We start from the raw sequence: 115343 nt of genomic DNA on the forward strand, positions 1-115343 counted from the left end.
GCGGCACGGTTCCGGTGACGGACCGTGCCTCTCCACGGTCCTGGACTGTCAGCCGAGGCTACTCCGCCGCCAGGTAGTCCAGGACCTTCACCTTGTCCGCCGGGAACCGGCGCTCCATCGAGTCCGCTATCCCGGCGATACTCTGGCGCGCCAGCGCCTGCCGCCAGGCGAGCTCGGCCTGGCGCATGGTCTGGGAAATGAGGCACGTCCGCGCGAAGTTCTCCTGCAGGGCCGGCTCCGGGACGTTCCCCAGGATCGCTTCACACCGGAAGGCTGGATCCGCGCCTTCCAGGGCCAGGACGATGTCCAGCACAGTGATGTTTTCCGGCCGGCGCGCCAACAGGAATCCGCCGCGGGGTCCCGAGACCGAGTCCAGCACCCCGGCCCGGACCAGCGACTGGAACTGTTTGTTCAGGTAGGCGGCGGGGAGCTTATAGAACTCGGCGAGGCGTGCACTGTTCACGGGCTCGCCCGGCGGTGTCCATGCCATGTTGACGCAACTGTGCACCGCCCACTCCACTCCACGGCCCATCTTCATATTCCAGACGCTACGTGTCCGGAAATTTGGGTGTCAAGGGCCGTTGCCAGCGCGCCCGGGCTGGCCGGACCCGGCCGTCCTGCCTGCTCTCCGCGCCGGGCGTGATGCAACTGAAACCCCAACTCCCGATTGTCAGGGGAGGAAACGCACACGATTGGCGATAGTTTGGTTCCTATGACGTCTTCTGATGCCGAACTCGCCCGACTCCTGAGCGACGCCCGCGACTGGGCCGACCAGGACCCGGACCCCGCCACTGCCGCAGCCCTGACCGAGCTGGTCCGCCTCGCCGACGAGGGCGTCGCGGTGGCCGGCCAGGAACTGGCCGACAGCTTCAGCGGCACTCTGCAGTTTGGCACCGCCGGACTCCGGGCGGCCCTCGGCCCCGGCCCGAACCGGATGAACCGGGTGGTGGTGCGCCGCGCCGCGGCGGGCTTCACCGCTTTCCTCACCAGCGCCGTCGAGGAGGCCTCCCCCGGCACCCGGCCGCGCGCCGTCGTCGGCTTCGACGCCCGCTACAACTCCGATGTTTTCGCCGAAGAAACCGCCGCGATCCTCACCGCTGCCGGAGTCGAAACCTTCCTCATGCCGGCCGCCCTGCCCACCCCGCTGCTCGCCTACGCGGTGCGGGCGCTGGACTGCGACGGCGGCGTCATGGTCACCGCCAGCCACAACCCGCCGCAGGACAACGGGTACAAGGTGTATCTGGGCCGTCACGCGGTCGAGGACAGCGGCCGCGGCGCTCAGATTGTGGCGCCCTACGATGCCCTGATTGCGGCGAAGATCGACGCCGTGGGCGCCCTGGATACCATCGCCCTGGCCGCGGACGGCTGGACCGTGCTGGAGACCTCCATAGCCGCCGACTACAAGGCCGCCGTCGCGGCCCTTGCGGCCCCGGAGCATTTCCCGGCCCGCGGGCTGAAGATCGTCCTGACCCCCATGCATGGCGTGGGCGGGGAAACGGCGGTGGCCGTGCTGAACGCCGCCGGCTTCACCGACGTCACGCTCGTCATGGAACAGGCGCAGCCGGACCCGGATTTCCCCACGGTGAACTTCCCCAACCCGGAAGAGCCCGGAGCCCTTGACCTGGCCCTGGAGACGGCGGCGCGCGTGGACGCGGACATTGTGATCGCCAACGACCCCGATGCTGACCGGGCGGCTGTGGCGGCGAAGGACCCGGCCACCGGCGCGTGGCGCATGCTGCGCGGCGATGAGGTCGGCGCCCTGCTGGGGGCCCACATCGTGGCGCGGCAGGCCGCCGCCGGCAAGGCACCGGCCGGCGTATTCGCCAACTCGATCGTGTCCTCCCGGCTGCTGGCGCGGATCGCGGCCGCGGCAGGCTACGCCCACGAGGAAACCCTGACCGGCTTCAAGTGGATTGCGCGCGTCCCCGGCCTGGTCTACGGCTACGAGGAAGCCCTGGGCTATTGCGTTGCCCCGTCGCTGGTGCGCGACAAGGACGGAATTTCGGCCGCGGTGCTGATCGCCGAACTCGCGGCGGCGGCAAAGGCCGGGGGCAAGACCATCTTCGACACCTTGGACGAGCTCTATCTGGTGCACGGGCTCCACGCGAGCGACCAGTTGAGCATCCGGGTGGCGGACCTTGGCCTGCTGGACGCCATGATGAACCGGCTGCGCGTCAGCCCGCCGGAATCGTTTGGCGGCTCAGGCGTCGAGTCCGTCACGGACCTGGCCGCGGGCAGCGAGCAACTGCCGCCGACCGAGGGCCTGCTGTACCTGACAAAGGACCTCAGCCGCGTCATCATCCGGCCCAGCGGCACCGAACCGAAGCTCAAGTGCTACCTCGAAGTCATCCGCAGCGTCGGCTCGGCCGCCGAACTGCCGGCGGCACGGAACGAGGCCCGCGCCGCGCTGGACAGCGTCCTCGCGGACGTCCGCGAGGCCCTGGGCCTCTAGAGCTCTGGGCGTCTAGAGCTCAACCTCAATGTACCCGCCCACAATCCGGGTACCGAAGGTTGCGATGCGCAGTTCCGGGCTGCCGAGGCACTCGCCCGTAACGAGGTCGTAGACCTCTTTGTGCAACGGCGAAGCCACCGTCGGGCGGTCCCCGCGTGAGCCCGTGATGCCGCGGGCCATGACATTCGCCCCGGTGGCCGGATCCTCGTTGGCGACGGCAAAAACCTCACCGGACACGGTCCGGAACATTGCGACCTGGCGCCCGGAAATCAATGCGGCCTCGCCCCACGCGGGTTCCAGGTCCGCCACGGCGCATACCCGGTGCCAGCCGGCTACGTTCACAACATCCTGCTCTGCGGTCTGACCCTCAAGGTCGTGTACTGCGGTTTCAAGTACGGCGGTCATCCCGGCCCCTCTCTGATGCATCCCTTACGGGCTCAACCGCTGCTGCGGCCACATATTCAAGCTAGGCCCGCGGTGTTTCATCCGGGCGCGCCCGATGTGTCCAACGCGTAAAAGAGAGCTCACCCGGCCGGAAATCCATTCGTGATGCAGAAGTTAAGACCACGAAACATAAGGGAAACTGAAGCGAAATTCCCGTTGCCTAGTCTGGAACGACAAGCTGCAGAGCACCGTCTGCGGCCCATGCGAAAGGCCCACCGTGACCGGACACCCCTCAAGCCACCCGAACCAGGGCGCTGCCAGCGCCGCCCCGCGCCGTATTGTGGTGGCCGGCGGCGGCCCCGCGGCGCACCGTTTCGCCGACGCCATGCACGCCCGCGGACTCGATGGCTGGCACGTAACAGTCCTCACCGAGGAAGCGCACCTCCCCTACGACCGCGTCGCACTGAGCAAGGCACTCACGGACAGCGACGTCGACCTCACCCTGGGCAGCGCCTCCATGTGGGACCACGCGGCCCTCAACCTCAAGACCGGCGAGCGCGTCACCAGCATCGACGCCGCCGGCAAGACGGTCAGGACCGCGGCCGGAACCGTCTACCCCTATGACGAGCTCGTCGTCGCGACGGGCTCGGACGCGGCCCGTCTTCCCATCCCGGGCGCCGAACTCACCCACGTCTACCGCACCCTCGAGGACGTCTGGTCCATCAACACGGCGATCGCGGACCTCACCGAGAAGCTCGGCCGCAAGGTCAACGCGGTCACCATCGGCGGCGGTCTTCTGGGCCTCGAATCAGCGGCCGGCACCGAACAGCTCGGCGCCACCCCGATCGTCATCAACGGCTCCCCATGGCTCATGAACACCCAGCTGGACGAGGGCGCCGGACAAGCGCTCGGCCGGCTCATCGAGGCCAAGGGCTTCACCGTCCACGGCGGTGTGTTCCCCTCCGAGGTCCTCTCCGACGACGACGGCCAGGTCACCGGGGTCCTCATGGCCGACGGCCGGATCATCGCCGCCGACATCGTGATCGTCGCGATCGGCGTGCGGCCCCGCGACGAGCTGTTCCGCGCCGCTGAGGGCGAAGCGCAGCAGTTCCAGCTCGGCCAGCGCGGCGGCGTCGTCATCTCCGACGACTGCTCCACGGAAGTTCCCGGCATCTGGGCGATCGGCGAGGTCGCCAACTTCGGCGGCATGTGCCTGGGCCTCGTGGCCCCGGCCAACACGATGGCCGAAATCGTCGCGGACCGGCTGCACGGCGGCGACGCAACCTTCCCCGGCTTCGACACGGCCACCAAACTCAAGCTCTCCGGCGTCGACGTGGCGAGCTTCGGCGACGCCTTCGCCCGCACGGAACACTCCCTCGAAATCGTCTATGCCGACCCCGCCCGCGGCGTCTACCAGAAGATCGTCACGACGGACGACGCCAAGACCCTCCTCGGCGGCATCTTCGTCGGCGACGCCGCCCCTTATACGTCCCTGCGCCCCATGCTGGGACGCGAGCTGTCCGCCGAGCCCGGCGCCTACCTTACCGCGGCCGGCGGAGGCGAGGCCCCGGAGACCGAGCTGCCGGACGATGCCATTCTCTGTTCCTGCAACAACGTGACGGCCGGAACCATCCGTGACACCGTCAACGGCTGCGGTGCCTGCGACGGCAACGCGCCCGTCCAGGAACTGGGCGAGCTGAAGGGCTGCACCCGCGCCGGCACCAGCTGCGGTTCCTGCGTGCCGATGCTCAAGAAGCTGCTGGAAAGCGAACTCACGAAGTCCGGCGTCGAAGTCTCGAAGGCACTGTGCGAGCACATCGAGCTGTCCCGCCAGGAACTGTTCGATGCCATCCGCGTCCTGGAGCTGACCTCTTTCGAGGAGATCATGGCCAAGTACGGCACCGGCGCGGGCTGCGACATCTGCAAGCCGACCATCGCCAACATCCTGGCCAGCCAGAACAGCGCCTACGTCCTGGACGCGGGCCGCGGAACCCTGCAGGACACCAACGACCGCGCCCTGGCCAACATGCAGAAGGATGGCACCTACTCGGTGGTCCCCCGCATCGCCGGCGGCGAGATCACCCCGAAGAAGCTCGGCGTGATCGCCGCCGTCGCCGACAAATACGGCCTTTACACCAAGATCACCGGCGGCCAGCGGATCGACATGTTCGGCGCCCGGCTGGAGCAGCTCCCGGAAATCTGGAAGGAACTCGTGGATGCCGGCTTCGAATCCGGCCAGGCCTACGGCAAGAGCCTGCGCACCGTGAAGTCCTGCGTCGGCTCCACCTGGTGCCGCTTCGGGGTCCAGGACTCGGTGGCTATGGCCATCCAGCTTGAACTGCGCTACCGGGGCCTCCGCAGCCCGCACAAGCTGAAGATGGGTGTCTCCGGCTGCGCCCGCGAATGTGCCGAGGCCCGGGGCAAGGATGTGGGCGTCATCGCCACCGCGGACGGCTGGAACCTGTATGTCGGCGGCAACGGCGGCGCCACCCCGGCGCACGCCCAGCTGCTCGCCAAGGACCTCGACGACGAAACCCTGATCAAGTACATCGACCGCTACTTCATGTACTACATCCGCACCGCCGACCGCCTGCAGCGCACCGCGCGCTGGCAGGAAGAGCTCGACGGCGGCATCAAGCACGTGGAGGACGTGGTGGTGCACGACACCCTGGGCATCGCTGAAGACCTCGAGGCCGCCATGGCCAAGCACGTTGACACCTACGTCGACGAATGGGCCGACACCCTGAAGGACCCCGAGCGCCTGCGCCGCTTCCGCTCCTTCGTCAATGCCCCCGACCAGAAGGACGATTCCATCACCTTCGTCCCCGACGAGCGCGGCCAGATGCGCCCCGCCACGGCAGAGGAAAAAGGGAAAGTGCTGATCGGCGCGTCCATTCCGGTCCGTGCCACCACCCCGGGACAGCTTGATGAGAACGAGGTATAGCCATGCAGCTCAGCATTGATCTCACCGGACGCGAAGTCCTCGTCACCGGCTCCGAGCACGCCGCGCGACAGGCCGCGCGGCGCTATGAAGCCGCCGGCGCCGTCGTGTACCGCCTCAGCACCCCGCAGGGTGCCGGCAACGACGGTCCGCTGCCCGAGCGCCCGTTCCTGGTGGCAGCGGTCGACGACGGCCAGCCCGGCTGGGAGACCCTCCTGGACCGCTGCCGTGCCGCGGGCATTCCGGTCGCGGCCGAGCCGGCTGCCGGCCCGGCGGGACACGTCACGCTGGTGGGCGGCGGCCCCGGGACCCCCGAACTGCTGACCGTCGCCGCCGTGGCGGCGCTGCGCGATGCCGACGTCGTGTTCTACGACCGGCTCGCCCCCTACCAGGAGCTGCCGTCCCTGACGTCCGCGGACCTCGTGGACGTGGGCAAGAAACCCGGCCACCACAAGGTCAGCCAGGCCGACATCGAAAAGCTCATGGTGGAAAGCGCGCTGGCCGGCAACAATGTGGTCCGTCTCAAGGGCGGGGATCCCTATGTCTTCGGCCGCGGCGGCGAGGAAGTCGCGTCCTGCGTCGCTGCCGGTGTTCCGGTCCGCGTGGTCTCCGGGGTCACGAGCGCCATCTCGGTGCCGGCCGCCGCCGGCATCCCCGTCACCCACCGCGAAGTCAGCCACATGTTCACCGTGGTGTCGGGCCACGCCCCGCTGACCGAAAACGAGCTCAAGCACCTCGCCGGGCTCGGCGGCACCATTGTGGTCCTGATGGGCATCGGCACCCTGCACCACCTCGCCGCCGGGCTCCGCCGGGCCGGAATGCGGTCCGACATGCCGATGGCCGTCGTCGAGCGCGGCTACCGCCCCGGCCAGCGCACGACGATCGCCGAGCTGGGCACCATCACCTCCGCGGCCGCCGGCTGCAGCAACCCCGCCGTCCTGGTGATCGGTGAGGTCGTCCGGGTGGCCGAGGCCAACCGGGGCTGCGCCGAGGCCGCGGCAGAGCTCGACCGCCTGGCCGCATCACTGATGGAAGCGTAGGGATTTTCATGACCGCACTGAACGCCATCGCCGAGGATGGGTCCGAGAAGGACCTTCCGCTGGACGGCTTCCGGATCGGCGTCACCTCGCACCGCCGCTCCCAGGACCTCATCGAGGCCCTGGAGCGCCGCGGTGCCGAGGTGCTCCACGCCCCGGCGCTGAAGATCGCCCCGGTCCGGGAGGACCAGAGCCTGGTCGAGGACACCCGGGCGATCATCGCCGCCCGGCCCGACCTCTGCATCGCCACCACCGCCTACGGCATGCGCCGCTGGTGCGAGGCGGCGGACACCTTCGGCATTGGCGAACAGCTGCTCGAAACCCTGTCCTCCACCCGCATGTTCGTCCGCGGACCCAAGGCGCGCGGCGCCGTCCGTGCGGCCGGGCTCGCCGACGTCGGGATCAGCAGCGACGAAACCACCTCCACACTGGTGGACATGCTCCTTGCCGAGGGCGTGCGGGGCAAAACTGTCGCGGTACAGCTGCACGGCTACACCGACGTCCGCCAGCTCGAGCGCTTGCGCATGTCCGGCGCCACCGTCCTGACGGTCACCCCGTACCGCTGGGTCAAACCCGACGGCGCCGACCGGCTGCCCAAGCTCATCGAGGCCGCGTGCAGCGGCAACCTGGATGTCCTGACCTTCACGAGCGCCCCCGCCGTGGATGCGATGTGGAGCACGGCGCACGAGATGGGCGTCTACAAGCAGCTCGTGGAGAGCCTGAAGACCACTGTGGCAACCGCCGTCGTCGGTCCCATCACCGCACAGCCGCTGATCGACGCCGGCCTGCAACCGCTGATCCCGGAACGGTTCCGGATGGGCGCCCTGATCCGGCTGGTGTGCGAGCACCTCGCCCTCAACCACGTCCGCCGGCTGGACACCGTCTCCGGCAGCGTGGAGCTGCGCGGCCGCTCGCTGCGGATCAACGGCGAACCCGTCGACATGGCGCCCGCGCCCCTGCTGCTGCTGCGCGCGCTGATCGGCGCCGGCGGGGCCGTGCTGTCCCGCGAAGCGCTCTCGGACCTGTTGGAACTGCGCGGCTCCGTGCACGCCCTGGACATGACCGTCAGCAGGCTGCGGTCGGCGCTGCCGGACACCCGTCTGGTCGAAACCGTGGTGAAGCGCGGCTACCGGATCCGGGTCTAATGCCGGCGGCGGAGGCGTCTCTGCGGAGGGCTCGCCGCCGGGATGTGACGCACGGCATTACCGGCCGGTAAATACTGGCGAACGGACAGGGCCGAAGAGGCAACACCCGGGAAACACCCCGGAAAAATCGGGCGCCTAGGCTGGGGTTCATCAAGCACACCGGCCACACGATGGCCACCCCAGCGAAAGGGCCAGCACATGTCCGCTCCGGCATTGTCTCCCACCTCCGGCACGTCTTCCTCGAAGTCAGCCGCTGCATCCACCGCCGATTCTCCGACGACAGCCACCACGGCCGCCCGGCCCAGGATCGTCATCGCCGGCGCCGGCCCGGCCGCCCTGGCCCTGGTCCGCCAGCTCACCCGGACCCCGTTTGCCGGTGCCATCACGGTGCTCAGCAACCGCGATGACGCGCCCGAGGAACTGCTGGAGCTCGCCGTCCTGCCGCAGGTGTCCGTCCGCTTCGGCCAGCCGGCCAGCTACATCGATGCCGGGAACCGCCTCGTGACCACCGCCGACGGCATGGAATTCAGCTACGACGAACTCGTCATCGCCACCGGGTCCGCCCCCGCCGAGGCCCCGGTGGAAGGCGCCGCCCGGTGCCTGAGCTACTCCACGATCGACGACGCCGCCCGGCTGGGCGACGCCGTCAAGGACGTCACCCGGGTCCTGGGCCGGCGCCCCCTGGGCATCCTGGTCGGCACCGGCTCCGCCGCCGGCCAGGCCGAGGCCGTGCTCCGGTCCCGCGGCGTCCGTCCCGTCCGCACCACTGTCCGGCCCGCCGCCGTCGTTCCCACCCTCGCCGGGTCGGTCCTGCCGGCATCCGGCATCGTGTTCGAGGACGGCTCCAGCATGAACGGCGACCTCGTGATCCTCGCCGAGGAGCGCATCGCCCGGGACGAACTGGCCGCCACGGCAGGACTCACCACCGCACCCGGCGGCGGAATTGTCATCGGCCAGGACTTCCGCACCTCCGTGCCCGGCATCTGGGCAATCGGGGACGCCGCGGTGTACGACGGCGTCCGGCTGGGACTGCTCGTGGCGTCCGGCTCCGCCGCGTCGGTGTGCGCCTCCCAGCTGCTGCAGGCCACCATGGGAAGCCCGCTCGCCGCGGCTGCCTGATCGTGAGTGGCCGGCCCGGCGGGCACATCCGCCGGGCCGGTCCTATGGCAAGATGGTCACCTGATAAGCCGCGAACCGTGCGGCGCCGACAGGGCCCGCAGGCCCACAAGGCCCGGGTAAAGGACCGCCGCGTCCCAGGCCCGCCAGGAAAGGGACCACCATGAGCCACGAAGCCGCCGCCGAGGGCACGCCCGGCATTGCCTCCTACATCGACCACACCCTGCTCAAGCCGGAGGCCAGCGAGGCCGAGATCCTCAAGGTCTGCGCCGAGGCGGCCGAGTACCATTTCAAGTCGGTCTGCGTGAACCCGGTGTGGGTCAAGACAGTCAAGACCGCGCTCAAGGGTTCCGGCGTGCTGACGTGCTCCGTGGTCGGTTTCCCGTTGGGCGCCACCCCGAGCGACGTCAAGGCGTTCGAGGCCCGCGGCGCCGTCCTGGACGGTGCCGAAGAAGTGGACATGGTCATCAACATCGCCGCGGCACGCGCCAACGACAAGGGCGCGCTGGTGGATGACATCGCCGCCGTCGCGGAGGCCGTCCACGAGGGCGGCGCCATCCTGAAGGTCATCATCGAAACGGCGCTGCTGAGCGATGAGCAGAAGGTGCTCGCCTGCGAGGCTGCGGTTGCGGCCGGGGCGGACTTCGTGAAGACCTCCACCGGTTTCAACGGCGGCGGTGCCACGGCCGCGGACGTCGCCCTGATGCGCCGCACCGTGGGCCCGGACCTTGGCGTCAAGGCCTCCGGGGGCGTGCGATCCCTGGCCGATGCACAGGCTATGATTGCTGCAGGTGCAACACGTATTGGCGCCAGCTCCGGCATCGCGATCGTCACGGGTGAACAGGGTTCGTCCGCGTACTGATCCGCGCCGGCAGTGCCCACAGTTTTGAGCCCCCAGGGGCCGAGGAGGAACGAATGTCCAGCAACAACACCGAGTCCCGGCGGGTCGAGAACAGCCTCGGATCCAGCATCGCCTTGTTCGTGCCGATGATGGTCCTGTTCTTGGGGGCGATTTACTCGCTGACCTTCCTCACTCTGGACAACCCCTGGCCAATGGCCGTCTGCCTGGTCCTCTTCGCCCTCGCCTTCTGGATCCCGCAGACGCTGCTGGGCCGCTCGGATTCGGCCGGCGAAAACTAGGCTTTCCCGATCCTTAAATGACTGAAGCTCCGGATGTCCGGAGCTTCAGTCATTTAAGCTGCCTGCACCAGCGCGAACAGGCCTTTGACCAGTCCGGTGCCCAGCGCCAGGGCCGCGGGGAAGTGCGCCTTCGCCACGGCCAGTCCCGCACCGAACATGCCCACCATCGCGTAGCCGCTCACCGGGATCAGGACCAGCCATTCCCTTCGCGAGCCCGCCCGGCCCAGCAGCGGGATGGAGAACGCCCCGTTGGCCTTCCAGACGTTCTTGAGCAGCGGCAGTTTCCGCAGCACCTTCGGCGGCTTGATCACCAGCGGCCAGAGCAACGGCACTCCCCCGGTGGTGATCATGTCACCCACAATGTGCACCAGCACGCCGGTGAGCATCGAGACCGGCAGCCAGGTCCACTGGTGCGGCGCGAACCACGTCACCAGGCCCGCCATGACCAGCGCGAAGACCCAGTTGCTGATCCAGCCGTACTTGGGAAAGAGCTTCAGTGCCTTCGCGGCGATGTTGATCATGAACATGCACAGCAGGCCGGCCCCGACGGACAGCAGCCCCCACCGGGTCTGCACCTGCAACTGCCCGGCGATCGTGGCCAGCAGCACAAAGAATGCCGCGCCCAGTACCGAATGCGTGCCCTGCCGGTGGCCGCCGCTGACGTTCTCGATGCCGCGCGCCACCATGTTGGACAGCGGCGGCAGGGCGTGCGCCACGGTGCTGGCACGGTGGTCCCAGTCGCAGACCAGCGCGGTCCCCGCCGTCGCCATGGCGCCGATCACGATCCCCGTGGGGTCCAGCGGGTACCAGCCCAGGGCGTAGGGGCCGGTCGAGGCAATAGCTACCCACGCCGCGGCTCCCGACGCGGCGTGGTGTCCTCCCATCACTCTTTACTTCACCGCCAGCGGGACGTCGGTGAAGATGTTGCGGATAACACCGTTGGCCCATTCGAGGATTTCGGCGTCCTGCAGGTCCCGGCCGCCGATCCTCGCGGTCTTGGGCTTGGGGATGAGCACGGCGTCCAGGGCAGGCTTCGCCTGCGCGCCCGGGTACATCCGGGTGAGCCGCATGAGCTTGGACTCCGGGAGCTGGGCCGGGGAGAACTTGATGAAGTTGCCCTGCAGCGCGACGTCGGACAGTCCGGCCTCGCGGGCGCCCACCCGGAAGCGGGCGACGTCGATCAGGTTCTTCGCCGGCAGCGGCAGTTCGCCGTAGCGGTCCACGAGCTCGGCGAGGACCTCGTCGATCGCCTCGTACGTGATGGCGCCGGCGAGTTTGCGGTACGCCTCCAGGCGCAGCCGTTCGCCGGGCACGTAATCGTGCGGCAGGTGCGCGTTGACGGGCAGTTCGATCTTCATCTCGGCGGCCTTCTCTTCGGCCTCGCCGCGGTATTCTGCCACGGCCTCGCCCACGAGCCGGATGTACAAATCGAATCCGACGCCCTGGATGTGGCCGGACTGTTCTCCGCCCAGCAGGTTGCCGGCGCCGCGGATTTCGAGGTCCTTCATGGCCAGCTGCATGCCGGCGCCGAGCTCGTTGTGGGTTGCGACGGCCTTGAGCCGCTCCAGCGCCACCTCGCCCAGGGGTTTCTCCGAGGGGTACAGGAAGTAGGCGTACGCCCGTTCGCGGCCGCGGCCCACGCGCCCGCGCAGCTGGTGCAGTTGCGAGAGCCCGTACTTGTCCGCGCCGTCGACAATCAGCGTGTTCGCGTTGGAGATGTCCAGTCCGGTTTCGATGATGGTGGTGCAGACCAGGACATCGAAGCGCTTCTCCCAGAAGTCCACGATGATCTGCTCAAGCCTGCTCTCGGTCATCTTGCCGTGTGCGACCTCCACCCGGGCTTCCGGGACCAGCTCGCGGATCTTGGCTGCGGTGCTGTCGATCGTTGAGACCCGGTTGTGGACGAAGAACACCTGCCCTTCGCGCATGAGTTCCCGGCGGATAGCAGCGGAGGTCTGCTTGTCCGTGTAGGGCCCCACGTAGGTCAGCACGGGGTGGCGTTCTTCCGGCGGCGTGGCGAGGGTGGACGTTTCGCGGATGCCGGTCAGGGACATCTCCAGGGTCCGCGGAATCGGGGTGGCACTCATGGCCAGGACGTCCACGTTGGTGCGCATCTTCTTCAGCGCCTCTTTGTGTTCGACGCCGAAGCGCTGCTCCTCGTCCACGATCACGAGGCCCAGGTCCTTGAACGCGAAGTCCTTGGACAGCAGCCGGTGCGTGCCGATGACGACATCCACCGCGCCGGATTTGACCCCTTCGGCGGTCTCCTTGGCTTCTTTCGAGCCCTGGAAGCGGGAGAGCGGCTTGACCCGAAGCGGGAACCCGGAGAACCGCTCGGTGAAGGTCTCGTAGTGCTGCTGGGCCAGCAGCGTGGTGGGCACCAGCACCGCCACCTGCTTGCCGTCCTGGACCGCCTTGAACGCGGCCCGCACGGCGATTTCGGTCTTGCCGTAGCCGACGTCGCCGGAGATCAGCCGGTCCATGGGGATCTCGCGTTCCATGTCGGCCTTGACCTCGTTGATGGTGGTCAGCTGGTCCGGGGTTTCCACGTACGGGAAGGCTTCCTCCAGTTCGCGCTGCCACGGGGTGTCCGGGGCGAACGCGTGTCCGCGCGAGGCCATCCGGGCCGAGTACAGCCGGATGAGCTCGCCGGCGATTTCCTTGACGGCCTTGCGGGCCTTGGACTTGGTGCTCGCCCAGTCCGCCCCGCCCATCTTGCTCAGCGCGGGGGTGTCCCCGCCGACGTAGCGGGTGACCTGGTCCAGCTGGTCGGTGGGCACGAAGAGCCGGTCGCCGGGGGCGCCGCGCTTGGACGGGGCGTATTCCAGCACGAGGTATTCGCGCACCCCGTCCCCTCCCCCGGCCACCTTGCGCTGGATCAGTTCCACGAACCGGCCGATGCCGTGCTGTTCGTGCACCACCGAGTCGCCGGCCACGAGCTGCAGCGGGTCCACGGCGTTCCGCCGCTTGGAGGGCATCCGCCGCATGTCCTTCGTGGACCCGGCGGACGTCCGGCCCAGCAGGTCCGCCTCCGTCAGCAGCGCCACCTTCAGCGGGTCCAGGACAAAGCCGCGTCCGACGGCGGCGGTGGTCACCTCGATCAGGCCGGCCTGCGGCTCGTCGTCGAGCCTGTCCACCCGGGCACACGGGATGTTGTTGTCATGGAAGAGTTCGGCGAGCCGCTGGGCCGGGCCCGGGCCCTCGGTGACCACCACGATCCGCCACTGGTCCCGCACTCGGGAGCCGATGAAGTCCATCATTTCGGCCACGTCGCCCTGGTAGCCGCGGGGTTCGCGGGCATGCAGGTTCAGGACATCGACGTCGGGCAGCAGGTCCTCGTCCGTGGCCAGGGAAGTGATGGACCACCACGAGACACCGTGGGCCAGGGCCGTGGTGCGGGTGTCTGTCAGCGACCGGAAGCTGGCCGAATGCAGGGCCTCGGACGCCGCGGAGCTCAGGTCCAGGGGTGCGGTCCCGCCGTCGGAGGCCGTGGACCAGGCCGCCTCGAGGAATTCCTCGTTCGTGGCGGCGAGGTCGTGGGCCCGGGTGCGGACCTTTTCCGGTTCGATCACGACGGCAACGGAGCCGGACGGGAGCTGGTCCAGGAACGGGACCATGGCGTCCACCAGCACCGGCGCCAGGGACTCCATGCCCTCGATCGCGATGCCGCCGGCGATCTTTTCCAGCATGTCCGCCGCGGCCGGCAGCTGGGACTTCAGCGTCGCCGCGCGGGACATGACCGAGGGCGTGATGAGGATTTCGCGGCAGGGCGGGGCGTGGAGCTCGGTGGGATGGTGGACGCCCGGCGCGGAGAGGGAGCGCTGGTCGGCGACGGCGAACCACCGCATCTGTTCGACTTCGTCGCCGAAGAACTCGACCCGGATCGGGTGGTCTTCGGTGGGCGGGAAGACGTCCAGCATGCCGCCGCGCACCGCGAATTCGCCGCGGCGCGTGACCATGTCCACCCGGGCGTAGGCGGCCGCCGCAAGGCTCTTCACGACGTCGCCGAACGGGGCCTCCTGGCCGGTGGTCAAGGTGACGGGGACCAGTTCGCCCAGGCCTGCCACGATCGGCTGGACCACGGCCCGGACCGGGGCGACGACGACGCGCAGCGCGCCGGCGCCACCCGCTTCGGGGTGGGCCAGGCGGCGGAGCACGGACAGCCGGCGGCCTACCGTGTCCGAGCGCGGCGAGAGCCGTTCGTGCGGGAGGGTTTCCCAGCTGGGGAACTCGGCGACGGCGTCGGCCGGCAGGTAGGCACGCAGTGCCTCTGTCAGGTCCTCGGCCTCCCGGCCGGTGGCCGTGACGGCCAGGACGACCGGGGCCCGGCCGGCACCTGCGTCAGGACCCGCCGAGATGCCGTCGGCCACTTCCGCGAGAAGCGTCGCCCGGAGGCCGGCCGGGGCGCTGATCTGGTAGTCCTCGCTGCGGCCGGCGAATCCGCGGGAGGCCTCGGCCCGGACGCGGGCGTAGGTGCGGTCCTCGGCGAGGACGCGGCGCAGGCCGGTGAGAGAGGGGCCGTTGAGGCTCATAGCTGTTGCTCCTGAGATGATCACGGAAATGCAGGCAACACGAATAGCCGAAATTCGCAAGAATCCCGGGTCTTCCAAGCCTACCGCGGAGCCCGGGGGCGGCCGCACCGGGCCCCGCGGGCTGGGGCCGTCCCCGGACGCTCCCCGGTCCCCGGAAGGCCCCATCGGAAGGTCACATGGGGCTAGGCTGGCGAAAGGGACCGGCGGCGGCCATCCGCCGCGGCCCCCGCTCCGAATGGCTTGGTAGGCCACCCGCCAACCTGCTGGATGAGAAGGAGTCACCATGAACAAGTCCGTGCTCGTCACCGGGGCCACCGGCTACATCGGCGGCCGCCTGGTCCCCCGGCTGCTGGAAGCGGGGCACCGGGTCAAAGTCCTGGTCCGGACGCCGGCCAAGATCGCCGGGGTGCCGTGGCTGGACGACGTCGAAGTGGTCCAAAGCAGCCTCGACGACGGCGAGGCACTGCGGGCGGCGCTCGACGGCGTCGACGTCTTGTACTATCTGGTCCATTCCATGGCGGCCGGCGCCGGCTTTGAGGCCAAGGAACAGGCGATGGCCGCGACGGCGGCCCGGGCGGCGGCCGCGGCCGGGGTGGACCGGATTGTGTACCTTGGCGGGCTGCACCCGGCCGGCGCCGAGCTGTCCACCCACATGCGTTCCCGTGAGGCGGTGGGGAAAGTCTTCCTGGACAGCCCGGTGGACGCGGTGGTCTTCCAGGCCGGCGTCGTCATCGGGTCCGGCTCGGCGTCGTTCGAAATGATCCGCCACCTGTCCGAGACGCTCCCGCTGATGCCCGCCCCGAGCTGGGTGCGCAACAAGATCGAGGCGATCGCCGTCCGGGACGTGCTGTACTACCTCGTGGCCGCGGCGTCGCTGGAAGGACCCATCAACCGGACGTTCGATATCGGCTGCCGCCAGGTGCTCAGCTACGCGGGCATGATGAAGGAGTACGCCGCCGAGGCCGGCCTGCCGCACCGGGTGGTCCTGGCGCTGCCGGTCCCCGCGCCCAAGCTGGCCGGCATGTGGGTGGCCCTGACCACCCCGATCCCGCTCGCCATGTCCCTGCCGCTCGTCGAATCGCTCCAGCACGACGCCGTCGCCCGGGAGCACGACATCGATGCCTACATCCCGGTGCCGGAGGGCGGCCTGACGCCCTACCGCAAGGCCGTCGCCCTCGCCCTGGGCAAGGAACGCGACGGCCAGGTGGAAACCACGTGGGCCAGCGCCGGCGTCGACGCCGATCCCCTGCCGAGCGACCCGGAATGGTCCGGCCACACGGTGTACCTGGACGAGCGCAGCTTCCACAGCGAGGTCGAACCCAGGCACGTGTGGACTGTCATTGAGGGCATCGGCGGCCGGAACGGCTGGTATTCGCTGCCGCTGGCCTGGCAGGTGCGCGGCTGGCTGGACAAGCTCACCGGCGGGGCAGGGCTGCTGCGCGGGCGCCGGCACCCGCACCTGCTGGCGGAGGGCGAAGTGGTGGACTGGTGGCGGGTCGAGCGGATCGACCGCGGCCGGCTCCTGCGGCTCCGGGCCGAAATGCGGGCCCCGGGCCGGGCGTGGCTTGAGCTCTCCGTGGAGCCGGAGGGCACCGGCAGCCGTTACCGCCAGCGCGCCATCTTCTTCCCCAAGGGCCTGAGCGGCCGCCTCTACTGGCTCGCCGTACTGCCGTTCCACAGCGTCATTTTTCCCGCGATGTCGCGGAACATCACCGCCGCTGCCCGTGATCTGGAAAACCTCGAATCGGAGCCTGCCAGCCACACCACGTAGGATGTTGGAGCCCGAAACGTCCACTTCCACACCACGGAGGACCCCCCAATGGCCCTGAGTGCATCCACTACCGTTCCGCACAGCGTCGACCGCGTTACCGCGGTTTTCGTCGATGAAGACTTCCTGCGCCACACGAGCGAGCTCGTTGGCGGCACGCTGGAATCCTTCGCCCTCGACGGAGATCCCGCCGGCGCGTTCAGCACGACCACCGTACGGACCATCCCCACCACCCGGATGCCGGATATCGCCCGGAAATTTGTCGGCGAGAGCCTGAAGGTGACGCAGCTGGAAGCCTGGGAGGCGCCCGCCGCCGACGGTTCCCGGCAGAGCAAGATCTCGCTGAAGGTCGCCGGCGCACCGCTGGATGTGAACGCTGTCCAGCGTCTCGTGTCGGACGGCGGCAGCACCCGGATCGAGCTCGAGGGCAACGTGACCTCCTCGGTGCCGTTCCTTGGCGGCAAGATCGCCGATGCCGCAGAACCGATGGTCGGCAAGGCCCTGAACCTGCAGTCCCAGCAGGCCCAGGCCTGGCTCGAGAGCCACTAGCACCATGCAGCTGCCCGCGTTCCTCGCCGTCGTCCTGATTGTCTCCGGCGTCTGGTCCCTGGTCGTCTGGCCGCAGTTCCTGCGGCGCGTCATGAAGGACCCGCGGGCCCGCGACGCCAACGGCAAGGCCACGCGCTTCCTGACCGTCCATGTGGTCCTCGTCAGCATCTCCATGGTGCTGGGGGCCGCGACGGCGGCAATCGGCATCGCCGGGCTGGTCAGCTAGCATTCGGCACGCCGGCGGTTGCCTCCGCCGGCGTGCCGAACGTCCTGCCCCGGTGACGAACGGGCGCTAGAATCAGCAAAAAGGTGGACCGCTGAAAGGGGACGCCGTTGTCACCCCGCCGTGCGGCCGTCTGGGGGCTGGGCGCCTACATTTTTGTCCTTGGCCTGATCGCCCTCTGGCCTGTTCCCGTGGACCGGGACGCGTCCGATTTTCTGATGCGCTCACTGCGGAAACTGCACCGGTGGGGCGTCCCGCCGTGGTTCGACTACGGCGTGGTGGAATTCACCTCAAACGTGATCCTGTTCGTTCCGCTGGGCGCCCTGGTCGCCCGGATCCTGGGCCAGCGGCTCTGGTGGTGCGGGGCTGCGGCCGGCTTCGTGCTCTCCGCGCTGATCGAGCTCTCCCAGCTCGCCTTCCTCCCGGCGCGATTCCCCTCGGTCGCGGACGTCGCCGCGAACACCTTCGGCGCCATGGTCGGCGCCCTCCTGGCCCTCGTGTTCATGGCACGCCACGAACACGCCATGACACCCTGAGCTCAGGCCGCCAGCGCCTGGCCGAGGGCGTCTTCCGCGGCCACCCAGGAGAGCATGGCGCACTTGACCCGGGCGGCGTAGCGGGATACGCCCTCGAATGCGGCGGCGTCGCCCAGCAGCTCCGGGTCGGCCGCCACCTTGCCGCGCGAGCGCAGCACTTCGCGGAAGCTGTCAATCACGGCGCGCAGCTCCTCGACGGTCATGCCCTCGGCAAGGTCCGTCAGCACGGAGGCCGAGGCCATCGAAATCGAGCAGCCATCGCCGTCCCAGCGCAGCTCACTGACTTTCCCGCCGGCCACGGACACCCGGACCGTGATCTCGTCGCCGCAGGTCGGATTCAGCTGGTGGGACTGCCCGCTGCTGGCCCCCGCAGGTGCCTCGGCCGCGGCCAGGCCGCTGCCGTGACGGGCCTTGGAGTGTTCCAGGATGATCTGCTGGTAGAGCTGGTCAAGACTCATGGATGTCCGTCCTAGGCTTGGAAGTAGGCACGGACATCGGCGACCGCGTTGAGGAACGCGTCCACATCGTCCGTGGTGTTGTACAGGTAGGTGCTGGCCCGGGTCGTGGCCGTCAGTCCGAGCCGGCGGTGCAGCGGCTGGGCGCAGTGGTGTCCCACTCGCACGGCAATGCCCCGGCTGTCCAGGAACTGGCCGACGTCGTGCGCGTGGACGCCCGCGACGTCGAACGCGGCAAGGCCAATCCGTTCCTCCCCCGCCGCGGGGCCCAGGACCCGGATTCCGGGGATGGAGCCCAGGCCTTGCACCAGCCGCTGCCCGAGTTCTGCCTCCCAGGCATGGATGCGGTCGATACCGGTTTCGCTGAGATAGTTCACCGCCGCGGCGAGGGCGACGGCCTGCGAAATGCGCTGGGTGCCGGCCTCGAAGCGCTGCGGGCTCGGCAGGAAGCCCGCCCTTTCCATCGTGACTGTGGTGATCATGGAGCCGCCGGTCAGGAACGGCGGCATGGCGTTGAGCAACTCCGAGCGGCCGTAGAGGGCCCCTATTCCGGTGGGCGCGAGCATCTTGTGGCCGGAGAACACCGCGAAGTCGACGTCGAGCGCCTTGACGTCCAGGGGCAGGTGCGGCGCGGACTGGCACGCGTCGAGCACCACGAGCGCCCCCGCGGACCGGGCCAGGGCTACGAGGGCCGGCACGGGGTTGATAGTGCCCAGGACGTTGGAGGCGTGGGTGAATGCCAGCACACGGGTGCGGGGGCCGATGATGCCGGCGGCGGCCTCCAGGTCCAGGGCTCCGGCGTCGTCGATGGGGATGAACTTCAGGACTGCGCCGGTCCGGGCCGCCAGCTCCTGCCAGGGAATCAGGTTGGCGTGGTGTTCCATTTCCGTGACGACGAGTTCGTCGCCCGGGGCCAGCGCGAACCGGGCGGCGTCGGGAGTCGCGCCGGGCAGGGAGGCGTTCAGGAACGAGTAGGTGAGCAGATTCAGGCCCTCCGTGGCGTTGGAGGTCCAGATGAGTTCGTCCCACTCCGCTCCGATGAAGTCGGCCACGGTCTCCCGGGCGTTTTCGAAAACCTCGGTGGCCTCGACGGCAAGATGGTGTGCCCCGCGGTGCACCGCAGAGTTCCGCTGCTCATAGAACTCCTGCTCGGCCTCGAGCACGCTTAGCGGGTTCTGCGAGGTGGCCCCGGAGTCCAGGTAGACGAGCGGTTTGCCGTTGACCTGCTGCTGCAGGATCGGGAAGTCGTTGCGGATCCTCAGGACCTCGTCGTTTCCGAGCGCGGCGGCAGAGCGGCGGAGGTGGGCTGGGGTGGCAACCATGGCGGGGACTCCTGGATCGGCGTTCGCTGCGGCGCACCCCGGCCGGCCGGGCAGCCGGCCGCAGGAAATACGTCACACAGATTAAACCTAATTATCCCACGTTCCCGCAGCCCTCCTGCGCGGCCACCGCGCGGAGCCGCACGCCGCGGAACTCTACGGGAGGTCCGGCGTCGTAATTCTTCAGCAGGGTCAGCCACGCCCCGCCGTAGCGGGTGTCCCCGGAGGAGACCTCCCACCCGGAGGTTCCGCCGCCGTCCCGGCGGACGCCAACGCGCCACGGACCCACCGACACCACGAACTTCATCCACTCCCCGGACCGCGGCGCCGGGGAGCCGGTTTCCGCCAGCCGGACGGGGGCCGCCGGCCCGGCGTCCTGCCGGTAGAGCGCCATGGTGCCGTCCGCGACGACGTCCAAAGCGTAGCCGGGGACCTTCGGGGCCGACCCCGGACGGTTCGGCGCGTCGGTGTCCTGGCCAAAGGCCACGCCCGCCCCGGGTCCGGCCGCGGGGAGCCCGGACGGCCAGCGGAGCTCGAACTCGAACTCCCAGTCCTGGGAATCCACGGCCCCGGCGAGCGAGCCCAGCACATAGCCGGACTTATCCGGGCCGGACATGCGGACGGCCCCGTCGGCAAAAGCCGGCTGGTCATCCCAGACGGCGTCGGCGGCCCACGGCAGATCGCCGGTTCCGCGGCGCCCGGCGGCGAAGCCGTCCTGCTGGAGCGGGCCGTCCTGGTGCAGGACATAGCGGACGTTGGCGCAAATGAACCCCCGGACGCCCAGGTCCCGGAGTCGGGCGTACTCGCTGCGCCGATGCAGTTCCCAGGCGAGTACCGGTTTGCCGGAGGCGACCACCTGGCGGATCATCGCTTCCGGAACGTTGTAGTGGACTCCCAGCAGGTCTGTCCGCGGGATGAGCTCCGGCATCTTGCCCTGGTCCCGCGCGGTCATGTAGCCGAAGGTGGTGTAGCCCCGGGCCGCGGCGAGGGCGTGACCGGGCGACGCGGAAGGCTGCTTCCACACCACGTGGTCCCGGGCCGCGGGATAGCTCTCCAGGAGGGTCAGGATTTTGTCGGCGTTGGTCCCGGGCTTGTCCTCCAAGAAGATCACATGGCTGGCCGCGAAGGTGTCCAGGACGTCAGTGAGGAGCGCGATGGGCTCCAGCGGTGTGGCCGGTCCCAGCCAGGCCCGGGCGTCGTTGCGCAGCCGCTCCAGCGCGGCGTAGGGTGCCCGGGCGATGGTCAGGTCAGTGCCGGTCAGCCGCCGGGTGTTCAGGTCGTGGTGGCAGACGAGCACACCGTCCAGGGTGGCGGACACCGAGACCTCGATCGCCTTCAGCCCGGCGTCCGCGGCTCCCTGGTAGGCCCGCATGGTGTGCTCCGGCCAGTTGTCCCCCGAGCCCCGGTGGGCGACGAAGAACGACGGCGATGCCAGCAGCGTGGCGAGCGTGAAGGGCCCGTTGTCCCCCGGCGCCGCGACGGCGCCCTCCGTGACGAAGACCCCGGCCGCGGACGCCGCCGGCGCGATCACCGGCCGCGGTCGGGAAGCGACCCCGGCCGCCGGGCTTCCGGGGCAGCCCGCGCAGCCGGCCGCACCCAGTACGGTCCCGGCGGCGGCGAGGCCCAGGAACTGCCGCCGGCCGATCATGACGAGCCGGCGTCCGGCAGGTTCGCCGCGGCGAGGGCCGGGGCCTTCACGGGGGCAGTCGCAGGCGCCGTACGTGCCCGGGCCTCATCGGTGGCGATGACCACCATGGCCAGCACAGTCCAGATCACGATGCCGGCGGCGGAACGCGTGGCCAGGGAGCTGTACGTTTGCGGAATGACCACTGCCATGACGCCGGCCAGCGCCAGGCCCGGGTACCCGGTCCGCAGGCCGCGGAGCACCATAACGGCCATGGAACCGAAGTAGAGCAGGGCGAACAGGAGCCCGAAGTCGATGCCGTACATCAGGGTGGGGTTCTCGAAGCTCGATTTCAGCCCGGCCTGGGCCGCCAGCCGGAAGCTGGAACCGATCCCCTGTCCGGCCACCGCGAAGTCGCTCCAGCGGCTCAGGAAGTACTCCACGGCAACGCCCCGCGCCTCGCCGGACCCGGTGTCGTTGGCAACCCGCGCCGCCACGCCGGCCACCAGCGGGGACGCCATGATGGCCATGCCGGCTCCCGTCATCACCGTGAGCATGACCGTCTTGACCCAGACGGGCCGGCGCACAAAAAGCACCACCATCACGGTCGCCACGGCCAGCGCCACAAGTCCCACGCGGGACTGCGAAATCAGCATGGCGACCGCCATGAGGCCCAGCAGCCCGGCCTGCAACCACTGACGCGTGAGGCCTGCCACCAGCGGAGCCGCAACCGCGATGGCGAGGGAGAGTGCGAGCGGCTGGTCCAGCGTCCCCATCCAGCGCCCGTAGTCCCTCGCGAACCAGTACTGGGTCTTGAACCCTGACTCGTAGAACAGGACCCGGCCCGTCAGCCACTGCGCGACGGCGACGGCACACGCGAGGGCAACGAGCGCCAGGAGCACGGACCGGAGGATCACCACGAGCCTTCCGCCCCGGACGGCGTCGGAGAGCAGGAGCAGGAAGAACAGCACCGGCGCCGCGATCTGGTCCACCAGCACCACCATTCCACCCCCTGTGTCTGAGGTGGACGTGGCCAGGAACGCCGCCGCCATGACAACGCCCAGAATCAGGAACAGGGGGAAATGCCGGCCCAGGACCACGCGGATGCTGCCCGGGTCGTGAAACAGCCGGACGAGGAAGATCGAGAGCACCAGCCAGGTCGCGGCGTGGACGGACAGCGGGCCGGAGGACACTCCGGTGACGGTCGCGGACCCGATGGCCGGCACCAGCAGCCATAGGGCCAGCACCGCCGCCGCCGGCACCCTGACCTTCCTGCGGAAGAAGAACGCCGCCGCGAGGCACAGTCCGATCCAGGCCGCCAGCTGCATTCAGGCCACCCTGCCGGGCAGACCGACCGGGCCCGGCACCACGACGGCGTACACGCTCACCGCCGGGCGGCGGAGTGCTTGACCGGTGCCGGTTCTGCGGGCACCGCCGGGGGCGTGCCCTTGGCGCGTTGGCTCGGCTTGCGCAGCTTGCCCGGCTTGTTCTGCTTTCGCAGCTTGCCTGGTTTCCCGGGGGGCTGATTGCGGCCTTCGGACAGGCGGAGCGGAAGGGCATTCAGCACGGCACCCGCCACCGTCGCCTTGACCAGCACAAGGTTCCGCAGGGACGCGCTCAGCAGTTCGCGCGTCACGCTCTGGTATCTGACCACCAGCACCGTGGTATCGGCCTGCACCGCCAGCAAGGCAGCGTCGCTGAGGGGCTGCATGGCCGGGGCGTCCAGGATGATGCGGCTATAGCTGCCGCGCATCTCGCCCAGGGCGGCCGTCATGGTCTGGCCCGCCAGAAGTTCGGTCGGGTTCTCGGGAACCGAGCCCGCGGCCACAATGTGAAGGCGATCGCTGGCCGTTTTCTGGATGACGCCGGACAGGGCCGCCCGGCCGGCAAGGAGCTCGGCGAGGCCAAGTGCGTTGCCGAGCTTGAGCTCTGTTGCCAGCCGGGGCCGGCGCAGGTCCGTTTCAACAACAAGGACCTTCTCGCCCGCATCTGCCCAGGCCCGGGCCAGCATGAGCGCCACGGTCGTCTTGCCTTCCCCCGCCCGCGCCGAGGAAATGAGCACGACGCCGGAGGCCGGCAGCGCGGACAGGTGGTCCATGTTGGTGCGGAGCCGGCGTGCCGCCTCGTCCAGCAGGGAAGACTGCCGCCTGTTCAGGATGTCGGACATGGTGCCCGCCTCGGAGCTGGCCGGGACGCGCGCCAGCAGCGGCAGCCCGGACGCGTCTTCGACCTCTTCGGGAGTCCGCAGCGTATGGTCCATCATCCGGCGCGTGACCGCGATCGCGATGCCTGCGCCGAGGCCAAGCAGGGCGCCGAGGCCAAGGTTCAACGCAAGCCGGGGGGACACGGGGTCCGTCTCAGCGGTGGGCCCGGCCACCACGTTCAGGTCTGTCTGGCCGCCGCCGCTCTGGGTCCTGGCCTCGACGTTGTCCAGCGCCGGGTTCAGGCCGGAGACGATCTCCCGGGCCACCTGGTTGGCCTTGGCGGGGTCCGGAAGACTCACGACGACCGTCAGCATCAGCGTGTCCTGGTCCGCCGAGGCAGTGACGCTCTCCGCAATGTCCGTCGCCGACAGGCCGGTGGAACTGCTGCTGACCAGCCGCTCAACAAACTTGTCGCTTTTGATCAGGCTCGCGTAGGAGGCGATGCGTCCCCGCGACAGCTCGAGTGACTGCAGGGATGACTGCCCCGCGGACGGCGGCGACACGACATAGAACTTGACGGTGCTTTGATACACCGGCTTCGCCGTCGCTGTGACACCCCAGGCAATGCCGGTGCCGGCGAGCAGGCATACGAGCACAACCAGCCAGCCCCGCGCGATTGCGCGTCCGTACTCAGACAGTTCCAAGCGAACCCCCCATACGGCCACCACGCCGTGCCTGTAGCGGCACGGTTCTTCATGGTCCCTTGACGCACCATTATTGACTGCGTCCGTGCCATGCGGAAGCTTTTTGCTTCTGTGTCTTTGGCGGCAGGGCCCGATTCCTAGCCAAACTCCGGGACCGGCCGTAGTCTTTTCCCTAAGCTAGGACGGTCCTGCAGGTCCGGACACCACGTGACTCCGGGCAGCAACGGAAACAGGTCCTGGCGGCAGGTCTCAGTGGCGGGTCTCAACAACAGGTCCCGGGGACACGTCCCCGTGGCCGGATCGGTGTTCCTGCATCAGCAGCGGCGCCGGTCCTGTTCGGTGGTGCCTTCCGCCGCGGTACCAATCGAGGGGGCACACGATGAGGACTGGCGGGGAGCAATTCTCGGTATTGGTGGCACACCCCAGCGCGGACCTTTACGGTTCGGACCGGGTGCTGCTGGAAACCATCGACGGGCTGCACCGGAGCGGTGCGCGCGTCCTGGTGGCCCTGCCGTCGCCGGGGCCCCTCGTGCCCGAACTCGAGCGCCGGGGCGCAGCCGTCATCCTGTCCCCGACGCCGGTGCTGCGCAAGAGCCTGCTCACGGCCCCGGGCCTGGTGAAGCTGGCCGGCACCTCAGTGCACGGACTCCTCCGCAGCATCGGCGTGATCCGCGGAGCGCGCCCGGACGTCATCCTGGCGAACACCATTACGGTCCCCCTGTGGACGGCCGCGGGACGGCTGACGGGTGTACCGGTGGTGACCCACGTCCATGAGGCGGAGGCCAACGCCCCGCGGGCCCTCCGCGCGGCCCTCGCGCTGCCTCTCCTGTTCTCCCGCGGCATCCTGACCAACAGCCAGTTCAGCTCCGACACGTTGGCTGCGGCACTCCCTGCGCTCCTCGGCCGCTCAAGAGTGCTCTACAACGGGGTCCCCGGGCCGGCCCATCCCGCACCGCCCCGGCCGGACCTGCACGGGGGGCTCCGCATCCTGTATGTCGGACGGCTGTCCCACCGCAAGGGAGTGGACGTCGCCATCGACGCGCTGTTGCGGCTGCGCCGGGACGGCGTGCCGGCCCGGCTGGCGGTGGTCGGCGCGGTATTCCCGGGATACGAGGACTACGAGGCCGGCCTCCGGAGCCAGGTCCGCGCCCACGGCGCCGACGACCACGTCAGGTTCCATGGCTTCCAAAATGATGTCTGGCCGTTCCTTGCGGAGTCCGACGTCGTGGTGGTGCCCTCCCGGCTCGACGAGCCGTTCGGCAATACGGCCGTCGAAGCCGTCCTGGCCTCCCGGCCCGTCGTCGTCAGCAATACTTCGGGCCTGCGGGAGGCCGCCGCGGGTTACCGGTCGGCGCAATTCGTCGAGCCCGGCGACCCCGTGGAGCTCGCGGCCGCGCTCGCCCGCGTCGCCGGCCAGTGGCAGGACTACCGGTCCAGCGCCAGCTCCGACGCCGTGGAAGCGGGCCGCAGGCACAGCCCGGAACGCTACGGGACCCTCATGGCCGGGCACCTGGCGCAGGCTGCGGGCAGGCTGCTGTGATCAGCCGCGCCGCCCCCGGCACCTCCACAGGTCCGGGCACGCAGCCCAAAACGGCGCGGGGCGTCCGGTGGAGCTTCGGAGCAGTGCTGGCCCGGCAGGGTTTCCAGATGCTCTGCGCCGTGGTGCTGGCCCGGCTCCTGGGACCGCAGAGCTATGGCGTCATCGCGGCAGCCACGGTGTACATCAGCCTCGTGGCGCTGCTGCTGGACCAGGGCCTCTCCGCGGCGCTGGTCCAGCGCGCCGAGGTCACCCGCCGCATGGCGGGGGCGACCGCCATGCTGAACCTGCTCGTGGCGGTCCTGCTCGGGATGGTGACCTGGTTCGCCGCTCCAGGGATCGCCCAGTTCTTCGGCGTCGCTGAGCTCGAGCCGATCCTTCGGCTGCTGGCATTGGCGATCCCCGTCAAAGCCCTGGCCATTACGCCGCGGGCCATGCTGTCCAGGGAGCTGGCCCTCCACAAGGTCGGTGCGGCGGATATTGCCGCGGCCGCCGCGGGCAGCGCGGCCGGGATCGGCGCGGCGCTTGCCGGGGCCGGCCCGTGGTCCATGGTGTACCAGGTGGTTACCACGGACCTTGTTTGCAGCGCGTTGCTCCTGGCGGCCAGCCGGGGGCCCGTCCCCAATTTCGCCTTCCGGACCGTCGCGCCGCTATTCCGGTTCAGCGTCAGCGTCTTTGCCACGGACTGCCTGGCCTACTTCTCCCGGAACCTGGACAACATCCTGGTGGGACGCGTGCTCGGCGTCGCCGCCCTGTCGCTGTACGGGATGGCCTACCGCATCCTCGTCATCCCCGTGCAGTTGATCGGGCAAACCGTCAACAGGGTCATGTTTCCGGCCTTTTCCCGGGCGGCGGGCACCCCGGAGAAGGTGGCCGCAAGCCTCGTGTCCGCGACGCGGCTGCTGGCGATCTCGGCGGTTCCGCTGATGACCTTCGTGGCCTGCGCCGCCCCGGAGCTCGTGGGCCTGGTCTTGGGTCCCGAATGGCTGCCCGCAGCGGGGCTGGTCAGTGTGCTCGCCATCGGGGGCGCACGCGAGACCATTTTCTACGTCACGCCCTCCCTCATGAAGGGCCTGGGCCAGGGCGGGTTGATCGTCCGGTATGAGATCCTGGCCGCCGTCGTGCAGGTGGGAGGAATCGTGATCGGACTCCAGTTCGGCGTCCTCGGCGTCGCCGTCGGGTACTCTGCCGCCGGTTTCCTCCTCACGCCCGTGCTCCTGCGCATCCAGTCCCGGCTGACCGGGGTGAGCCTGAAGTCCCAGTTGGCGGCCATCATCCCCGCGGTGCATGCCGCGGCCTGGGGCGCGGCGGGGTACTGGGTTTTGGCCCTGGCCGGCATGTCGGGCGTGTGGCATCTGTTTGGCGGGTTCGCGGTCTTTGCCGCCCTCGCGCTCGCCGCGCTGCGGGTCTTCCACCGGGACACGCTCTCCGGTTACGTCGAACAAGCCCGGACGCTCCTAGGACGGCCTGCCGCCCGGCAAGCCCCGACGACGAAAGGCCAGAATGGCTGACATGACCCATCCCGGCGCCCGCCCTGCGGAGGACGGGTCCGCCGTCGGACTCCCGGCGGACGGCCTCGTCATCGCGGTGCTGACATACCGCCGGCCGGACGACATCGCCCTGGCGCTGCCGCGGCTGGCCGGCCAGGCCGGCATGCGCCAGGCCGGAGCGGGCCGTCCACGGAACGGCCTGCCGGAGGAACGGCCCGCCACGGTGCTGGTGATCGACAACGACCCTGCGGCGAGCGCCCGCCCCATCGTGGAGCAGCTCGCGGGCGCCCTCCCGCCGGGGCTGGTCCGCTACGTCCATGAGCCGAAGCCCGGGATCGCGGCGGCACGGAACCGCGCCCTCCGGGAAGCGGCGTCGAGCGCGTTGCTTGTCTTCATTGACGACGACGAGGTGCCGTCGGAACAGTGGCTGGAGCAGCTGGTGGGGCTGCAGCGCTCCACCGGCGCCGCCGCCGTCGTCGGTCCTGTGATCAGCGAATATGAACACGAGCCGGAGCCCTGGATCGAAGCCGGAAACTTCTTCCACCGCCGCAGGCTCGCCACCGGGACCCGGCTGGATGTGGCCGCGACCAACAATCTCCTCGTGGACCTGCGGCAGGTCCGGGCCCTGCGGCTCTCGTTTGATGAACGCTTCGGCCTTAGCGGAGGCTCGGACACATTGTTCACCCGCCAACTCGTCCAGCGCGGCGGGGCCATGCTCTGGTGCGACGAGGCCGTGGTGGTGGACCGGGTTCCGTCGTCGCGGCTGACCCGCAGCTGGGTACTGCGCCGCGCCCTGCGCAGCGGCAACTCCGCCGCGCGGGTCAGCCTGGAACTTGCCGCCGGCGCCGCGGCCCGGCTGGCTGCCAGGGGCGTTTCCGCGGGATCCGGTTCGATCCGACTGGCAGGCGGCACGGCACAATTGGCGGCCGGCCTCGTCAGCGGATCATCCCGGCATCAGGCCCGGGGAATGCGGACGGCCGCCCGGGGCCTGGGCATGGCCGCCGGCGCCTTCGGCTATGTTTACAGCGAATACCGCAGAAAATAGTTTTTCGCGCTCTTTCTTCACCGTCGGTCCGGCTGCCAGGAACTCCGGATTCGCGGGGAATTTTGTGGCGTGTCGCAAGCGACGCGCCCGGGCGTGATCAAGTTGGAACACCCCGCGAATGGACGTTATCAATTTGCAACGTTGTAGGACCTCGGCTAGCGTGTTGGCTCAGAAGCCGGGATCGGGGACACCTCCCGGGAAGTCAGTCGCGAGTGCCGCGGGTCCGCCCACACCTCGCCCAGGTCCAAGTCACCCTGGGCCCCAAGAACACCCTCGCGCTGACAATGCACCAAGCAACATACCGGCGCGGCCTGCACGCCGCCGGCAGACGGGCCCGAGGGCCTCCCGCCAGTTCCGCTATGTCCGTGCGATCCCCCGTGCCCGGAGAGCAAGACAATAGAGGTATGACACGATGGCCATTGGCTCGAAAAAGATCCAGCGCAAAAACATCCGCGCAACGTACGCCGCAGGTGCTGCGGCGGTGACAATCACTGCCCTCGCCCTGACCGCGGCTCCGGCTGTCCAGGCTGCGCCCGCACTCGCGCCCGCCGCGCTGACCCTCGGTTCGTACCAGCCGAGCGCGTCCACCACCGGCGTTCCGGCCGGAACGGCCCTGAAGGCCTACAACACCTCGGGCACGGACCTTGTCATCACGACGGACGGCACCGTCCTGGACGGGCTGGACATCTACGGCGACATCAAGGTCCGGGCCAAGAACGTGGTCATCAAGAACAGCCGGCTGCACGGCGGCAAGGCGATCCCGAAGTCCAACACCGGAGTCGTCGACGCCACCAGCGCCTCCGTCGCCAACCTCGTGGTCCAGGACAGCACCATCATCCCGGACAGCCCGTCCTATTACCGCGACGGGATCGTCGGCCACGACTACACGGCCCGGCGGAACCACATCCAGGGATCCAACGACGGGCTCGGCATCTTCAACCGCCCCGGCGGCCCCGTTACCGCCAACGTGACGGCCGAAGGCAACTACATCCACGGACTGACGTACTGGTCCTACGACCCCGCGCACAGCGACGGCACGCACAATGACGGCATCCAGGTCCAGGGCGGCCAGAACATCCGGATCGTCGGCAACAACATCGTCGCCAACTCCAAGCCGGGCACGGGCAGCGCGCCGAATCCCCGCGGAACCCATGCCGGAACCGGGATCATGCTGCAGCAGAACGTTGCCCAACTCGCCAATGTGGTGGTCGACAAAAACTGGGTGGACGACGGCCAGACATCGATCAACATTGACAACGGCAAGTACTCCAAGATCACCGTCACGGTCTCGAACAACAAGCTCGGCCGCAATCAGTTCGACTTCGGCAACGGCTCGAAGTATCCGATCCGGGTCATCAGCCGCGCTGCCAGCACCGTGGGTGGCCTGACCACGAGCAACCACTGGGCCGACACCCAGGCCCTCTTGGTGGAAGGCAAGACCGGCGGCATCCGCTACAACTACTAACGTGCAGGTGCAGGACCGGATCCGTGACGGATCCGGTCCTGCTTGTCTGCCATGTGCCGTGCCTGTCATTTGGCTTTCAGGCTCACGGTCGGCGACGTCATGGCGTTGCCGAAGGCATCGTTGGCCACGAGTTTGTAGTCGTGGGTGGTTCCGGCCGCCACGGAGTCGAGGAACTGCATCGCGGGCCGGTGCCAGAACCTGGACGAGACTGTCCGGGTACTGATGATCTTCCCGTCCCGGTACAGCTTGTAGGTCAGCCTGGAGTTGTCACGGTCCCAGTTGGCTTGCCAGTTGATGGAGATCGTGCCGGTCGACGGCGAAGCCAGGACGGGTTGGGTGGACGCGGCGGAGGACCGCGGCCCCTCCCTATTGGGGGCGAGGCTGCTCACGGCGAATCGTGCCAGCCCCTGCTGCCCGCGCAGGTTGACGTTCAGAAACTCGCCGCCCATCACCACGTACTGATCGTTACCGGCAACGGTCCACGGGCCCTGGTTCTGGCCGGTGGCCGTACCGGTGTCCAGGTCCGGGAACCACACGAGCAGTGTTGGCATGGGCTGGCCGAGGAAGCTTGGAAGCCGTGAACTGGGCCGGGTCAAGGTCCCCGTGGCCGCCTTGCTGCAGGCGAGCGCGCGGTGCCAGGAGCGTGGGTCGGATTCCGGGAAGCCGTCGATCTTCCCGCAGTCGTGCGAGTGCCCCGCCTTGTAGACGGCGGTGCTGCTGGCAAAGATGCTGTGTGAGTCGCCGCGGCAGTCATCAATCCACGTGATGGCGAGGTCCTGCCAGTTCGCGGCAAAGGACCCCTCAAGATTTCCGGTGCCGCCGCCGGAGACCAGGAGGAACGCCGTCCCGTACCAACTGGTCCCGTCGCTCGAGAGCGAGGTGACGGCTGCGTAGGTGCCGGCGTTGCGCACGAGCTTGTTGGCCGGGGTGGCCAGGTTCCTTCCGCTGACCGCGTCCACGGCGCCGAGGCCAAAGCCTGGGTCGCTGCTGCCGTTCAGCGTGGTGAAAGCACCGCCGACGACGATCTTGCTGCGGTCAGGGGCGAGCACGAGGGCATTGACCCGTCCGCCGTGGGCCGCGGGCTGCCACGCCAGCAGGGCGCCGTCGGAAGCACGGACCGCCGCCAGCCGCGACCTTAAGGCGGACCCGACGGTGGTGAAGGCGCCGCCTAGGTAGACGGTGTCCGGGGTGGCCACGATCGCCCGGACGGACCCGGACATCGGCGGGGCCCATCCGGGGATCACGGCCCCGGTCGCAGCGTCCAGGGCCACCACCTTGCGTACAGCGTGGCCGTTGACCTGGGTGAAATCGCCACCCACATAGAGCCTCTTGCGGTCCGGGGACGCGGCCACCGCAAGGCCCTGGGAGTTCAGGGATGCCGTGAACGTGGTGATGAGCTTGCCCGTACTCAGGCTGAACGCCAGGATGTTCTTCCGCGGCGTCGTCTGTGTCCCGGCCGGTGCACCGGCGGGCCGGGCAGTACTGAATTTGCCCACGGCGTACACCGTGTCGCCGATGACGGCCTGCTGCCACACCACCCCGTCAATCTGGACTGTCGGCAGCGAATCCGCCGTGACCGTCACAGGACTCGAGCGAAGGCCGGGGTCGGCCGGCGCCGAGTCCGCGGCGGCGCCCGGGGCGGCCGCGAGGACCAAGGCCGTGACCAGCACGGCGCCGGCACCCGCCTTCCAGGCCCGGGCAGCGGCCGGCAACCGGCTACGCCAACGACGGAAGCGGTGACTGCTCCCGGGCCGTCCTCCGCGATGAAGCGCGGACGCTCCCCCAACTTTCCAGGACATCAGTGCCCTCCTTCGCTCGGCGTCGTCATTCCTGGAGTGATATCCCGGTGACGGCGTCCCCTTCCCGGCCTTCCTGGTCCCATATCTCCCTGTCTCCTCAGCCGGAGCGCACATCGAGGTTGTCGAACCGTGCCAGCACCGGCGCGTTGGTCGCGGAACCGGATAGGTAGGCCAGCAGCCCGACGGATCCCGCGTCCTGCATGCCGGCGGTGGCGTCGGTGGCCGTGACGCTCCAGGTTCCGGGCTCCGGGGATCCCGTCCGCCAGGTCTTCGCCCGGAGGGTGGTGGGCGCGGTCCCGGCGACCTCCACCCGCAGCTGCAGCTGCTGTCCGGCCGTCAGCGTGATTCCCGGCGTGAACTGCCCGAGCACGGTCTCCGCGCCGCCGGAGAGCCGGGTCAGCTGGAGGGTACTCACCCCGTTGGCCGCCACCTTGACCTTGCCGCGGTATTCGGACGTGCCCACGCGACGGCCGGTCACCCCGAGGTAGGAGCCTCCTCCGTTGCCGATCTTGTCCAGCGACACCGTCACGAGCGAGTTGCTCGCGGTGGTCGAAACCGACGGCAGGAAAGCGGACGGACCCCGGCCTGCGGCCAGGCTCATGGCCCCTTGCCCTGAGCTGACCGAGAAATACGACGCCGAGCCGTTCAGCGACCACGCTCCGCCGGCATCGGCCGTTCCCCAGCCGGTGGCCAGCGTGCGGGCAAAGGCGTCCTGGGCCAGGACCCCGCCGGACGTGACGGTGATGGCCTGGCTTGTGGTGCCGGTGGCGCCGCTGTTGTCGGTCACGCTCAGCGTGACCGTGTAGGTTCCGGCGGCCGCGTAGCCGTGCGACGCCGTGACGCCGGTGCCGGTGCCGCCGTCGCCGAACGCCCACGAGTAGCCCGTGATGGTGCCGTCGGGGTCCGTCGACGCCGCCGCGTCGACGTTGACCGTCAGCCCGGCGGTGCCGGCCGTGAACGCGGCGGTCGGCGGGGTGCCGGTGGAGCCTGCGATGGTGATGCTGCGGCTGTCTCCCGTGACGGTGTTCCCCAGCGGGTCACGGACGGAAATCCTGTAGCTGTGCTGGCCGGCAGCAAGGCCGGCGTCGGTGAACGCCAGATCCGGGCGCTGCCAGAAGGTGGACTGCGCCGAGACGGTGTGGACCGGGACGGGATTTCCGTCGCGCAGGATGCCGTAGCTGAGGTTCGAGTTGTCGCGGTCCCAGTTGGCCTGCCACTGCACCCTGACCTGCCCCGCGCCGGGGCTGGAGAGGGTGGGCACGAACGCGGCCCCGGTGACGCGCGGGCCCTGCAGGTTGGGCGCCGCCTCCCGGCGCGCAAACCGGGCCAGGCCCTGTTGCGGCTGCTGGTTGACGTTGCGGAACTCCCCCACCATCACCACATAGGTGTTGTTGCCGGTCACGGCCCAGGGGCCCTGGCTTTGGCCGCTGACCGTTCCGGTATCCATGTCCGGGAACCAGTTCAACAGCGACGGTGCGGGCTGCCCGGTGAACGACGGGTAGCCGAGCGGATCCTTCACGAGCGTCCCGGTTGCGGCCTTGCCGAAGGAGACCGCCCGGTGCCAGACGCGCGGGGTGACTTCGGGAAATCCCCCCAGGTTGCCGCAGTAGTGCGGATGGCCGGCGACATAGACCGCGGTATCGGTGGCAAAGGCGCCATACGAATCGCCGTGGCAGTCCTCCACCCACTTGATCCGCCCGTCCGACCAGTTGGCCGCGAAAGCGCCTTCCAGGTTGCCGCCCGTGCCGTAGATGTAGCCGGTGCCATAGAAGCTGGTGCCGTCCGTGGACAGCGACAGCACCGCCGAGTCCGTTCCGGCATCGCGGACGACGTCGTTGGCCTGCAGCGGCAGGTTGGCGCCGGTGACGGCGTCAACCATGCCGAGCCCGTAGCCCGGGCGGGAGGAGTTGTTCAACGTGGTGAACGCCCCGCCAGCCACCACCCGCGTGCCTTCGGGAGAAAGGGCCAGGGCGTTGACCTTGCCGCTTGCGGCAACCGGCGCCCACGCCAGCAGCGCACCGTTCGCGGCGCTGACGGCAGCGAGCCGGGAGCGGGCAGCGGACCCGACGCCCGTGAAGGTGCCGCCCATCCACACGGTCCCGGCCGAGGCGGTGATGGCCCGGACGCTGGCGTTCATCCTCGGCGCAAACGACCCGATCAGGCTCCCCGACACGGGATCCAGGGCGGCGACCCGCCACCGCTGCACGCCGTTGACCGACGTGAAATCCCCGCCGATGTACAACCGCGATCCGTCCGGCGACGCCGCCACGGCGAGCGCCTGGGCATTCAGGACGGGTGCGAAGCCGGTGATGAGCCGCCCCGTGGTGATGTCGAAGGCCAGGATGTTGGGCCGGGCGCTCAGTTGCGTCCCGGGCGCGGCGCCGTAGGGGCGGGCGTTGCTGAACTGGCCGACCACGTAGACCGTGTTCCCGATCACGGTCGATTGCCACGCGACGCCGTCATGCTGGGCGGTGGGCAGGCTGTCCGCCGTGACGGTCACCGGGGTCTTTGGGTCGGCGGGGTCCAGGGGTGCGGAATCCGTGACGCCGCCGGGTGCCCCCGCGAGCGCCGCGGCGAGGAGGAGGACCAGGGCGAGAGCCAGGGAAAGGGCCACGGCGGCGGCGCGACGGGAGACCGGACGGGCCCGCCGCGGACCGCCGGTGCCGGTGGCGCCGGTCCCTGTGACGGTTCCGGCGTCCCATTCTCTTCGCCAGGTCATGGCATGACCCCTTCCTGTGGCCTTACGGGTTGCGTCTCCTTAGCCGGCGTGCCCCTCAGTTGAGCCGCACATTGAACTCATCAAACGTTGCCTGCACCGGCGCGTTGGCCGCGGTGCTCCACAGGAACGACATCAGCCCCACCGAGCCGGCAGTCTGGAGCGAGGCCGAGGCGTCGCCGGCTGTCACGAGCCACGTTGCGGGTTCGGTGGCACCGTCCCGCCAGGCTTTTGCCTGAAGGGCGGCCGGCGCGGTACCGGTCACCGTCATCCGCAGCCGGAGCTGGTCGCCGGCGGCGACGGTCAGGCCGGGCACCGTGACCGACTGCAGGGTGGTTTCTGCACCGCCCACGAGCTTCGTCAGGTAGAGGGTGGTGCTCCCGGTCGAAGAGATCTTGAGTTTGGCCCGGTACTCGTCCGCCCCTGCCTTCCGCCCGATGATGCCCAGGAACATGCCGCCGCCGCTGGCGATCTTGTCCGTCGAGGCCTTGACCTGGAGGTCCGCCGCCGGGGCGGAGACCCCGGCGAGGTAGGCGAGGCGCTGGACGCCGGCCGTTGCCAGCGTCATGGACCCAACACCGGAGCCGACGGCAAAGTTTCCCGCGGTGCCGTTGACGGTCCAGGCCCCGCCGGTGTCCGCCGTGCCCCAGCCTTGGGCCGTGGTCCGCCCGAAGGCATCGGCGGCGATGACCGAGTTCGGCGGCGGGGCAGTCACTGTGACCGTCTTCGTGAAAGTACCGGCGGCGCCGTTGTTGTCCAGCACCGTCAGGGAGACGGCGTAGTTGCCGGCCGCGGCGTAGGTGTGCGACGGCGTGGCGCCGGTTCCAGCGGATGCGTCGCCGAAGTCCCAGGCGTAGGAGGCAACGGATCCGTCGGGGTCAGTGGAGGCCCCGGCGTCGAAGGCTGCCGTGAGGTTGCTGACTGTCGCCGTGAACTGGGCGGACGGCGGCTGGTTCGGCTGGACCGAGACCTGTGCGGTGCTGGTGCTGACGGCTCCGATGTTGTCGGTGACGGTCAGGGTGATGGTGTAGGTCCCGCCGCCGGCGTAGGCGTGGGACGCGGTTTTCCCGGTTCCCGTGGTTGAGTCGCCGAAGTCCCAGGCATAGGAGGCGACGGTGCCGTCGGGGTCGGTCGAGGTGGACGCGTCCACGGTCGCCGTGAGCTGGCTGGTGGTGGACGTGAACGCGGCCACGGGCGGCTGGTTGCCCGGCGGGGCCGTGGCCGTGACGGTGCGGGTGGTGCTCGCGGAGTTGCCGTCGCCGTCCGTGACGGTCAGGCGGACAGTGTAGGAACCGGCCGCCGCGTACACGTGCTGGGTGGTGACGCCCGTGCCGGTGCTTCCGTCGCCGTACGCCCAGCTGTAGGACGCGAGGGGGCCGTTCGGGTCCGAGGAACCGGAGGCGTCGACGCTGAGGGTCAGGTAGGTGATGGAGGAGGCGAAGGCCGCCGTGGGGGGTGTCGCCGGGGTGGCGAGCGTGCGCCCGGAGGCGCGGTAGTGGGTCTGGACCTGCTGGAGGCCGAGGGCCGCGGGATAGAGTGCCACTTCGTCGATGTCACCTTTGAGGCTGCCGCTGCTGGGTTGGCTGGGCCAGGTGCCCGCGAGGTCTGAGCCGATCCGCCAGTATCCGTCAAAGACGCGGCCGGAGGTGACGTCGGTACGGAAGGCCGCCCGGGCGCCGTCGATGTAGAGGAACATGCCGCCGCCGCTGAGGGTGGCGATGACCTGGTGCCATTGGCCGTCGTTGAACCCGGTGCCGCTGTTGACGGTCCGGACGGCTCCGTTCCACAGGCCGAAGTAGATGCGTCCGGCGTCGTCCATGTAGACGTTGCGGTCGGTGACCCGGGACGTGCCGCTGGCAACGTTGCCGAATCCGATGATCTTCCCGCCCGCGGTGGTGGCCGTGCGGACCCAGGCCTCGGCGGTAAAGACATCCGGCGCCCGCTGGAACCCGGTGTCGGCGGCGACGCCGTTGACGGTGCCGTCAAAAGTCCCGGCGCCCGTCGCTTCTGCCACGGCGCCGTCGGCCCGCAGCCCGGCACCGGTGCCGGCGGCGAGGTCCTCGGCGCCGGCCGAATCCACCAGGGTGGGTCCCGTGGCGTCGTTGAAGCGCCAGAAGTTCCCCGGGTGGTCGGCCTGGACGGCGTCGGCGTAGCCGCTGGCCGGTGTGGAGGCCGCCGCAGTGATCGAGACGGTGTCGGACCGGGACTCGTTGCCCAGCGGGTCGGTGACGAAGATCCGGTACCTGTACGTCTGGCCGGGCACCAGCCCGGAGTCGAGGTAGCTCATGCCGGGCCGCTGCCAGAAGGTGCTGTCCTGCGTGACGGTGTAGGCGGGAACGGCGGTGACTCCGTCGCGGATGACGCGGTAGGTGAGCCGGACGTTGTCCTGGTCATAGTTGGCCTGCCAGCGGATGCGCACCGTCCCTGCAGCGGGCGAGCTGAGGGTCGGGATGCTGCGGGCCCCGCTGAGGACCGGGCCGCGGGTGTTGGGGGCCAAGTCCCGGACGGCGAAGCGGACGAGGCCCTGCTGGCGTGTGCCGTTGACGGTGGTGAATTCGCCGCCCAGGACCACGTACTGGCCGTTGCCCGTGACGGCCCAGGCCCCCTGGTTCTGGCCGGTGTAGGTGCCGGTGTCGAGGGTGGGGAACCAGTTGAGCAGGGAGGGCGAGGGCAGTCCTGCCCAGTTGGGGTAGCCGAGCGGGTCCCGGTTGATGGTGCCGGTGGCGGATTTGCTGAAGGCCAGGGCGCGTTGGAAGCCCCACGGCTCGGTCTGCGGGTAGCCGCCGACGTTCCCGCAGTAGTGGGCGTGGCCCACTTTGTAGACGACGTCGGCGGCCGGGTAGACGGCGTAGGTGTCACCGTGACAGTCCTCCAGCCAGGTGATCGGGCCGCCGTTCCAGCCGGCCGCGACCGTTCCTTCGAGGTTGCCGCCTGTGCCGAAGACGTAGCCGGTCGCGTAGACGTTATCGGCGTCCCCGCTCAGGCTGGTGATGGCGGAGTTGACTCCGGCGTCGCGCACGCGGTCGTTGACGGCCCAGGGCAGCAGACCCCCGTTGACCGTGTCCACCGCGGCGAGCCCGTAGCCCGGGTTGGCGGAGCCGTTGAGGGTGGTGAACGCGCCGCCGACCACCATGCGGGTTCCGTCCGGCGACAGGGCCAGGGCATTGACCCGGCCTGCTTCCGCCGAGGGAGCCCAGGCCGTGAGCGCCCCGTTGGCGGCCTGGAAGGCGGCCAACCGGCTGCGCGCCACGGAACCTACGGCGGTGAAGAGCCCGCCAAGGTACACGGTGCCGGCGGTCGGCACGATCGCCCGGACACTGGCGGCGACCTTGGGCAGGAAGGAGGGAATGAGCGCTCCCGTGCCCGGATCGAGCGCGGCGACCCGCCAGACGCTCGTCCCGTTGACGGACGTGAAGTCACCGCCCACATAGATCCGCGAACCGTCCGGGGACGCGGCGATGCTGTACGCCTGGGCGTTCAGCGCCGGGGCAAACGGAAGCAGTTCACCGGTGGTGAGGTTGTAGGCCAGGATGTTGCGGCGGACCACGGTGTTGCTCCCTGCCGGGGAGCCCGCCGGCCGGGCCGTGCCGAAGCTTCCGGCTGCGTAGACGGTGTTGCCGACCACCACCTGTTGCCAGACGACGCCGTCGATCTGGACGGTCGGCAGGGCGTCCGCCGTCACCGTGGCCGGGGTGGCGGGACTGGCCGGCTCCGGCGGGGCGCTGTCCGCCGCCGCCGGAGTCACTGCCGCAAACCCCAGGGAGAATGCGAGCGCTGAAGCCGCCAGGGCCGCCACAAGCTTGTCCAGCAGCCGGTGCGGTGCCCGGCGGCCGTCGGCGGCCCCTTGCGGTGACTTCAGCATCGTCATGGCCTCCCCCGGGTCCCCGGGCCTAAGGGATCTTCACGGCGAGGGTGTCGAAACGCAACACCACCGGGAAATTGGTGGACGAACCGGACAGGTAGCCCACCAGGCCCGCCCCGCCGGCCACTTGGAGTTCCGGCGTCGAGTCGCTCGCGCTCAGCTGCCAGGCCGCCGGTTCGGCCGCCGATGCCCGCCAGACCTTCGCGCTGAGCGCCGTCGGCGCCGTGCCCGTAAGGCTGAGCCGGATCATCAGGGGGTCGTTGGCGGCCATGGTCAGGCCGGCGATCGCCAGGGGCCCGGCAACGGTCGTCTCGGCGTTGTTGATGACCCGGGTGAGGTACAGCGACACGGCACCGTTGCTGCCGACCTTGACCTTGGCCCGGTAGTCGTTGTTGTTCGCCCGCCGGCCCAGCAGGGAGGCGAACATTCCGCCGCCGTCGGCGATCTTGTCGGCGGAGACCGTAACGGTTCCGTCGAACGCCGCCGTGGACACCGAGTTCAGGAACCCGCTGCGGCTGGCTCCGGCGGCCCCGAGGGTCACAGCACCGGAGCCGTTGTTCACGGCGAAGCTGGTGCTGCCTCCTGAGACAGTCCAGGCCCCTCCGGTATCCGCCGTGCCGAAGCCTCCGGTGACGGTCCGTCCGAAGGCGTCCGCGGCGACGACCGTGTTGGATGCCGGGGCCGTGACGCTGACCGTCCGGCTGGCGGTGCCAGTGGCACCGTCGTCGTCGGTTACTGTGAGGCTAACGGTGTAGCTGCCGGCATTGGCGTAGGTGTGCGACGCCGTTGCCCCGGTTCCGGTGCTGGCGTCACCGAAGTCCCAGGCGTAACCGGTGACGGTCCCGTCCGGGTCCGCGGACCCGGACCCGTTGAAGGTGACGGCGAGGTTGCTGGCCGTGGAAGTGAACGCCGCCGTCGGGGCCACGTTGGCCGGCGGGGCCACCACGGTCACGGTATGCACGACGCTGGCGGTGTTGCCGGTGTTGTCCGTCACCGTCAGCCGGACCGTGTAGGTGCCGCCTGCCGCGTAGGTGTGCTGCGCCGTGACCCCCGTGCCGCTTCCGCCGTCGCCGAAGTCCCAGGCGTAGGCGGCGATGGGACCGTTGGCGTCCGAGGACGTGGTGCCGTCCACCGACGCCGTGAGTCCGTTGACCGTTGACGTGAACCCGGCCACCGGAGGCGCGGGCGGGGCGTTGACGGTGCGGCCGGAGGCCACGAAGTGGGCCTGCACCCGGGACAGCGGCAGTACGGTCGGGTAGATGGCGACGTCGTCGATCTGGCCGTTCAGGTACCGGCTCGTCGGACGGTTGGGCCAGCTGGTCAGGTTGTCGCCGCCGATGCGCCAGAAGCCGTCGATCGGCCACGCGGATGTGGTGTCGGTCCGCCCGGCCAATACGACGCCGTCGAGGAACAGTTGCATCCCGTTGGGGCCAAGGGTCGCCACGACGTGGTGCCACTGGTTGTCGTTGAACGACTTTGTGGTGTTGACGGTGATCCGGGCGCCGGTTCCGCTGGAGCCGGTGGGGCGGACGCCGAAGTAGATCCGGCCGTTGTTGTCCATGTAGACGTTCCGGTCGAAGTCTGCCGAAACGCCTGTCTGCGAATTGCCGTAGCCGATGATCTCGCCGCCCTGGGTGGTGTTGGTCCGGAACCAGGCCTCGGTGCTGAAGACCTGCGGGCGGAGGGACAGTGTCGGGCTGGCGGCGACTCCGTCAGAAGTGGCGTTGAAGGTGGCGGCCGTGTCGGAATCCGCGGTCACCGCGCCCGCGGCGCCGAAGCTGACGCCGGGCCGGACGATGAGGTCGTCCTTGCCCGCGAGATCCACGCCGGTGGCCCCGCCGGTTTCGCCGAGGCGCCAGTAGTTGCCCGGCTTGTCGGCCAGGACCTGCTGGGCGTAGCTTCCCGGTGCTGTGACGGACCCTGGAACCGTGATGGTGACGGTTTCGCTGCGGGACTCATTGCCGAAGGCGTCCCGGGCGTAGATGCGGTAGCCGTAGCTCTGGCCGGCGGTCAGGCCGGTGTCCAGGAACGTCATGCCGGGCCGCTTCCAGAAGGTGGAGGCCTGCTTGACGGTGGAGATGACGGCGCCGTTGCGGCGCACCTCGTAGGTGAGGTTCTCATTGTCCTGGTCCCAGTTCGCCTGCCAGCGGACCCGCACGGTACCGGCCGCGGGGCTGGAGAGCGTCGGGTTGGAGTTCACGCCGCTCAGGCGCGGTCCGCGCAGGTTCGGCGAGAGGCCGGTCCGCGGGAAGCGGGTGAGCCCCTGCTGCGGCTGGTTGTTGATGGTGGTGAACTCCCCGGCCATCACGATGTAGTCGTTGTTGCCGGAGACCGTCCAGGCACCCTGGTCCTGGCCCGTGAAGGTCCCGGCGTCCAGGATCGGGAACCAGGTCAGCAGTGACGGCGACGGGTTCCCGGCGAAGTCGGTGTAGCCGTGGCTTTCGGCGGTCACCGTCCCGGTGGCCTTCTTGCTGAAGGCGATGCCGCGGTTGAACTGCCAGGGTTCGGCCTGCGGGAAGGCACCGATATTGCCGCAGAAGTGTGCGTGGCCGGCCAGGTAGATCGCGTCGCCGAGCGGCTGGATCGAATAGGTGTCCCCGTGGCAGTCCTCGAGCCAGTTGGTGGAGTCGTCCGTCCATGTGACGGAGAACATGCCCTCCAGCGTGCTGCTGCGGCCGAAGGTGTAGCCGGCGCCGTAGACGTTGACGCCGTCGGAGGCGAGGGTGGTGATGGCGCCGGTGGTGCCGCCGTTGCGGGCGATGTTGTTGATTTTGAAGGGAAGGACCGCGCCGAGGGACGTGTCCACCTTGGCCACGCCGTACCCGGGGTTGCTGGAGCCGTTGATGGACGTGAACGCCCCGCCCACCACCATGCTGGCGCCGTCCGGGGAAAGAGTCATCGCGTTGACCCGGCCGCCGGAGGCCACCGGGTTCCACGGCAGGAGCGCGGCGTTGGAGGCGCTGACCGCGGCGAGCTTGTCCCGGGTGACGGAGCCGACGGCGTTGAACAGGCCGCCGAGGTACACGGTGGTGGAGGTTGCCACAATCGAGCGGACCGACGCTGACATGCGCGGCAGGAAGCTGGTGATCAGGGCACCGTTGGCGGGGTTCAGGGCGACGGCCCGCCACACAGTGGAGCCGTTGTAGGCAGTAAACGCCCCGCCGACATACAACCGCGACCCGTCGGGGGACGCTGCAAGGGCCGTGACCTCCCCGTTGAAGCTGGGGGTGAAGGTGGTCAGCAACTCTCCGGTGGTGAGGTTGTAGGCCAGGATGTTGTTCCGGGGGACGCTTCCTGTGCCGGCGGCGGCACCGGCGGGCCGGGCCTCGGTGAAATTACCGCCAACGAACACCGTGTTGCCGATGATCACCTGAGTCCAGGCGACGCCGTTGATCTGGGCGGTGGGCAGGCCATCGGCGGAGACCGTGACAGGGGTGGCCGGGCTGGCCGGATCCGCGGGAGCGGTGTCTGCCGCGGCGGACTGGCTTCCGATGAGTCCCAGCGACAGGGCCAGCGCGGCGGCCAGCAGCAGTGCCAGCGTCGTTTTCGCAGCAGTCCCCACGGTGGTGTAAAAGGCGGTGATGTGGGCAGTCGTGGTTGTGGCGGTTGCCGGCATCGGTGCCGGGCCGGCGGGCGGCCTTGCCCCTCTCCCCCGAGCGCTCCCCAGCGTTGCGTTCCTGAGCATTGTCTTGTCCCCTTAGTTCAGTTGATGACTGGCCGCACTGGCACCCAGCGCCGCCACATCCCCGGCCGAAAAGAGGCCGCGGATGCAGTGATCGTTGTGGTTCTCTCCTACATTTGTTCTCATGAGCGCCTGGCCCTGGCTGCCAGGAATGATCGGGAAGTGCCGGGGCACGGGCCCGATCTGGCGGACCGGAATGCCGGCGCGCTGCGCCACCCACTTGAGCCAGATGTCATCGGCGCGCGGGCAGGACTGCAGGAAGCCCTCTCCTCGCAGCCGCAGTTCTTCCAGCATCGCCGGCGGGTAGATGACCCCGGACACGCCGACGGCGAAGTTCGCCGCGCGTACGGCGGTGTCCCGGGCCCGCGTCCAGGTCGCGTAGCCGGCCACCGTGTCCCCCGCGGTCCCCATGATGCTGACCCAGTGAGCGCTCACCGTATCCGGGTGGCGCTCGCCGGCGTCCACCAGCAACGCCAGCCACGTCGGCGGGTAGAGGATGTCGTCGTCGGCCGTCACGAGCGGCACGGTATGCCGCGGCACGGACGAGACGTAGGGGTAGTACTTGGTGTGCGGGCCGAAGGTGGACGGCCCGTCGTTGGACGCTGCCCGGATTTCCAGGCCCCGGCGTTCGAGGCGGCGCAGCGACGCCGGGCAGCCCTGGATATCCTCAGGTGAATCCAGCCACAGGATGAGGCGTTGCGGCCGGACCGTGCCCCGGGCAATGGATTCGATCCCGAACGCCACCGTGCGGATCCGGTCGCCATGGCTGGTCAGGGACACCACAACGCCGGCGGACCCCGTGAGGGGCCCCCGTGCCAGAAGATTGCGCCCCCGCAGGTAGGCCAGGGCGCACGCGGCCCGCACCCGTTTGGCTGCCTTGCGTGCCCGCCGGACGATACGGCGGTGAGCCGTCGCGGGCAGCCCGCCGGGTGCCGGCATCACGGAGCGTTCCCGGACGGGGCGCGGCCGGCAAACGTGGCGATGGGCGTCTCGGCTTCCAGGTTGAAGTGGATCTTGACGGTGTCCCGTGCGTCGAGCGGGACAGCGAAGATGAACACCCCGGTGCCGGTGGCGCCCGGCGCAAGGCTCGCCGGGAAGGCCACAGGGTCCGGTCCGCTGAGCTGGCTCGCCGGTGAGTCGTCCTTGCCGTAGCTGAGATCCACCAGCGCCCGGTCGAGTGAGATCGGCGCCGCGGTGCCGTTGACCACCGTGACTTTGAACCGCACGGCGGGCCCGGCCACTTCGCCGATGCCGGTGGCCACGCCCTGGACGGCCGTCATGTCCGTGATGGTCGCCGACACGCCGGCTTTGACCGCTTTCTTGGCCGTCAGTTCCACCGGGGCGGCGGTGGGTTGCGCGATGGCGGCGAGCTCCTGGTCCGATTTGCCGGTCCGGTTCACGGGAGCGGGGTTGACCTCCGGCGGCCCGGACGGGGTCGGCGCCGTGGCTGGTGCACCTGAACCGGCAGCCGGTGCGCCGGCGGCCGGTGCGCCCGAAGCGGCAGCCGGGTCCGGGGATCCAGCTGCGGGAGTGCCGGCCGTGGTGCCGGGCCGGGCTCCCGGCGACGCTCCGCTTCCGGCGGAATAGCTCAGTCCTGAAGCCCAGGCGACGCCGCCGATCGCCAGCAGTGCACAGACCCCGAGGGACGTCGCCACCAGGCGCGCGCGGCGGGTGGTCTTCGGCGCGTCCGCGGGGGTGTTGGCCGGCTTGTTCATGGCCGGGCTCCCTTCGTAACGGGCTGCTCGGGCGCAGGCCGGGAAACCGGCTGGGCGGCGGCGAGTTCACGGAACCACTTCACTGACGCCAGCGCCAGGAACGCCGCCGTGGCAGCGAAGATCAGGGTGTAGACGGTGACGAAGACGGGCAGCACGCCGTAGCTGAGGAAGGACAAGCACAGGACGCCGTAGTCCATCGGGATCACGAGCAGCGAACGGATCCAGGAGCGGCCGCCGGGGTCCGCCACGGACGCCCGTCCGGCCTGGCGCCGCAGTTGTTCGGTCAGGATCATTCCGAAGAACAGGACCGAGGACACCACCGCGGCGCCCAAGGGAACCAGGAGCCACCAGGGTTCGACGGCGCCAAAGCGGTAGAGCCCGACGGCGAGCGCCAGCGGCATCATGGTGGTCTTGACGGCGTCGACCATGTGGTCCAGCCACTCCCCGGCGGGCGAGCCGCCGCCCTGCATCCGGGCCACCTGGCCGTCAGCCGAATCAAAGGCGTAGCCGGCCACGAGGCAAAGCGCCACTCCGATGCCCAGCGCGCCCGATGGCGGAAAGACCATCAGGAGGGCGATCCCGGTGAAGGTGAAGACCGCACTGATGCCCGTCACCGCGTTCGGGCTCAGCCCTGCCCGCAGCGCGGCCGCAGCCAGGAGCCGCCCCAGCCGCCGGTTGATGTAGCGCGAATAGGCCGGGGCGCTGCGCGCGGCCGTCTTCTGGCCGGCAGCCAGGGTCCTGACCGTCTCCCAGTACCCGGCGGCAGCACGGTCGACGTGCGGATCGATGGCAGTCACTGGCCGGCCCCTATGCTTTGCTGGGCTGACGCCGGGAGCCGGTAGGCGCCGCGGGACGAAGGGACCCGCAGGCGCGCGAGGTCACGGCAGAGCTCCTCGTAGCCGTCCGCGACCAGGTCCCAGTTGAAGCGGTGCGCGATCAGCCGCGCTTGTTGTCCCCGCGCGGCCACATCGGAGTGGGGGCCCTCGGCGTCCGCAACCAGCTCGGCGACGTCCTGGGGGTCCGAAAAATACCGGCCGGAGCCTTCCAGGACCTCACGGTTGAACCCGACGTCGAACGCGTTGGTCGCCGTTCCTGCGCCGATGGCGCGAAGGAGCGAGGGATTGGTGCCGCCGACCGAGTGGCCGTGCCAGTACACCAGGGCGTTGGCATACAGCTGGTCCAGCAGTTCCTGGTCCCAGATCCCGCCGATGAAGCGCACCCTGGCGTCCGCGAGGTCGTGGACGGCACTCGTGTAGCGGTTCGAATACGGGGCCGAACCCACCACGATCAGCGGCAGCGTCGATCCGCTGCGGACGAACCCGTCGACGACCAGGTGGACGTGGTTCTCCGGCTCGAACCGGGCCACCACCAGGTGGTAGCCCTGCGGTGTGAGGTCCAGTGCCGCGAGCTTCTCCGCGCTGCCTTTGGCCAGCAACGGTGCGCCGTACGCGAGATAGACGGTGTCGGCGTCGAATCTCTGCCGGTAGTAGTCCTGGATCCCGACGGCGTCGGCGATCAGCGCGTCAGACATCCTGACGGCGAGCCGTTCGACCGTCCGGTAGTACTTCTGGCCGCCCTTGCCCCACTTGGCGCGCTTCCACTCCAGCCCGTCGACGTGCGTGGCCACCGGGATGCCCGCCATCCGGAAGGCCGGCAGGTAGGGTGCGTTGGCGGCGTTGAAGAGGATTGCCGCGTCCGGCTGGTGCCGGAGCAGATGCGCGACGGAGAGACCGGTGTGGCTCAACGTCTCCAGGGACCGCCTGTGCATCGCCGGCAGGTGGACAAGCTCCATGCCCAGGTGCTCGGCGGGCTTGTCCGTTCCCTCGCCCCGGTCCCGGCAGTACACGGTAATGCGGTGTCCGCGTTCCACCAGGCGCCGGCCGACTTCCTCGATCGCGGTTTCGAAGCCGCCGTAGCGGGCGGGGACGCCACGCGTCCCGACCATGGCCACGTGTAGCCCGCTCACCGCCGTGCTCCATGCCGCAGCTGCGACGGCGCTGCGGACTGATTGATCAGTTCCAGTGCCGTGCGCAGGGCCGAGCTGGAGGTGTGGACGGTATAGGGGAAATAGACCACCTCGACGCCGACGGCGCTAAAGGCCGCTTGCAGCCGTTCGCCCTGGGGGGTGCCCTTCCAGTCGTCGCCCTTGAAGAAGACGTTGAAACGAAGTTCCTCCCAAACCTGGAGCTTGTCCGGGACGACTTCGGCGAAGACCTTGTCCACGTAGCCGATGCTGCCGACGATCTCCATCCTCTCGGCGAGGGGGACGAAGGGCAACCTGCCCTTTACCTGCTCGAGGATTTCATCGGACACGACTCCCGCAATTAGGTAATCGCATTGGCTTTTGGCGTGCTTGAGGATGTTGAGATGCCCGATGTGGAAGAGATCGAACGCCCCCGGGGCATATCCAATTTTGAGACCCATTGTGTACTGCTACCTTCCCGTTCGACGCCGGCCCAGTACCGGCGTTTAGTTCGTCTAATAGGCCCCCACCGGATGAAGAATGACCCTGAACGTTCGCCACAGGATCATGATGTCGCCGGTCAAAGACCAGTTCTCCACGTAGTAGAGGTCCCATCGGACGCTCTCGTCCCAGCCCAGATTGGACCGGCCGTTGATTTGCCACAGACCCGTGATGCCCGGCTTGATCAGCAGCCGCCGGCTCACGTCCCCCTCATACCCCTCGACTTCACACGGAAGCTGAGGCCGCGGCCCGACCAGGCTCATGTCCCCCCTCAGGACGTTCCAGAACTGCGGCAGCTCGTCCAGCGAGTACTTCCGGAGCCAGCGGCCGCAGGTGGTGATCCGGGGATCGTTCTTGAGCTTGAACAGCAGCCCCGCTCCCTCGTTGAGGTCCCGCAGTGCCGCCAGGTCCTGTTCGGCGGTAGTGACCATGGAACGGAACTTGACCATCTTGAACCGCTTGCCGTTGCGGCCGACCCGCTCCTGGCGGAAGAACACCGGTCCTTTGCTGTCGCGGACAATGATCCAGGCCAGGGCGCCGAGCAGGGGTGAGAGGATCAGGAGGGCCGCGGCGGATGCCACGATGTCCACGAGCCGTTTGAGCGTGTGCTTGCCGCCGGTGAACCGGGGCAGTTCCACGTGCATGAGGGGCAGTCCCTCAACGGGACGCCAATGAATCCGGGGACCGGCGACGTCGGTCAGGCTCGAGGCCAGCACGAGGCCGGCGCGGGTGCCTTCCAGGGCCCACCCCAGCTGCCGGATGGACCGGGTACCGCCCTGGAGCCGTCCCGCCACCACCACGGCGTTCGCGCCTGTTTCGGCGACCTTTTCCGCGACCGAGTCGACGTCGCACAGGACAGGAACCCTCTGGGCGGAAATTTGCACGTGGCTTTCGGTGTAGCCGGCGGGCAGGGCTGCCCCCACGACCTCGTAGGCGGCACCGGAGACCTTGCCGAACTGCCGGATCACGTACTCGACGTCCGACGGTTCCCCGACGACGATCACCTTGGACAGGTAGTGGCCGAAGAGTCTCTGGCGGTTCAGCCAGCCGCGCCACTGCCACCGGTTGATCAGCAGCAGCAGGGCACCGGCCGGAAGCGCGAGGGCAAAGTGGCTGCGGACCACATCGATGCCCGCGACGATCACGATGATGGCGATCCCGCCGAAGACGCCGAGGGTGGCGTCGAGGACCCGCTTGTATTCCTCGGAGCCGATGCCGAGGACGGTCTCCTCACGGGTGCGGTGCACTTCGAGCGCCAGGACCCAGGCCACGACGAAGGCAATGCTGACGGCGAGGTACGACCCTCCCGCTCCGCCGCGTGACAAAACAGGTCCGCCTTCCTCGAAGTGGAAGGCGTAGGCGGCGGCGACGGCGATCGCGACGATGGCGGCGTCCGTGATGCGGAGCCAGCGGCGGTAGCGTTTGGCCCAGGACTTGCCCGAGTCCACCAGCTCCGCGTCCGCCAGCGCGGCCGGAGCGTTCGGGCTGAGGCCTGCGTCGGCGGCGGCCCAGGGCTGGCCGAGCGGTCCGGCGCTCGAGGCCAGGACCGGCTGGGTCCGGCGCGTCAGGCGGCTCCCCCGTGACCGGTATCCCCGGCGGCGCTCATCGACGGCACTCATGCCGGGTCCGCGTTTCTCAGCGGCGCGGACCCGGGTGCAGACCGGTTAAGGGAGCCGGCGGCGGCTGGGGGGAGAGCCTCGGTCTCAGAAGGCTCTGACGCCGCCGGCTCCGACCTTGGCGCACGGCTGCCGGTAAAGGCACCGTACGATTCCAATGAAGGAGTTCGGTGTAGGGAGGTAATGGCACGACCACCTCTAATGGTGGCAGTGGCTGCTCCAGCAAGCAAGATGGATTTTGAGGCCACACTTTCCTGCAGGTCATACCCGCGGTCGATTACCGCCCTGAAGTTCCTCATTTTGAGACCTTTGTGAGTTGTTCGTGGGACTGACTTAAGTCAATCGCCAGGACCGGATCTACACACGAGTAGCGTTTACCCGACTTCTGTCGGCCAGTTTGCGGCCGCACTACTTGGGGATACTCCCGCCGGCACTCCGGGCCACCCGTGCTGTACGCGGCCGCCCGCGCAGCCGGGGGCCCAGGTGTGGGCGCAAGTGCCGGAGGGGTGTGCCCGAGGGCGCGGCAGACCGTCATGGCCTCACGAGGGCCGGTCAGAGGCGTCAGCGGGCCGGTCAGAGGTGGCGGGAGCCAGGGAGTGCAGTGTCAGGGGTGAGGCGTGCCGAGGTCCAGGAGGTCCGCGCGCCGGCCGACGCCGAGCTTGGCGAAGATCCGGGACAGGTGACCCTCCACGGTCCGCTGCGACACACACAGGGCGGTGGCGATCTCGCCGTTCGTGGCACCGCCGGACACCAGTTCCAGAACTTCGGCCTCCCGGGGGGTCAGCGCGGCGCCATGATCGTTATGGACAAGCTCCAGCTGCGCCGACATCCCGGCCTCGACGAGGCGGTGATGGACCCTGCGCTGGACTGCGGTAAGCCTCCACCGGTCCGGATCGTCGGCCAGGATCCGCTCCGCCTGCTGGGCGGCTTCAAGGGCCAGGAGCCCGTGGCCGCCGTTGAGCGCGTCGTCGCTGATGCCAATGAGGTCGGCAGCGTCGCAGGCCGAAACCGCTCGCGCATAGGACTCCAGCAGGCGCGCCTCCGGGCCTTCGACTGCCCTGCTGCTGAGCGCGAGGGCTTCGGCTCCCGAGGTGTCGCCGCTGCGGAACGCGAGCCGCCTGATATCGGTTTCAACGCCCCGCAGACCCTCGCGCAGCGCCTCATCCGCCAGCCGGGCCAGGGCCCGGGCACTGTTCCCGTCCGGCCCGTCTCCGGGGTCCGCCGCCAGGCAGTACGCTTCCGCCATTAGGCGAAGGGTTGTCGGTTCCCGGTAATCCGAAAGCCGGTAGGCCAGCGAATGCTGGCCGGCCTCACGGTGGCGTCCGACGGCTGCAGCCGCGTAGGCTGCGACGGCATGGGCAAAGGGCAGGAGGTTGAGGGGGTCGGCTATGGTGAGTTCTTCCACGCCGAGCCGCACCTCGGCGAGGCTTTCGCGCATCCTGCCCTGGCGAAGCCTCGAATAACCCCGCATGAGGTGGAGCATGCCGCCGCTGTAGAGCAGCCGTCCGGGCTCGCGGGCCGCGTAATCGTCCAGGACCTGTCCCAGTCCGTCCCAGTCCCCTGCCCGGATCAGGTTGAGGCAGTGGCGTACTACAAGGTCCTCATACACCAGGGGCAGCGCCACGCTCGCGCTGCGGGCGCCGTTCCATGCCTCGCCGTCCAGGCGAAGCCCTGTCCGCAGGCGGCCCTGAGCCGTTAGGAGTTCGGCGAGGCGGGAAACTGCCGGGACACGGATTTCGGGGTTGGTGCCGGCCGATTCAATGAGTTCGCGCAACCCGGTTCCGGCTCCCAGGAAGCGGCTGTCCCACGTGCGGCTCATCAGTTCTGCGGCCAGTCCGGCGGCGGCGGCCCCGTCCCGGAGCTGTTCCTCCGGATCGAGTGTCGAAGGCTGCGTCGACGGCACGGCTGGCAGCGCCAGCGAATCCACCGCCGACGAATCCACAGCGGACGGCGGTTCCCCAGCGGACAGCGGTTCAAGGGCCAGAACAGAGCCCGGGGGCGGGTTCCCCGCGTCGGCGGGCAGCCTCCGGGCCGGCGTCGCGGACCCGATCCGGGCCGCGAGCAGGGCGGCCAGATAGGACGACCGTCCGGCGCGTAGCGGCTGCGCGGACTCCAGGGATGCAACGGCGGCCTCCGGGTGCCCGAGGATGTAGTTCGAATACGCCAGCTGGATGCGTGCTTCGGAGAGGAACCGGACGTCCCGGATGGCCCCGGCCGCCCGGGCGGCAGTCACAGGATCCAAGGCCGTGTTCGCGGCGACAGCGGCGTGCAGCAGCTGGACCGGAGGGATCTCCACGCCGCAGTCCAAGGACCACCGCAACCGGTTCAGGGCCGCTCCCGGCACGGCGGCCCGCGCCGAGGGAAACGACAGCACGCTTGAGCGCAGGGCCGAACTGCGGCCGGCCGGGACCCGGTGCCGGATGATCTCGCCGACAATCGGACTCGCGGGCCGTACCAGCCGGTCGTGCCCGGCTGAGACAGCGATGATTCCTGCCGTGTCCAGCGCATCGACGGCTTTCGGACCGCTGATCCGCAGGATCTGGGCCAGGGAGAGCGGTCCGGCCAGGGCAACGATCGTGGCTGCGGTCTTCTCCTCCGGCGTCATGGAGCGCAGCTGCCGGTCAACGACATCGGCGGCGGGCACCTGGGCCATGTCCGGGTTGGCCAGGAGGAACCATACGCCGTGCCGGAAACCCAGTGCGCCGCTGCTACGGGCATGCTGAATCAGGGACATCAGCATGAGGGGGTTCCCGTCTGCCGCATCATGAAACAGCGCGCTGACCCACGGGGAGACGTCGGCCCGCAGGACCTGTTCGCACAGCTGGTGCGTTCCGGTCCGGCTGAGCGGGGAAAGATCGAATTTGGCAATGATTCCGTCGTCCCACAAGGACAGGAATTCTTCCGGGATCATCGGCCCGGGCCGGCATGCCACCAGGATACCTGCGGCGCCGGTGGCAGCGGCCTGCGCCAGCTGCCGGACAGTCCCGTGGTCGAGGCAATGCGCGTCGTCGACGACGAACAGAGGGCGTTCCGCTTCCGACTTCAGGCTGCCCGCCATCGCCTCCACGACGGCGGCATAGGAGTCGAGTTCACGGTCGGGAAGCCGGGACAGGTACGGCGCCAGGGCGCCAAAGGGAACGGCGGCCAGAGCCGGGGTGGCTGTTAGCCGGATGATGTGACTGCGGGGACCGAGTTCGCGGATGACGGCCTTTACGATGGCGGTCTTGCCCGTCCCGGCCCCGCCGACCACGAGTGCACCTGACCTGGTGTCGTCGCGCAGGCAACGCACCAGGTCCTTGACCAGCGCCGATCGCTCGATCAGCGGGGCGGTCTCAGTCAGGCTTTCCATCGCCGGTTCTTCCTGCCGTCCTCTGCTTGCCCGGGACAGCTGCCCGGAGCGTGCCGGCGTCAGCCGTCCGGGCAGTTGCCCGGACCGTGCTGGCGTCAGCCGAGCCGGGAGCTGTCTGCCGGAGTTGAGATGACATCTTTGAGTTCCGATCGGCTGGCGACATGCAGCTTCGAATACACCTGGTAGAGGTGTCCCTCGACCGTGCGGACCGATACGTGCATCTGTTCCGCGATCTTGCGGTTGGACGTGCCGGCAGCGGCGCGGACCGCGACTTCGCATTCCCTCGCCGTCAGGGTCGAGGTGGTGAGCGAATGCAGACCGTTTTTGGGACTGCCGAACTTGTCATCGAGTGACTGCTGCGCCCGCTGGGCGATCCGCAGCGCGATCCGGTTGCCGGCATCGTTGGCGCAGCTGACGGCTTTCCGGGCCGCATCCCTGGCGAAGACCGCGTTGCCGGATGCGTCAGCGTCCTTGGACGCCCCTAGCAACTGTTCGCTGTCGGCCTCCCTCATGCCCTCGGCGAGCCGCGAGCACAGGGCCGCGAATTGTCCGGTCACCCGGCTGCTCAGGCTGTCCAGCTTCTGGCCCATCTGGCGGTCTCCCAGCCGGGCGGCCGCGGACAGGAACAGGAGCGCCGGGGCCAGGGCCGAGGATTCCGTGTCGCTGTCTGCCTCGGCCGTGAGGGCGCGGATGGACATGGCCCTCTGCCCGAGCTCGGCTTGGGCCGAGAGTTCGAAGTAACGGGTGAGCCGTCCAACCAGCCACGCCGCCGGTGTCCCGGGCTGGGCAAGGTCGCCCAGCAGGACGGCAGCCGTTTCCTCCTCGCCCTGCAGGGCGGCGGCATAGGCACAGACCGCGGTAGCCAGGCCCGCCAAAGCGTCGGGGTCCTGGGCCAGGAGCTGCCACCTGCCCGCCTGAAGCCTGGACAGGGCATCGTCGAGATGTCCGGAGTGCAGGTCAATGACGCCCTGCCCGATCTCGAACATCCCCCCGAGCCGGGTCTGGGGCTCTCCGCCGGCATACGTCTCCTCGAGGTAGGCGGATGCCTCCCTGAACTTGGCCGAGAGCAGCAGCAGGAGCAGGAACCTGCCGCGGATCTCGCGGACCGCGCGGTCCGTGAGCCGCACGTTCGCGGTGGCCGCCAGGATCTGCTTGCCCAGGACCATCGCGTGCACGACGTTGCCGCTGACAGCCAGGGCCTCGCAGCGCACGCTGGCGGTCACAAGCCGCGGTTCGCTGCCCAGGTCCGCCGTGTCCATGCTGTCGGTCGTGGCAAGGACATCAGCGTAGCGTCCCTGGAACGCGGCGAGCTCGGCCTCGGCCAGGCGCAGCTGCTCCCGCGCCGCGCTGACGGCGGAGCCGAGCTCCGCAGGCTCGGCAGCGAGCCGCTCCGCGAGTTCCCGAAGCCGTGCCCGGGGATCGGTTCCCGGAGCAGTGCTGCGTTTTTCCAGCTCTGCGCGCAGCAGCTGCAGGGCCGTCCATTCGGCCAGCGGAAGCTCCCCGCGGGCTTCTTTGTCCAGCGACTCCAGGACCCGGTGTGCGGACTCATCGTTGTTTACCGAGATGTGGGCGGTCACGGATTCGATGGCCAGGGGGACGGCGGGCTCGCCGCCGTCGATCTCCTGGACGAACCGCAGGGCGGCTGCGGGGTCGGACGCGCTGTTGGCTGCGCGGGCCGCCGCCAGGGCGACCTCCGGGCTCACCTGCTCCCCGCAGTCCAGCGCCCAGGCGACGCCGGTGGAGCCACCGGCGTCCAGGGCGTCGGACTCCTGGAGCACGGCGGTGAGCCGGCGGCGGAGTTCGGCGCTGCGTCCGGGCGGGACAACGCTCGCGACGATTCCGGCCGTCACCGGGTTGGCGACGCTGACCATCGGCGGATGGTCATGGGTCACCCGGATCAGGGTCCGCTCCTGGAGCGCGTCCATATCCTGGGGGTTGGCGATGAGCATGAGGGTCTGCAGCGGGACCGCCCCGGCAAGGGCCAGCAGTTCAAAGACGTCGCGCTGGCCGGTGCCGAGCCGGTTCAGGCGGGCCTTCACGACGTCCCGGATCTCGCCCGTCAAGGCGATCGGGCCGTTGCCCAGGAACCATACGCCGTCCTGGCGGACCACTGTGCCCAGCTTGATCTGTTCGCGGGCCAGGGAGTGGAGGAACAGGGCGTTGCCCCCGCTCGCGCTCCAGAGCGCACGGGCGGCCGTCAGGGAGAACCGACCGCCGTATTCATGGTGCAGTGTTGCGGCCGTCTCGGCGAAGTCAAACGGGCCAAGGTCCACCCGCCGGAGCAGGTCATCCTTCCACAGGCCCATGATGTCGCCGCCGACGTGAGGCATGTCCACGCACGCCGCCAGCAGCGTGACATGGGCACCTGCGCTCAGCTGGGCCACCATCATGCTCGAGAGCTCGTCGAGGTCATGGGCGTTGTCCACGAAAAGGACGATTTGCCGCCCCTCGGACTTGTTGTGCAGCAGCTGGGTCAGCCCGCGCAACACCATCAGGGGGTGCTCGAGGTGGGAGGCGTCGAGGTCGTTCAGGAGGACGCTCAGGGCACCGTAGGGAAGTTTGGAGGAGATCGAGCTGCCCCTGACCTGGACCACCAGGTACTCGTCGCCGAGCTGCTCAATGGCGCGCTGGGCGATAAAGGACTTGCCGGCCCCGTGGTCGCCCACGAGGACTATGCCGCACCCGGAACCCGACGTCAGGGTTTGCACGACGTCGGCAACGAGCTGTTGGCGGGTGAAGGGTCTGTCTTTGTTCCGGCCGTGGCCGTTTCGTTGCGCCGGAAACATTGCTTCTGTCTGGCCGCTGCCCGCAGGCAAGCCGGCGTCTTGCTGGAACATATGAGAGACCTTCGCAATCAAAGTTTGAGCGGTGATACCTCCACCGTATTGACTACGCGTATTTTCGGTATGCGTAAGTAGTACTCGATTACGCAGCGAGTATTCGGCCGGCTCTACGTAGCTGTACTCAGTTGCGGCCGCACGGCTGCCGGGTCCAAACCAAGTAGTCGGAACCCAGCCTCACGTGTCCCTGAGCGTAGTCTCCCGGAGCCCCGGATAAACGGCTGCCTCCGGGCTTAGCGACCGCCAATTCCGGGTAGCTGTTCACGGCCCTTGACGTTGAGCTTGGCGTAGCTGCGGTAGAGGTGGCCTTCAACCGTCCGGACGGAGACCTGGAGTTCGGCGGCGATCTGGCGGTCGGTCAGGCCGCGTACTGCGAGCGCCACAATGTCGCGTTCCCGGCGGGTCAGGATGCCCAGCGAGTCGTCGTTCTTGGCCGTATCCTCACCGGGAAGGTCGTCGGCCCGGTCCAGGCACCGCTTCCGCTGCGAGTTCGCCATGCGCTCCCTAAGGGTATCGCCCGCGGCCCGGTAGGCGTGCGCCGCCGCGTCGTAGGCAAGGGCGGCGAAGGTCCACAGTTCCGCAGCCTCACAGGTCTTCGCGGCCTCCAGGTGGTCTGCGGCGTTGTCCGTGCTGATGGCTGCGGCATAGGCGCAGATCGCGGCCGGCCGGGGGCCCTCGAGCCCGGCCTGCAGTTCCAGTAGCTGGGGCGCCGAGTCGGTGTCCCCTAAGGCCAGGCAAAGGGCCAGAGCCTCGAGTTCGAGGCCGGCTGTGTTCATCTCCGGGTGCGGGCGTCCGAGGCGCTTCAGTTCGGCGATGGCGCCGGGGTAGTTCCCGAGCCGGGCTTTTCCGTAGACCACGGCCATCATGGCCAGGGAGTGCATGTACCGCGGCAGCGCCGCCGGGGCGGCCTCGAAGTCGGCAAGGAAAAGCTCCGCTTTCGTCTGCGCACCGACTTCGGCGGCCGCCGCGAAAGCCATGGCCGCCGTGAGGGCGAACAGCTGTTGGGGATCGGTGAGCCGCAGCGCTTCGAGCGCGGCGCTGAGGGTGTTCAGCGCCTGCGCGGCCTTGCCCTGGTACAGGAGGATGATGCCGTGGGCCGCGTGGACTCCCCCGCCGAACGAAATCAAGCTTGGCCCTGACCCGGCGACAAAGGCGGCCAGGAGGTTTTCCGCGGCCTGCCAGTCCCCGGCCTGGATCGCGGCGGCGGCCGACCGGACCACGAGGAAATCCGTGAGGAAGTACAGCTCATCGTGGTCGGCTCCGGCGGCCTCGACTGCCTGCGACATCACGGCAAAGGCGCTCAGTCCTTTGCCGGTGGCCAGGAGCCGCTCCGCGTCGAGGGAGAGCCGGAACGCCGCCTCAAGGTTGTTGGCCGCCGGCCGGGTAGCGGCCGCGTCCGCCGTGGCAGGGGTCTGCGGGTACTCGCCTGCCAGTGCCAGGACCATGGCTTCCATGGTGTTCAGTCGCTCCGTTATGGCGGCGCGAATGGCTTCGGCGTTCTCCGGCTGGGCCTCGGCCAGGTGTTCACCGGCAGGCTGCAGCGCCTGTGCCCGTTGCATGATCTCGGCAGGCGTGTACCCCAGTGCGCACATCACCGCGGCCCACAGGAGGGATCCGGTCAGCAGGCTGGTGAGGTTGCCGCCCTGGCCGAAATCGGCGTCGAGGATTTCCCAGGCAGCAACGTAGTCGGAGGCGTTGTAGCGGGTCCGAGCTATCACGGCGCGGGCCGCCATCTGCAGGTCCGGGTCCTTGACGAGAGCGGCCGCCTTGCGGGCGAGATCGTCCTCGTAGAGCCGGCTGGCCAGGACGGCGGCCCTCAGGAGCTGGCGGTCCTCGACCTCCGCGCCGCATTCGATCGACCAGCTCACGTGGCGCAACAGTCCTTCGGCCGACGTCGGCTCGCTGTCCATGCGGCGCAGCAGGCTCTGGCGCAGCTGGAGGCTCCTGGCCGGCGAGATCAGGTTTCGCAGGGTGTCCCCGTACACGGTGTGCCACAGCCGCAGCTCACCGCCGGCGGAGCCCGTGACACGAATCAGTTCGCTGTCGATCAGCGACCCCACGGCCTCTTCCCCGGCCACGGACTCGATCAGTTCACGGGACACGGGTTCGGCCAGGGCCACCAGGTTCAGTGCCTGCCGCTCTTCCGGCGAGCGCAGCAGCAGCTGGCGGCGCACGACGTCGGTCAGCCGGTCCCCGTGGCTGTTCAGATGCCGGGTGAACAACCAGACACCGTTGCGGCGCAGCAGCGTCCCGTCCTTTTTGGCGTCGTCGAGGAGCCCGTTGAGGAGCATCGGGTTGCCGCCGGAGGCCTCCCAGAGGATCTCCGCGACGTTGGGCAGCACCTGCGAGCCGAGCTCGCCCTCCAGCATTTCTGTGGTCTGAGCCAGGGTGAGGGGCCGCAGGTCATGCCGCTCGGCGATGCCTTCAAACCACAGCTGCAGGAGCGGCTCCGGCAGTCCGGGCCGGGCGGCGGCGCCCACCAGCAGTTTCGCCCAGCCTGCCGCGGCCAGCTCGGCCAGGATTCCCGCCGTCGCCTCATCGAGGTCGTGGGCGTCGTCGACGATGAGCAGCAGGGGCTTCTGGGTGGCGCGCTTCTCTTCTTCCAGGTGCGACCACAGCGTCCTCAGCACGGCCAGCTGCGATGTCGCCTCCTGGACCGGGAGTTCGACGATGAAGGGGCCAAGGACACCGTAGGGAACCTTCGTCAGCGACGCACTGCCGTGAATCCGCACCGGCGTCACGTCCGGGCCCAGCTCCGCGACCACGGCTTCGATGAGCCTGGACTTGCCCATCCCGCTTTCGCCTAGGACGAATACCGCCACATGGCTGCCGCCCTGAAGGGACTCCACGGCCGACATCAAATCTTCCGACCTCCCGGTCAAGGCGCGGGACGCCTCGGTGCCGGGGGCTCCCGCCGTGCCCCTAGATGAGTCCAAGCAGATCACTTCGCGAAGAAACGCCGAGCTTCGTGAACACCTGATACAGGTGGCCCTCCACTGTTCTGACGGAAATGCCCACTTCAAGGGCGATGTCCTTGTTCGAAACCCCGTTCCCGGCAAGGGTGGCGATCTGCCGCTCCCGTTCCGTGAGCAGAGGGCCTTTGTTGCGGGGCATGATCGGCAGCGCCGGTACCGACTCCGAGAGGCTCTCGAGCATGCTGTAGGCGGTGTTGGCGCTGGCGGTCAGTCCGGCGCCCTTGGCGAAATCGAACGCGAGCGCCGCGCACCTGGCCTGGACGGCGTCCAGCTCCAGGGCCGCGGCCTGCTCGGCGGCTTGGAGCATGATCGCGGCATCCTTCTTCCGGCTGCCGACGGCGACCGTGCGGGACAGTTCGGCCAGCGGCCCCTGCCTCAGCCCGGCGATTTCCTCCATGTAGAGATAATCCTTGACGGTTCCGTTGACGGTGGCCCCGAGCATGCAGATGCCGGCGAGGGTGTAGCGGCCTTTCCGGAAATGTGCCTCTGCGGACCGCACCAGCCGGTCCTTGGCCTCCGGGTCGCCGAGCCACCGCGAGGCCATGTCCATGCAGAACTCCGTGGAGCTGCTGACGGCGAAGCGGGCCGGTCCGTCAGCCGAGCGGGCGCGGTCCAGGTAGATGGTTGCCTGGACCGAGTTGCCGGTCTGGGCGTAGGCGAAGGCGGTTGCGGCGTAGGCCTGGCGCAGGGACTGCAGGCTCGCCCGGACCTCAAGCTGGGCGATTGCGGCCAGCAGCGGGTCCAGCGCCATGTAGCCGCGGCCGGCATAGACGTACGCGAGACCGACGGCGAGGTCGGTGGCGGCGCTGCCGGAATGGAGTCCGTGCCCGGCCCGGCCGCTCGCGTCCTTGAGCATGTCGATGGCCTGGCGCCACAGGCCGGACAGGAGCAGGACGTTGTAGGAGCGCCAGGCGAAGTTTTCGCGGATGCGCGGCACGTTGGACCACTCGCCCAGCTGCCCGCCGAGTTCCCGCATGAGTTTTTTGGCGTCGAGTTCCCGACCCGTCATGGACAAGGCTTCCATCAGGATGATGGCCGAGCGGAGCCGGTGCACGGGGTCCGCGCCCGGGACGTCTGTGGTGGCCGCGGCGGTGAGGCGGGCCATCATGGGCTCGAAATCCCCGATGAAAGAGAAGTAGTTGAACTCGCACAGATCCAGCCGCAGCGCGGCCCGCGAGAGTGCGGCGGGGCCGGCGGCTGGCTCGTCCAGGCTCAAGTCCTGAAGCCGGACCCGGGCCTGCCGGAGGAGTTCGGGGACCTTGCCGGAGCGGTCTTCCAGCCAGGCCATGCAGTCGGCTTTCGCCGCAATGAATTCGGCGAAGGTCTCGGCCTCGAGGTCGTTGACCTGCCGCTCCGAGACATCGTCCAGCGCCGACATGGCCTGAAGGGGCAGGCCGAGCTGGAGGTAGGCCGCCGATTTCTGGAGCTGTCCCTCGGCCCATTCAGGGTCCGAGGGAGAGAGGCTCCCGGCGCATTTGAGGGCAAACTTCGGGTCAAAGAGCTTGACGGCGGCGCTGGCGGCCGCCAGCGCGTGCGCGGGTGCCAGCTGGGCGTGGCAGTCGTGGGTCCAGGCCGCATAGGCGAGCAGGTCCTCGACGGTGAGTTCGTCGAGTTCCTGTTCCTGGTGTCCGGGGACCTTGTCCCGCAGCTCCAGCCGGCGTTCCACACTGAGCCAGTTCCGGACGATATCGCCGAGGTAGCGGTCGCCCAGGGTGACGAGGTGCCGGTCCGTGCGGTCCACGACGATCTGGCCGGCCTCTTCCATGTCGGCGATGATACCGGGGCTGTACATCCGGGCGAGCCGTGACAGGGGCAGCGTCCGGGCGCAGGAGAGGACGTCGATGACCTCCCGCGCTTCGGGTGTTTCCCTGGCGTATCTGGCCCGGACAATGTCTTCCAGCGCCGTCCGGCCGTCGAGCACGACCTCATCGACCAGGGTCCAGACCGATCCGGACAGGACAAGGTTTCCGCGTTCGATCTGTTCTGACACGACGGCCTGCAGGAGCGTGGGGCTGCCGCCGACCAGTTGGTGCAGCTGGCTTGCCAGTGCCGTCGAGACCCGGTGGCCCAGGGCTGACTGCAGGACCTCCAGCGTTTCGAGCTCGGTCAGGTTGGCGAGCCGGACCTCGGCAAGCTGGCCCGAGGTGATGAGCCAGTAGAAGTCAGGCGGAAGGTCCGTGGTGCGCTGGGCCGTGGCGATCAGCCGGGCGGTGCGGGTCTGCAGCAGGTTCAGCAGGACCCCGGTACTGAGTTCATCGAGGGCGCCGGCGTTGTCCAGCAGGATCACGCACTGGCGGCCGGCGGCGTCGTCGCGGATCAGGGACGTAATTCCGTGCAGAATGGCGGTCGGCGAGCCAAGGGAGCTCTGCGGGAGCCGAGCCAGGGTGAAGGCGAGGCAGCCGTACGGCGTTGCCGACCCCGGTCCTGAGCTGCGGAGCTGGATGGTGTACACCTCGGGGCCGAACCCCGCGAGGGCAGTCCTGCCGACGAGGGTCTTGCCTACGCCGCGGTCGCCGGTGATAACAACGCCCATCCGGTCCTGCGCAAGCAGTTCCGTCCGGACGCGCTCGGCATCGGCGTTCCGCGCCAAACCGGACCATCCGTGCCTCGCGACCGGACCGGCGGCATGTTCTTCTTCGGCGGGTGCCAATGTAGTGGAAACATTCCCCCAGCCCAGCGAATCCCTCGACATGTAGTTTCCTTCGTACCGCTTTGTAGACAGCAACCCCAGACTGCCCACTTAGAAGTAGCGTATCCCTATCCCCCGACATGAGAGTAGACAGATCATAGCTGGAATGCCGAAAGCTTGGGAAGAAAACCCACTATTCGGATACTCGCGTCCCGCCCGCCCCTGATACGGGGCCGGGCTGGTGCGTGTTTAAGCCTGATTTATGGGGCCTTGGCCGGGTGGAATTTTTGCTGGGCGGCGGGCAGGCCGTCCTTGACCAGGACTTCGACGGCGTCGGCCGCGGTATCGATGAGGAAGGGCAGGTCCTTCTTCTCCGGGGCGGAAAAGTCACGCAGGACGAAGTCCGCGGTGTCCATCCGGCCCGGCGGACGCCCGACGCCCACCCGCACGCGCAGGTAGTCCTTGGTGGCCAGGGCCTTCGAGATGTCCCGCAGTCCGTTATGGCCGCCTTCGCCGCCGCCGAGCTTCAGCTTCACGGTATCGAAGGGAATATCGATCTCATCGTGGACGGCAATGACGTGGGCGGGGTCGATCCCGTAGAACTGTGCCAGGGCCGAGACCGGCCCGCCGGAGACGTTCATATATGACAGCGGCTTTGCCAGCACGATCCGGGGGCCGCCAATGCCAAGGCGCCCTTCGAGGACCTGGGCACGGGCCTTGTGGGACTTGAAGCCGCCGCCGGCGCGCGAGGCGAGTTCGTCCAGGACCATCTGGCCGACATTGTGGCGGTTGTGGCTGTACTCGGGTCCGGGGTTGCCAAGGCCTACAATCAGCCAGGTGTCGGTCATGGATCAGTCCTTCGGTGGGCCAGGTCAGGCGGGAGTGCCGGCTCCGGCGCGGAATACGACGGGTTCAGAGACGACGGCGGCCGGGCCCCTGAGGGACCCGGCCGCCGGTGAAATCGCCGGAATTACTCGGCGGCGACCGAGGATCCTTCGGTGGTGTCGGCCGAAGCCTCTTCCTCGGAGACCTCGGTGGCCTCGGAGATGTGAACGACGAGAGCCTCGACGTCGGCCAGCAGGACGGAGCCCTTCGGCAGAACGAGGTCGGAAGCGTGGATGTGCTCGCCGGCGCTGCGGCCCTCAATGCTGACCTCGATGGCGGTCGGCAGGTGGGTTGCCTCGGCCTCGAGGGAGACGGTGGTCATTTCCTGGTTGTACACGTTGCCCGGAGCCAGTTCGCCGGTCAGGTGGACGGGGACGTCGACGGTGACCTTCTCGCCGGTGCGGACGGTCAGCAGGTCGAGGTGCTCGATGATCTGCTTGATCGGGTTGCGCTGGATGTCCTTGACCAGGGCCAGGTGCTGCTCGCCGTCGATGTCCAGGGTCAGCAGGGCGTTAGCCTTGCGGACGGCCAGGGTGGTGGCCTTCGCCGGCAGGGTGATGTGGATCGGCTCGGCGCCGTGGCCGTAGATGACGGCCGGAATCAGGTTGGCCATGCGGGCGCGGCGGGCGAAGCCCTTGCCGAATTCGGTGCGTACTTCTGCTGCGAGCTTCTGCTCAGACATGGATATCTCCTCGTGGGATTTCAAGCTGTGGGACTAAACGGTGTTCAGCAAGGGCGGAGGTCTGTCTGCGACCTTCAACGCCGGGCTGCCGTGCAGCTGACCTTCAGAAGGAGATTCAGACCCAGTCGATAACGGAGACCAGCACTCCGGCTCTCCGTGTATACGGTTGACCGGCGCTCTCCCTCGCCAAGGTTTCGGTACAAGGCTACCAGCGGCTGGCCCGGTTTCTGAAACCGGGCCCGCCGCCGGCCGGCTTAGGCCTGTCCGTCGAACAGGCTGGTGACGGAGCCGTCGTCGAACACTTCACGGATGGCGCGCGCGATCAGCGGCGCGATCGACAGCACTGTCAACTGCGGGAAGCGCTTGTCCGCGGTGATCGGCAGCGTGTTGGTGACCACCACCTCGCGGGCGCCGGACTCGGACAGCCGGCGGGCTGCCGGGTCGGAGAACACGGCGTGGGTCGCGGCGATGATGACATCCTTGGCGCCGGCGTTCTTGAGCACCTGGACGGCGCCGGAGATGGTTCCGCCGGTATCGATCATGTCATCGATCAGGACGCAGGTGCGGCCTTCGATCTGGCCCACGACAGTCTTGGAGACTGCCTGGTTGGGCACGGTGAGGTCGCGGCTCTTGTGCACGAAGGCCAGCGGCGCGCCGCCGAGGCGCTCGGCCCACTGCTCGGCAACGCGGACGCGGCCGGTGTCCGGGGAGACGACCGTAACCTTGTCCGAGCCGACGCGGGTGCGGATGTAGTCGGCCAGGAGCGGAATGGCCATGAGGTGGTCCACGGGGCCGTCGAAGAAGCCCTGGATCTGCGAGGTGTGCAGGTCCACGCTCATGATGCGGTCGGCGCCGGCGGTCTTGTACAGATCGGCAACGAGGCGTGCCGAGATGGGCTCGCGGCCGCGGCCCTTCTTGTCCTGCCGGGCGTAGGGGTAGAACGGGGACACGACCGTGATGCGCTTGGCGGAGGCCCGCTTGAGCGAATCGATCATGATCAGCTGTTCCATGAGCCAGTTGTTCAGCGGGGCGGGGTGGGCCTGGATCACGAAGGCGTCGGTGCCGCGGACGCTTTCGCCGGCGCGCACATAGATCTCGCCGTTGGCGAAGTCGTAGGCGTCCAGCGGCAGCAGCTCGGTGCCCAGCTCCTTGGCGATCTCTTTCGCCAGCTCAGGGTGCGCGCGCCCCGCGGCCAGCACCAGCTTCTTTTCGCCGTGTGCCGTAATTTCGCTCATGATTGCTAGCCCTCTTCTGTCGGTGCCGGAGTAGTGGAGGAAGTTGGGGCGGCGCCCGCGGCGGCTGTTTCGACCGCGGCGGCGGACCGGGCCAGTGCGGCGGAAACGGACCCGGGGCGGTTGGCCGCAACCCAGCCTTCCGAATTCCGCTGCCTGGCGACGGAGAGGGCAAGGGCGCCGGCCGGGACGTCCTGGCGGATGATCGCGCCAGCGCCGCTGTAGGCGCCGTCGCCCACCCGGACCGGAGCGACGAAGACCGTGTTGGAGCCGGTCCGGACGCCGGAGCCGATCACCGTGCGGTGCTTCTTCTCGCCGTCGTAGTTGGCGGTGATGTTGCCGCAGCCGATGTTGGTGTCCTCGCCGATTTCCGCGTCTCCGGCGTAGCCGAGGTGCGACAGCTTCGAGCCGCGGCCGATCGTGACGTTCTTGGTCTCATAGAACGCGCCGATCTTGCCGGTTTCGCCCAGGACGGTGCCGGGGCGCAGGTAGGTGAAGGGGCCGACGCTGGCGCGTGCACCGATCGTGGAGCCGGAGCCGTGGGTGCGGATCACCGTGGCGCCCTCCCCCACCAAGACATCGGTGAGGGTCGTGTCGGGGCCGACGACGGCGTCGCGCGCCACCGTGGTGGCACCGTGCAGCTGGGTGTTGGGCAGGAGGCGGACGTCCTCGTCGAGCGTCACGGTGGAGTCGATCCAGGTGGTGGCAGGATCGACGACCGTCACGCCGGCTCGCATCCAGGCCTCGACGGTGCGGCGGTTGTGTTCGGCGCCGAGGGCGGAGAGCTGGACGCGGTCGTTGGCGCCTTCGACCTGCCAGCGGTCTTTGGTGACGACGGCGGCGACGCGGCCGCCTGCGGCGCGGGCCAGGGCCAGGACGTCGGTGAGGTACTTCTCGCCCTGGGCGTTGTCGGTGGTGACGTGGACCAGCGCGTCGCGCAGCACGGCGGCGTCAAAGGCGTAGATGCCGGAGTTGATTTCGCGGATTCCGCGTTCGGCCTCGGTGGCGTCCTTGTGCTCGCGGATGCCAGTGACGGTTCCGTCCGCTGCCCGGAGGATCCGTCCGTAACCGGTGGCGTCATCGAGGACGGCCGTGAGGACCGTGACGGCATTGCCCTCGGATTCGTGGGTGGCGACGAGTTCGGCGAGCAAGCCGCCGGTGAGCAACGGGACATCGCCGTAGGTCACAACCACGGTTCCGCTGAGCGGTCCCTGGGGGTGAAGGGCATCGAGGGCTTCCAGCGCGGCTTCGACCGCACGGCCTGTGCCGGGGACGTCGTCCTGGTCCACGATCAGGGCGTCCGGGTCGAGGGCTGCGACGTGGGCGGCCACGAGGTCGCGTTCATGACGGACCACGAGGGCCAAGTCGCGCGGGTGGACACTGCGGGCGGCGTTGAGGGCGTGGCCCACCAGCGAGCGGCCGCCGATCTCATGGAGAATCTTCGGCGTACGGGATTTCATCCGGGTACCGGCCCCTGCAGCTAGGACGATCACGGCGGCTGGGCCAGTGTTCTCGGGGCTCACGTGTTGGCTCTCCTTGCTTGGTTGCGCAGTGTGTCTCGCCAGTTCCGCCCATAGGACTCGAACCTATACTCCACGGCTCCAAAGGCCGGGGTGCTGCCATTACACCAGAGCGGACCGTGCCCGGGCTTGACCTGTGGCACGAGAACCAATTCTGCCACGAAGGTTGATGCTCGTGCGACTCAGGGTCCGAAGCACGGGCGGTCCTGCGGGCTGGTACGGGCCCGCGGTAGGGCATGATGGTGCTGTGAGCAAGAGTGCAGGCCCAGCCGGCGGGGCGGACGGCGGCAGCGGCAGGCCTGTCCGCGCGCCCGGCTACGTTCCCCGCCCCCGTATGACGGGCCCGCAGCGCCGCACGCAGCTGATCGGCATCGGCCGGGGCCTTTTCGCACTCCGCGGCCTGGACGGCACCACGATCGAGGAAATCGCAGCCACCGCGGGCGTCTCCAAGCCGGTGATCTACGAGCACTTCGGCTCCAAGGAAGGCCTCTACACACAGGTGGTGGACTGCGAGTTCCACATCCTGCTGACCTCGGTCAACGATGCCCTGTCCGAGGACGCCAAGCCGCGCGTCCTCGTGGAGCGGGCGGCCCTGGCCCTGCTGACCTACATCGAGGACCGGACGGACGGCTTCCGGATCCTCATGCGCGACGCCCCGCCGTCCCAGCCGGAGGGCGCCTTCTCCACGCTGCTATCGCATGTGACGGCCCGCGTGGAGCACATCCTCGAGGACGAACTCGCCCGCCGCGGTTTCAGCCCGGCGGACGGGGCCATGTATGCGCAGATGCTCGTGGGAATGGTCGCGATGACCGGACAGTGGTGGCAGGACAGCCGCACGCCGGACAAACGCGAAGTCGCCGCGCACCTGGTAAACCTGGCCTGGAACGGGCTCACCGGGCTGCAGAAGGACCCTGAGCTCCGAAGCCAGGAGTGAGGGCTCGGGGTGGAGTGAGGTCCGGCGCTGGATTGAGGTCCGGGATCGCCCCCTGCTCGCTGGCCGCCACGGGACATGCCCAGCCCTGGCCCCGAGAAATGGACATAACACCAGCATGTCCATCGTTGGCCCGCACCACGGAGCATGTCCTGCGGGTTCTCAGCGCCCCACGGGACATGTCCAGTCCCGGCCCGGAGAAATGGACATAACACCAGCATGCCCATCCTTGGCCTACACCACGGAGCATATCCTGCGGGTTCTCAGCGCTCCGCGGGACATGTTCAGTCCGGGCAGGACCCAAGGTCTTGCCCACCCCGGCTGGCAGCAGGACATCGACCACTCCACTGGACATGCCCTCCCTCGGCCCGGAGGAGTGGACATGAGGCCAAGATATCCATTTCTGGCCTGCAGCAAGGGGCATGTCCTGACGGTTGAACGCGCGCACCGGGGAACATGTCCGGCCGTGGCCTTCGCACAGGACTTGGCCCTCACAAGGGACCTATCCAGCCGCGTGCCCAGGATTTAGCGATATGGCCAATTCAAGCTGGCTGCGAAACAACTGAGCACTTCACGGGAAATGCGCCGATGCCGTCGAGTGCTCCTTAGGACATGCCCTCCTCTGGCTCCGGGGAGTGGACATGAGGCCAATATGTCCATTCCTTGCCGAAACCAAGGGGCATGTCCTGAGGGTTCCGAGCACACCGTGAAACATGTCCAGCCCTGACTGACACCAAGGGGCATCTCCTGAGAGTTCGGAGCACACCGGGGAACATGTCCATCCCTGACTGACACCAAGGGGCATGTCCTGAGGGTTCCGAGCACACGAGAGAACATGCCCAGCCTTGGCCTGGACCACGGGACATGTCCCGAGGGCTCTGAGCGCACCGGAGAGCATGTTCATCCCTGGCCTGCGCCAAGGGGCATGTCCTCAGGGTTTGTCGTGACCCGAGGGACATGTCCAGCCGTGCCGGAACCCGCTGAGCACCAACGCACTGGGCATGTCCCCCGGGCCGTCAGGAACTACTCCCCCAGCACCTCGAGGGCTTCGAGCCATTCGTGTTCGAGGGCTTCGCGTTCGCCGGCGAGCTCCTGGAGTTTCTTGTTGAGCTCGGCAAGCTCATCGAACTTGCTGGCGTCCCCGGCCCCGGCCGTCATCTGGGCGTGGATCTTGTCTTCCTGCTGCTTGAGCTTGCCCAACTGCCGGTCGATCCGGTTCTTGGCCTTGCGGGCATCGCGCTTCTCCGCTTCGGAGGCGCCACCGGCAGCCGACGCGGAGCCGGAGCCCGCACCGGAGCCCCCGCCGGCGGCCGTGACGGGGTTCCCGCCGCCGGTGATGGTGGAGCCGGCCAGCGCCGACTCGCGCAGCTCGAGGTACTGGTCCACGCCGCGCGGCAGGGCGCGGATCTTGCCGTCGCCCAGGAGCGCCATCTGGTGGTCCGTGACGCGTTCGAGCAGGTAGCGGTCGTGGCTGACCACCACAAGGGTGCCGGGCCAGCCGTCCAGGACGTCTTCGACGGCGGCCAGGGTGTCGGTGTCGAGGTCGTTGGTGGGTTCGTCAAGCATGAGCACATTGGGTTCGCCCACGAGGAGCCGGAGGAGCTGCAGACGCCGGCGTTCGCCACCGGAGAGGTCCTTGACCGGGGTCCACTGCTTCTGGTTCGTGAAACCGAGCTGCTCGACGAGCTGGCCGGCGGTGAACTCCTTGCCGCCGACGTTGAATGAGCGCTTCTCCCGCTCGATCACTTCGATGACGCGCAGGTCGGCGACGTCGTCGAGCTCCTTGACCTCCTGGGTCAGGACGGCGGTGACCACGGTCTTGCCGCGCTTGACCTTGCCCGAGGTGGGCTGAATTTCGCCATTGAGCAGTTTAAGCAGTGTGGTTTTGCCGGCGCCGTTGACGCCCACCAGGCCCAGCCGCTCGCCGGGAGCGAGGCGCAGGGTGATGTTGTCGAAGAGCTTCTGCCCGGGTTCGCCGCCGAGGAAGTCGAGAGACACGTTTTCCAGGTCCAGGACGTCCTTGCCGAGCCGGGCGGTGGCCATCTTGCTCAGCGCCATCGAGTCACGCGGTTCGGGGACGTCGGCGATCAGGGCGTTGGCGGCCTCGATCCGGAACTTGGGCTTGGCGGTGCGGGCCGGGGCGCCGCGGCGCAGCCAGGCGAGTTCCTTCTTGACCAGCTGCTGGCGTTTGCCTTCCATCACGGAGGCGGAGCGGTCGCGTTCGGCCCGGGCCAGGACGTACGCGGCGTAGCCGCCCTCGAACGGATCCATGATGCCGTCGTGGATTTCCCAGGTCTTGTTGCACACTTCGTCGAGGAACCAGCGGTCGTGGGTGACCACGAGGAAGGCGCCCTGGTTGGGCCGCCAGCGGGTCTTCAGGTGCCGGGACAACCAGGCGACCCCTTCGACGTCGAGATGGTTGGTGGGCTCGTCGAGCATGATGACGTCGTGGTCCTCGATCAGCAGCTTGGCCAGGGCCACCCGCCGCTTCTGCCCGCCGGAGAGAGCATGCACGTTGGCGTGCCAGTCGACGTCGGACACGAGTCCGCCCATCACCTCGCGGATCTGCGGATTGCGGGCCCATTCGTAGTCGGCCTTGTCGCCGACAATTGCCGCACCGACGGTGAGGTCGCCGTCGAGGACGTCACTCTGGTCCAGGTAGCCGATATTGACTTCACTGCGCTTGGTCACCCGGCCCGAATCCGGGGTGGCGCGCATGGCCAGCAGGCGCATGAGCGTCGACTTGCCGTCGCCGTTGCGGCCCACCATGCCGATCCGGTCGCCCTCTTCCAGGCCTAGGGTTACGCCGTCGAGGACGGTGCGGGTTGCATACGAGACCGTGAGGTTCTCGCCGCCGAGCAGGTGTGCCACTGGGAACTGCTTTCTTAGGTGTATCGGTGAAGTGTTGCGGTGAAGTCAAGAGATGCGGTGCGTCAAAAGCTCCTAAAGGAGCGTATCGGAGATGATGCGGGCGCCGTGCACCGGGCCGTGGACCGCCATCGCATCCAGGCCATGGTGGCGCAGGTCCTCGGCGAGCCCGGCCGCGGCGGCGGGGCTGTGCGAGAGAAAGGCGACGGTGGGTCCGGAGCCCGAGACGATTCCCGCGATCGCGCCGCATGCTTCGCCCCGCCCCAATGTGTCGCGCAGGCCCGGAGCCAGTTCGATCGAGGCGCGCTGGAGATCGTTGACCAGGACGCGGCTCAGGGCGTCGGCGTCGCCGCTGCGCAGGGCTGTGAGGACGCCGGGGTCGACGGCGACCGGCTCCTCCACCGTGACGCCCTCCGCCGAGCGCAGCCGGTCCAGGGTCCGGTAGACCTCCGGGGTGGACAGGCCGAAGTCGGCCGCGACCAGGACCCAGTCGGTCTGGGCCTTGACGAGGGCCGGTGAGAGGTCGTCGCCCAGTCCCAACCCGACGGCGGTGCCGCCCAGGAGCGAGAACGGGACGTCGGCGCCGAGTTCGGCGGCCAGATGGGCCAGCTCATCGCGGGACAGCCCGCTGTTCCACAACGCGTCGCAGGCCAGCAGCGTGGCCGCGGCGTCGGCGGACCCCCCGCCCATGCCGCCGGCCACGGGCACGCGTTTGGTGATCTCCAGATGGACCCCGGTGGCGTGCTCGGAGACATCGGCCATGATCGCTGCCGCCTTGTAAGCCAGGTTGCGGTGATCCAGCGGGATGTCCACGCCATCCAGGTCCAGGGTGCTGGCGTCGCTTATGCTGACGGTGATCCCGCCGGTATCGGTGCTGGTGGCGGCCACTTCCTCGTAGAGCGAAACGGCCAGGTAGACGCTGGCCACCGAGTGGTAGCCGTCCGGCCGCAGGGGTCCGACGTCCAGTGAGACATTGACCTTGCCTGGAGCCTTGACCCGGACAGTCCTCGCGGCAAAGCGCCCTCTCACTGCGTTCATGGCTCCACGCTATGGCATCCCGGCCCCGGCTCCAAGCACGGGACGGCTCCCCTGAGACTCACAAGCGACTCACAAAGGATTCACAAAGGACTCCAAAGGAACTCAGCGGGAACTCAGGACTCCGGCTGCGCGTGGGCTTCGGCGATCCTCGCGAACGCCACAATATCGATCACTTCACCGCGGGCGGAGGGGTCGACGCCGGCGGCCCGCAGGCAGCGTTCGGCCTCGGCGGCGCTGCCGGCCCAGCCGGCCAGTGCCGCCCGCAGCGTCTTCCGCCGTTGCGCGAAGGCGGCGTCGATCACGGCGAAGACCTGTTCCCTCGTGGCAGTCGTGACAGGGGGTTCGCGGCGCGTGAAAGCAACCAGCCCGGAATGGATCTTGGGGGCCGGCCAGAAGACGTTCATGCCGATCACGCCGGCCTTGCGCATGCTGCTGTACCAGGCGGCCTTGACCGAGGGTACGCCGTAAGTTTTGGAACCGGGCCCCGCCGCGAGGCGGTCGGCGACCTCGTCCTGGACCATGACGAGGCCGTGCTGCAGGCTCGGGAAGTGCTGCAGGAGGTGCAGGACCACGGGAACGGCCACGTTGTAGGGAAGATTCGCCACGAGCGCGGTCGGTTCCGCGGGCAGTTCCGTGACCCTCATGGCATCAGCCAGGACGAGGTGGAAATTTCCGACGGCGTTCGGCCGCCACTGGTTCACCGTGGCCGGCAGCCGCCCGGCCAGGACCGGATCGATTTCGACGGCGACCACGGTCCGGGCGGCGTCCAGCAGGCCCAGGGTCAGCGACCCGAGACCGGGCCCCACTTCGAGGACCGTCTCATCGGCCCGGATGTCCGCGGCGGCCACGATGCGCCGGATGGTGTTGCCGTCGATGACGAAGTTCTGGCCCAGGGTCTTCGTGGGCCGCACGCCGATTTCCTCAGCCAGCCGGCGGATATCGGAGGCGCCCATCAGCGGTGCGGGCGCCGCTGACGGCAGGCTTTCGGGGGCGGAGGGGCTCGGTTCAGTCACCTAGGTATCCTATCCCGGCGCCGGCACGCCACAGGCCGGGCCCGGAGGGATCCGGACCCGGCCTGTGCGTCTCACCGCGGCCGTGGTCAGCCGCCGCGGGAGCGGGCGGTCATCAGCCGGCAGTCACGAGCCGGCTGGGCGTGCTGGCAGGGAAGGCCAGCTGGGCGTCTTAGCTGGAGGCGGCCCAGCCGCAGCCCCAGGGGCCAAGGCCGCGCTGCGCGTAGACGCGGTTGGCAATGTCGATCTGCTGGGCCTTGGTGGCCGCAGCGGCGTTGGGGGCGTAGGCGCCGCCGCCGGCGCCGAGCCAGGTTCGGACGTCGAACTGCAGGCCGCCGTAGTAGCCGTTGCCGGTGTTGATGGACCAGTTGCCGCCGGACTCGCACTGCGCGATCTTGTCCCACATGCCCTGGTTCATCATCGCGGGCGCGCCGGCACCGGTGTTGGCTGCGGGCTGGGGCTTTTCCTTGGTGCCCACAGTGACCTTCTCGGTGACCGGCTGAGCACTCACGGTCTCGGAGACCAGGGTCCGGGCGGCTTCGCGGCCGTCTACGAGGACCAGCTTGAAGCTCTTGGTGGTGGTACCGGCGACGCCGGCCTGGGTGACGGTCTTCTCACCCTTGAACATGTCAGCGCTTTCGGTGGTGAGCGTTTCGAATGCGACAGGCTCGGTGGTGTTGGCCGTCTTGCTGACATCGACGCGGGAGACCTTGATGACCATGTCGTTGACCACCGGCGCGTTCCCGGGCTGGGAGACGCGGTCGCTGGCTCCGAGCGACAGCCCGGCGTCCTCGAGCACCTTGGCCACGGTGGCCTCCGTCGTGGTGGTCTTGGCCGCCTTGCCGTCCGCGACGATGCTCACGGTCTTCGGCGTCGAGATGGAAACGAAGGAACCGGAGACGGCCAGCTGGGCGTCCTTGGGCACAGACACCTGAGAGGCGCTGGCCACGCCGAGTTCGGTCACGAGCCCCTCGACGGTGGGCGATGTGGTGTTGATGGTCCGTTCGGCGCCGTCGAGGCTGACCTTAACGGCCTTGGCGAGGTTGACGTTGATGACTGATCCGTCCTGCACGTGGGAGTCCGCCGAAGGCGACACCCGGTCGGCTGGCTGCAGTTCAACCTTGGCACCCTTGACGACCTCTGCGACGGTTCCGCCGAAGGTCTGGACGGAGCTAACCTTGCCGTCCACGTTGAGTGTGATCGTCTTGTTGTTGCCGACGAAGGCCACGAGGCCCAGCACCAGTGCCACCAGCACTACGAGCTGTGAGCCAACTTTGACGAAGCTGATCTTGCCGTCCGATGTGAAGAACTTGACCACGATTGCCCGAATCTCTTGGACCTTCCGGGCACGGGGATAAATGCACGCGACCACCCCCCGTGAGCGCGCCAGGGGCGGCTCCGGACAGGGTCCGGAGCGTCACGGAAGATGCGTGCACTGCCTCACCCAAAACGAGAGCGCACATGTGGTTTGTTTGCCACGATGCACGCCCTGCTTCAGTGAAATTATCCGTAGGCCTTCCCCGACCCCGGCTAATAGTTGACCACTGTAACCGTAGCGTTATAAAGCAGCCAAGAATTTGTGCATACCGGGTATGCTTCGGCGGAGGCCGAAAGTGACCGTTTTAGGCCCAGGATCCGTATGCCCGCAGGGAATTTTCGGCGATCTGCGCGCACAGTCCGGAAAGCTCCGATCCAGTCACATCGGCCATCGCCCGAACCGTGTACGGAACCATGTAACTCGCATTCGGGCGCCCGCGGTGCGGGTGCGGCGTGAGGAACGGCGCGTCCGTCTCGACCAGGATCCGGGTCGGCTCCGCGATGGCCAGGGCGGCCCGCAGGTTGGACGCGTTTTTGAAGGTCACGGTCCCGGCAAAGGACATGTACCAGCCCTCCGCGTTGCACGTCCTGGCGAGCTCCTCGTCGCCGGAGAAACAATGGAACACCACACGCTCCGGCGCTCCTTCTTCGCGCAGCACCTGGACGACGTCGTCGTGGGCGTCGCGGTCGTGGATCTGCAGCGTCAGTCCGAGCCGTTTGGCGATGTCGATGTGGCGGCGGAACGAATAGCGCTGGTGGGCCAGGCCCTCCCCCTCGGTCCGGAAGAAGTCCAGCCCTGTCTCACCAATCGCCCGGACCCGCGGGTGGGCGGCCAGGGCCTCGATTTCGGCCAGTGCGCTGTCCAGTTCGCCGCGGCGGGCGTAGTCGGGGGCATCGTTGGGGTGGAGCGCGACTGCGCCCAGGAGCCGCGCATCGAGTTCGACGGCATTGACCGTGAACCGTGACGATTCGAGGTCGCACCCCACCTGCACCGCCCCCTGGACGCCCACGGCAGCCGCGGCGTCGAGGGCGTCCGTGATGCTCACGGACAGCTCCGCGTCGGGAAAGTCCAGATGGGTGTGGTTGTCCATGACCGGGACGGGCAGCGGTTCCGGTGCCGGCGGATAGCCGCTGCGTCCGGTGCCGTCATTTCCGGGCGACCGGAACGGGACGGGGGTGAGGGGATGGAGCATTCTTCCACCCTAACGGGCGCCCGGAATTACCCGGAACTCTCTGTCAGGCCCGGCAGTTGTGTTAGTAGTCTGTAAGTACTCTGTTATTTCACCGTAAGGAAACAGGCGAACCCCAATGCGGGGCCCGGCGGCCGTTGCCGGTCCGTTCCGGGACCCACCAGGGCTGAAAGGCTGCCGATGGATTACCACCGCACTTCCCTAGACGACGCTCTCCCCGAAGGACGGAGCTTCCCGGGCCGCCCCGCCGTGGATGCCGACGCCGTTGACGCAGCGCCAGCCGGACACCGCTCCTCCCCGCAGGTGCCGGCAGCCATGGATGCCGGCGACTTCCACTCCGCCAGCACCCGGATCCTCTCTGCCATCAATACGGTGATCGACGGCAAGGCCGAAGCGGCAAAGCTGGCGCTCACGGTGCTCCTGGCCCAGGGCCACCTGCTCCTGGAAGACGTCCCGGGGGTCGGCAAGACCCTGCTGGCCAAGACCCTGGCCCGCAGCATCGACTGTTCCGTCAGCCGTATCCAGTTCACCCCGGACCTGCTTCCGTCCGACGTCACGGGCGTATCCATCTACAACCAGGCGACCCGGTCCTTCGAATTCCGGCACGGCGCCGTGTTCGCGAACATCGTGATCGGGGACGAAATCAACCGCGCCTCCGCCAAAACCCAGTCCGCCCTGCTGGAGTGTATGGAGGAGCACCAGGTCACTGTGGACGGCACGTCCTACCGGCTGGATGAGCCATTCATGGTGGTGGCGACGCAGAACCCCATCGAGATGGAGGGCACCTACCCGCTTCCCGAAGCGCAGCGGGACCGTTTCATGGCCCGGATCTCGATGGGCTACCCGGACCGGGAGTCCGAGATGGAGATGCTGGAAACCCATCAGGCGTCCTCCCCGCTGGCCCGCGTGACGGCGGTGGTCACCGCCGCGGAAGTGGCCGCTATGATTGCCACCGTGCAGCAGGTCTACGTGTCCCGGCCCATCAAGGAGTACACGGTGGCCCTGGGACGGGCCACGCGTGAAAGCGGTCTGCTCCGGCTCGGCGCCAGCCCCCGCTCCATGCTGCAGCTCCTGCGCGCGGCAAAGGCCACGGCCGCACTCGATGGCCGGGACTTCGTCCTGCCGGACGACATCATCAGCGTCGCCGAGGCCGTGCTCGCCCACCGGATCATCCTCGACCGCAAGGCCGCCAGCACGGGCGAGACGCCGCAAAGCGTCATCCGTGCCATCATCGGCAAAATCCCTGTCACCCCGGAGGTGACGGCCGAAGCCACCGGCACCGGACGCCCCGGCCGGAACAAGGCCTCGGCCATGGCAGCCGCGCCGCCGCCCCAACAGCCGAATCCGCGCTAGGCAACGGTTCCGCCGTGGCGTGGAGGGATCGGTTCCCGGGACATATCTTCAGTACCCGCGGCTGGGGACTGCTCGGCGCGGGTGCGATCTTCCTGCTGGCCGCGCAGATCATGGGGCGCCGGGATTTGCTGGCCTTGGCCGTGCTGCTCCTGATCCTGCCGCTCCTGTCGCTGGCCGGAACCCGAGTGTTGAAGCCGAGGTTTCGCGTCTACCGCGAGTTCAGTCCGTCGCCGGTCGAGACGTCCGCGCGCGCCACGGTGCGTCTGGCCGTGGCACGGAGCGGGCCGGGAGCGGGCCACGCGATCATGGAGGAACACCTGCCGGCCCGGTTCGGCGAGTCCCCCGTCTTCCACTTCCCCGCCCGCACGGCGGCCGGGGGCACCAGCCGCTATGAATACCACCTTCGCTCGACCAAGCGGGGCCAGTTCCGGATCGGGCCCGTCACGGCAGAGTTCAGCGACCCCTTCGGCCTGTCCGTCCACCGCCACGCAATCGACGACGGCGACCTCCTCACCGTGACGCCCGCCGCGGTCGAGCTTCCCGCGACGGGGCTCGCCGGTGCCCGCGGACACGACGGCGTTACGGCCACCCGGGTCCGGGCCAATCCGAGCGATGACGACGTCATGACCCGCGAATACCGCCACGGGGATCCGATGCGCCGGGTGCATTGGGCCGCGACCGCCCGCCACGGGGCCCTCATGGTGCGGCAGGAGGAATCCGTCACGACCCCCGAGGCGACCATCATCCTGGACCAGCGCCTCTCGGCCTACCCGCACGGAGTATTGGGTCACGGCGGCTTTTCTGCGGCCGGCCGCTCCCACTCCGGGCACCCCGGAGGCGGGGACGGGTCCAGCCATGAGCTGCTGACCTGCGACGCCTTCGAATGGGCCGTCACAGCGGCAATGTCGATCGGCGCGCACCTCGCCGACCGCAACTACTCCCTGCGGTTCCTGGACAGCGCGGGCGCTCCCGCCTTCCGGCAGTCGCCGTCCGCTCCCGATCCCGAGGCCGAAGAGTACACGGGAGCATCCGGACTGCAGTCCATCGCGGAAAGCCTGGCCGCCATCCAACTCTCCGGCCCGCACCACACCCACCTGCACCGCAACCGCGCCCACGGCCCCCGCCCGCAACACGGCGGCATCCCCGGGCAGGAGGCAGCCCGCACCGGGGAACCCTCAGGGTCCGTGCCACAGGCCTTCGGTGACGCCCTGCTGGACAAGCTCTCCGCCCACCGGCTGCGGGGTCCGATCCTGGCCGTCCTGGGCAGCCTGACGCACGCCGAGGCCCGGGCGCTGTCCCCGGCGGCAGCGTTCGGCGCGAACGCCTTCGCGCTGCTGGTCACGGACCAGTCAGACGACTCCGGCGAAGTGTCCGGGGCACTGGAGGCACTGCGGCTGGGCGGATGGCGGGCCGTCGCGGTATCGGCCCGGACATCGTTGCCTGACGCATGGGCGGCCTTCGACCAGACGGACCCGGCCGTGGCCGGTGCCGCCGACGTCCGCCGCGGCGCGGGGGGCAGGCCATGACCCTCACACCGCAGCGCCGCAGCGGATCCGACGCCGGCCCCTCCGGCACAGAAGAACCGACGGTCCTGTCCCCCGGCACCGCATCCCGCAGGGCCGGACCCGGCGCCCAACCCTGGGTGATGGGGACCGCCGTCGCGGTGGCCGTCGCGGGTGCCGCCCTCGGCTTCAACGGCGTCCTGCGCGGGTGGGCCTGGTACTCCCCGGTGTTCACCACCGTCCTTGCCGTCGCCTTCAGCATGGCGACGCTGCGGTCACTGCGCGCGCGGACGTGGTTCGTGGCTGCCGGCGGCCTGGCGGCGCTCATCCTGGTGCTGACCTTCACCTTCTTCAGGCAGCACAGCATTGCCGGGTTCATCCCGTCGGCCCAGACCATGGACTACCTGGGAAGGTTCCTCCGCCGGGCCGGCGAAACCGTGCTCGCCGAGAGCACGCCGGTGGCTCCCAACGCCGGAATCGTCATGCTGATCTGCGCCGTGCTCGGGCTGCTGGTGATCCTCGTGGATGCCCTCGCGTTCCCGCTGGCGCTCCCGGCCACGAGCGGGCTCGGGATCCTGGCCATCCTCGTGGTGCCGGCCATGGTCAAGCCGCAGAGCGTGGGCGTGCTCGGGTTCCTCGGGGCCGCCGTCGGCTATCTGCTGATCCTGGGTTGCAGCCACTGGTTCACACCGGATGCCCGCACCGGCGCCGATACTGCCCGGGACCCCGGACAAATCCGGCGCGGCGCGGTCACGGCCGGCATTGCGCTGACCCTGACGTTGCTGCTGCAGCCGGTCATCCCGGGTTTCGACCAGGGCACGTTTCCACAGGGCTCGCGGCTGAACCCGTTCGGCAGCGCAACCGGCCTGAATCCGATGATCAGCCTCGGCAGCAGCCTGCGCAGCCCCTCGGGCGAGGGCCGGATCACCTTTGCCACGAACGCGCCGACGACGCCGTACCTGCGCTCGGTCACAGTGGATAACTTCGACGGCGACACCTGGGCACCGGATGACCGGGAGTCCACCCGCCAGCTGGGTACCGGCAGGCTTGACTCCGGGCTTGAGAGCGCCGCAACGGAGCTTCGCGTAGTCACCGCCGTCAACACCGGCCAGTTCACTAGTCCCTACCTCCCCGCACCCTACGCGCCGGAGTCGGTCAGCGGGCTCACAGGGCGCTGGAGCTGGGATCCGGCCACGCTCAGCATCAAGGGGGTCGACACAAACTCCCGCGACCAGCAGTACGTGGTCACCTCCGTCAGCCCGCAGCTCACCGCCGGGGTACTGGCAGAGGCCTCACAGCCGGCCGGCGGGATCCCCGAGCTGTTCCTCCGCCAGCCCTCGAACGTTCCGGAAATCGTCCGCACCACGGCCGATACCGTGACTGCCGGAGCCGCCACGCCGTATGCGCGCGCCATGGCCATCCAGACGTACCTGCGTTCACTCCAGTTCACGTATTCCCTGCAGTCCCCCGTGCAGGGCGGCTACGACGGCAACGGCCTGTCCGTACTGGCGGACTTCCTGACCCAGAAGAGCGGCTACTGCATTCATTTCGCCTCGGCCATGGCCGTGATGGCCAGGCTGGAGGGCATTCCCAGCAGAATCGCCGTGGGCTACGCCCCGGGCCGCTCCACCGGCGCCTCCGTGTCCGTCGCGGGCCAGGGCCCGCTGCCCGAGTACGAGGTCGATTCCCGGGACGCCCATGCGTGGCCGGAGCTCTTCTTCCAGGGCATCGGCTGGGTCCCGTTTGAGCCGACGCCCTCCCGCGGCGTGGTTCCGGCGTACGCCACGGCGGCCGCCACGCCCAGCGGCGCCAGCACCAATGAACGCAACGATGCCCTGACCCCCGGGGACCGTTCCACGCCGGCGCCGCTCCCCACCCTGGCCCCTGTTCCCCTTCCGGCGGCCGGGGCGCGGACCCCTGCGGACGCCCACCCGGCACAGGCGCTCTACGGCCTGGGAGCGGTGCTGCTGCTCGCACTGCTGGCGGCCTGCCCGCGGCTGGTGCGCAGCGGGGTGCGGCGCCGCAGGCTGACGACGGCGGCCCGCGGCAGGGGCGGCGCGCCGGCAGGAACGGCCGTTCCGGCCTGGGCCGAACTGAGGGACCTGGCCACGGACTACGGCGTGGCGCCGGGAGCCAGCGAGACGCCGCGGCATTTCTCCGAGCGGCTGCGCGCCTCGGCGGCATTGGGACAGCCCGGCGGAGCGGAGACGCCCGGCCAGCGGGCAGCGGCCGCCCTGACGGAGGACTTTGAACGGGAGCGGTACGGCCGCCCGGCCGGAGCCGCCGGACCTGCGGACGCCGCCGCATCCGCGGGCAACGCCGGACCCGCGGGCGCCGCGGGCGCCGCGGCCAGGATTGCACTGGTGCAGGCCGCGCTGCGGGCCAACGCGAAGCTCCTGGTGCGGCTGCGTGCGGACTGGCTGCCGCCGTCGGTCCTGTCCGGGTGGCGGCGGGCCCTCCCGCTGCCCCGCCGGGTCCTGTCCCGGACAGCAGAAAGCACCCGGCGGGGCATCGCGGGATCCTGGGGGAAGATCCGCAATACCGTCCGCCGGGTGCGTCGCGGCTAGCCTGCCGCCGTCATCGGGCCCGCGTCATCGGGCCCGCGTCATCGGGCCCGCGTCCGCGGATCCGGCCCGGCTGTTCCCTGTGCCTAGCCGGCGTAGGGGTCGGCGATGCCGATGTACTGGGTGTAGAGGTATTCCTCGATGCCCTCGAGGCCGCCTTCGCGGCCCAGGCCGGACTGCTTGACGCCGCCGAACGGGGCTGCGGCGTTGGAGACGACGCCGGCGTTCAGGCCGAGCATGCCGGTTTCGAGGCGTTCGCCCATCCGAATGCCCCGGTTCAGGTCCCGGGTGAAAACGTAGGCCACGAGGCCGTATTCGGTGTTGTTCGCGAGCCGGACGGCCTCGTCCTCGGTGTCAAAGGTGATGATCGGGGCGACGGGGCCGAAGATTTCCTCGGACAGGATCCGGGTGCCCTCGGTGACGCCCTTGAGGATGGTCGGCTGGTAGAAGTAGCCCGGGCCCTCGACGGCGGAGCCGCCGGTCACCGCGACCGCACCGGAGTTCACGGCGTCGGTCACGAGTTCGTGGACCTTGTCCCGGCTCTTGGCATCGATCAGCGGGCCGACCTTGGACTCGGCCTCGGTGCCGCGGGCCGTGGTCATGTCCGCCATCTTCGCGGCGAACTTCTCCGCGAACTCGTCCGCGACGGACTCGTGCACGATGAACCGGTTGGCCGCGGTGCAGGCCTCGCCCATGTTCCGCAGCTTCGCCAGCATGGCACCGGCGACGGCGGCATCGATGTCGGCGTCCTCGAACACAACGAACGGGGCGTTCCCGCCCAGCTCCATCGAGGTCCGCAGGACCGTCTCGGAGGCGTCCGCGAGCAGCCGGCGGCCGACCTCCGTGGAGCCGGTGAAGGACAGCTTCCGGAGCCGGGAATCCTTGATCAGCGGACCCGTGGTGGCGCCGGCCGTGGAGGTCGGGATGACGTTCAGGACACCGGCGGGCAGGCCGGCCTCCTGCATCACGGCAGCGAACAGCTGGGAAGTCAGCGGGGTCAGATTTGCGGACTTGAGTACCATGGTGCAGCCGGCGGCGACGGCCGGGGCGATCTTGCGGGTGGCCATGGCCAGCGGGAAGTTCCACGGCGTGATCAGCAGGCACGGGCCCACCGGCTTCTTGGTCACCAGCAGCCGGGACTTGCCGTCCGGAGAGACCGAGTAGCGGCCGAACGCGCGGACGGCTTCCTCGGAGAACCAGCGCAGGAATTCCGCGCCGTAGGTGACCTCGCCGCGGGCCTCGGCCAGCGGCTTGCCCATCTCCAGGGTCATCAGCAGCGCGAAGTCCTCGGCCCGCTCGGTGACCATCTCGAAGGCGCGGCGCAGGATCTCCCCGCGCTCCCGGGACGGGACCTTGGCCCAGGACTCCTGCGCGGCGGCGGCGGCGTCCAGGGCCGCCTTGCCGTCCTCGGGGCCGGCGTCGGCGATGCTCAGCAGCACCTGGCCGGTGGCCGGGTCCTCGACCTGGAAGGTCTTCCCGGACGCGGCCGGACGCCATTCGCCGTTGATCAGCAGGCCCGTCGGGACCGAGGCCAGCAGGGCCTTCTCCCGCTCCGCGGAAACAATAGGCTGGGCAGTTACAGTCACAACGACTCCCTCGTCAGCAATTCGGTTGGCACTAGTTTGTTGGCACTAGCTTTTTGGCTCTAGTTTGTTGGCACTGATTTATTGGCACTGCGTGCCGGTTGAGGCGCTCGTTCCCGTAGGGCCGGCCGCCTGGATTACTGCCACGGTACTGCCGCGCTCACGGGCAAGTCTATGCATGCGCGCACTACGCGATCCGGATAATGCTGTGCAGCTGCACAACCCGTGACGAACCGTGCCCGCTGCGGCTGGCGAGGCCCCGGGTCGCCCCGGAACCCGCCCACGCGATCACCGCGCGGCGAGCACCGCGGAGTAGAGTTCGCGCTTGCTGACTTTCGCGTCCTCGGCCACCGCGGCGACGGCTTCCTTGAGCCGGATGCCCTGGGCGATGAGGCCGTTGACGGCGGCCACGTGGTCCTCGGGGCGGCCCGGTTCGCGTTCAGGAGCACCGCCCACCACCACGGCGATTTCGCCGCGCACCTCGTTGGTCTCCGCCCATTCGAGCAGTTCGCGCAGGGTGCCGCGGATGACTTCTTCATACGTTTTCGTGAGTTCACGGCAGACGGCGGCCCGGCGGTCGGCGCCGAAGCGTTCCCGCAGCGCCCTCAGCATCGGCTCCAGCCGGTGCGGCGCCTCGAAAAACACCATGGTGCGCCGCTCCGCGTCGAGGTCCGCCAGCCGCGAGGAGCGTTCGCCTGCCTTGCGGGGCAGGAATCCTTCGAAGCAGAAGCGGTCGGTCGGCAGGCCGGACAGGGCCAAGGCGGTCAGCACGGCGGAGGGCCCGGGGGCAGCGGTGACGGTGAGCCCGGCCGCCACAGCGCCTTCAACCAGCCGGAACCCCGGGTCCGAGACGGACGGCATGCCGGCGTCGGTCACCATGACCAGGGTCTTGCCGGACCGGACCTGGTCCAGCAGGTCAGCCGTCTTGGCGGCCTCATTGTGCTCGTGATAGCTGATGATCCGGCCGCCCACCGTGATGCCCAGGGTCTGCACGAGCCGGTGCAGCCGCCGCGTATCCTCGGCGGCGACGATGTCCGCCGTCGTGAGCAGCTCCACGAGCCGCGCCGAGGCATCGCCGGTGTTTCCGATCGGCGTCGCCGCGAGGACGATGCGGCCGGGTCCGCCAGCGGCCGGAACACTGCCGGGCGCGGCTTCGTCAACGGAAAGGGCGCCGTCGGTGCTGTCTTCGGAGCGAAGATCAAGATGGGGGGAAGTACTCGGTTCGTGGTCCACATGACCAGCCTACTGCCGCCGCGGCACGGCCCGACGAGCACAGCCGCGAAAGGTAGCATGGGCAACGTGACCCAGACCCCCACGCTCCCGCCCGAGGCCGGCGCCGCCGCATCGCCGTCAACAGGGCCGAACAGCGGCAGCGCCGGCAGCCAGGCCCGCGGCCGCGTCCGCACCGGCCGCAATCTTGAGGGGCACCGCTGGATCAGCCGCCCCGCCGAGGCTTTCACCACGGAGGCCCTCAAGGAGCGCCTGATCGGCAGCATCCAAAGCTGGCGGGACTACCCGGCGTCGCTGCGGCTCTGGTACTGGCTCATTCCCGCCCTCACGGCGGCGCTGGGCGGCATCCTGCGGTTCGTCCGGCTGGACACACCCCGCAACCTGGTCTTTGACGAAACCTACTACGTCAAAGACGCGTATTCGTTGCTGGTCAGCGGCTACGAGCGCAGCTGGCCCGACCGGGCGAACGACTCCTTCATTGCAGGCAACCCCGGCGTGCTCCTGAACTCCCCGGAGTATGTGGTGCACCCGCCGGTCGGCAAGTGGATGATTGCCGCGGGCATGTGGCTGTTCGGTGCGGACAACCCCTTCGGCTGGCGGTTCGGTGCGGCCCTGACGGGGACCCTCTCCATCTTCCTGCTGGCTTTGATCGCGCAGAAACTCTTCCGCTCCCTGACGCTGGGCGCGGTTGCCGGCGTCCTGCTGGCCGTGGACGGCCACCACCTCGTGATGTCCCGGACCTCGCTGCTGGACATCTTCCTCATGTTCTGGCTCCTTGCCGCGTTCGGTGCCCTGCTGATGGACCGCGACGACGGCCGGCGGCGTCTGGCGGCCCGGCTCGGCCGGCAGGCCGCAGCCTCTCCCACGGGACGCCCCTTGGCGCTGCAGCTCACGTCCGGGCCCTGGCTCGGCATCCGCTGGTGGCGCGTCGCGGCCGGCGTCTGCCTGGGCCTGGCCGTGGGGACGAAATGGTCCGGGCTGTTCTTCCTTGCCGGTTTCGGCCTGCTTACCGTGTTCTGGGACCTCAGCGCGCGGCGCATCGCCGGCGTGCATGCCTGGATCAGCGGCGGCATCCTCAAAGACGGCGTCCCGGCCTTCCTGACCATCGTTCCGGTGGCTGCGGTGGTCTATGGCTTCACATGGACGGGCTGGTTCCTGTCCAAGGACGCGTACTTCCGGCACTGGGCCGAGGCCAACCCCTCGGCCGAGTGGGGCTGGCTGCCGAACGCCGTACGGTCCCTGGCGCACTACCACCTGGAGGCGTACAAGTTCCATCAGGGCCTGAGCTCCGACCACCCCTACGAGGCCAGTGCCTGGACCTGGCTGGTCATGGGCCGGCCGACGTCCTTCTTCTACGAATCCCCCGCCAAGGGCACCCCCGGCTGCGACCTCAGCAACTGCACCTCCGCCATCCTCTCGGTAGGCAACCCGCTGATCTGGTGGGGCGCGGCCGTCTCTCTGGTCATCCTGCTGTTCTGGTGGGCGGGGCGCCGCGACTGGCGCGCCGGCGCGGTCCTGGCCGGGGTGGCGGCCGGCTACCTCCCCTGGTTCATGTACCCGGAGCGCACCACCTTCTTCTTCTACGCCGTGTCCTTCGAACCGTTCCTGGTGCTGGCGCTGGTCTATTGCCTGGGCCTGGTCCTTGGCCAGCGCAGCGACCCCCTCTGGCGGCGGCGATCCGGGTTCTGCCTGGTTGCGCTGTTTGTGGTGGCCGCCGTGCTGGTGTCCGCGTTCTTCTACCCGGTCTGGACCGGCGAGGTGATCCCGTACCAGGAATGGCGCCTGCGGATGTGGATGCCTTCCTGGATCTAAGGCAGGATTGCAGGGGAAAGTCCGCCGAACTCCGGGCGGACCAGGAATGGAGACTCGGCTGTGAGAGAAGCAAGCACCGGACTGCTCGTGGAGCTGGACCCGGAGAGCAACGTGACCGACCTGCTCCTGGAGCAGCACGCGAACGACCCCGTGCACGCCCTCTACTCCCGCAAGGGTCCCGGCGGCTGGACCGACGTACCGGTCCAGCACTTCCTCGACCAGGTCACCGCCCTGGCCAAGGGCCTGATTGCCGGCGGACTCACCCCGGGCGACACTGTGGCGGTCATGTCAGCGACCCGGTATGAGTGGACAGTGGTGGATTTTGCCATCTGGTTTGCCGGCGGCGTCACGGTTCCGGTCTACGAGACCTCCTCCGCCAGCCAGGTCGAGTGGATCCTCCACGACTCGGGGGCACGGCGCGTGTTCGTTGAAGACCAGGCCAAGGCGGCCCTGGTCCAGGGCGTTCTGGACGCGTCCACAGTCCTCGGCGACCGGCTTGTCGCCGTCGTCCGGATGGAGAACGACGGCGCCGCACCGAACCTGGCGAGTCTCGCCGCAGCCGGCACCGGGGTGACCGACGCCGAACTCGAGCGACACCGGAGCGCCGCGTCCCTCGCCGACGTTGCGTCGCTGGTCTACACCTCGGGCACCACGGGCAGGCCCAAGGGCTGCGAGATCACGCATGCCAACTTCGCCCTCGTCGCCAAGAACATCGTCCTCTTCCTTCCCGAGATCCTCATGCAACCGCGTTCCCGGACCTTGATGTTCCTACCCCTCGCGCACGTCCTGGCCCGTGCGGTCCAGGTGATCTGCCTGAGCGCCGGCGCCACCGTCGGCCACACCGCAAGCGCCAAGGAACTCCTGGAGGACCTGGCCAGTTTCAAACCCACGTTCCTGCTGGTGGTCCCCCGGATCTTCGAAAAGGTCTATGCCGGCGCCGCGCAAAAGGCCGCCGCGGCCGGCAAGGGACGCGTGTTCACGGCCGCGGCGGCGGCCGCGGTCGACTACTCCAGGGCGCTGGACGCCGCCTCCCGGGGCGACGGGAAGGGCCCCGGACGGATCCTGAGGATCCGGCACGGACTCTTTGAGCGGCTGTTCTACCCCAGGCTCCGGGAGGCCTTCGGCGGCCAGCTGCGGTACACGGTCTCCGGGGCCAGTCCGCTGAGCTCCAGTGACGCCCATTTCTTCCGCGGCGCCGGCATCCCCGTCCTGGAAGGCTACGGCCTGACCGAAACCACGGCGCCGTGCACGGCCAACACGCCGGCACGGACCAAGGTGGGAACGGTCGGTATCCCGGTGCCGGGAACCACCATCCGGGTGGCCGACGACGGCGAGATCCTGGTCAAGGGCATCGGGGTCTTCAAGGGCTACCACGCCAACGCGGCCGCCAACGCGGAAGCCTTCGTGGACGGCTTTTTCCGCACCGGGGACCTCGGCTCCCTCGATGAGGACGGCTTCCTGACCATCACCGGGCGCAAGAAGGACCTGCTGGTGACGGCCGGCGGCAAGAACGTGGCCCCCGGCCCGCTCGAGGAGAAGATCCGCGAGCACCAGCTGGTAGGCCAGGCCGTCGTGATCGGTGACGGCAGGCCGTTCGTGTCGGCCCTGATCAACCTGGACCCGGAAGGGCTCCACAACTGGTGCACCGCCCGGAAGGTGCCCGTCATGACTCCGGCCGAGGCCGCTGCGGACGGGATGGTGCGGGCCTCGATCCAGGGCGCCATCGATGAGGCGAACCTGCTGGTCTCCAAGGCTGAATCCATCCGCAGCTTCGTCATCCTGGACGCCGACTTCACGGTCGAATCAGGGCACCTGACACCCTCGCTCAAACTCAAGCGGGCCGCCGTCGTGCGGGACTACGAGGAGCACATCAACCGCATCTACGGCTGAGCCCACACACGCGCGCCGCCCCTAACCAGCCGGGACAGCGAAACGGCCGGCACAAAGGTGCCGGCCGTTTCTGCTGCTCAGACGGTGTGGCGGGTGCGCTCCGTCTCCGATGCCCCGTCGCCCGAACTGTCGCCGTCGCTGCCGGCCGGTGCGTCCGCCGGGCTGCCTGCGGGGCTGTCTGCCGTGCTGCCTGAGGCCCCGACGCCGGTGTCTTTGGACCCGGCGGCTGCTTTCCGGCCAAGGCCGCGGCGCCGGCGTGTGGGCCAGGTCAGGATCAGGGTCACCAGGGAAGCGAGCAGGACCAGGCCGCCGATGACCATCCCGGCGTCCATCCAGAACTGACCCGGGAACAACCGGATCAGGGTGTCCTGGAGCGTAAAGGTCCACGTCCCGTTGGCGAAGAAAATACGGTGAAAGTCGGTGAAGAACTGCTCCCAGCCGAGCACGGCGAGGGTTCCGAGGCCGATGATGATCGCGAGCGAAATGATCGAGCCGGCGAACAGGCCGCGGCGGACTCCCCCGTTGTGGCGCCGCTTCAGGTAAATCACGGCGACCAGGCTCAGCAGGATCAACAGGGTGCCTGCACTGAACGTCGACAGGATGACGGTCTTGACGTCGGCCATGTGGCTGACTTCGCCGTCCTTGAACAGACGGTCCCCGCTTTGGCCCACCAGATCGCCGAGATAGCGCGGGCCCGACCAGTTGCTGAGGTAGTCCACGGCGTAGGAGCCGTAGGTCATGCGGTCATCGGTGCTGAAGCCGTAGCCGTCCCCGGGGAAGCCCGGGCGGTTGTATTCCACCCAGAGGAACAAGGGGCTGGTGACGGCGCGGACGGCCAGCACCAGCAGGATGACCGGGTAGAACACGGCGAGCATCACCTGCATCACCCGCGGGAGGACAGGCTTGGCCTTGGCCGCCTGTTCGCGTTCGGCATTGCGGCGCTCAACCTCCTCCTGCGGAGGACGGATCTGCAGGGCCGAGGTCTGCAGCAGCTCATCGGACGCGGTGCCCGGGCGGACGACGGCGGCCTCGGCCGCCTTGCGGTCGGCGCGGCTCTCCGGCTGGCTTGTTGTGGACGGCGCTGCCGCCCCGGCGGCCGCTCCCCCGCCGACGTCGTCCTTCTTCGCGGCGGACGTGCCCGCAGCCGCAGCCGTGGTGGCGGGCGTGGTTGCGGAGCCTCCGGCGGGCTTGGTTGCAGCGGCCGGTTTCATCCAGTCAAAAGCCGGCTCGTCGGTGTCATCCGTCGGATCCAGGTTCGGATCCGGCCGGTCGGGAGGGGTAGGACTTGTGTCAGTCACGTGGAGCTTCGCTTCCGTAGGCTTCCGCGCCGCCCGGCCTGCGCCCGGCTGCGCAACTTATCTGGCTCCGAGCCTACCGTCAGGGGATGAGGCTCGGCGAGATGCCACCCCGTCAGTTGGCGTATTGGGCCCACGGGATATTCCAGTCCCCGAAGCCGTCATCGAAGTTGGCAAAGTCGCCCTCGGTGTTGACCACCTGGACGACGTCGCCCGTGGTCATGTTGTCGAAGACCCACTGCGCGCCGTCCGGGCCCAGGCCGATGCAGCCGTGGGAGAGGTTCGTCTTGCCGATGAAGGGCAATGCGGAGTCCGTGGCCTGGTGGATGAACTCTCCGCTGGGCGTCAGGCGCGTGGCGTAGTTGACGTCCAGCTGGCCGTAGTAGGCCGGGTCCCCCGGTTTGAGTCCGATGGTGGAGGCGTCCATGTGCTCCACCCGGTGCTTTTCCATCAGGACGAGGTAGCCGCGGGCCGAGGGGAAACGTGTGTCGCCCATGGTCGCCGGCCACTGCCCTGCCGGCTTGTCGTTGATGCTGACCGAGAACGTGTGGGCCTTGGCGTCGGCGACCGCCACCTTCTTGTCCCCGATGTGGACGGTCACCGTCTTGTTGAAGTTGCCGACCTGCCCGTTGCCCAGTTCGACGCCGAAGAGCTTCATGTCCATCGTGATGGTGCTGTTGGCGGTCCAGAAGGCCTCCGGCCGGTACCTGACGGTGTTGTTGTTGTACCAGTGGAAAGCACCCACCTGGCCGGAGGTGGAGGTGATCTTGATGGCTTTTTCGACGGCGTCCCGGTTGAGGACCGGCTCGCTGAAGGTGATCTGCAGGGGCTGGGCCACGCCCACCTTCATCCCGTCCAGCGGGTAGATGGCTGCGTCGGCCTCGTTGGCCGTGGAGACGGTCGTGAACGAGCGGGTGTTGTGGGTGGTGCGTCCGGCGCCGTCCAGCACGGAGTACGTGTAGTTGTACCGGGTGTTGAACTTCAGGTTGCCGGCTGAGGTCCAGGCGGTACCGTCCGCGCTCTGGGTCCCGTCAATGGTCTCGCCGTCGTCGCTCGTGAGGGCCACCCGATCAATCCGGCCGTTCGTCACCTTCAGGGACACCGGCGCCGCGGGGTTGACCTGCTTGGCGCCGTCGTCGGGAGTGACGGCGAGTTCCGCCGGAGCCACCACCGGATCTGCAAGGCCCGGCGTCGTCCGTGCCGGCGATCCGGCCTCGGAGTAAATCCCCGACTGGGCCAGCCCCGGGGCGGCCGCGGCGAAGGCCCCGCCGCCGGCTGCCAGGGCGCAGACCACCCCCACCAGGGCGATTTTTCGGCCGGTACTCCAGGTTTTCAGGGCCATCACAGGACCCGGGCGTTTCCACACGTCATCCTGCCAGCATAAGGGAGTTACCTTGGAACCCTTGTCCGGTTACACCACGATCCGGTTACAAAAGGGCCCCCAAAACGGTCACAACAAAGGGCCCCGGACCGTTTGTCCGGGACCCTTCGGAGGGGTTTCTAGTAGCGGTAGTGCTCGGGCTTGTACGGCCCGGCGACCTCGACGTCCAGGTACTCGGCCTGTTCCTTGGACAGTTCGGTCAGCTCCACGTCGAGGGCGCCCAGGTGCAGGCGGGCGACCTTCTCATCCAGGATCTTTGGCAGGACGTAGACCTGCTTCTCGTATTCGCGCTCGCCCTCGGGCTGGCCTGCCTTCGTGAACAGTTCGATCTGGGCGATCGTCTGGTTGGCGAAGGAGTTGCTCATCACGAACGACGGGTGTCCGGTGGCGTTGCCGAGGTTCAGCAGGCGGCCCTCGGAGAGGACGATGATGGAGCGACTGCTCTTTCCCGTTTCGGAATCGGCGGGGAAGACCCACTCGTGCACCTGCGGCTTGATCTCGACCTTCTTGATGCCCGGGATCCGGGCCAGACCGGCCATGTCGATCTCGTTGTCAAAGTGGCCGATGTTGCCCACGATCGCCTTGTCGCGCATGCCCGCCATATGCTCGGCCATGATGACATCTTTGTTGCCCGTGGTGGTGATGAAGATGTGGCCCTCGCTGAGGACGGATTCGAGCTTCGCCACCTGGTAACCGTCCATGGCTGCCTGGAGCGCGCAGATCGGATCGATTTCGGTCACGATCACGCGTGAGCCCTGGCCGCGGAAGGCCTCAGCGGCGCCCTTGCCGACGTCGCCGTACCCGCAGACGACGGCGACCTTGCCGCCCATCAGGACGTCGGTGGCGCGGTTGATCCCGTCAGGCAGGGAGTGGCGGATGCCGTACTTGTTGTCGAACTTGCTCTTGGTGACGGAGTCGTTGACGTTGATCGCCGGGAAGAGCAGCTTGCCCTGCTCGGCGAGCTGGTACAGGCGGTGCACACCGGTGGTCGTCTCCTCGGTGACGCCGAGCAGGAGCGAGCCGATGCGGGTCCACTTCTGCGGGTCGGTTGCGAGGGAGGCGCGCAGCACGTCCAGGAAGACCCGGCCTTCCTCGGACTCGTCCTCGGCGGCGGCGGGCACGGCACCGGCAGCCTCGAATTCGACGCCCTTGTGCACGAGCATGGTGGCGTCGCCGCCGTCGTCCAGGATCATGTTCGGGCCCAGCTCCGGGTTGGCGTCGGCGCCCGGCCAGGTGAGGATCTGCTGGGCCGTCCACCAGTATTCCTCCAGCGTCTCGCCCTTCCAGGCGAAGACGGGGACGCCCTGCGGGTCCTCCACGGTGCCCTGGCCGACCACGACGGCGGCCGCGGCCTCGTCCTGGGTGGAGAAGATGTTGCAGGAAGCCCAGCGGACTTCCGCGCCGAGGGCGGTGAGGGTCTCGATCAGCACCGCGGTCTGGACCGTCATGTGCAGCGATCCGGCGATCCTGGCGCCCTTGAGCGGCTGGCTGGCGCCGAATTCCTCGCGCAGGGACATAAGTCCGGGCATCTCGTGCTCGGCGAGGCGGATCTGGTGGCGGCCCGCCTCGGCCAGGGAAATGTCCGCAATCTTGTAATCGAAAGTCATGTGCATCCTTTGTTGTGGCCGGTGACGTTGCGTGTCTGAAGCTGGGTAATTACGGGCAGTTCTGGCTCTAAGCAGTCATTCGCGGCCGGAGGCGTCCCCGATGGGTGTCCGGCAGGTCTTTAGTTCTCTGCTGGTGCGGGCCGTTTCGTGCGGATTGGCTATTCGGCGGCGTGGCGCGGGGCCGCGCCGTGCTGGCCGGCGTCGTGCTGATCAGCGGGAGCCGCCGCGGCGGCGGGCAGGAGTTCCGGAGGCAGCAGCAGCGGGATGCCGTCCTCAATCCGGTACCGCAGCTTGTCCCCGGACCCGCCGACCGTGACGAGCTCGTCGCCTTCCTGCTCCAAGGCGGACCCGGTGACGGGGCATCGCAGGACAGACAAGAGTTCGGGACTGAGCTTGGGCATAGTGGACGCTCCCTGAAGGGCGCCGCGGAAGGCGCCGGTGGCTTACGGCTTTTTGCAGTTTCCACCCTACCGCCAGTTGGGGCGTTAGGAAGGTTCTCGCAGGACGCGCAGATGCCCGCGCCGGGTGCCTTCGGCAGGGGCCGGGGCTTCCAGGGCCGGATGCAGGGTGCGCTGCCCCTTTACCGGTTCCGCCGCGGCCGGACGGGAGGCGGCCTCGCGGACGGCGTTGGCGAGGGCCAGGAGGTCGTCCGGTCCGGGGCCGGCCGGCGTCGCCGGCATCGCCAGGCGCATGACTTCCCAGCCGCGCGGGACCGTCAGCGAGTCAGCGTGCTGTTCGCACAAGTCGTAGCAGTGCGGTTCGGCGTAGGTGGCAAGCGGGCCCAGGACTGCCGTGGAGTCGGCGTAGACGTACGTCAAAGTGGCCACCGCGGAATTGCGGCAGGCAGACCTCGAACAAAGACGAATAGCACCCACGACATCACAGACTACTCCCCCTGAGGCCGGGGGCCGCGCATTGAACCACCCTTCGGAGTGCCGCAAGTGTGCCGCAGCAATGCCGCGGGAGTGCCGTAGGGCTGTCCCAGGAGTGCGTTGGGCGGCGGTGGCGGCTCGCCGATGGGCCCATATCGCGTAAATCATTCCACGGGTTTAGAGTCAAGATATGCAGTCATCGCACCACGATTCGGGTTTCACGGTCCGGTTGGCTGACCCCGACGCCGGAGACACAGGCGCCGGTTCCGCCCCCGCTGGCGCACCCGCGACCGGGTCGCCTCCCGCTGTCCGGGGAAAGAGCTTCCGGCAGCGCCGCAGAAACCGGCACGGCCGGGGGCTTCGCGGTGAGCTCATGCTCCCGACGTTGCCCGGCTACCGGACCCGCTCCGACCGCTTCGACGATTTCGTCCTGGACTCGGCCCAGCGGCTGCACGACATCTGGGGCAAACCCCTCGACGGCGTCCGCTTTGCCGTCGACGAGATCCCTCCGGGCTTGGAACAGCTCGTGGCGGACCGCACCCCGGCTCCGATGGGCGCCTTCACGGCCGCGACGGCCGAGGAGGGACCGGTCATCACGCTGTACCGCCGGGTGGTGGAGCAGGCGTGCGGAACCCGGGATGAACTCCAGGACCTGGTGCACGACGTCGTCGTGGAATACACGGCCGAGATGCTTGGCGTGCCTCCCGAGTCCCTCGACCCGGTCTACCGCCGCCGGTACTAGCCGCGCCCCGGGACCGGACGCCGCCGATCCGCCCGGCACCGTGCACCGGATCGGTACTAATACCGCTCGGTCCTGGTACCCGAGCGGTCCTAGTACCCAGCGGTCCTAGTACCCGAGCGTGACGGGGACTTGCCGCTGTCCTGCCGCTTCCGGGGCCACGGCTACCGTGGAAATGTCCTGCCGGCCGTCGCGGCCCAGGAGCAGTGCCCCGTAAGCCGGGTCCCCGGCCGCGGACACCACATAGCCCACCAGCGGCGAACCGCCGACGTCCGAGGGGATCTTGATGGACACGGTCGTTCCGCCGGCAATCTCGGCGGTGGCGGCGGTCCGGATCTTGCCGTCCGCGGTGACGGGAGTATAGGAGACACTCGCGTTGCCGTCGGGCGCGCCGAACACGAGCTGCCGGTCGCCCTCGCGGGGAACCGGCACGATGTGCTGGCTGCCCAGCCGGGCTGACGCGGCGGAGAACGCGATGTCCGCGGCGTCCTCCGGCTGCAGCCCCCGCGTGAGCCGGGTTGCGGCCGCGAAGGAGATATCCGAGGTGGCCGCCAAGGTGTACGTCCCGGCCGGGACCCCGGCCAGGGAGACTTCCGTGACCGCGCCCGCCTTCGCCGTGACCACTCCGCCGCCGGGCAGGGCCTTCTGGCCGTCGCGCCCGTACAACTTGATCTCGACCACGGCGTCGGCCGCCCCGGGGACCGTGATCTCCAGGGCCGGCCCGGCGTCGGCGAAACCGGGCTTCGCCGTGAGCGCGGCCAGGCCTGCCGGATCCTGAATGTCCAGGCCGGAGACCACCTGGCGGTCGGACGGCCCGGCGCCCGGGGTGATGAAGTCGACGCCGCCGGGCGTGAGGCCGCGGAGCACGCTTTGCTGGATGACGGCAGCCACCGGGCCGCCGGCGCTGCGGACCCGCACGCCGAGGCGTTCCTGTCCCGGCGCGAGGCCGGCCAGGACTATGGACCGGGTGCTGCCGGGCGCTACCAGCAGCCCGCGGCTTCCGGGGGCTTGGATCTGGCCCTCGGTGCCGAAGAGGTCCAGGCTCACCGTGGCCGGCGTGCTGGAGGCATTGGTGAGGTTCAGGACCGCCGAGCGGCCCAGGGCCGTGTTGGCACCGACGAGCCAGAGATCGTTGCCCGGTTGCTGGCAGGCGGTGGCCGCGGAGCCCTGCAGGTCTCCGTCTTCGGCAGCGTAGCTCAGGACCGCGCCGGCAGCCGCCTGGCGGTTGTCCTGCGCATCGGCGCTGAGGACGCTGACGTTGTCCACCTCACGCTGGGCCACGACGCCGGCGAGCAGCACGGGAGTGCGGGATGCGGGCGCGGAGGCTCCGGGCGCGGCGCCCTTGGCGATCTCCACGAGGGGGGTCCCCGTGAGCCGGGCAAGCCGGCTGCCGGGAATGACGCCCGCGCTCGAGCCAAGTACGGCGGCGCTGACGGTGGTCTTCGCGGTGGCGGATTCCGGGCTGAACTGGGGGTCGGTGCCCACGGGGGTGCCCTCAAGCAGCCGGGCAGGGCCGGGGCAGACCCCGACGCTGCTGCCGGCCGGCACGGAGGCAACCGGGGCCGCGAGTTGCCGGCTGGCGGGGCTTTGCGGTGTCAGCGACGCCGCCGATACCAGGCCTGCGCCCGCGGCCGCGAGGGCGACGGCGGAGAGGATACCGCCAATCACCCCGCCGCGCGGCCCGCCTTTCTTCCGCAGCCTCGCCCCGGCGACAGCCGGACCAGAAGTGGCTGGACCAGCAGCGGCCTGACTTGTAGTGGCCGGACCAGCCGCAGACGTGCCGGCGGCCGGGCTTTCGGCCGTGGAAGGTTCGGCCGCAATGGTGTCGGTGGCCGGGCCGGTCGGGGTGTCGCCCTTAGACATGCTGATGTTCCTTACGCAGGGAGGCTTCGTCCCTGGACAGGCCGGTGTTGGACCGGCGGGCAGGCATGGGCACGGCCAGGAGAATGGTCAGGCCGATGACAACGGCCTGCACGACTCCGGCCAGGACAGCCCAGGGCGCTTCGTAGCGGATGCTCAGCTGACCGCCCTGGGCGGGCAGCGTGAACGCCTGGGCCCATCCCGAGGTCGTCGAGGTCAGGCGGCGGCCGTCGAGCCACGCGCTCCAGCCCGGGTCGGCGCGGTCTGCGAGGACCACCAGGCGGCCCTCCGGGCCGGCCGGTACGGTGCCGGTTGCCGAAACTTCCTCCGAAGGGAGCAGTGCGACCACCGCCCCGGTGCCGTCCACCACGCGGACCCGGTGCGCGACGTCGGAGTCCTTGACCCCGGGTCCGCCCAGCGGGGTGACCCGCCAGAGCCAGCCCGCGCCGGTCTGGCCGACGGCGACCAGGCCGGGAACGGCGTCCATGCGGCTGGCCGTCAGTTCAGAGGCAGAGTCCGCGACACGGAGCACCACAAAGCCGACGCCGAGTCCTTCGAGGTCCGCCCGCGGGTCCACGCCGTCGCCGGCCACGATGGTGGCCACGACGTTGCGGAGCGACCCGGCCACGGCGTCGTCGTCGCGGACTGTTTCCTTGCCCGGCTCCCCCATGATGTTGCGGGCCGCCGCGATGGTGGACAGTCCGTCCAGGGTGGTGCCGGCGCCGCGCATGAGGGACGCATCGAAGCTTCCGTCCTCGTTGCTGGCAATGATCAGCGTCTTGGCCTGCTCCGGCCCCTCGCCGCGGTCCACCGCCGTGGCGGGAAGGGTGCGGGCCGGGGCCGGCTGGATGAGCCTGGGAGTGCCGAGGCCGGCGGCAGCCGGGGTGGCTGCCGGTGCAGGCGACAATGTCGTGGACTGCAGCAGGTTCTGCGCTGTCCACACGGCCAACCCCGCAAGCGGCGACGCCAGCAGCAGGGTCATCGCGGCCACCGCGGTGCCGCGGAGCAGAATCGTCCGGGCCAGTCCGGTGCCGGCCGCGCGGTCCGCGGCGTCCAGAAGTCCTTCTGCCGCGATGAGGGCTGCCCCAAGCAGCGCGAAGGCCGCAGCCGAAACGGCGGGGCCGGGGAACGGCGTGACCAGGACGTCGGCACTGGCACCGGAGGCCACATGCCCGGCGAGCCAGCCGCCGCCCAGCATCAGGAGCGCCGCCGCCCACAGGCCGCGGGCAGTCCAGGTGCGTCCCGCCAGGACAACCCTGCGCGGCATGAACAAGGCGGCGAGAGCCAGGAGCAGCACCGGCAGCCCAAGCAGCACGGCTAAAAGCAGGGCCCAGGGAGCGCCGGCGAGACCGGCAGAGCCCGTGGCGGACCCGCCGAAAGCGCTCAGTCCGGTGAGCCCGGCGCCTGCGTCGAAACTCAGCGGCTGGCCCAGGGCCTGCTGCCAGAGCGGAGCGGCGTCAAACCCGAGCGGCATGCCGGAATCGGCCAGGAGCGCCCGCGGCCGATCCAGGACAGAGAAGGCGAACGGCAGGAACAGTGCAAGGCTGGGCAGCAGCGCCCACCACACCGTGCGGCCGCGGCGGCCCAGGAGTATGCCGCACAGGGCAATGATGACCACCGATGGCACCAGCAGGGACGGCGCCGCGGCGGTGACCACTGCCAGGGCGAGGCCTGCGGCGGCCGCGGCCGTCCATGAGGGGGTTCCGTTGACGCCGGGGCGGGCGGCCGGCGCGGGCGTGAGCCGCCGCTGGCCTGGCGCCGGGACGGCGTGGACGCCGTGGCCTGCCGCCGTGCCGGTTGCCCGGAGCAGCGCCAGGACGAGGACCGGGATCATGACGTGCGCCAGCAAGGCACCCAGCCGGCCTTGGTTGAGGGCCACTTGGAGTGCCGGCGCCCCGGCCCAGACCAGGGCGGCCGCCAGGCGCAGCCGGCGGCGCCGGGTGAGGGCGCCGGCAGCGAACCAGGCGCCAAGCGCGGACAGCGGCATGGCAAGGATCAACAGCCAGCCAACGGCACCGTTGGCGTCCCCGGCGCCGAGCACACCCAGCACCCACAGGAGGTAGCCGAAGGGATCGCCGTGGCCCGGCAGGCCTGCACCGAGGCTGATCCACCAGGTGGAGGCGTGGTTCCAGATCTCAGAGAGACGCACGGAGACGGGGATCAGCGCGCCGCCGGAAACTGCCGGAGCCCGGAACAGGCTGAGCAGCCCGGCCAGGGAGACCGCGGTCGTAATGAGGACGGCGAGCAGGGCGCCGTTGCCCACCCAGCCGCGCTCAGGGGTGGCGATCGCGGCGAAGTCGTCGGCGTCGCCGGTGGGCTGGTCGGCCAGCGGGTCGGGGCCGGTGAGACTGTCGCCGAGGTCATCCGCGCCCAGCGCTTCGATGAGCGAGCGCCGGTGCGCCCAGACCTCACGGCGCGGCGTCTGCAGCCCTTTCATGACCGAGCGCCGGATCCTGCGGGTGCGCGCTGCGGTGCGCCGCCCGCGGATGACCGCGGCAGGGCGACCCAGCCCGGCAAAGGTGGCAAGAAGTTGGGAGAACCCGTACCCCGGGTCCTTGACGGCGATGCTCAGGACGAGTTTGAAGAGGCTGCCCAGGAGGGCGCCGGCGGCGTGCAGCGGGACTTTCCAGCCGGCAGCGTGCTTGAGCCGCAAGTAGACCTGCGCCTTGCGGGCGGCAGTCGCGTTGCCCAGGGCATGGGGACGGTGCGCCACATGGAACATCCTCGCGCTGGGGACCACCACGACGCGATGTCCGGCGAGGCGGTTGCGCCAGCAGAAGTCGACGTCGTCGCCGCTGCCGGGAAGCGCCGGATCAAAGCCGCGGAGTTCTTCCCAGATGTCGCGGCGGACCAGCATGCCGGCGGAATTCACCGCAAACGTGTCGCTGCGGCCGTCGTACTGGCCCTGGTCGAGTTCGTCGGCGTCGATCAGCGTCAGGCGCTCGGCCCAGCGGCTCGTGGAGAGTCCGACGTCGATCAGCCGCCGCTCGGCGTGCCAGTCCAGTTGCTTGCAGCCTGCCACCGTGACCGACGGCGCGCGCTCGACGGCGTGGAGGAGTTCGGCTAGGGCCTCGGGGGCCGGTGCGGCGTCGTCATGCAGCAGCCAGATCCAGTCGGCGCACGGCGCACGGCCGGCGTCGCCGTCGGTGTTTCCGCCGGCCGTACTGCCTGTCCCGGCGGCCCCTGCCATGCCGGCCGCTCCGGTCGAAGGCCACGGCGCGAGGGCCTTGAGCCCGGCCATGACGGCCCCGCCCATGCCGGATTTGGGGTGGTCGAACACGGTGACGTTGGCTTTGCCCAGAGCCTGCTCGAGAAGGGTTGCGGAGTGGTCGCGGGAACCGGTGTCGACACCAATGACGGCGTCGGCGGGCCGTGTTTGGGCCGCCAGCGCCGCCAGGGTCCTGGGGAGAAAATCACCGCCGTCGTGGGAGACCACGACGGCGGTGACTCGTACTTCTTGAAGAATTAGACTGCTCGCTTCCTAAGCCGGCGCCGCTCGCGCTCGGAGAGGCCTCCCCAGATCCCGAAGCGCTCGTCGTTGGACAAGGCGTATTCGAGGCACTGGGAACGCACGTTGCAGGCGCCGCAGACTTTCTTGGCGTCGCGGGTGGAGCCGCCCTTTTCCGGGAAGAAGGCTTCGGGATCTGTCTGGGCACACAGGGCGTCGGTCTGCCAGCCGAGCTCGCCCTCATCGTCAAAGTCCTGCCGGGACGGCAGCCCGATCCAGACCGGCTGCGCGATGGTGCCGGCGCCGGGCGAATGGAGCTCCATGGGCGGGTCGAGGGGATCGTGGTCCTGGTCCGGGCCGGCAAGGAGTTCATCGTGCGCTGCGAGGAAGGCGGTAGCCGCGTCCTGCAGGGAATCTTTGGTGTGTTCGTTGTAGCGGTCAGCTGCGTCCGGATCGGCCGGATCTACATACCAGTCACTCGGCACACCTCGTGAACGGTATTTCGCCGTGGCCTGGCCGGCAACTACGGCATCTTCATGGATACGCTCTGCTAGCCCCATGGCGTCCCCCTCCTGATTTGCAGCCACTGCAAGACCCCCTTGGACACTCGGTTGAGTGCCGGTTTATGCGCAGTGGCTATAGATAACTAATTACACGTGTGTAAGTATCCGGGAGTCAAGCCACGGCGGAGATAATAATCAACTTGAAACACAAAAGGGAGGCACGCCACGCCCGGTATTTTTCCCGCGCCGCCCGCAGAAACCCGCGAAATAATCAGGGTACTGAGCACTTTTGGGGGTATTCCTTGAATTTTCGGGAAATTTTCCGTGCCGCAGCCCGAGGGGTAGCCGGCGGCAGGATCCCGGGCATGACGGACATCACACCGCGGGCGGACGGAGGGGCCGTGGCAAGATGAAGGCATGAGCATTCCGGCAATCGAACTGATGACAGCGTTGCGGTCCGGCCAGTCCACGGCGCCCCGGCTGACCTGGTACGGCCCCGATTCCGAGCGGGTGGAACTGTCCGGCCGCGTGCTGGACAACTGGGTGGCGAAGACGTCCAACCTGCTGCAGGACGAGCTCGATGCCGAACCCGGCATGCGGCTGCGGCTGGACCTGCCCGCCCACTGGAAGTCCGTGATCCTGGCACTGGCTGCCTGGCAGCTGGGCATGGAGGTGGTCTTCGACGACGCGGAGGCGGAGTTGCTGGCCACTGCGGATCCCGGCCCCGGCGCCGCGGCAGGCGGGTTCGATGCCGTCCTCGCGGTGTCGCTGCCGGCACTGGCGATGCGGTGGCCGGGCGAGCTGCCCACCGGCGTCCTCGACTACGCGGCCGAGGTCCGCTCCCACGGAGACTTCTTCATGCCCCACATTGACCCGGAAGCCCAACGCCCCGCGGTTCGCACCGCGGGCGGGACAACCCACGCACACGGGGCGCTCCTGGACGATTTCGCTGCCGAGCACGAGGCCGGCCTGCGGCTGCTCGTTCCGGCCGAGGATGGCCTCGAGATGGCCCTTGCTCAGTCGTTGGGGAGCTGGAAGGCTGACGGCTCGGTGGTCCTGGTGCACCCCGACGTCGAGGTGACCGGCAAGCTGCGTTCCGCGGAGCGCATCAGCGGAATCTGAGCGCGCTCAGCGGAAAGTAAGCACCAGGCCGGCCTGTTCTGCCTAGGGCATCAGGCCGGTGCGTCAGGCGGCCGGGCCGGGCAGCTCGGGATCTTTGACGGCCTCTTTTACGGCCGTCGCGGAAACACTGGCGCCGGGCTCCTGACCATGCTGCATGTGCGGATGCCGCTCAATGATCTCGTGGTCGTGCGAGAACTCCGGCTCTTCGTCGAGTTCCTGGTTGAACACGAGGAAGCGGTACGCGAAGAACCGGACCACGGTCGCGACCAGAATGCCGACGACGCCGGCCAGGAACAACATGTTCTTGTCGGTAATTCCCATGCCGTACTTCGCGAGCGCAGTCAGGCCGGTGGAGATGCCGATGCCGATCCCGTTAATGATGATGAACATCACGAATTCACGCAGCACATTGGCCTGCCGGCGGTGCCGGAAGGTCCAGAATCGGTTGGCAACCCAGGAAAACACCGTCGCGACGCTGGCACCGAAGAAACGGGCCTTGGCTTCGCTGTCGGTCATGGGACCGTGCATCAGGTAATACGTCAGTCCGTTGTCGATGACGAACGCGATGCCGCCGACGGCGCCAAACTTGGCCACTTCGCGCCAGAACAGCGAGGCCAGTCCGCGCATGCGCTCTGTAAGTGTAGTAATCATGACCCTCCGTGGCCTTTTGGAACTGTCGGCCTTTGGGCCAAACGCCCATTTTAGCGCCGTTTCCCGGGAGACCGCCCTCGCGGACCGTCGCGACGGCGGCCTGCGCACCCGACGCCGGACTGAGTCCCGGCGGGCCCCGAAGCATCGATTCGGCGCTGTTCCCGCACTCTTCCGGGGCTCTTCCCGGGCTTCCAGTGGCCAAAAGCCGGGTTCCCGCGAGGTTTTCGGTAGGCTGGGACTTGTGACTTTTCCTGTAATCGGTGTTGTTGGCGGCGGCCAGCTTGCCCGCATGATGGCCCCTGCCGCCACCGCCCTGGGCTTCGAGCTCCGTGTTCTCGCCGAAGGCGAGGACGTCTCTGCCGTCTCTGCCGTGGCCAACGCCCCGGTCGGTGACTACAAGGACCTCGACCACCTGCTCGAGTTCTCCCGCGGCCTGGATGTTCTGACCTTCGACCACGAACACGTCCCCACGGCCCACCTGCGGTCCCTGATCGCGGCCGGAGTCAACGTCCATCCCGGTCCGGATGCCCTGGTCAATGCCCAGGACAAGCTGGTGATGCGGGCCGCGATCGACCGGCTGGAACTGCCCAACCCCCGGTGGGCCGCCGTCGCCAATGTCGCGGACCTCGTCGCCTTCGGTGAGGAGACCGGCTGGCCGGTGGTGTTGAAAATGCCCCGCGGCGGTTACGACGGCAAGGGCGTGCGGATCGTGTCGTCGGCCGAGGACGCGGGCGGCTCCGCCGACTGGTTCGAGGCCATGTCTCCACTGCTGGCCGAGGCCAAGGTGGAATTCAGCCGCGAGCTCTCGGCCATGGTCGCCAGGACCCCGGACGGTGAATCACGCGCGTGGCCGGTGGTGCACACCATCCAGGTGGACGGGGTGTGCGATGAAGTGATTGCCCCCGCCTTGGACATTTCCCTCGATGTGGCCGCGGCCGCCGAGAACGCCGCCATCCGGATCGCCAACGAACTCGGCGTGACAGGTGTCATGGCTGTCGAGCTCTTCGAGACGCCGGGCGTGGGTGCGGGCTTCCTGATCAACGAGCTCGCCATGCGCCCGCACAACACCGGACACTGGACCCAGGACGGCTCGGTGACGAGCCAGTTCGAGCAGCACCTGCGGGCCATCCTCAACCTGCCGCTGGGTGCGACGGACCTGCTGGGGCCCGTCGTCGTCATGAAGAACTTCCTCGGCGGGGCCAACCAGGACCTCTTTTCGGCCTACCCGGCCGCCCTCGCGAGCGAACCGGCCGCGAAGGTGCACTGCTACGGCAAGGCCGTCCGGCCCGGGCGGAAGATCGGCCACGTCAACCTTGTCGGGACCTCCGCCGCCGACGTCGACTCCGTGCGGCAGCGGGCCACCACCGTGGCCGACATCATCCGGAACGGCCGGGCCCACGCCGGCACAAGCGCGCCAACCCCCGAGGAGACCGCATGAGCACCGCACCCGATAACGCAGCAGCCCCACTCGCCGGCGCCGGTTCGGTCACCCCGATCGTGGGCCTCGTCATGGGCTCGGACTCGGACTGGCCGGTCATGGAAGCCGCCGCGGAAGCCCTGTCGGAGTTCGGGATCCCGTTCGAGGCCGACGTCGTCTCCGCGCACCGGATGCCCACGGAGATGATCCGCTACGGCCAGAGTGCCCACGAGCGCGGCCTTCGCCTCATCATCGCCGGTGCGGGCGGTGCGGCGCACCTGCCCGGCATGCTCGCCTCGGTCACGCCGTTGCCTGTGATCGGCGTCCCCGTGCCTTTGAAGACCCTCGACGGCATGGATTCGCTGCTGTCCATCGTGCAGATGCCCGCCGGCGTCCCGGTCGCCACCGTTTCGATCGGCGGGGCGCGCAACGCCGGCCTCCTGGCCGTGCGGATGCTGGCCTCGGGCACGGACGAGCTCGCGCTCCAGCTGCGGGCGGACCTTATCGACTTCGCCCAGGAACTCAACGACGTCGCCACCCGGAAGGGCGCGAGCCTGCGGGAGAAGGTCAGCGAAGTGTTCGCCGAAGGAAACGTCGCCCCGCGTAGCAGCCAAAAAGGCAGCCATTAGGGATCTCCACATGAGCAACGGCTACGCCCCCGCGCGCGGCACCGAGAGCCCCGGGCAGTCCCGGCAGGCACCGAGCGACCCGGTCCGGAATCCTTCCGGCGCCCCGGCCCCGGTGCTGACCAAGCGGGCGTTCGTGCTGATCATCATGACGCTGCTGGTTCCCGGCAGCGCCCAGATCGTCGCGGGCAACCGCCGGCTGGGACGGGCCGCGCTGCGCGTGACCGTGACGCTGTGGGCACTGGCCCTGCTTGCCGTGCTGCTCTTGTTCGTCTCCCGATCCACGCTGATCAACATCCTCACCGGCCCGGTCCCCTCGCTTCTGCTGGTGCTCGGCCTGGCGTTGCTGGCCCTCGGCTGGGCCGCCCTGTTCCTGAACACGTTGCGGCTGATCCGGCCCGGCCTGCTCACCCCCCGGATCCGCCCCGCGGTGGTGCTGACGCTCGTGCTGGCCATGATCCTCATCAGCGGTTCCCTGGGATACGCGGCCTATCTGCTCAACGTCAGCCGGGACGCCATCGGAAGTATCTTCTCCGGCTCCGGCCCCACCCTGGAGCCCTCCGACGGCCGGTACAACTTCCTCATGATGGGCGGCGACGCCGGGGCGGACCGCACGGGCCGCAGGCCGGACAGCCTCTCGGTCATCAGCGTCGACGCCAAGACCGGCGGCACGGCGATCATCTCCGTTCCCCGCAACCTCCAGAACGCCCAGTTCAGCGCGGAATCCCCCATGCGCAAGGTGTACCCGGACGGGTACAACTGCGGCGACGAATGCCTGATCAACGCGATCAACACCGAGGTCACCAACGAACACCAGGACCTCTATCCCGGAGTGGCGGACCCCGGGGCGCAGGCAACCCTGGAGGCGGTCTCCGGCACGCTCGGCATCAAGGTCCAGGCCTACGTGCTGGTGGACATGGACGGCTTTTCCAAACTCATCGACGCCATGGGCGGCATCCGGATCAAGGCCGGCGGCTGGGTCCCCATCAGCGGCCCCGTGGTGGATGAGGCCAACGGCATCCATGGCATGCCGGACGGCTGGATTCCGGCCGGCGACCAGACGCTGGACGGCTTCCACGCGCTCTGGTACGGCCGGTCCCGGGAGTTCGTGGACGACTACGCCCGCATCCAGCGCCAGCAATGCGTGCAGCAGGCGATGCTCAAACAGCTCGACCCGGCAACCCTGCTGACCAAGTTCGAGGACATCGCCAAGGCCGGCACCAAAGTGGTCGAATCGAACATCTCCTCCGGCCAGCTCGGCAGCTTCGTGGACCTGGCCATGAAGGCCAAGGGCCAGAATGTCAGCCGCCTGACCATCGGTCCGCCCGACTTCGACGCGGCGTTCTCCACGACCCCGGACTTCGACGTCATCCACGCGCGGGTCGCCAAACTGCTGGCCGGGACGTCGGCGGGAGCCGCCGGGGCCGCCGGAGCGGATGGCAGCGCCGCGAAGCACGGGACGGCCGCCGGGCCGCCCTCCGCCGCAGCAGCGCCCGCCGGAGCAGCACCGACCGCAGCAGCGCCAGCCGGAGCAGCGCCGGCCGCCCAGCCCTCGCCGTCGGATTTCACCCCGGTCACCACGACCCCGGACGGCCAGCCGATCACCGAAGAGATGCTCAACCAGTTCAAGCGCAACGGCGACGAACAGTCCATCCGCGACCTCGTCGCCACCAACGGCCAGTGCACGCCGCTCTAGGGCCCGGCCGCACGGCGGCCCATGCCGGCTGCTCGCGCCTGCTGCCCGCGCCGGAGGCGCGCAGATCAGAGCGACCAGATCAGAGTGACAACCCTTCATTGACCAGATAGGTTCCAGGCCATGTACGAACTTGAGAACGTCCTCCGGCCCTACGCCTGGGGCTCCCCGACGGCCATCGCCGACCTCTTGGGCCGGCCAGCCTCCGGCGGTCCCGAAGCGGAGCTCTGGATCGGCGCCCACCCGGACTCTCCGTCCGTCGCCCTGACGCCGGCGCCCGGCGGAGAGGGCCGGCATGCCCCCGTATCGCACAACGGCGGACGACTGGCGCTGGACGCGCTGATCGCCGAGGATCCGGAACACTGCCTGGGCAGCGGGAGCGTGGCCGCCTTCGGCCCGCGCCTGCCCTTCCTGCTCAAAGTTCTCGCGGCCGCGACACCGTTGTCCCTGCAGGTTCACCCCACGCTCGAACAGGCGCGGGAAGGCTTCGCCCGGGAAGAGGCTGCCGGGGTCGACCATGCCGCCGCGGAGCGCAATTACAAGGACGACAACCACAAGCCGGAGATGATCTTCGCGCTCACGCCCTTCGAAGCGCTCTGCGGTTTCCGGCCGGCGGCGGAATCGCGGGCCGTATACCTGCACGTGGCGGCCTGCTTTGAGCTGGCGGGGCTGGAACTGCCGCCGCTGATCCCGCAACTGCTCGAGGACCTGGCGCAGCCGGACGAGCCGACGGCCCTCAGGTCCGCCTTCGAACGGCTGATCACCGGCGGCGAGGACGTCTCCGACACGACGGCCAGGGTTGCCGCCGTCCTGACCTCCGGCGCTCCCATGGCGGAGCACGAGGCCGCGCTCTCGACCGTGCTCACGCTCAACGGCCAGTACCCGGGCGACCCGGGGGTCCTGATTTCGCTGCTGCTGAACCGGATCTCGCTGGCGCCGGGCGAGGCCGTCTACTTGCCGGCCGGAAACGTCCACGCCTACCTCCGCGGCCTCGGGATCGAAGTCATGGCGTCCTCGGACAACGTGCTCCGCGGCGGGCTCACGCCGAAGTTCATCGATGTGCCGGAACTGCTCAAGACGGTCGCGTTCGAGGCAGTCGCCGTGCCCATGCTCCCCGCCGAGACCACCATGCTGGGCCAGGAACTCTTCCGGCCGCCGTTCCGGGAATTCCAGCTCCAGCGGATTGAACTGGCGCCTGGTGCGGAGCCCGTGCCGCTGGCGCAGTCCGGTGCCGCTGTCATCATCGTCACAGCCGGCTCCGTCCGGCTCGACTCCCCGAAGGGCGAGCTCCGGCTGGACCGCGGCGCCAGCGCCTTCCTGGCCGCCGCCGAGGCCCCGGTCAACGTCCACGCCGTCTCCGGGGCCACCGGCACCGCCCTCGCATTTGCCGTCACGACCGGATTGGAAGCCTGACACCATGGACTATTTCCTGCAGAGCCCGCAGTGGGCAGAGTTCCAGCGTGCGCTGGGACGCACGGTCCACGAACAGTCCGGACCCGGGTGGCGCTTCCTCGCCGTCGAGGAATCCAACCCGGCCGGGAAGCTGCTGTACTCCCCCTACGGTCCGGTCGCTGAATCGCTGGCGGCGTTCGACGCCGCGCTGGCGGCCCTGACGGACCTCGCCCGGAACAGCGGGGCAGTGTTCGTCCGGGTCGAGCCCGTCACCGCGGGGTTTGAGGCCGCCGAGGCCGACGCTGTCCTCCGCAGCCGCGGCCTGCAGCCGGCTCCGGTCAACCAGCAACCGGAGCTGAGCTGGATTGTGGACCTCGACCGGGACTTCAAGGACGTCCTGGCGGACATGAAGCCGGTGAACCGCAACCTGTTCCGCAACATCCACAAGAAGGGCGTGACCTTCCGCTCCAGCCAGGACCCGGCGGAAATCTCCGTCCTCCTGGAGTTCCTGCACATGACGGCAGCCCGGAACGGCTTCAAGCCGCAAAGCGACGAGTACCTGGGCCAGGTGGCCCGCTCACTGATGCCGGCCGGCGCCGCGACGCTGTTCATCGCCGAGCTCGACGGCCACCCCATCGCCGCCGCCCTGGCCTACGATTCGGCCGACACCCGGACCTACGCCCATGCGGCCCTTGATGACACGCACCGCAAGCTCAGCGCGGGTATTCCCCTGCTGGTCACCCTGATCGCGGATGCCCAGGCAAAGGGCCTGAAGCACGTGGACCTCTGGGGCGTGGCACCCGCGGACCAGCCCGACCACAAGTGGGCCGGGTTCACGGCGTTCAAGAAATCGTTCGGCGGCCGCGAGATCGCCTATCCGGGAACGTGGGACCTGCCGGTCCGGAAGGTCCGCTACGGCAGCTACCAGCTGGCCCGCAAGGGTGCCCAGCTCGCGAAGAAGCTGCGCGCCCGGTCCCGCCCCCTCACGAACAGTTAGTCGGCAGCAGCCGACGGCGGGAGAACGCACCGCCCCCAGTTGGCACCGCCGGCCGGCGTCGTCAGCCGGCAGTCGTGATCGCGTGCCGCTGGGCGTCATAGGCGCTGGCCACCATCTGCTCCACGGAGTGCCGCATCTTCCAGTTCAGATCGCGGGCGGCCAGCGTGCCGTCGGCCACGATCCTGTCAGGATCCCCCGCCCGGCGCGGGCCGATCTCCGGCTCGAAATCGATTCCCGTGACCTTGGCCATCGCCGTCATGATCTGGCGCACGGAAAGCCCGTCCCCCGATCCAAGGTTGTAGACGCGCTCCAGCGGCGTCCCGGCGGCAAGGGCCTGGGCGGCCGCCACATGCGAGGTCGCCAGATCGGCCACGTGCACGTAGTCGCGCACACAGGTGCCGTCCGGGGTGTTGTAGTCGATGCCGTTGATGCGCGGCGTCTTGCCCGCCGTGAGCGCCCGCAGCACGATCGGGAAGAGGTTGTGGGGGCTTGTGTCGTAGAGCTCGGGCGCCCCTGAGCCGACCACGTTGAAGTACCGCAGCGAGGTGTGCTTCAGGTCCCGGGCCCGGCCCTGGTCCCGGATGAGCCATTCGCCGATGAGTTTGCTCTCGCCGTAGGGGGATTCCGGGTTGGTGGGGGTGGCCTCGGTGACGATGTCGCCGGTGGGCGTGCCGTACGTGGCTGCGGACGAGGAGAAGACCAGTTTGTCGACCCCGGTGAGCTCCATGGCCTTGAGCAGCTGGGCGGTGCCCGTGACGTTTTGTTCGTAGGTCAGCAGCGGCTCCTGGACGGACACCCCGGCGTACTTGAACCCGGCCAGGTGGATCACGCCGGTCACCGCGTGGTTCCGCAGGGTGTGGGCCACGAGGTCGGCGTCGAGGATGCTGCCGTGGACGAACGGCACATCGGCCGGAACGAACTCACGGTGCCCGCTGGAGAGGGAGTCAATCACCACCGGATGGATCCGGGCGCCGCGCAAAGCGGAAACCACATGAGAACCGATATATCCTGCACCGCCAGTTACGAGCCACGTCATGGCTCCACCCTACCGAATCCGCCGGCGCTGCCACCGCCCTGCGGTAACTGACACGGCAATTGACACCGGGGTTAAGACGACGAATCCCGGGGCGCGGATGCGGCCCCGGGATTCGTCGTCAATGCTGGTGCAGCGCAGTGCGGCTGCGCAGGTGCTAGCTCTTGCGGGCGTAGCCTTCCCACTTGCTGGCCTGGTGCTCGCCGTCCACGAAGCGGATGGTGCCGGACTTGGAGCGCATCACGATGGACTGGGTGAGGACCTTGTCCTTGGAGTAGCGGACGCCCTTGAGGAGGTCGCCGTCGGTGATACCGGTGGCCGCGAAGTAGCAGTTGTCGCTGGAGACGAGGTCGTTGGTGGACAGCACGCGCTCGAGGTCGTGGCCGGCGTCGATCGCCTTCTGCTTCTCGTCGTCGCTCGTGGGCCACAGCCGGCCCTGGATGACGCCGCCGAGGGACTTGATTGCGCAGGCCGCGACGATGCCTTCCGGGGTGCCGCCGATGCCCATGAGGGCGTCGACGCCGGTGCCGGCACGTGCCGCGGCGATGGCGCCCGCGACGTCGCCGTCCATGATGAACTTCGTGCGGGCGCCGGCTTCGCGGATTTCCTCCACGAGGGGGCGGTGCCGGTCGCGGTCCAGGATCATGACGTTGAGCTGGTTGACCTTGACGCCCTTGGCCTTGGCGATGAGGTGCAGGTTCTGCTTGACCGGCAGGCGCAGGTCAACCATGTCGGCCGCTTCGGGACCGGTGACGAGCTTTTCCATGTAGAACACGGCGGAGGGATCGAACATGGACCCGCGTTCGGCCACGGCGAGAACGGCCAGGGCGTTGTTGATGCCGAGCGCGGTCAGGCGGGTGCCGTCGATGGGGTCGACGGCGACGTCGCACTCGGGGCCGGTGCCGTCTCCGACGTGTTCCCCGTTGAAGAGCATCGGGGCTTCGTCCTTCTCGCCTTCGCCAATGACCACAACGCCGTTGAAGTGGACCGTCTGAAGGAAGGAGCGCATGGCGTCGACGGCGGCGCCGTCGGCCTTGTTCTTGTCGCCGAAGCCCACCCAGTGACCGCCGGCGATGGCCGCGGCCTCGGTGACGCGGACAAGTTCCAGTGCGAGGTTGCGGTCAGGCTCGTCGATCCCGACGGCGAGCGAGGGGGAAAGCGTGGAGTACTTCTGGGACATAGGCGCTGGTGTCACGTGAACCTCTTCTTCGAGTGGCGGTCGTTGAACCCGTACGGCCAGGATCGATCCGTCGCGGTGATTCGTCTGCTACTGATCATAGTCGCGGCAACCTAGCCAGGTCATGGGATGACCGGTGCGTGACGCACTTCACCCACAGGCGGCCGCCGGGGCGCGAATGTGAGATCGGCCCGTACATGGGCGACTATAGAGGGGTGAGTGAATTGCAGGACACCTCCCCCGCAGCCCCCGGTTCTCCGGCTGGCGGCGCCCCCACGGCCGCCCCGGACGCTTCCGGACAGCCACCGGTCCGGCCCGTCATCGCCGCCGCGGCAGCCAAACGCGCCAACGCTTCCGTGATGGGCATGATTATCGCCCTGGTAGTGAGCATCGCAGCGTTCCTGCCGATCGTCCTCATGAATCCCTCGCCCAAGACCGACGGGTACCACCCGAACATCAACGTCAGCGCCGTCGCGCAGAACGCCGCCGATGTGGCGGGATTCACACCCGTGGCAGCCGATACCGGCGACACATTTCATCCCAACTACGCCCGCTGGGAGTCCGGCGCGGGCAGCGGCGTCCCGGCCTGGGAAGTCGGCTACCTGACGCCCAAGGAGTCCTTCATCGGTCTGGTGCAGACCCGGCAGGCCAACCCCACCTGGCTCCTGCAGCAGACCAAGAACGCGCCGATGACCGGCACCCGGAACGCGGGCGGCCGGGACTGGGAGCTGCGCGACACCGGCACGGGCGAGAAATCCATGGTGCTGGCCGAACGCGGCACCACCGTCATCCTGTCCGGATCCGCGACCCTGGAGGAGTTCTCCACCCTGGCCGCGGCCGTGGTGAAGTCGCTCGAAAGCAATCCGCCTGCCGGGGCTCCGGCGAGCACCCCGGACGCAACAGATTCCCCTTCGGCCGCGGCAACACAGTAAAGTCGGGGGCGTGGCCACCTATCTCACTCCTGCACTTGCCTGGCGCCGTCTCCGCGAAGGCAACGAACGTTTCGTCTCCGGCGCATCCTCGCACCCCAACCAGGATGCATCGCGGCGCTCGTCCCTCGTAGAGAACCAGCACCCGTTCGCGGTGATCTTTGGCTGTTCCGACTCGCGCCTCGCGGCCGAGATCATCTTCGACCTCGGCCTGGGCGACGCGTTCGTCGTCCGGACCGCCGGCCAGGTGATTGACGACGCCGTGCTCGGCTCCCTCGAATACAGCGTCAGCGTCCTCGGCGTGCCGCTGATTGTGGTCCTGGGCCACGACCGGTGCGGCGCCGTTACGGCCACCAAGACTGCCGTGGAGACCGGCCAAATGCCGGTCGGCTTCATGCGCAGCCTGGTCGAGCGCATCACCCCCTCCGTGCTGACCTCGCTGCGTAACAATCAGGAGGACGTCAATGACATGGTGATCGAGAACGTCAAGCAGACCTCACAGCGCCTCGTGGACAGCTCCCGTGTGATTTCGGACGCAGTGGAAGGCGGACGCGCCGCCGTCATTGGACTCGCGTACAGCCTGGCCGACGGCAAGGCTGACCTCGTGTCCGGGATCGGCGAGCTCTAAGCCCGGCACGTCCGGCCCGGCCCCTTCCGCCGCGGATGCGATTGCGGCGGCCGTTCACGGTTTTCGGTGGGACGCCCACTCCCAATAAGCTAGCCCCATGACTTCCACAGATGAGTTGAACACCGAAGAGTTCCGCATTGAACACGACACGATGGGCGAAGTCCGCGTTCCCGTGAACGCCCTGTACCGCGCACAGACGCAGCGGGCAGTGGAGAACTTCCCGATCTCCGGCAAGACGCTGGAGCGCGCCCACATCGAGGCCCTGGCCCGGGTGAAGAAGGCCGCTGCCCAGGCCAACGCCGAACTGGGGGTGCTCGACGGCGAGCTCGCCCAGGCAATTGCCGACGCCGCCGACCTCGTTGCAGCCGGCAAGTTCGACGGCGACTTCCCGATTGACGTCTTCCAGACCGGGTCCGGCACGTCCTCGAACATGAACACCAACGAGGTCATCGCCGAGCTCGCCTCACGCGCCCTCAAGTCCGCCGGGAGCGACAAAGTTGTCCACCCGAACGACCACGTCAACGCCTCACAGTCCTCCAACGACGTCTTCCCGACGTCGGTGCACGTGGCCGCGACGTCCGCGCTGATCAATGACCTGATCCCGGCCCTCGGCTACCTGGCAGAGTCGCTGGAGCGCAAGGCCGTGGAGTTCAAGGACGTCGTGAAGTCCGGCCGCACGCACCTTATGGACGCCACCCCGGTCACCCTGGGCCAGGAATTCGGCGGCTACGCCGCCCAGGTCCGCTACGGCATCGAGCGCATCAACGCCTCTCTCCCCCGCGTCGCCGAGGTCCCGCTCGGCGGCACCGCCGTGGGCACCGGCATCAACACCCCCGCCGGATTCCCGGAGCGCGTGATCGAACTCCTGGCAGCCGACACCGGCCTGCCCCTGACCGAGGCCCGCGACCACTTCGAAGCCCAGGCCAACCGTGACGGCCTCATCGAGGCGTCGAGCCAGCTGCGCAACATCGCGATCTCCTTCATGAAGATCAACAACGACCTCCGCTGGATGGGTTCCGGCCCCAACACCGGCCTCGGCGAAATCGCCATCCCGGACCTGCAGCCGGGCTCCTCGATCATGCCGGGCAAGGTCAACCCCGTCATCTGCGAAGCGTCCATCATGGTCTGCGCCCAGGTGATCGGCAACGACACCGCCATCGCCTGGTCCGGCACCAACGGCGCCTTCGAACTGAACGTCGGCATCCCGGTCATGGCCGCCAACCTCCTCGAATCCGTGCGGCTGCTGGCCAACACCAGCCGTGTCATGGCCGACAAGATGATTGACGGCATCACGGCCAACGTCGAGCGCGCCCGCTTCCTCGCCGAGGCCTCACCGTCGATCGTCACCCCGCTGAACAAGTTCATCGGCTACGAGAACGCCGCCAAGATCGCCAAGAAGGCCGTGGCAGAGGGCCTGACCATCCGCGAGACGGTCGTCTCCATGGGCTTCCTGGAGCGCGGCGAACTGACCGAAGAGCAGCTGGACACCGCACTGGACGTCATGTCCATGACGCGCCCGCCGCACAAAGCCTAAACAACGCCCGGTGCGCCGCACCGGTCACCACGGCAACCAACTCCGGCGGCCGGCGTCTTTCCTGCGAAAGGCGCCGGCCGCCGTCGTGCCCCGGCACCCCGACACCTTTTGCACTAATTGCAGTTAAGTGCAAAAATACACTCTATGGGCAACAGTGCAATTAATGAGGGCGGCCTCCGCGAGCGCAAGCGTGCCGCCACACGGGCGGCAATCACCGCCGTCGCGCGTTCACTGACCGCCGAACGGGGCCTCAACGGCTACACCGTGGAGGAAGTCTGCGAGCAGGCGGGCATTTCCCGCCGGACGTTCTTCAACTATTTCCCAGCCAAGGAAGATGCAATCCTCGGCCACGTCGACGACGACTTTCCCGAAGAGGTGGTCGAACGCTTCATGGCAGGCGGCGCCGGCTCGCCCGCCGGCGAAATATCGGACTCGCTCCTGGCCGACCTCGTGCGGCTGTCCCTCGACCTCGCCGAACGGATGAGCGGCTCCGAGGAAGAAACCCGCCAGCTGATCGGCGTGATCAAGAAGGAGCCCCAGCTGATGCTCCGGATCATCGGCGCCTCCGAGGAACGCGAGGCCGAGTTCGCCCGGCTTCTCGCGGCCCGGGAAGGCGTCCCGACGGACCACCCCGTGGTGCGCATGGCCGTAGTTCTCCTGGGCAACATCGCCAGGAAGACCAGCGCCGGCTATTTCTCCGAAGGCAACACGCGCACCTACAAGGACATGCTGCTGGAAAACATTGCGGCGGCCCGGACGCTCTTTGCGTTGCCGTTCGATCCCTCCCGGGCCGGGCCGACCCCCTTGAGCATGTCCCGGCCCCACATCCAGCAGTCCAGCACCTCTCAGTCGAGTTCTGCGCTGCCCAGTTCTTCGCAGTCGCATTCTCCCCAGTCCACCCCTTCCGAAGGAGCGCAATGAGCGCGTTCAGCACCAAGCCAGCAGCCGAGCCGCTGCTGCTGACCCAGAAACGCATCTGGATCATCTTCTCCGCCCTCATCGCGGGCATGCTGCTCTCCAGCCTCGACCAGACCATCGTTTCCACCGCCATGCCGACGATCGTCGGCAAGCTCGGCGGGGTGGAGCACCAGGCCTGGATCACCACGGCTTACCTGCTGGCCACCACCATCGTCATGCCGATCTACGGGAAGTTCGGCGACATCCTGGGGCGGCGGAACCTGTTCCTCGTGGCGATAGGGCTCTTCACGCTCGCTTCCGCGGGCTGCGCCTTTGCCACCGATTTCTGGGGCTTCGTGGTGTTCCGCGCCATCCAGGGCCTGGGCGGCGGCGGCCTCATGATCCTGTCCCAGGCCATCATCGCCGACATCGTTCCGGCCAAGGAACGCGGCAAGTACATGGGCCCGCTGGGCGCCATCTTCGGCCTCTCCGCCGTCGCCGGCCCCCTGCTGGGCGGCTTCTTCGTGGACCACCTGACCTGGGAGTGGGCCTTCTACATCAACATCCCGATCGGCATCGCTGCGTTCACGATTGCCTGGTTCACCCTCACACTGCCAAACAAGAAGGCCGAGAAGAAGATCGACATCCTGGGCGTGCTGCTGCTCTCCGCCGCCACCACGTGCCTGATCTTCTTCACCGACTTCGGCGGCAAGAAGGATGAAGGCTGGGATTCGCCGCTGACGTGGGCCTTCGGCGCCGGACTCGTGCTCGCCGCCACCGCCTTCGTCATGGTGGAGCGCCGGGCCGAGGACCCCATCATTCCGCTGAGCCTGTTCAAGAACCGCATCTTCGTGAACTCGACGGCCATTGGCTTCACCCTCGGGCTGGGCATGTTCGCGGCCATCGCCTTCGTTCCCACGTTCCTGCAGATGTCCTCCGGGACCTCCGCCGCGGAATCCGGCCTGCTGATGCTGCCCATGATGGTAGGACTCATGGGCACGGCCATCTTCTCCGGCATCCGGATCTCCAAGACCGGCAAGTACAAGATGTTCCCGATCCTCGGGGCGGCCCTGACCATCGCCGCCATGCTGTGGCTGACCACGCTCACGGCCGCCACCCCCATCTGGGTCATCTGTGTGCAGCTGTTTATCTTCGGCGCCGGCTTGGGCTCGATCATGCAGGTGATTGTCCTGGTGGTGCAGAACTCCGTGCCGGCGGACCAGATCGGCACCGCGACCAGCACCAACAACTACTTCCGCGAGGTCGGCGCATCCCTGGGCGTCGCCGTGTTCGGTTCCATCTTCACCACCCGGCTCGCCGAATCCCTGACCAATGCCTTCACCGGCGCCGGGGCGTCCGCCGAGCAGGCGTCGCAGTCCACCCGGACGATGGACCCGCAGACCCTCAGCCAGCTCCCGGCGCAGCTCAAGGACGCGATCGTCAACGCCTACGCGGATTCGCTCGCGCCCGTCTTCTGGTACCTGCTCCCGTTCCTGGGCATCGCCCTGATCCTGGCTATTACCCTCAAGCAGATTCCGCTCTCGGACACCGCCGGAATGGTGGCCCGCGGAGAGGCCGTCGGCGGCGAGGAAGCCGAGCGGCTCGAGGCGGAACGAGCCGCGGCTGCCAGGAACGACGACGAGCTCACCCGCCAGCGCGGCTGATCTTCCGGACTCCGTTCCCGAACCCGGCCGCATCCGCTGGCCGGTGCCAGCCAGGGGCGCCGCAATCTTTGGGGGTTGCGGCGCCCCTGCTGCATGCCGTGCACGTCAGTACCGGAAGACTGGCCCGGGTCAGCGCCGGTAGTGGACGTCGGCGGCGGGGTCACTGGCCCGGCGGATCGTTTCCAGGTGTCCGGCCATGAGCTCCGGGAAGTCCTTCGGCAGGAACCAGCCGACGTCGAGGGATTCGTCGTCGTTAACCCGGGCCTCGCCCGAGACAAAGCGGCACCGGAACACCAGGGTCAGGAAATGGCACACGTCGCCGTTGGGATACCGGGTCGGGCCCACGGCATCAACAGAAACCAGCCGCTCCACAACCGCAACCACACCGGTCTCCTCCAGGATCTCCCGCAGCAGGCCCGGCGCAGGTTCCTCGCCCGGTTCCAGGATCCCGCTGATCAGTCCCCACTGTCCGTTGTCGGCCCTCCGGCCGAGCAGGACCCTGCCGTCGTCGTCGAACACCACTCCCCTGACTCCGGGCAGCCAGAGGGGCTCGTGCCCGATCTTCTCGCGCAGTCTCATGATGAACTCCGGGGTCGCCATGCCGGCCGCCTACGTGGCGGGGATCAGCAGCATGGCTGCCGCTGTTCCGGCGAGCATGAACGGCCCGAAGGGAATGGCCGATTGCAGCGTCCCGCGGCGTGCGACGAGCAATCCGAGGCTCCACAGGCCGCCGAGGATGAACGCGGCAAAGGTCCCCGCAAAGACGTGCCCCCAGCCAAGGAATCCCAGGTACATTCCCAGGACGCCTGCAAGCTTCACGTCACCGAATCCCATGCCCGGCGGATACACCGCGTGCAGGACAAAATAAAACAGCCACAGGGATGCCCCGCCGGCGAGGACACGCAGCCCCGGCACGCCGAACAGCCCGGCATCCGGTGTGCCGGCAACATCTTGCCCGGCGGGAAGAAACTGGCTGGCGGCCGCGCCCAGCAGGAGAAGTCCGGCGATGGCATAGGAGGGAAAGACGATGCGGTCCGGCAGCAGGTGGTGCCGGACATCGATCACGGTGAGCCGGACGGCCATCACGAAAAAGTAGGCGCACGCGGCCAGGGCCAGCCAAAAGGCCAGCGGGTTGGCGGCGCCCAGGGTGCCGAGTCGTTCGATCACTCTCGGATGCTACTGGATATTCGCCCGGCCCGTCGGTCCCCGCGCGTAAACTGTGGATATGGCCGCATGGGACAGCAGGAACCGGCGCGGGCCGCTCGCGCCCCGGGGCCCGGCGGACCAGGCTGCGGCCTTCCGGCACCTGTGCCGGTCCTCGCCGTGGAAGTGGCAGTCGCTGAGGTTCGAGTACGTGGACCGGCCTGTGAAGGCTGCCGCGGGCTCCGCGCCAGCCGCCGTCCCCGACGACCTCGTCCGGGCGTGGCTGCGCAGGCCCGGCGCCCTGCGGCTGGAAACCGTCGACGGACTGGTGATCGCCAGCACCACCGGCATCAATGATTCACGCGGCGGCTTCTACGTCAGTTCGACGCGGAAGACCTGGCTCCTGCCGCCGCATCTGGTCACCCCGGTGTACGACGACGACGGGCTGGTGCGCCGCCGCCCGGAGGCAGCCTACGGCGAACCGTCCTTCGGGAACGGCCGCTTCGCCGCCGTCCTGGACCCGGTGGAGCTCGCGGGGAATTCCCCCGTCCCGCTGGAGTTCCCGAACCTCAACGCTGTGGCGCTTGGTCCCATCGCGGAGGTCGACCACGAGGGCCGGCCCGCCCTCGAAACCACGGTCAGTCCGAACCCCTCGTACCGTCCGGCCGACCCTGCAACCCCGATCTGCCGCCCGGGACGCACGCTGTTACGGGTCGACGCCGGCACCGGCGTCTGCGTTGCAAGCCGCTGGCTGGACGCACCGGAAACCGGCGCCGAGCCGGCCTACGGGCACTGGCTCAGGATCCTGGGCGTGGACGAATACATGCTCGATGACCTGTTCCTCGCCGAATCCATGAACCTCACGGACGTCCGCCGCCACATCAGCTGGGACGTTCCGGCAGAGTAGCAGTGCCGGTGCCGCGGCGTGACTGGCATCCCCGGCCCGGTACCGTTAGGCTTCCTGCGATGACTTCGCCCGCCGACTACTGGCCCCCGTTCGGACTGACCCTGACCACCCCGCGCCTGACGTTGCGCCCTGTCCGGGACGAGGACATTCCGGTCGCTATCGGGGCCGCCCTCAGCGGCGTGCACGAGCCGGGCCGGAGCCCCTTCAGCACCCCGTGGACCGACGCCCCGCCCCACGAGCTCGGGACCAACATGGCGCAGTGGTACTGGCGGTGCCGCAGCAGCATGACGCCCGGGGACTGGACCCTCCTGCTCGGCATCTGGCACGACGGCGACTTCGTCGGCTGCCAGGACGTCGCGGCCAAGGACTTCAGCACCCTGAAGACTGTCAGCACGGGATCCTGGCTCCGCCAAAGCGCCCAGGGCCGTGGCCTCGGCACCGAAATGCGTGCCGCCGTCGCGCTCTACGCCTTCGACTACCTCGGCGCCGAACTCGCAGAATCCGAAGCCGCCGTCTGGAACCAGCAGTCCCTCGGCGTCTCCCGCTCCCTCGGCTACGAACCCAACGGCGTCACCCGCGCCGTCTGGGGCGGCCAGCCCCAGGAAGTCCAAAAGGTCCGCCTGACCCCGGCCACCTTCAAGCGCCCCCAATGGAATCTGCAGGTAGAAGGCCACCCCGCCACAGCAAAGTACCTGGGTATCCCCGTTTAGCACCCGACGTAGCTGAATTGCCGTGGTTGGGTCCGCCGGGCAGCGGCGCCCCGCCGTCGCTTAGACCGCCGCCGCCCCTCACTGGGTTGCCGAGGTTGGGTTTCGGGGCAGCGGCGCCCCGCCGTCGCTTAGACACCTCCCGTCGCTGCGCTGCGGTCGCTGGGCGACCTTCGCTTCGCTTTGGTCGGCGATGCGCTCCTTGGCGGGACGCCGCAGCCCCGCGAAGGTGGGACGCTCACCAGCCGGGACGCGCTCCTCCGCAAGGTGAGGGACAAACCTGCCGGGACGCGGTCTTTCGTAAAGGAGCGCATCGCGACGCATCGGATCCCCGGAGGTCGCTCAGCGACCGCAGGGGTCCATATGCGTCGTGTCTAAGCGACGGCGAAAGGCCGCGGCACGGCGAACCCAACCACGGTTACCCGACCACAGCGAAGGGCCGTGGCCCGGCAAACCCAACTACGGCGAACCCAACCACGATTACCCGCCGACGGCGGGACGCCGCTGCCCGGCGAACCCAACCACGGTTACCCGACCGCGGTTACCCGACCACAGCGAAGGGCCGTGGCCCGGCTAACCGGACCACGGCCTTGGACCGGGGCGGGCTTAGATCTCCGCCCCCTCGAGCAGATCCGTCACCAGGGCAGCGATCGGCGAGCGCTCCGAGCGGGTGAGGGTGACGTGGCCGAACAGCGGGTGGCCCTTCAGCGTCTCGACCACCGCGGCCACGCCGTCGTGCCGTCCGACCCGCAGGTTGTCGCGCTGGGCGACGTCGTGGGTCAGGACGATCTTCGAGTTCTGGCCGATCCGGCTCATGACCGTCAGGAGCACATTCTTCTCCAGGGACTGCGCCTCGTCGACGATCACGAACGCGTCGTGCAGCGAGCGGCCGCGGATGTGCGTCAGCGGCATGACCTCGAGCATGCCCCGGTCCATCACTTCCTCGACGACTTCCTGGCTGACCAGCGCGCCCAGCGTGTCAAAGACGGCCTGCGCCCACGGGTTCATCTTTTCCGCCTCGGATCCGGGCAGGTAGCCCAGTTCCTGGCCGCCCACGGCGTACAGGGGCCGGAAGACGATCACCTTGCGGTGTTCCCGGCGCTCGAGGACGGCTTCGAGACCGGCGCACAGGGCCAGCGCGGACTTGCCGGTGCCGGCGCGGCCGCCGAGGGACACGATGCCGACGGACGGGTCCATCAGGAGGTCGATCGCGAGCCGCTGCTCCGCCGAGCGGCCGTGGAGGCCGAAGACGTCGCGGTCA

83 protein-coding genes and 1 tRNA gene (1 of these 84 only partly in view) are annotated in these 115343 nt (G+C 68.9%); 35 read left to right on the forward strand and 49 right to left on the reverse strand.

The window, feature by feature from the left end:
- Window positions 1–58 precede the first annotated feature (58 nt).
- Complete coding sequence (locus ACVWYS_RS13185) at window positions 59–538, reverse strand: RrF2 family transcriptional regulator (RefSeq protein ID WP_116766078.1); 480 nt, start codon at window positions 536–538, stop codon at window positions 59–61.
- A gap of 174 nt (window positions 539–712) precedes the next feature.
- On the opposite strand from ACVWYS_RS13185, the gene ACVWYS_RS13190 reads away from it, so the two are divergent.
- On the forward strand, window positions 713–2452 hold the full coding sequence (locus ACVWYS_RS13190) for a phospho-sugar mutase (RefSeq protein ID WP_456509885.1): 1740 nt from the start codon (window positions 713–715) through the stop codon (window positions 2450–2452).
- Window positions 2453–2464: 12 nt separating this feature from the next.
- Here ACVWYS_RS13190 and nirD read toward each other — a convergent pair whose 3' ends face one another.
- Window positions 2465–2857: a nitrite reductase small subunit NirD gene (gene nirD / locus ACVWYS_RS13195; RefSeq protein ID WP_456509886.1), complete on the reverse strand. Its 393-nt coding sequence runs from the start codon at window positions 2855–2857 to the stop codon at window positions 2465–2467.
- A 256-nt stretch (window positions 2858–3113) separates the two neighbouring features.
- On the opposite strand from nirD, the gene nirB reads away from it, so the two are divergent.
- The 6 genes from nirB to ACVWYS_RS13225 all read left to right on the forward strand — a co-directional run bounded on the left by nirB (window position 3114) and on the right by ACVWYS_RS13225 (window position 10215).
- Window positions 3114–5780 (forward strand): nitrite reductase large subunit NirB, encoded by a 2667-nt coding sequence (gene nirB / locus ACVWYS_RS13200; protein ID WP_456509887.1) that lies wholly within the window; start codon window positions 3114–3116, stop codon window positions 5778–5780.
- 2 nt (window positions 5781–5782) lie between these two features.
- Entirely contained in the window at window positions 5783–6817 is a 1035-nt protein-coding gene (gene cobA / locus ACVWYS_RS13205; protein ID WP_456509888.1) for a uroporphyrinogen-III C-methyltransferase, read from the forward strand.
- Between the two features lie 8 nt (window positions 6818–6825).
- On the forward strand, window positions 6826–7959 hold the full coding sequence (locus ACVWYS_RS13210; RefSeq protein ID WP_116766073.1) for a uroporphyrinogen-III synthase: 1134 nt from the start codon (window positions 6826–6828) through the stop codon (window positions 7957–7959).
- Between the two features lie 198 nt (window positions 7960–8157).
- Window positions 8158–9078, forward strand: coding sequence for an FAD-dependent oxidoreductase (locus tag ACVWYS_RS13215; protein ID WP_456509889.1), 921 nt, complete (start codon window positions 8158–8160; stop codon window positions 9076–9078).
- A 160-nt stretch (window positions 9079–9238) separates the two neighbouring features.
- Window positions 9239–9937, forward strand: a complete 699-nt coding sequence (deoC, locus tag ACVWYS_RS13220; RefSeq protein WP_116766071.1) for a deoxyribose-phosphate aldolase — start codon at window positions 9239–9241, stop codon at window positions 9935–9937.
- 53 nt (window positions 9938–9990) lie between these two features.
- Entirely contained in the window at window positions 9991–10215 is a 225-nt protein-coding gene (locus tag ACVWYS_RS13225) for a hypothetical protein (protein ID WP_091250653.1), read from the forward strand.
- A 53-nt stretch (window positions 10216–10268) separates the two neighbouring features.
- Here ACVWYS_RS13225 and ACVWYS_RS13230 read toward each other — a convergent pair whose 3' ends face one another.
- Both ACVWYS_RS13230 and mfd read right to left on the reverse strand, forming a co-directional pair.
- A complete protein-coding gene (locus ACVWYS_RS13230; protein WP_456507184.1) occupies window positions 10269–11099 on the reverse strand; it encodes a metal-dependent hydrolase in 831 nt (276 codons plus the stop codon).
- A gap of 6 nt (window positions 11100–11105) precedes the next feature.
- A complete protein-coding gene (gene mfd, locus ACVWYS_RS13235) occupies window positions 11106–14747 on the reverse strand; it encodes a transcription-repair coupling factor (RefSeq protein WP_456509890.1) in 3642 nt (1213 codons plus the stop codon).
- A gap of 283 nt (window positions 14748–15030) precedes the next feature.
- On the opposite strand from mfd, the gene ACVWYS_RS13240 reads away from it, so the two are divergent.
- The 4 genes from ACVWYS_RS13240 (at window position 15031) to ACVWYS_RS13255 (ending at window position 17823) form a co-directional block, all read left to right on the forward strand.
- Complete coding sequence (locus ACVWYS_RS13240) at window positions 15031–16518, forward strand: SDR family oxidoreductase (protein WP_456509891.1); 1488 nt, start codon at window positions 15031–15033, stop codon at window positions 16516–16518.
- Between the two features lie 48 nt (window positions 16519–16566).
- Window positions 16567–17064, forward strand: a complete 498-nt coding sequence (locus ACVWYS_RS13245) for a DUF2505 domain-containing protein (protein WP_116766067.1) — start codon at window positions 16567–16569, stop codon at window positions 17062–17064.
- 4 nt (window positions 17065–17068) lie between these two features.
- Window positions 17069–17290, forward strand: a complete 222-nt coding sequence (locus tag ACVWYS_RS13250) for an SCO4848 family membrane protein (RefSeq protein WP_116766066.1) — start codon at window positions 17069–17071, stop codon at window positions 17288–17290.
- A gap of 107 nt (window positions 17291–17397) precedes the next feature.
- Window positions 17398–17823, forward strand: coding sequence for a VanZ family protein (locus tag ACVWYS_RS13255; protein ID WP_161958198.1), 426 nt, complete (start codon window positions 17398–17400; stop codon window positions 17821–17823).
- A gap of 2 nt (window positions 17824–17825) precedes the next feature.
- On the opposite strand, the gene sufU is transcribed toward ACVWYS_RS13255, so the two are convergent.
- From sufU to ACVWYS_RS13280, 5 genes are all read right to left on the reverse strand, one after another.
- Window positions 17826–18281 (reverse strand): Fe-S cluster assembly sulfur transfer protein SufU, encoded by a 456-nt coding sequence (gene sufU, locus ACVWYS_RS13260; RefSeq protein WP_344364083.1) that lies wholly within the window; start codon window positions 18279–18281, stop codon window positions 17826–17828.
- An 11-nt stretch (window positions 18282–18292) separates the two neighbouring features.
- Window positions 18293–19600: a cysteine desulfurase gene (locus ACVWYS_RS13265; protein ID WP_456509892.1), complete on the reverse strand. Its 1308-nt coding sequence runs from the start codon at window positions 19598–19600 to the stop codon at window positions 18293–18295.
- Window positions 19601–19691: 91 nt separating this feature from the next.
- Window positions 19692–21245, reverse strand: a complete 1554-nt coding sequence (locus ACVWYS_RS13270; protein WP_456509893.1) for a glycerophosphodiester phosphodiesterase family protein — start codon at window positions 21243–21245, stop codon at window positions 19692–19694.
- Complete coding sequence (locus ACVWYS_RS13275; RefSeq protein WP_456507190.1) at window positions 21242–22549, reverse strand: hypothetical protein; 1308 nt, start codon at window positions 22547–22549, stop codon at window positions 21242–21244. Before ACVWYS_RS13275 ends, ACVWYS_RS13270 begins: the two co-directional genes overlap by 4 nt.
- A 56-nt stretch (window positions 22550–22605) precedes the next feature.
- Window positions 22606–24069 (reverse strand): polysaccharide biosynthesis tyrosine autokinase, encoded by a 1464-nt coding sequence (locus ACVWYS_RS13280; protein WP_456507191.1) that lies wholly within the window; start codon window positions 24067–24069, stop codon window positions 22606–22608.
- A gap of 412 nt (window positions 24070–24481) precedes the next feature.
- Here ACVWYS_RS13280 and ACVWYS_RS13285 point away from each other — a divergent pair, with 412 nt between their 5' ends.
- From ACVWYS_RS13285 to ACVWYS_RS13300, 4 genes are all read left to right on the forward strand, one after another.
- The gene (locus ACVWYS_RS13285; protein ID WP_456509894.1) at window positions 24482–25609 is read left to right on the forward strand and encodes a glycosyltransferase; all 1128 of its coding nucleotides are present in this window, start codon (window positions 24482–24484) and stop codon (window positions 25607–25609) included.
- Complete coding sequence (locus tag ACVWYS_RS13290; protein ID WP_456507193.1) at window positions 25606–27117, forward strand: lipopolysaccharide biosynthesis protein; 1512 nt, start codon at window positions 25606–25608, stop codon at window positions 27115–27117. Before ACVWYS_RS13285 ends, ACVWYS_RS13290 begins: the two co-directional genes overlap by 4 nt.
- A 1-nt stretch (window position 27118) precedes the next feature.
- A complete protein-coding gene (locus ACVWYS_RS13295; protein WP_456507194.1) occupies window positions 27119–28141 on the forward strand; it encodes a glycosyltransferase family 2 protein in 1023 nt (340 codons plus the stop codon).
- Between the two features lie 412 nt (window positions 28142–28553).
- A complete protein-coding gene (locus ACVWYS_RS13300) occupies window positions 28554–29606 on the forward strand; it encodes a right-handed parallel beta-helix repeat-containing protein (protein WP_456507195.1) in 1053 nt (350 codons plus the stop codon).
- Between the two features lie 65 nt (window positions 29607–29671).
- Here ACVWYS_RS13300 and ACVWYS_RS13305 read toward each other — a convergent pair whose 3' ends face one another.
- From ACVWYS_RS13305 to ACVWYS_RS13395, 19 genes are all read right to left on the reverse strand, one after another.
- Entirely contained in the window at window positions 29672–31318 is a 1647-nt protein-coding gene (locus ACVWYS_RS13305) for a hypothetical protein (RefSeq protein ID WP_456507196.1), read from the reverse strand.
- Window positions 31319–31502: 184 nt separating this feature from the next.
- The gene (locus ACVWYS_RS13310) at window positions 31503–34124 is read right to left on the reverse strand and encodes a PKD domain-containing protein (RefSeq protein WP_456507197.1); all 2622 of its coding nucleotides are present in this window, start codon (window positions 34122–34124) and stop codon (window positions 31503–31505) included.
- Between the two features lie 55 nt (window positions 34125–34179).
- Entirely contained in the window at window positions 34180–37989 is a 3810-nt protein-coding gene (locus ACVWYS_RS13315; protein ID WP_456507198.1) for a PKD domain-containing protein, read from the reverse strand.
- 22 nt (window positions 37990–38011) lie between these two features.
- Window positions 38012–41599 (reverse strand): PKD domain-containing protein, encoded by a 3588-nt coding sequence (locus ACVWYS_RS13320; protein WP_456509895.1) that lies wholly within the window; start codon window positions 41597–41599, stop codon window positions 38012–38014.
- 81 nt (window positions 41600–41680) lie between these two features.
- Window positions 41681–42607 carry a hypothetical protein gene (locus tag ACVWYS_RS13325; RefSeq protein WP_456507200.1) on the reverse strand — a complete coding sequence of 309 codons (927 nt, stop codon included), beginning with the start codon at window positions 42605–42607 and terminating at the stop codon, window positions 41681–41683.
- A complete protein-coding gene (locus tag ACVWYS_RS13330) occupies window positions 42604–43380 on the reverse strand; it encodes a hypothetical protein (RefSeq protein ID WP_456507201.1) in 777 nt (258 codons plus the stop codon). Before ACVWYS_RS13330 ends, ACVWYS_RS13325 begins: the two co-directional genes overlap by 4 nt.
- Entirely contained in the window at window positions 43377–44177 is an 801-nt protein-coding gene (locus ACVWYS_RS13335) for a CDP-alcohol phosphatidyltransferase family protein (protein ID WP_116766050.1), read from the reverse strand. Before ACVWYS_RS13335 ends, ACVWYS_RS13330 begins: the two co-directional genes overlap by 4 nt.
- Window positions 44174–45325: a DUF1972 domain-containing protein gene (locus ACVWYS_RS13340; RefSeq protein WP_456510289.1), complete on the reverse strand. Its 1152-nt coding sequence runs from the start codon at window positions 45323–45325 to the stop codon at window positions 44174–44176. The genes ACVWYS_RS13335 and ACVWYS_RS13340 overlap by 4 nt, the downstream gene beginning before the upstream one ends.
- A gap of 17 nt (window positions 45326–45342) precedes the next feature.
- Window positions 45343–45804 (reverse strand): adenylyltransferase/cytidyltransferase family protein, encoded by a 462-nt coding sequence (locus ACVWYS_RS13345; protein ID WP_456507203.1) that lies wholly within the window; start codon window positions 45802–45804, stop codon window positions 45343–45345.
- 54 nt (window positions 45805–45858) lie between these two features.
- Window positions 45859–47463 (reverse strand): sugar transferase, encoded by a 1605-nt coding sequence (locus ACVWYS_RS13350; protein ID WP_456507204.1) that lies wholly within the window; start codon window positions 47461–47463, stop codon window positions 45859–45861.
- Window positions 47464–48064: 601 nt separating this feature from the next.
- Window positions 48065–50809, reverse strand: a complete 2745-nt coding sequence (locus tag ACVWYS_RS13355) for a LuxR C-terminal-related transcriptional regulator (RefSeq protein ID WP_456507205.1) — start codon at window positions 50807–50809, stop codon at window positions 48065–48067.
- A gap of 95 nt (window positions 50810–50904) precedes the next feature.
- On the reverse strand, window positions 50905–53646 hold the full coding sequence (locus ACVWYS_RS13360; RefSeq protein WP_456507206.1) for a LuxR C-terminal-related transcriptional regulator: 2742 nt from the start codon (window positions 53644–53646) through the stop codon (window positions 50905–50907).
- Window positions 53647–53882: 236 nt separating this feature from the next.
- Entirely contained in the window at window positions 53883–56594 is a 2712-nt protein-coding gene (locus ACVWYS_RS13365; RefSeq protein ID WP_456507207.1) for a LuxR C-terminal-related transcriptional regulator, read from the reverse strand.
- The gene (locus tag ACVWYS_RS13370; RefSeq protein WP_456507208.1) at window positions 56572–59316 is read right to left on the reverse strand and encodes a LuxR C-terminal-related transcriptional regulator; all 2745 of its coding nucleotides are present in this window, start codon (window positions 59314–59316) and stop codon (window positions 56572–56574) included. Before ACVWYS_RS13370 ends, ACVWYS_RS13365 begins: the two co-directional genes overlap by 23 nt.
- 197 nt (window positions 59317–59513) lie before the next feature.
- Window positions 59514–60101, reverse strand: coding sequence for an aminoacyl-tRNA hydrolase (gene pth / locus ACVWYS_RS13375; RefSeq protein ID WP_116766042.1), 588 nt, complete (start codon window positions 60099–60101; stop codon window positions 59514–59516).
- Between the two features lie 122 nt (window positions 60102–60223).
- Window positions 60224–60820, reverse strand: coding sequence for a 50S ribosomal protein L25/general stress protein Ctc (locus ACVWYS_RS13380; RefSeq protein ID WP_091250696.1), 597 nt, complete (start codon window positions 60818–60820; stop codon window positions 60224–60226).
- A gap of 254 nt (window positions 60821–61074) precedes the next feature.
- Window positions 61075–62055, reverse strand: a complete 981-nt coding sequence (locus tag ACVWYS_RS13385) for a ribose-phosphate diphosphokinase (protein ID WP_018774662.1) — start codon at window positions 62053–62055, stop codon at window positions 61075–61077.
- Window positions 62056–62060: 5 nt separating this feature from the next.
- Window positions 62061–63575 carry a bifunctional UDP-N-acetylglucosamine diphosphorylase/glucosamine-1-phosphate N-acetyltransferase GlmU gene (gene glmU, locus ACVWYS_RS13390; RefSeq protein ID WP_456507209.1) on the reverse strand — a complete coding sequence of 505 codons (1515 nt, stop codon included), beginning with the start codon at window positions 63573–63575 and terminating at the stop codon, window positions 62061–62063.
- Window positions 63576–63617: 42 nt separating this feature from the next.
- Window positions 63618–63689 (reverse strand) — tRNA-Gln (locus tag ACVWYS_RS13395).
- Window positions 63690–63906: 217 nt separating this feature from the next.
- Here ACVWYS_RS13395 and ACVWYS_RS13400 point away from each other — a divergent pair.
- Complete coding sequence (locus ACVWYS_RS13400) at window positions 63907–64506, forward strand: TetR/AcrR family transcriptional regulator (RefSeq protein WP_116766040.1); 600 nt, start codon at window positions 63907–63909, stop codon at window positions 64504–64506.
- 1020 nt (window positions 64507–65526) lie between these two features.
- Here ACVWYS_RS13400 and ACVWYS_RS13405 read toward each other — a convergent pair.
- From ACVWYS_RS13405 to ACVWYS_RS13425, 5 genes are all read right to left on the reverse strand, one after another.
- Complete coding sequence (locus ACVWYS_RS13405; RefSeq protein WP_456509896.1) at window positions 65527–67374, reverse strand: ABC-F family ATP-binding cassette domain-containing protein; 1848 nt, start codon at window positions 67372–67374, stop codon at window positions 65527–65529.
- A gap of 72 nt (window positions 67375–67446) precedes the next feature.
- On the reverse strand, window positions 67447–68409 hold the full coding sequence (locus tag ACVWYS_RS13410; protein WP_456507210.1) for a 4-(cytidine 5'-diphospho)-2-C-methyl-D-erythritol kinase: 963 nt from the start codon (window positions 68407–68409) through the stop codon (window positions 67447–67449).
- Between the two features lie 113 nt (window positions 68410–68522).
- Window positions 68523–69422 (reverse strand): 16S rRNA (adenine(1518)-N(6)/adenine(1519)-N(6))-dimethyltransferase RsmA, encoded by a 900-nt coding sequence (gene rsmA / locus ACVWYS_RS13415; RefSeq protein WP_456507211.1) that lies wholly within the window; start codon window positions 69420–69422, stop codon window positions 68523–68525.
- A 169-nt stretch (window positions 69423–69591) separates the two neighbouring features.
- Window positions 69592–70737 (reverse strand): transglycosylase family protein, encoded by a 1146-nt coding sequence (locus ACVWYS_RS13420; protein ID WP_116766036.1) that lies wholly within the window; start codon window positions 70735–70737, stop codon window positions 69592–69594.
- A 304-nt stretch (window positions 70738–71041) separates the two neighbouring features.
- Window positions 71042–71929 (reverse strand): TatD family hydrolase, encoded by an 888-nt coding sequence (locus ACVWYS_RS13425; protein ID WP_456507212.1) that lies wholly within the window; start codon window positions 71927–71929, stop codon window positions 71042–71044.
- A 177-nt stretch (window positions 71930–72106) separates the two neighbouring features.
- On the opposite strand from ACVWYS_RS13425, the gene ACVWYS_RS13430 reads away from it, so the two are divergent.
- Genes ACVWYS_RS13430 through ACVWYS_RS13440 form a run of 3 tightly spaced genes read left to right on the forward strand, consistent with a single transcriptional unit; the run spans window position 72107 to window position 77348 of the window.
- Entirely contained in the window at window positions 72107–73279 is a 1173-nt protein-coding gene (locus tag ACVWYS_RS13430) for an AAA family ATPase (RefSeq protein WP_456507213.1), read from the forward strand.
- Window positions 73280–73293: 14 nt separating this feature from the next.
- Window positions 73294–74805: a DUF58 domain-containing protein gene (locus tag ACVWYS_RS13435; RefSeq protein WP_456507214.1), complete on the forward strand. Its 1512-nt coding sequence runs from the start codon at window positions 73294–73296 to the stop codon at window positions 74803–74805.
- Window positions 74802–77348: a DUF3488 and transglutaminase-like domain-containing protein gene (locus ACVWYS_RS13440; RefSeq protein ID WP_456507215.1), complete on the forward strand. Its 2547-nt coding sequence runs from the start codon at window positions 74802–74804 to the stop codon at window positions 77346–77348. Before ACVWYS_RS13435 ends, ACVWYS_RS13440 begins: the two co-directional genes overlap by 4 nt.
- 83 nt (window positions 77349–77431) lie before the next feature.
- Here ACVWYS_RS13440 and ACVWYS_RS13445 read toward each other — a convergent pair whose 3' ends face one another.
- Window positions 77432–78931 carry an NAD-dependent succinate-semialdehyde dehydrogenase gene (locus ACVWYS_RS13445; protein ID WP_456507216.1) on the reverse strand — a complete coding sequence of 500 codons (1500 nt, stop codon included), beginning with the start codon at window positions 78929–78931 and terminating at the stop codon, window positions 77432–77434.
- Window positions 78932–79216: 285 nt separating this feature from the next.
- Window positions 79217–80038: a 16S rRNA (cytidine(1402)-2'-O)-methyltransferase gene (gene rsmI, locus ACVWYS_RS13450; protein ID WP_116766124.1), complete on the reverse strand. Its 822-nt coding sequence runs from the start codon at window positions 80036–80038 to the stop codon at window positions 79217–79219.
- Window positions 80039–80218: 180 nt separating this feature from the next.
- Here rsmI and ACVWYS_RS13455 point away from each other — a divergent pair, with 180 nt between their 5' ends.
- Entirely contained in the window at window positions 80219–81970 is a 1752-nt protein-coding gene (locus tag ACVWYS_RS13455) for a dolichyl-phosphate-mannose--protein mannosyltransferase (protein WP_456507217.1), read from the forward strand.
- A gap of 60 nt (window positions 81971–82030) precedes the next feature.
- Window positions 82031–83860 (forward strand): AMP-dependent synthetase/ligase, encoded by a 1830-nt coding sequence (locus ACVWYS_RS13460; protein WP_456507218.1) that lies wholly within the window; start codon window positions 82031–82033, stop codon window positions 83858–83860.
- A 77-nt stretch (window positions 83861–83937) separates the two neighbouring features.
- Here ACVWYS_RS13460 and ACVWYS_RS13465 read toward each other — a convergent pair whose 3' ends face one another.
- The 5 genes from ACVWYS_RS13465 to ACVWYS_RS13485 all read right to left on the reverse strand — a co-directional run bounded on the left by ACVWYS_RS13465 (window position 83938) and on the right by ACVWYS_RS13485 (window position 89018).
- Window positions 83938–85158 carry a TIGR01906 family membrane protein gene (locus tag ACVWYS_RS13465; RefSeq protein ID WP_456507219.1) on the reverse strand — a complete coding sequence of 407 codons (1221 nt, stop codon included), beginning with the start codon at window positions 85156–85158 and terminating at the stop codon, window positions 83938–83940.
- A gap of 112 nt (window positions 85159–85270) precedes the next feature.
- Window positions 85271–86497: a L,D-transpeptidase gene (locus ACVWYS_RS13470; protein WP_344364130.1), complete on the reverse strand. Its 1227-nt coding sequence runs from the start codon at window positions 86495–86497 to the stop codon at window positions 85271–85273.
- A gap of 158 nt (window positions 86498–86655) precedes the next feature.
- A complete protein-coding gene (gene ahcY, locus ACVWYS_RS13475) occupies window positions 86656–88143 on the reverse strand; it encodes an adenosylhomocysteinase (protein WP_344364132.1) in 1488 nt (495 codons plus the stop codon).
- A 158-nt stretch (window positions 88144–88301) separates the two neighbouring features.
- Window positions 88302–88544 (reverse strand): Trm112 family protein, encoded by a 243-nt coding sequence (locus tag ACVWYS_RS13480; RefSeq protein ID WP_456509897.1) that lies wholly within the window; start codon window positions 88542–88544, stop codon window positions 88302–88304.
- A gap of 84 nt (window positions 88545–88628) precedes the next feature.
- Window positions 88629–89018: a DUF3499 domain-containing protein gene (locus tag ACVWYS_RS13485; protein ID WP_344364137.1), complete on the reverse strand. Its 390-nt coding sequence runs from the start codon at window positions 89016–89018 to the stop codon at window positions 88629–88631.
- Window positions 89019–89205: 187 nt separating this feature from the next.
- Here ACVWYS_RS13485 and ACVWYS_RS13490 point away from each other — a divergent pair, with 187 nt between their 5' ends.
- Window positions 89206–89757 (forward strand): metallopeptidase family protein, encoded by a 552-nt coding sequence (locus ACVWYS_RS13490; protein WP_116766024.1) that lies wholly within the window; start codon window positions 89206–89208, stop codon window positions 89755–89757.
- 105 nt (window positions 89758–89862) lie between these two features.
- Here ACVWYS_RS13490 and ACVWYS_RS13495 read toward each other — a convergent pair whose 3' ends face one another.
- Genes ACVWYS_RS13495 through ACVWYS_RS13505 form a run of 3 tightly spaced genes read right to left on the reverse strand, consistent with a single transcriptional unit; the run spans window position 89863 to window position 95622 of the window.
- Entirely contained in the window at window positions 89863–91617 is a 1755-nt protein-coding gene (locus tag ACVWYS_RS13495) for a DUF5719 family protein (RefSeq protein WP_456509898.1), read from the reverse strand.
- The gene (locus ACVWYS_RS13500) at window positions 91610–95050 is read right to left on the reverse strand and encodes a glycosyltransferase (RefSeq protein WP_456507223.1); all 3441 of its coding nucleotides are present in this window, start codon (window positions 95048–95050) and stop codon (window positions 91610–91612) included. The genes ACVWYS_RS13495 and ACVWYS_RS13500 overlap by 8 nt, the downstream gene beginning before the upstream one ends.
- Window positions 95051–95079: 29 nt before the next feature.
- Complete coding sequence (locus ACVWYS_RS13505; RefSeq protein ID WP_091250744.1) at window positions 95080–95622, reverse strand: WhiB family transcriptional regulator; 543 nt, start codon at window positions 95620–95622, stop codon at window positions 95080–95082.
- 360 nt (window positions 95623–95982) lie between these two features.
- Here ACVWYS_RS13505 and ACVWYS_RS13510 point away from each other — a divergent pair, with 360 nt between their 5' ends.
- A complete protein-coding gene (locus ACVWYS_RS13510; RefSeq protein WP_344364145.1) occupies window positions 95983–96687 on the forward strand; it encodes a TIGR03089 family protein in 705 nt (234 codons plus the stop codon).
- 63 nt (window positions 96688–96750) lie between these two features.
- On the opposite strand, the gene ACVWYS_RS13515 is transcribed toward ACVWYS_RS13510, so the two are convergent.
- A complete protein-coding gene (locus tag ACVWYS_RS13515; protein WP_344364148.1) occupies window positions 96751–97338 on the reverse strand; it encodes a GtrA family protein in 588 nt (195 codons plus the stop codon).
- 289 nt (window positions 97339–97627) lie between these two features.
- Between ACVWYS_RS13515 and ACVWYS_RS13520 the strand changes: the two genes are divergently transcribed.
- From ACVWYS_RS13520 to ACVWYS_RS13540, 5 genes are all read left to right on the forward strand, one after another.
- The gene (locus ACVWYS_RS13520) at window positions 97628–98776 is read left to right on the forward strand and encodes a 5-(carboxyamino)imidazole ribonucleotide synthase (RefSeq protein ID WP_237563329.1); all 1149 of its coding nucleotides are present in this window, start codon (window positions 97628–97630) and stop codon (window positions 98774–98776) included.
- Window positions 98773–99384 (forward strand): 5-(carboxyamino)imidazole ribonucleotide mutase, encoded by a 612-nt coding sequence (gene purE / locus ACVWYS_RS13525; RefSeq protein ID WP_116766019.1) that lies wholly within the window; start codon window positions 98773–98775, stop codon window positions 99382–99384. The genes ACVWYS_RS13520 and purE overlap by 4 nt, the downstream gene beginning before the upstream one ends.
- Window positions 99385–99394: 10 nt before the next feature.
- A complete protein-coding gene (locus ACVWYS_RS13530; RefSeq protein ID WP_456507224.1) occupies window positions 99395–101077 on the forward strand; it encodes an LCP family protein in 1683 nt (560 codons plus the stop codon).
- Window positions 101078–101197: 120 nt separating this feature from the next.
- Window positions 101198–102487 (forward strand): mannose-6-phosphate isomerase, class I, encoded by a 1290-nt coding sequence (gene manA / locus ACVWYS_RS13535; protein WP_456509899.1) that lies wholly within the window; start codon window positions 101198–101200, stop codon window positions 102485–102487.
- Window positions 102488–102491: 4 nt separating this feature from the next.
- Window positions 102492–103463 (forward strand): lipid II:glycine glycyltransferase FemX, encoded by a 972-nt coding sequence (locus ACVWYS_RS13540; protein ID WP_456507226.1) that lies wholly within the window; start codon window positions 102492–102494, stop codon window positions 103461–103463.
- A gap of 61 nt (window positions 103464–103524) precedes the next feature.
- On the opposite strand, the gene galE is transcribed toward ACVWYS_RS13540, so the two are convergent.
- Window positions 103525–104499: a UDP-glucose 4-epimerase GalE gene (gene galE / locus ACVWYS_RS13545; RefSeq protein ID WP_456507227.1), complete on the reverse strand. Its 975-nt coding sequence runs from the start codon at window positions 104497–104499 to the stop codon at window positions 103525–103527.
- A 154-nt stretch (window positions 104500–104653) separates the two neighbouring features.
- Entirely contained in the window at window positions 104654–105676 is a 1023-nt protein-coding gene (gene glpX, locus ACVWYS_RS13550) for a class II fructose-bisphosphatase (protein ID WP_175460428.1), read from the reverse strand.
- Window positions 105677–105870: 194 nt separating this feature from the next.
- Here glpX and ACVWYS_RS13555 point away from each other — a divergent pair, with 194 nt between their 5' ends.
- From ACVWYS_RS13555 to ACVWYS_RS13575, 5 genes are all read left to right on the forward strand, one after another.
- Window positions 105871–106605, forward strand: coding sequence for a DUF4245 domain-containing protein (locus tag ACVWYS_RS13555; RefSeq protein ID WP_456507228.1), 735 nt, complete (start codon window positions 105871–105873; stop codon window positions 106603–106605).
- A 10-nt stretch (window positions 106606–106615) separates the two neighbouring features.
- Entirely contained in the window at window positions 106616–107230 is a 615-nt protein-coding gene (locus tag ACVWYS_RS13560; RefSeq protein ID WP_091250769.1) for a carbonic anhydrase, read from the forward strand.
- 97 nt (window positions 107231–107327) lie between these two features.
- Entirely contained in the window at window positions 107328–108764 is a 1437-nt protein-coding gene (locus tag ACVWYS_RS13565) for a class II fumarate hydratase (RefSeq protein ID WP_091250771.1), read from the forward strand.
- 144 nt (window positions 108765–108908) lie between these two features.
- Window positions 108909–109685 carry a TetR/AcrR family transcriptional regulator gene (locus ACVWYS_RS13570; RefSeq protein ID WP_456507229.1) on the forward strand — a complete coding sequence of 259 codons (777 nt, stop codon included), beginning with the start codon at window positions 108909–108911 and terminating at the stop codon, window positions 109683–109685.
- On the forward strand, window positions 109682–111325 hold the full coding sequence (locus ACVWYS_RS13575; protein WP_456507230.1) for an MDR family MFS transporter: 1644 nt from the start codon (window positions 109682–109684) through the stop codon (window positions 111323–111325). The genes ACVWYS_RS13570 and ACVWYS_RS13575 overlap by 4 nt, the downstream gene beginning before the upstream one ends.
- A 129-nt stretch (window positions 111326–111454) precedes the next feature.
- Here ACVWYS_RS13575 and ACVWYS_RS13580 read toward each other — a convergent pair whose 3' ends face one another.
- Window positions 111455–111925 (reverse strand): NUDIX hydrolase, encoded by a 471-nt coding sequence (locus ACVWYS_RS13580; RefSeq protein ID WP_344364171.1) that lies wholly within the window; start codon window positions 111923–111925, stop codon window positions 111455–111457.
- Between the two features lie 9 nt (window positions 111926–111934).
- Window positions 111935–112492: a prepilin peptidase gene (locus ACVWYS_RS13585; RefSeq protein WP_456507231.1), complete on the reverse strand. Its 558-nt coding sequence runs from the start codon at window positions 112490–112492 to the stop codon at window positions 111935–111937.
- 58 nt (window positions 112493–112550) lie between these two features.
- On the opposite strand from ACVWYS_RS13585, the gene ACVWYS_RS13590 reads away from it, so the two are divergent.
- Window positions 112551–113375, forward strand: a complete 825-nt coding sequence (locus tag ACVWYS_RS13590; protein WP_344364177.1) for a hypothetical protein — start codon at window positions 112551–112553, stop codon at window positions 113373–113375.
- A gap of 59 nt (window positions 113376–113434) precedes the next feature.
- Window positions 113435–114085 (forward strand): GNAT family N-acetyltransferase, encoded by a 651-nt coding sequence (locus tag ACVWYS_RS13595; RefSeq protein ID WP_456507232.1) that lies wholly within the window; start codon window positions 113435–113437, stop codon window positions 114083–114085.
- Between the two features lie 603 nt (window positions 114086–114688).
- Here ACVWYS_RS13595 and ACVWYS_RS13600 read toward each other — a convergent pair.
- On the reverse strand, window positions 114689–115343 hold the 3' portion of the coding sequence (locus ACVWYS_RS13600; protein WP_456507233.1) for a PhoH family protein. Its footprint extends 785 nt past the window's final position; only the last 655 of its 1440 coding nucleotides appear in the window; its start codon lies off the right edge, out of view; the stop codon is at window positions 114689–114691.

This window comes from Arthrobacter sp. TE12231, from assembly GCF_054062895.1.

Excerpts from the sequence above, each read along its gene's own strand:
- ACVWYS_RS13185 (WP_116766078.1), bottom strand. The coding sequence starts at position 538 with ATGAAGATGGGCCGTGGAGTGGAGTGGGCGGTGCACAGTTGCGTCAAC.
- ACVWYS_RS13190 (WP_456509885.1), top strand. The coding sequence starts at position 713 with ATGACGTCTTCTGATGCCGAACTCGCCCGACTCCTGAGCGACGCCCGC.
- nirD (WP_456509886.1), bottom strand. The coding sequence starts at position 2,857 with ATGACCGCCGTACTTGAAACCGCAGTACACGACCTTGAGGGTCAGACC.
- cobA (WP_456509888.1), top strand. The coding sequence starts at position 5,783 with ATGCAGCTCAGCATTGATCTCACCGGACGCGAAGTCCTCGTCACCGGC.
- ACVWYS_RS13210 (WP_116766073.1), top strand. The coding sequence starts at position 6,826 with ATGACCGCACTGAACGCCATCGCCGAGGATGGGTCCGAGAAGGACCTT.
- ACVWYS_RS13215 (WP_456509889.1), top strand. The coding sequence starts at position 8,158 with ATGTCCGCTCCGGCATTGTCTCCCACCTCCGGCACGTCTTCCTCGAAG.
- deoC (WP_116766071.1), top strand. The coding sequence starts at position 9,239 with ATGAGCCACGAAGCCGCCGCCGAGGGCACGCCCGGCATTGCCTCCTAC.
- ACVWYS_RS13225 (WP_091250653.1), top strand. The coding sequence starts at position 9,991 with ATGTCCAGCAACAACACCGAGTCCCGGCGGGTCGAGAACAGCCTCGGA.
- ACVWYS_RS13230 (WP_456507184.1), bottom strand. The coding sequence starts at position 11,099 with ATGGGAGGACACCACGCCGCGTCGGGAGCCGCGGCGTGGGTAGCTATT.
- mfd (WP_456509890.1), bottom strand. The coding sequence starts at position 14,747 with ATGAGCCTCAACGGCCCCTCTCTCACCGGCCTGCGCCGCGTCCTCGCC.
- ACVWYS_RS13240 (WP_456509891.1), top strand. The coding sequence starts at position 15,031 with ATGAACAAGTCCGTGCTCGTCACCGGGGCCACCGGCTACATCGGCGGC.
- ACVWYS_RS13245 (WP_116766067.1), top strand. The coding sequence starts at position 16,567 with ATGGCCCTGAGTGCATCCACTACCGTTCCGCACAGCGTCGACCGCGTT.
- ACVWYS_RS13250 (WP_116766066.1), top strand. The coding sequence starts at position 17,069 with ATGCAGCTGCCCGCGTTCCTCGCCGTCGTCCTGATTGTCTCCGGCGTC.
- sufU (WP_344364083.1), bottom strand. The coding sequence starts at position 18,281 with ATGAGTCTTGACCAGCTCTACCAGCAGATCATCCTGGAACACTCCAAG.
- ACVWYS_RS13265 (WP_456509892.1), bottom strand. The coding sequence starts at position 19,600 with ATGGTTGCCACCCCAGCCCACCTCCGCCGCTCTGCCGCCGCGCTCGGA.
- ACVWYS_RS13270 (WP_456509893.1), bottom strand. The coding sequence starts at position 21,245 with ATGATCGGCCGGCGGCAGTTCCTGGGCCTCGCCGCCGCCGGGACCGTA.
- ACVWYS_RS13275 (WP_456507190.1), bottom strand. The coding sequence starts at position 22,549 with ATGCAGCTGGCGGCCTGGATCGGACTGTGCCTCGCGGCGGCGTTCTTC.
- ACVWYS_RS13295 (WP_456507194.1), top strand. The coding sequence starts at position 27,119 with ATGACCCATCCCGGCGCCCGCCCTGCGGAGGACGGGTCCGCCGTCGGA.
- ACVWYS_RS13300 (WP_456507195.1), top strand. The coding sequence starts at position 28,554 with ATGGCCATTGGCTCGAAAAAGATCCAGCGCAAAAACATCCGCGCAACG.
- ACVWYS_RS13310 (WP_456507197.1), bottom strand. The coding sequence starts at position 34,124 with ATGACCTGGCGAAGAGAATGGGACGCCGGAACCGTCACAGGGACCGGC.
- ACVWYS_RS13315 (WP_456507198.1), bottom strand. The coding sequence starts at position 37,989 with ATGACGATGCTGAAGTCACCGCAAGGGGCCGCCGACGGCCGCCGGGCA.
- ACVWYS_RS13320 (WP_456509895.1), bottom strand. The coding sequence starts at position 41,599 with ATGCCGGCAACCGCCACAACCACGACTGCCCACATCACCGCCTTTTAC.
- ACVWYS_RS13330 (WP_456507201.1), bottom strand. The coding sequence starts at position 43,380 with ATGAACAAGCCGGCCAACACCCCCGCGGACGCGCCGAAGACCACCCGC.
- ACVWYS_RS13340 (WP_456510289.1), bottom strand. The coding sequence starts at position 45,325 with ATGGTCGGGACGCGTGGCGTCCCCGCCCGCTACGGCGGCTTCGAAACC.
- ACVWYS_RS13345 (WP_456507203.1), bottom strand. The coding sequence starts at position 45,804 with ATGGGTCTCAAAATTGGATATGCCCCGGGGGCGTTCGATCTCTTCCAC.
- ACVWYS_RS13350 (WP_456507204.1), bottom strand. The coding sequence starts at position 47,463 with ATGAGTGCCGTCGATGAGCGCCGCCGGGGATACCGGTCACGGGGGAGC.
- ACVWYS_RS13355 (WP_456507205.1), bottom strand. The coding sequence starts at position 50,809 with ATGGAAAGCCTGACTGAGACCGCCCCGCTGATCGAGCGATCGGCGCTG.
- ACVWYS_RS13360 (WP_456507206.1), bottom strand. The coding sequence starts at position 53,646 with ATGTTCCAGCAAGACGCCGGCTTGCCTGCGGGCAGCGGCCAGACAGAA.
- ACVWYS_RS13370 (WP_456507208.1), bottom strand. The coding sequence starts at position 59,316 with ATGTCGAGGGATTCGCTGGGCTGGGGGAATGTTTCCACTACATTGGCA.
- pth (WP_116766042.1), bottom strand. The coding sequence starts at position 60,101 with ATGACCGACACCTGGCTGATTGTAGGCCTTGGCAACCCCGGACCCGAG.
- ACVWYS_RS13380 (WP_091250696.1), bottom strand. The coding sequence starts at position 60,820 with ATGTCTGAGCAGAAGCTCGCAGCAGAAGTACGCACCGAATTCGGCAAG.
- ACVWYS_RS13385 (WP_018774662.1), bottom strand. The coding sequence starts at position 62,055 with ATGAGCGAAATTACGGCACACGGCGAAAAGAAGCTGGTGCTGGCCGCG.
- ACVWYS_RS13400 (WP_116766040.1), top strand. The coding sequence starts at position 63,907 with ATGACGGGCCCGCAGCGCCGCACGCAGCTGATCGGCATCGGCCGGGGC.
- ACVWYS_RS13410 (WP_456507210.1), bottom strand. The coding sequence starts at position 68,409 with ATGAACGCAGTGAGAGGGCGCTTTGCCGCGAGGACTGTCCGGGTCAAG.
- ACVWYS_RS13425 (WP_456507212.1), bottom strand. The coding sequence starts at position 71,929 with ATGCTCCATCCCCTCACCCCCGTCCCGTTCCGGTCGCCCGGAAATGAC.
- ACVWYS_RS13430 (WP_456507213.1), top strand. The coding sequence starts at position 72,107 with ATGGATTACCACCGCACTTCCCTAGACGACGCTCTCCCCGAAGGACGG.
- ACVWYS_RS13440 (WP_456507215.1), top strand. The coding sequence starts at position 74,802 with ATGACCCTCACACCGCAGCGCCGCAGCGGATCCGACGCCGGCCCCTCC.
- ACVWYS_RS13455 (WP_456507217.1), top strand. The coding sequence starts at position 80,219 with ATGGGCAACGTGACCCAGACCCCCACGCTCCCGCCCGAGGCCGGCGCC.
- ACVWYS_RS13470 (WP_344364130.1), bottom strand. The coding sequence starts at position 86,497 with ATGGCCCTGAAAACCTGGAGTACCGGCCGAAAAATCGCCCTGGTGGGG.
- ahcY (WP_344364132.1), bottom strand. The coding sequence starts at position 88,143 with ATGACTTTCGATTACAAGATTGCGGACATTTCCCTGGCCGAGGCGGGC.
- ACVWYS_RS13480 (WP_456509897.1), bottom strand. The coding sequence starts at position 88,544 with ATGCCCAAGCTCAGTCCCGAACTCTTGTCTGTCCTGCGATGCCCCGTC.
- ACVWYS_RS13490 (WP_116766024.1), top strand. The coding sequence starts at position 89,206 with ATGCAGTCATCGCACCACGATTCGGGTTTCACGGTCCGGTTGGCTGAC.
- ACVWYS_RS13495 (WP_456509898.1), bottom strand. The coding sequence starts at position 91,617 with ATGTCTAAGGGCGACACCCCGACCGGCCCGGCCACCGACACCATTGCG.
- ACVWYS_RS13505 (WP_091250744.1), bottom strand. The coding sequence starts at position 95,622 with ATGGGGCTAGCAGAGCGTATCCATGAAGATGCCGTAGTTGCCGGCCAG.
- ACVWYS_RS13510 (WP_344364145.1), top strand. The coding sequence starts at position 95,983 with ATGAGCATTCCGGCAATCGAACTGATGACAGCGTTGCGGTCCGGCCAG.
- ACVWYS_RS13515 (WP_344364148.1), bottom strand. The coding sequence starts at position 97,338 with ATGATTACTACACTTACAGAGCGCATGCGCGGACTGGCCTCGCTGTTC.
- ACVWYS_RS13520 (WP_237563329.1), top strand. The coding sequence starts at position 97,628 with ATGATGGCCCCTGCCGCCACCGCCCTGGGCTTCGAGCTCCGTGTTCTC.
- purE (WP_116766019.1), top strand. The coding sequence starts at position 98,773 with ATGAGCACCGCACCCGATAACGCAGCAGCCCCACTCGCCGGCGCCGGT.
- ACVWYS_RS13530 (WP_456507224.1), top strand. The coding sequence starts at position 99,395 with ATGAGCAACGGCTACGCCCCCGCGCGCGGCACCGAGAGCCCCGGGCAG.
- manA (WP_456509899.1), top strand. The coding sequence starts at position 101,198 with ATGTACGAACTTGAGAACGTCCTCCGGCCCTACGCCTGGGGCTCCCCG.
- ACVWYS_RS13540 (WP_456507226.1), top strand. The coding sequence starts at position 102,492 with ATGGACTATTTCCTGCAGAGCCCGCAGTGGGCAGAGTTCCAGCGTGCG.
- galE (WP_456507227.1), bottom strand. The coding sequence starts at position 104,499 with ATGACGTGGCTCGTAACTGGCGGTGCAGGATATATCGGTTCTCATGTG.
- glpX (WP_175460428.1), bottom strand. The coding sequence starts at position 105,676 with ATGTCCCAGAAGTACTCCACGCTTTCCCCCTCGCTCGCCGTCGGGATC.
- ACVWYS_RS13555 (WP_456507228.1), top strand. The coding sequence starts at position 105,871 with ATGGGCGACTATAGAGGGGTGAGTGAATTGCAGGACACCTCCCCCGCA.
- ACVWYS_RS13565 (WP_091250771.1), top strand. The coding sequence starts at position 107,328 with ATGACTTCCACAGATGAGTTGAACACCGAAGAGTTCCGCATTGAACAC.
- ACVWYS_RS13570 (WP_456507229.1), top strand. The coding sequence starts at position 108,909 with ATGGGCAACAGTGCAATTAATGAGGGCGGCCTCCGCGAGCGCAAGCGT.
- ACVWYS_RS13575 (WP_456507230.1), top strand. The coding sequence starts at position 109,682 with ATGAGCGCGTTCAGCACCAAGCCAGCAGCCGAGCCGCTGCTGCTGACC.
- ACVWYS_RS13580 (WP_344364171.1), bottom strand. The coding sequence starts at position 111,925 with ATGGCGACCCCGGAGTTCATCATGAGACTGCGCGAGAAGATCGGGCAC.
- ACVWYS_RS13590 (WP_344364177.1), top strand. The coding sequence starts at position 112,551 with ATGGCCGCATGGGACAGCAGGAACCGGCGCGGGCCGCTCGCGCCCCGG.
- ACVWYS_RS13595 (WP_456507232.1), top strand. The coding sequence starts at position 113,435 with ATGACTTCGCCCGCCGACTACTGGCCCCCGTTCGGACTGACCCTGACC.